Source organism: Phycicoccus sp. Root101, assembly GCF_001426245.1.
Classification (GTDB): domain Bacteria; phylum Actinomycetota; class Actinomycetes; order Actinomycetales; family Dermatophilaceae; genus Pedococcus.
Window position 1 is genome coordinate 277,267 of sequence record NZ_LMCM01000010.1, and the last position, 114,229, is coordinate 391,495.

Consider the following 114,229-nt stretch of genomic DNA (forward strand, 5'->3'; position numbering starts at 1 on the left):
CCGGCGTAGCCTCGAACGACAGGGCAGGACCCGACGAGAGGGGCACGCCGATGCGCACCATCCAGCAGCTGCACCCGACCCACCACACGTCACGGTGGTGGGTGAGCCACACCGCTGTCGCCGTCGCGGGGGCCATCGTGGTCCTCTACGCCGCCGCCGTGCTCCTGGTGATGCTCGGCCTGTACGTCCTGTAGGTCTCCAGGCCCCTACGTCCTGCAGGCCTCGCGCGGGAGCGCCGGCTCAGTGGCCGCGGTCGATCCACTCCTGCAGGTGCGGTGCCTCGGCGCCGATCACGGTCGAGTCACCGTGCCCGGTGAGGACGACCGTCTCGTCGGGCAGGGTCAGGACCTTGTCGCGGATCGACTCGATGATCGTCCCGAAGTCGCTCCAGGAGCGTCCCGTCGCGCCCGGTCCACCGTTGAACAGGGTGTCGCCGGTGAACAGGACCCCGAGCGCGGGCGCGTAGAGGCAGCACGAGCCGGGGGTGTGGCCCGGCGTGTGGATGACGTGCAGGTCCACGTCGCCGACCGTGACGACCTGGCCGTCGGCCAGCTCGTGGTCGGGGGTGACGGGATACAGCTCGTCCCAGAGCATCCGGTCCGCAGGATGCAGGTATGCCGGGGCGCGGGTGCCGTCGCAGACCTCGCCGACCGCGTTGATGTGGTCGTTGTGGGCGTGGGTCGAGATGACCCCGACGACGCGGCGCTCGCGGTCGATCGACTTCACGATGGCGCGGCCGTCGTGGGCGGCGTCGATGATGACGCACTCCTTGTCGTCGCCCAGCACCCAGACGTTGTTGTCCACGTCCCAGCTGCCGCCGTCGAGCTCGAACTGGCCCGAGGTCACCAGCCGGTCGACCCGCACGCCGCCCGGGGAGGGGGCGATCGACGGCATACCGGAGTCACTCACAGCACCACGACCGAGCGGAGGACCTCGCCGCGCTCCATCTTGTGGAACGCGCCCTCGATGTCGCCGAGCCCGATCCGCTCCGACACGAAGGCGTCGAGGTCGAACCGGCCCTGGCGGTAGAGGTCGACGAGCATGGGGAAGTCGCGCGAGGGCAGGCAGTCGCCGTACCAGCTGGACTTGAGGGCACCACCGCGACCGAAGATCTCGATCATCGGCAGGGTGACCTCCTTGTCGGGGGTCGGGACCCCGACGAGGACCACGGTGCCGGCGAGGTCGCGGGCGTAGAACGCCTGCTCGTAGGTCTCGGGACGGCCGACGGCCTCCACGACGACATCGGCACCGAAGCCGCCGGTGAGCTCGCGGATGCGCTCGACGACGTCCTCGTCCTTGCCGTTGACCGTGTGGGTCGCGCCGAAGGCCCTGGCGCCCTCGAGCTTCCGGTCGTCGACGTCCACGGCGATGATCGTCGTGGCGCCGGCCACGGCGGAACCCGCGATCGCAGCGTTGCCGACCCCGCCGCAGCCGATGACGGCCACCGAGTCCCCCCGGCCGACGCCGCCGGTGTTGACGGCCGCGCCGAAGCCGGCCATGACCCCGCAGCCCAGCAGGCCCACGGCGGCGGCGTCCGCCTCGGCGTCGACCTTGGTGCACTGGCCGGCGGCGACGAGGGTCTTCTCGATGAAGGCGCCGATCCCGAGCGCGGGGGAGAGCTCGGTGCCGTCCTCGAGCGTCATCTTCTGCTTGGCGTTGTGGGTGTTGAAGCAGTACCAGGGCTTGCCCTTGGCGCAGGCGCGGCACTGTCCGCAGACCGCGCGCCAGTTGAGGATGACGAAGTCACCGGGCGCGACGTCGGTGACGCCCTCGCCGACGGCCTCGACCACCCCGGCAGCCTCGTGCCCGAGCAGGAACGGGAACTCGTCGTTGATGCCACCCTCGCGGTAGTGCAGGTCGGTGTGGCACACCCCGCACGACTGGATCTGGACGACCGCCTCGCCGGGGCCGGGGTCTGGCACGACGATGTCGACGAGCTCGACGTCGGCACCCTTGCTGCGGGCGATGACGCCCTTGACGGTCTGTGGCATGGGACGACCCTATGCGCGGTGGGAGAGGCCTGCCACAGCCGGGCTCGTCGCCGACCAGCGGTCGGAACCTCCTCGTCCGATCGGCTGGTACTGGTCGTCCCACGGCCCAAACAACGCTGAACCGCCGCATTCGGCGCCTATCATCGGCACGCGCGACCCGTGCCCGGGTCGCGGTCGCCCCGTAACCGCCGAGTTGGAAGGAGAGTGGTCCCGTGCTCCTGCACGCGGCGTTCTTCCCTCCCCGTGAAGCGGTCGAACAGCTCGTCGACCTCGTCCGCTCCGTCCCGGGACGGCCCGAGGAGTTCGCGCCCGTCTCGGTCGACGACATGCACGTGCACGTCACGAGCTTCGGCAACCTCGCCCGCGCCGACGCGGCCCGGCTCGTCGCCCAGCTCACCGAGGCCGCCAAGGAGTGGGCCCCGCCCCCTCGGCTGCAGATGGCGGGGTGCCTCGCGCTCACGGCGCCCGGCGACCTCTCGGTGGCCACCCCTCTGGTCGGCGACGTCGACCGCCTCGTCAGCATCGCGCGGTCCATCCCCGACGTCGTCCAGGCCCTCGGCCTGCACGTCGACCGGCGCCGGTTCCGACCGCAGCTGCCTGTCGGCCACGTCACCCCGGACACCTCGCTGCCCTACCTCGAGCGGCTCGTGGCCGCCCTCGAGGGCTACATCGGTCCCCGGTGGGTGCTGCCCGACCTCGTCCTGCTCAAGCCGAGCTGGGCGTACGACGGCGCCGACTCGAGCGCCGACATCCACGAGCTCATCCCCATCCCGGCCGAGCCCCAACCCGAGCCCCAACCCGAGACCCAACCCGAGACCCAACCCGAGACCCAACCCGAGACCCAGACCCGGACCGAGGCCCCGTGAGCCCCCGCGATTTGCCCCTGACCCTGCGCCATGTCGCGCAGTCGGCCACGGGTGCGCGCCCCCGCCGGAACGAGGGCATCGCCTTCGGTGTGCTCGTCGCCGGTTCCCTGGCCGCGACCCTGCTCCCCTCACCCCGGCTGAACACCGAGGCCGTCGTCGCCCTGGCCCTGCTCGTCTGCGGGCTCGCCCTCGGGGCGTTGTCGGTATGGCGCCGCCAGCGTTCGTGGGTCGACGCCACGGCCCCCCTCGCGGTCATGGTGTCCGTGATCCTCCTGCGGGACGCCCTCGGCGGTGCCGTCTCCGGTGTCGGGCCGCTGATCGCGGTGCCGATCGTGTGGCTGGCCCTGTTCGGGACCCTGGGCGACCTCGCAGTGGCGGCGTTCCTGTCGGTGCTCGCCTTCATCGGCCCGTCGCTCGCGACCAACCTCACCGCAGCCCCGGGGGAGACCGTCCCGCTCGAGTGGCGCCCGGCCGTCCTGTGGTCGGCGGTGGCGCTGCTCGCCGCGCCGGTCATCCAGGGCGTCATCAGGGGCTTGACGGCCCAGAACCGCGCCGAGCGCGAGGCTGCGGCCCAGCTGCGCGCCATCATGGGTGGCGCCACCCTGACCAGCATCATCAGCGTCGACGTCCACGGGGTCATCACCAACTTCAACGTCGGCGCCGAGGACATGCTCAAGTACGACGCCTCCGAGGCGGTGGGCCGCAAGGTGCACGAGCTCATCCACGACGCCGACGAGATCGTCCAGGCGGCCGGCCAGCTCGGGGTCGTGGCGGGTGTCGCCGTCTTCGCCACCCTGGCCGAGAACCACATGCCGAGCCGCGAGTGGACCTACGTCCGCAAGGACGGCCGTCGCATCTCGGTCCGACTGGCCGTGACCGAGCTGCGGTCGGAGGAGGGCGAGGTCATCGGCTACCTCGGTGTCGCCGTCGACACCACCGCGGCGGTCGAGATGCGTCGTGAGCTCAAGGAGGCGCAGGCCCTCTGGCGCCTGTCGATGGACCACCTCCCCGACACCGCGGTGCTCGTGCTCGACCGGACGCTCGAGGTCTCGCTGTCCACCGGCGGTGGTGCGCGTCGTCAGGGACTGGCCACGGCGGCCGGCCGTGACGTGTCCGAGGCGTTCACGCCGAAGAGCTTCGCGAAGCTCGAGCCGCTCATCGAGGGCGCGCTGCGGGGACGTGACGGCGTCGTCGAGCTGGTCGCGCCCGAGTCCGGGGCGGAGCACGAGATCTGGGTGAGCCCGTTGCCGGGCGCGACGACCACGTCGGGGGCCGTGCTGATCATGGCGCGCGACGTCAGCCGTGACCGCGAGCGCGAGCGACTGCTGCGCGCCAGCCACGACCGCATCCAGCGCCTGTTCGTCGACGCACCCCACGGCATCGCGGTGCTCGGCCGGGACGGCTTCGTCCGCCAGGTCAACCCGTCGTTGTGCCTGCTGCTCGGTCGCACCGAGGCCCAGCTCGTGGGCACGCCCCTGGCCGCCCTCGGTGATGCCGAGGACGACCGCATACCGACGCTCCTCGCCTGCACCACCCGTGAGGCGGGCGCACGCACCGACTGGACGGTGAACACCCCACTCGGGGGTGAGGTGCACCTCAACCTCTCCAGCACGGTCCTCGCCGGTGGTGGGTCGCCCGAGGAGGACGAGCTCCTCGTCAACGTCGCCGACGTCTCCGAGCGGCACACCTACGAGCAGCAGCTCGCCCACCTCGCCGACCACGACCCGTTGACCGGGCTGGCGAACCGTCGTCGCTTCGCCGTCGAGCTGGACCGCCACCTCGACTTCTGCCGTCGCTACGGGCCGCGGGGCGCGCTGCTGCTCATCGACCTCGACCACTTCAAGGAGGTCAACGACACCCTCGGCCACGCCGCGGGTGACGTCCTCCTCACCTCGCTGGCCGAGGTGCTCCGCCAGAGCGTCCGCAGCACCGACATCGTCGCGCGCCTCGGTGGGGACGAGTTCGCGGTCCTGCTCCTGGAGACCGACCAGGCGGGGACCGAGCTCGTCGCCGAGCACCTGGTGACCGCGGTCCGGGCCCACAGCACGGCGCTCGGTGCAGCGGCCGACGCCGTCACCGCCAGCGTGGGGGCAGTGGTCATCGGAGCCCAGGAGACGGGACCCGAGGGTGCCGAGGAGCTCCTGACGAACGCGGACTCCCTGATGTACCAGGCGAAGCAGAGCGGTCGCGACGGCTGGGCCGTGCTGGCTGCCGGTGGCACGGTCGGCCCGAGCGCCACGTCCACCCTGGGCTGGACGCAGCGCATCGAGACCGCGATCGCCAACGACGAGTTCAGCCTGCACCTCCAGCCGATCTGGGACATCGGCCGTGGCCGGGTCACCGGCGGCGAGGTGCTCCTGCGCTTCGGTGAGGGGCCGGACGCACTGCCGCCCGGCGAGTACCTCCAGCAGGCCGAGAAGTCCGGCCTCGTCCTGGCCATCGACCGGTGGGTCCTCGAGCGCGCGATCCCGCTGCTCCAGCGCTTCCAGGCGGTCGACCCCGACTTCGAGCTCTCGGTCAACCTCTCCGGTTGCTCGGTGGGTGACAGCCAGATCGAAGAGGTCGTGCAGGCCGCCCTGCTCCGCTCGGGGGCGAACGGCAACGGACTGGTCCTCGAGATCACCGAGACGGCGATCGTGCCCGACCTCGCCGCGGCCAGGGTGTTCGCCGAACGCCTGGGGCAGGAGGGCTGCCGGTTCGCGCTCGACGACTTCGGTGCCGGGTTCGGCTCGTTCAGCTACCTCAAGCACCTGCCCTTCGCCTACGTGAAGATCGACGGCGAGTTCGTCGCCCGGTGCGACGTCGACCCGACCGACCGCGCCATCGTGTCGTCGATGGTGCGCGTCGCCCACGACCTGGGCAAGCGCACGGTCGCGGAGTACGTCAGTGGCGCGGCCGTGCTCGACGTCCTCGCGCTCGAGGGCGTCGACCTGGCCCAGGGCCACTACATGGGTCGCCCCATCCCGGCCGAGGACTTCCTGGCCCGGTTCGCCGCCGACGGGTTCGTCGCACCGGACGGGGTCGAGCGTGCAGCCTCCACGGCCGTCGCCGTGGCCGGCGGCCACCTGTCCGCCTCCTGACCGTCACGCCGCCCCTGACCGTCACGCCGCCCCCGGCCGGGGAACGGCCCGCGCCCGGGGGAACGGCCCGCAGGCGGTCGAACGGCCCTCAGCCGGCGGAACGCCGCCCACGCACAGGTATGGCGCCCACGCGAGGTGCGCGGGCGCCATACCTGGGCGTGGGCGGTGATCGTCAGAACCAGCCGAGGCCCTCAGCGATGAGGATGAGGCCGAACGCGAGGAACGCCACCGAGGCGCCGATCTTGATGACGCGCTCGGGGAGCTTCTTGCCGAGGACCGCACCCACGCCGATGGCGAGCGCATCCGCGGCGACCATGCCGACGGTGCTGCCGATCCACGTCCCGAGCCACCCCTCCTGGGTGGCGAGGGTGATGGTGGCCAGCATGGTCTTGTCGCCGAGCTCGGCGAGGAAGAAGGCGATGCCGACGGCGACGATCGCCTTGCCGGTGCTGCGACGGGCCTTGTCGGCCTCGTCCTCGGTCAGCTCGTCGCCGCGCAGGGTCCAGGCCGCGAAGGCGATGAAGGCGACGCCGGCGACGATCGAGATGATCCACTGCCTGTCGGCGAAGGAGTTGCCGACGACGGCACCGATCCCGACCGAGGCGAGGTGGACGATCGCGGTGGCGACCGTGATGCCGATGAGCACCTGGCGCACGGTGTAGCGCGTGGCGAAGGTCATCGCCATGAGCTGGCTCTTGTCGCCGAGCTCGGCCACGAAGATGACTGCTGTGCTCAACAGGAAGGCGTACATGGGGTTCGTGTCTCCTAGCCGCCAGGCCGAGGAGAACGTGTCCGTGACGTCCCTTCGACCAGGCACGTCCGAAAAATGGGTTCGTGTACTGGTCGAAAGTCTCGTCCGCCACCGGTCAGATCCGGTGGCCCACCGCACCGGACCCGGGGGTCAGTGTGTCGACGCGGCGATTGGGGACTACTCCCTTTCGGGCGCTCACGATACCCGGCGTCGCGGCCGGCCCACGAATTCGTCCCAGAGCCGTCCCGCGTCCCGGACCGCCGCGAGCCGCACCCTCTGCTAAGTGACGTTGCTGCCGTAGCCACAGGGCGCACCCTGTGGCTACGGCAGCAACCTGTGGCAGGTGGGTGTGGCGGCTCGTCAGTCGGCCCGGGCGAGGACCTTCGCCTGGCCCTCGCGTTCGCGACCGGTCGAGGGGTTCCTGCGTCGTCGTGGGCACGGCGCATGACGGCACGTCCGGCTCGGGCCGCCGGGGTGCGTGGCGAAGCCGGGTGTGCCGACAATGCAGGTATGCCGCCCGGCCCCGACGACGTGGAGGGCGGCGCCACGCCCAGTGGTCCGGCGAGCTGGTCGGACAGGTTCGGCTCGACCCCGGGCCCCGAGTCCCCCTTCCACACGCCTCCGCCAAGCACGACGGTGCTGCGCGTGGCCATGGCGACCCAGCTGGTCCTGCTGGTCATCGTCGCCGGCGTTCCCGTCGCGGCCCTCCTGAGCCACCACGGCGTCGTGGGACGGGTCGGCTACTGCGTTGTGGGGGTCGTCCTCGTCGGATGGCGCTGGTTCATGTTCCGGAACGCCTGGCGGGCCCTCGCCCGTCGCCGGTCGCAGACCCGCCTCACCGCAGCCCCTTGATCGCTCGCCAGCCCCCGGCACGGTTGTTCGCGACGACCTGACGCAGGAACTCGAGCAGCACAGGCTCGTCGATCGCGTCCCCCTCGCGGAAGCCGATCGTGCGTGCCGTCGAGTTCTGGTGCCCGGCCGTGACCAACCCGTGGGGGTCGTCGACGATCGCACCGTCGTAGACGAACGGGTTGACGTGGTCCCGGGCAGCCAGGAGGGCGCACACGTTCCCCTCGAGCACGAAGTACGGCTGCACCGTGCGCTTGATCGTCTCAATGAGCTCGGGGTCGGCCGCGTGGGCCAGGTCGCGCAGCCGCCGGCAGAGCACCTGCTGCCACGACGGCAGGGCATCGATGTAGGCGTCCACGCGGGGGTCCTTCTCGTACGCGGAAGTGTTCATGTGAGGTGGACCGCGGTCGGGAAGCAGACTCATCGCCGGCCCTGCGACATGGGTCGGGCGGACATGGCTGAGGCCACCAACCAGGCTGTGGTTGGTGGCCTCTGACCACGGTCGATCTGGTCGGGGTGACAGGATTTGAACCTGCGGCCTCTTCGTCCCGAACGAAGCGCGCTACCAAGCTGCGCCACACCCCGTGGCCGTCGCTCCCGAGCAGATCTGACATGGTCAGGGACTGGTTTCGGCAGCGACAAGGAAGAATAGCCCACGGCCTGCCGCGCCTCCCAATCGGCCCAGCCGACGGTGGTCCGACCAGCGCCGGACCGGCGCCGGACCGGCGCCGGACCAGCGCGGGGCTAGCTAGCGGGGGACGAGGGTCAGCAGGGTCGCCTCGGGGCGGCAGGCGAAGCGCACCGGCGCGTACGGCGACGTGCCCAGCCCGGCCGACACGTGGAGCCAGGCGGCATCGGCCGGAGCCTGCCTCGAGGGCGCCGACCCGGCGCCGGGCCACCACCGCGACAGCCCCTTGGCGCGGTTGGTGGGCAGGTCGCAGTTGGTGACCAGCGCGCCATACAGGGGGACGGCCAGCTGGCCGCCGTGGGTGTGGCCGGCGAGCAGGAGCCGTGCCCCGTCCGCGGCCATCGGGTCGAGCACCCGTTGGTACGGCGCGTGCGTGACCCCCACGGTCAGGGCGGCGGTGGGGGAGGCGGGACCGGCGACGTCGGCGTAGCGGTCGCGCCGGATGTGGGCGTCGTCGGTGCCGACGAGCTCGACAGGGGAACCGGCCACCGACAGCACCGTCCGGGCGTTGTCGAGGTCGGTCCAGCCGCCGCCGACCATGCCTGCCCGGAGGTCCTCCACCGGCAGGGTGATGCGGCTGGCGGGGGCGTGCGCGTGGCGGCGGGTGAGGTAGCGGGCAGGGTTCTTCGGCACGGGCGCGTAGTAGTCGTTGGACCCGAGGACGAACACCCCGGGGAACTCGAACAGCGGCGCCATCGCCCTCAGCGCCTCGGGCACGGCGTCGTGCGCCGCGAGGTTGTCACCGGTGTTGACCACGAGGTCGGGAGCCAGGGCCGCGAGGCTGCGGACCCACTCCACCTTGTGCTGCTGGCGCGGCACCAGGTGCAGGTCGGAGACCTGCAGGACGCGCAGGGGCTGGGCCCCGGGGGCCAGCACCGGCACGGTGAACCGGCGCAGTGCGAACCAGTTCCGCTCCACGAGGCTCGCCCACCCGAGTCCGGCCACCCCGAGGGCAGCCACCCCGCCCACCGTCCGCAGATACGTGTTCATCGCGACCCATCCTCGCAAACAACCCGCAGACAACACGGTTGGGGACCGCACCCACCGCCTGCGACACTGGCCCCATGACCGACCAGAGCCTCAAGGCCACCGTCCAGAGCGACCTCACCTCCGCCATGCGCGCGCGGGACCAGGTGCGCTCCGGCACGCTGCGCATGGCCCTCACCGCCATGACGAACGAGGAGGTCTCGGGCACCGAGGCCCGTGAGCTGACCGACGACGAGGTGCTCAAGGTCCTGGCCAAGGAGGCCAAGAAGCGCAAGGAGGCCTCGACCGCCTACACCGACGCGGGCCGCCCCGAGCTGGCCGCCAAGGAGGACGCCGAGCTCGCCATCCTCGAGGCCTACCTGCCCGCCCAGCTGTCCGACGAGGAGCTCGCGGCCATCGTCGCCGCCGCCATCGCGGACACCGGCGCCACCGGTATGCAGCAGATGGGCCAGGTGATGAAGGCGGCGGGCGCCGTCGTCGCCGGCCGCGCCGACGGAGGCCGGGTGGCCTCGGTCGTGAAGGCGTCCCTCGCGGGTCGCTGACCCCCGTACCGGCGGTGACCAGCCGCCATGTGCAGCGAGGCTTCTCACGACGAAGGCCCCCACCGGCGAACCGGTGGGGGCCTCCGTCGTCACGAGGCCGAGGTCACGGCTTCTTCGGCTTCGGCGGCTTGGTGGGCTTGCTCTTCGTGGGCGTCGGGTTGGGCTTCGGGGTGTTGCTTGCCCTCGGCGTAGGAGCCTGGGGCACGTACCCGGTCGAGAGGTAGAGACCGATCGTGTCGCCGCGCAGCGCCGTGCCGTTCGGGGACGTGTAGACGACCCGGCCCTGGCCGTAGCCGCTGTTCGTGCTGCCCGCGACCTGCACCTTGAACCCGGCGTCCGTGAGGCGCGCGGTGGCCTCGTCGACGGTCAGGCCACCGACGAACGGGACGGCGACCTTGTCACCGTTCTGGATCTTGTCGCTCGGGGTGTCGAAGTCGCGGATGGGCATGCCCTCCGACGCGCCCTTCATGATGGCCTGCCACACCGGTGCCGAGATGGTGCCACCGAAGACCTCGCCGTAGTAGGTGCCGGCCAGGCTGACGTTCTTCATGCGGAACTGCGTGTAGGGCGTGCCGACCCAGACCGCGGTCGCGAGCTGGGGCGTGTAGCCGACGAACCACGACTGGTAGTGGTTGTCCGTGGTGCCGGTCTTGCCGGCGGCCGGGCGGGAGCCGAGGCTCGCGCCGGTACCGGTGCCGTTCTTGATGACGCCGGTGAGGAGCTCGGTGGCGCCCTTGGCGACGTCGGGGTCGATGACCTGCTTGCACGGCGTCGGGTTGAGCTTGATGGCCTTCTTGTCGTTCGTCGTGATCGACAGGATGGGGTTGGGCTTGCAGTACTTGCCGTTGGCGGCCAGGGTCGCGTAGCTCGCAGCCAGGGTCAGCGGGGTCGCCGTGCCGGCGCCGAGAGTGACGGCGGCCGGGCTGCACAGGATGGGCTCGCCGTACCCGTTGTGCAGGCCCATCGTCGTCATCATGTTGCGGACGTTCGGGGTGCCGAGCTTGAGGACCAACGACGCGAACGCGGTGTTGACCGACTTGGCGGTGGCGGTCTTCAGCGGGATCGGCTTGCCGCCGATCGCCTCGTCGTTGCGCACCTCCCAGTTGCCCTGGTCACCGCACTTGCCCTGCTCCTGCGGGGAGTAGACCGCCGGCTGCTTCGTGGTGGCGAACTTCGACGGGATGGTGCCGTTGACCGACTGGCCGCGCTTGAGCGCCTCGACGATCGCGTACATCTTGGCGGTCGACCCGAACTGGAAGCCGTTCTCGCCGCCGTACTCACGGTCGACGTTCCAGTTGAGGCCGGTGAGGCCCTTGGTCTCGCTGCCCTTGCCGGTCGTGTACGTGGTGTTCTGCACCATCGCGACGACCTTGCCGGTGCCCGGCTGGACGATCGCCGCGGCGGCGCCGATGTGCTCGTCGTTGCCGACGGGGACCCGCTTGGTGAGCTGCTTGCGGGCCAGCTCCTGGGTCGTCGGGTTGAGCGTCGTCTGGATCGTCAGGCCGCCCTGCGTGATGTTCTTGATCCGCTCGGGGACCGTCTTGCCCAGCTCCGGCATGGTCTTGAGGTAGGCCATGACGTAGTTGCAGAAGTACGGCTCGCGCGAGGCCGCGCAGTTGCTCAGGGGGTCCTTGCGCTTGAGCATCTTCTTGACCGGGATGGCCTTGGCGTTCTTCCAGGCCTTGTCGCCGATGATCCCGAGGTCGTGCATGCGGTCGAGCACGACGTCGCGCCTGGCCTGCGCGCGCTCGGGGTTGTTGATCGGGTCCGTGCGGCTGGGGTTCTGCACCAGGCCGGCCAGGAGCGCGGCCTGCGGGATGTTGAGGTCCTTGGCGGAGATGCTGAAGTAGTGCTGTGCGGCAGCCTCGACGCCGTAGGCCAGGTCGCCGTAGTAGGCGAGGTTCATGTAGCCCTGGAGGATCTGGTCCTTGGTCATCTCCTTCTCGAGGGTGACCGCGTACTTGATCTCCTGGATCTTGCGGGCGGCGCTGACGCGGACGGCGGCCTTCGCGGCCTCCTCGTCGTTGTTGCGCAGCGCGTTCTCCTGCAGCGTGAGCTTGACGTACTGCTGGGTCAGGGTGGAGGCGCCCTGGGTGTCGCCGCCCTGCGCGTTGGAGACCATCGCGCGGGCGATGCCGCGCGGGTCGACCCCGCCGTGCTCGTAGAAGCGGCTGTCCTCGATCGCGATCTGCGCCTTCTGCATGATCGGCGCGACGTCCTTGAGGTTGACGATGATCCGGTTCTCCTCCTGGGGGGTCGCGAGGACCTTGCCCTGGGCGTCGACGATCTTCGACTGCTGCGACAGGGCGGAGGCGGTGAACTCGCCCGGCAGGTCGTCGAAGGCGGTCACCCCCGAGGTCGCCGCCGTGCCCGTCGCCCCCACCGCGGGGATCAACAGTCCAGCCGCCAGCAGGCCCATGACCATCGCCGTGGCGACGAAGGCTCCGAGCAAACTGAGGACATTACCGAGGTTGGTGGCGCGACCGTGCATGGGCACAGGGTAACCGGCTCATCTGGATGGACCCGGGTTCGCGCGGCGGGGAGTCGCTGACCTGCGGGAATGCCCTCGCGGAGCGGACGCTACGAGGTGGTTCGGAATGACTAGTCCCTTTGGCCCTCGCAGAACTACACGAATGGGCCATGTCGTTGCAGTCCCCACCTTCCTATCGTTTCTCAAACATTGGAACAGTCATGAGGCGCAACCGCAGCCGCCTTGTTCTGCAGCATCTGGAGGCACTGAGATGACGATCGCACCAGCGCGACCCACCCGATCGGGTGCGGCGGGTACTGGATGGGTCGAGGACTGGGCGCCCTTGGGCTCCTGCTCCACCGCCGACCCCGACGCCCTCTTCGTCCAGGGAGCCGCCCAGCAGACCGCCAAGGTCGTCTGCCAGGGGTGCCCGGTCATCGCCGAGTGCCTCGCCGACGCCCTCGACAACCGCACCGAGTTCGGTGTCTGGGGAGGGATGACGGAGCGCGAGCGCCGCGCCCTGCTCAAGCGCCGCCCCAACATCACCTCCTGGGCGAACCTGTTCGCCGCGGCCCGTGGCCAGTCCCGGGACGAGGAGAGCGCCTGACCCCGCGCGCACAGCACGACCCCGCACGACCGAGCCCGAGCCGGCGCCTTCCCCCCGAGGCGGCCGGCTCGTCGGCGTTCCGGGGTGGGCTCAGCCCCCGGTGAGGGAGGCCGCCACCGCGCGCAGCCCGGCGAGGTCGTGGATGTCCTGGGCCGCGGCCGGCACCTCCACGAGGGGTATGCCGGGGTGCCCGGCGGTGAACCGCCTCACCTGCCGCTCCTGCCGCTCGGCGGTCTCGGCGAGGGCGGCGTGCAGGCGCAGCAGTCCCTCGGTCTCGGCGCTGGTCGCGCTGCGGTCCGGGCCCTCCGCGTCGGCGAGCTGGTCGGCGGCGGCCAGGGCCCGTGAGGCGCGCAGCGATGGTGCGGCCACCCGCTGGATGCGGTTGACGACGAGTCCGGCGAGCGGCATGTGCTCCTCGTCGAGGCGCCCGGCGAAGTACGACGCCTCCCGCAGCGCGTCGCGTTCGGGGGCGGCCACGACGACGAACGCCGTCTCGGAGTTCTTGAGCAGCGCGTAGGTCTGGTCCGCGCGCTCGCGGAACCCGCCGAACATGGTGTCGAGCGCCGCCACGAAGGTCTGCACGTCCTGGAGGAGCTGCCCGCCCAGCAGCTTGGACATCGTGCTCGTCACCATCGTCACGCCGACGCTGAACACCTTGAAGCCGGCTCGCCCCCCGGCCTTGGCCGGGGCGGTCATCAGCCGGATGAACCGGCCGTCGAGGAAGGACCCCAGGCGCTTGGGCGCGTCGAGGAAGTCCAGCGCCGAGCGCGACGGCGGGGTGTCGACGACGACGAGGTCCCACCGCCCGGTGCGGTCGGCCTCGGCCCGCAGCTGGCCGAGCTTCTCCATCGCCATGTACTCCTGCGTCCCCGCGAACGAGCTCGAGACGGCTTGGTAGAACGGGTTCGCGAGGATCTGGGCGGCCTTCTCCGGGGTGGCGTGCTGCTCGACCACCTCGTCGAAGGTGCGCTTCATGTCGAGCATCATCGCGTCCAGGGAGCCGCCCCCGGCGCCGGCGCCCTCGACGGGGCGCGGGGTGTTGTCGAGCTCGGTCAGCCCGAGCGACTGGGCCAGGCGCCGGGCCGGGTCGATGGTGAGGACGACGACCCTGCGACCGTGCTCGGCGGCCCACAGGCCCATGGCCGCCGCCGTCGTGGTCTTGCCGACGCCGCCGGCGCCGCAGCAGACGACGATGCGGGTGGCCGGGTCGGTGAGCAGCGCGGCGACGTCGAGGCCGTGCCCGGTGGTGGTGCGGGCGACCATCAGATCATCCCCTGCTCGGCGACGGCGTCGGCGAGGACGGAGATGCCGCCGCCCTCGGTGCCCTCGGGCAGGAGCGGCAGGCGGACCGTGAGGCGCCCCTGCTCGGCGAGGATCGCGTCCTGCTCGCGTTCGAGGGCCACCCGGTCCGCGTGCTGGCCGGCGTCGACGAGCAGGCCTGCGACGACACCGGCGGTCGCCTTGACCCCCACGGACGCGAGGTCCGCGGCGACCCCCTCGGCGAGCTTGGCCGTGCGGCCGCCCCGCACCGACCTCAGGGCCTTGTCGGACAGGAGCGGGTCGCGCAGCTGGTTGACGACGATCGCCCCGAGGGGCAGGTCGGCCGCCCGCAGGTCCCTGAGGGCGTCGACGGTCTCCTGGACCGGCATCTCCTCGAGCAGCGTCACCACGTGGACCGCGGTCGTGTGGCTGCGCATCATCCGGGTGATCGAGTCGGCCTGGCTGTGGATCSGCCCCACCTTGGCCACGTCGGCCACCTCGGCGTTGACGTTGAGGAACCGCACCACGCGCCCGGTCGGTGGGGCGTCGAGCACGACCGCGTCGTACGCGAGGGCGCCCGAGCGCCCGGCCCGGCGCCCGGCGGCCTCGTAGACCTTGCCGATGAGCAGGACGTCGCGCAGGCCTGGCGCGATGGTGGTCGCGAAGTCGACCGCCCCGAACTTGTCGAGCAGGCCCATGGCCCGGCCCACCTTGTAGAACTTCTGGAGGTACTCGCCCAGCGACTGCTTGGCGTCGACGGAGATCGCCCAGACCTCACCGCCGCTGCGGTCGTGGACGACCCGGGTCTCGGTGTGGCCGAGCGGCGGGACGTCGAACGTCTGCGAGATGCCCTGCCGCTCCTCGACCTCGACCAGCAGGACGCGCTTGCCCTGCCGCGACAGCCCGAGGGCCAGGGCGGCTGCGACGGTCGTCTTGCCGGTGCCGCCCTTGCCCGTCACCACGTGCAGGCGGACCTTGGACAGGTCGGGCAGGGCGCGCTCTGGCATGCGCCCAGACTAGGAGGCGAGCAGGTCCACCGCCGCGGCGACCTCGGCGAACGCCGGGTGCTCCGGGTCGATCAGCCCGTAGTGGCCCCCGCCGGCCACGGGGGTGAGGCGCACCGACGGGCCGCGGTGCGCCGCGGCATACCGCTCGCTCAGCGCGAAGGGCACCACGTCGTCGTCCCGCGCGTGCACGAGCACGACGGGGACGGACGGCGGCAGGACCGCCGGGTCGGCGGCGGCATACGCCTGCGGCACCTCCTCGGGGGAGCCCCCGAGGAACGCCGGTATGGCGTCGCCACCCACCTGCGTCGCCGCGCCGTGCGCGAGGTCCACGACGCCGGCGAGGCTCACGGCCCCGCGCAGCCCGTGCGCCCACGGCTGGGCGGCGGCCCACGTGACGAGCTGACCCCCCGCGGAGTGGCCGACGAGCACGGGCGGGTGGGCGAGGTCGGGGTCGCGGCGGATGGCGGTGAGGGCTGCAGCGATGTCCTGCGCGGTGCCGGGCCAGCCACCACCGGGCATGCCGGGCCTGCGGTACTCGACCACGGCGACGGGGTAACCCGCGTCGGCGAAGGCCTGGGCCTGGCGGCTGGCGTGGCCCCGGTCGTACTCCGCCCGCCAGAAGCCGCCGTGCACGACGACGACGGTCAGCGAGCGCGTGAGGCGCTTCGGGAGGCGCACGTCGTAGACCTGCGCGTCGTCGTCGCCGTAGGACGTCGTGCGGGTCGGTGGGGCCGCCCGCTCGTCGAGGACCTCGATGGGGCTCCGGTCCGCAGCAGTGGCCATGCACCCATCCTGCCAGCGGTGGCTAGGCTGCGGACCATGCAGAAATGGGAGTACGCGACCGTGCCGCTGATCGTGCACGCGACCAAGCAGATCCTCGACCAGTGGGGTGAGGACGGCTGGGAGCTCGTCCAGGTCCTCACCGGCCCCGACGGCAACGGACTGGTCGCCTACCTGAAGCGGGAGAAAGCCTGACATGAGCAGAGTCGAAGACCGTCTGGCCGAGCTCGGCCTGACCGTGCCCGAGGTCGCCAAGCCGGTGGCCGCCTACGTCCCGGCGATCCAGGACGGACGCCGGATCTACACCTCCGGGCAGCTGCCCATGGTGTCCGGAGCCCTGGCCGAGACCGGCAAGGTCGGCGTGGGCGAGGGCCTGGTGTCCCCGGAGCGGGCCGCCGAGCTCGCGCAGATCTGCGCGCTCAACGCCATCGCCGCCGTCAAGGGCCTCGTCGGCGACCTCGACAAGGTGACCCAGGTGGTCAAGCTCGTCGGGTTCGTGGCGTCCGACCCCGCGTTCACCGGCCAGCCCGGGGTCATCAACGGGGCCAGCGAGCTCATGGGCAAGGCCTTCGGGGACGCCGGCATCCACGCCCGGTCCGCCGTCGGTGTGGCCGTGCTGCCGCTCGACGCCCCCGTCGAGGTCGAGATCGTCGTCGCCGTCGCGGACGACTGAGCAGCCGAGACCCGAGGTACTGACGCGGTGCTCCGCGACTTCCCGATCAGCGAGTCACCGTCCCTGCGCGCGCGCATCGACGAGTGGCTCGCTGATCCGGACCCCTCGTCCTCCCCGACACCACGGCTCGCGGCGACCGTGATGTTCGTCCGTGATGCGGCGGCCGGCGTGGAGGTGTTCATGCTCCGGCGGGTCGCGACGATGGCGTTCGCCCCGCGGATGATGGTGTTCCCCGGTGGTGGCGTCGACAGCCGCGACGCCGAGGAGTCGCTGCCGTGGGCGGGCCCCTCGCCCGCCGAGTGGGCCTCCCGCCTGCGCGTGGACGAGAGCCGTGCCCGGGAGCTCGTCGCCGCCGCCGTGCGCGAGGTGTTCGAGGAGTGCGGGGTCCTGCTCGCGGGCCCGACGCCCGACTCCATCGTCGAGGACGTCGCGAGCGAGCACTGGCGTGAGCAGCGCCGCCGCCTGCTCGACCGCGAGGCGTCGCTGTCCCAGGTCCTGCAGGAGCACGGCCTCCTGCTGCGCTCGGACCTGCTCGGCTACCGCGCCCACTGGGTGACCCCGGTGTTCGAGGCCCGCCGCTACGACACGCGCTTCTTCACCGCCGCCGTCCCTTCCGGCCACCGTGCCGACGACCAGACCACCGAGGCGGACCTCGCGGCCTGGGTGCGCCCCGCCGAGCTGCTGCAGGCGTGGGAGAGCGGCGAGGCGCTGATGCTTCCACCCACCGTCGTGGCCGTCGAGGAGGTGGCCGCCGCCGCGTCCGCGGCCGAGTTCATCGCCGAGCAGCCCGTCATCGAGACCGTCCAGCCCGAGCTCGTCGACACCGGTTCCGGCCTGGTGATGCGGGCCGACCTCCCGCGATGAGTGCGGTCGCGCCTGCCCCCTCGGCGGCGCCAGGGCAGTGGCGCGGAGGCCAGGTGACCGACCGGGCGCTGTGCGTCCTGTGCCCCAACCCCGGCCCGATGACCCTCGACGGCACCAACACCTGGGTGCTGCTCGAACCCGGCTCCAGCGAGGCCCTCGTCATCGACCCCGGCCCGCTGCACGAGCCCCACCTGCAGGCCGTGGTCGCGGCGGTCGCCGACCGCGGCGCCCGCGTGGCCCAGACGATCCTCACCCACGGCCACGCCGACCACGCCGAGGGTGCCGGGCGCTTCGCCGAGCTCACCGGCGCCCCCACCCGCGCGGTCGGCCGCGGCCACGACGACCTCGGCGACGGCGCCGTCGTCTCGGCCGGCGGGCTCGAGCTGCGGGTCGTGGCAACCCCCGGGCACACCTCCGACTCCCTGTCGTTCGCGCTCCCCGCCGACCACGCCCTCCTCACCGGCGACACAGTCCTGGGCCGCGGCACCACGGTGGTCGCGCACCCCGACGGTGAGCTGGCGGCATACCTCTCGTCGTTGGAGCGGATCGCGGCGCTCACCGGGGGTGGCGCCGTGACCTCGATCCTGCCCGGTCACGGACCGGTCGTGCCCGACGCCTCGGCCATGGTCGCCTTCTACCGGCAGCACCGGGCCGAACGGCTCGAACAGGTGCGGCAGGCGCTCGCGGACGGTGCCGCGCAGGCGGCCGACCCGGTCCGGGCCGTGGTCGAGACGGTGTATGCCGACGTGCCCCGCGAGGTCTGGCCGGCGGCGGCCCAGAGCGTGGCAGCGCAGCTGGAGTACCTGCGCACTCGTTGAGCGGCGCTCCCACAACCCGCGGTCGAGGTATTCCGGTACCGGGATCCGGTCGTCGAACACCTCGAACCGCCGAAGCAGGGGTGAGTGCTCGACGCTCACAGCACGGTGCGCCCTCCCGGCACAAGGGGAGTGCTCCCTATGGACCTTCGGCAAGGGGCTCCCTAGCCTCGGGCTTCCACACCAAGGGGGAGAAAACATGATCAAACGCACGCAGAGGAACCGGCTGGCAGCAGGCGTCGTCCTGGCCACGTTCGCCACGGCGACCGTGGCGGCCACGACCACGCTGGCTGGCAACGCGGCAGGGGCCGGTACCGCGGCACGGGCCGGGGACCAGCAAGCGGCGGCGGCGAAGGGCTGGAAGCCCGCTTGGCACTCGGAGTTCGGGTCGCCCAGGTCGCAGTGGCCGACCGAGTGGAGGAAGGTCGAGGACGCACCCCTCTCCGCCTGGAGCACCAAGGACAGGGGGGTCGTCTCGCCGGGGAAGTCCCAGGCGCGCAACCTGGCCAAGAACGTGGATCTTGCCAACGGGAAGCTGGTCATCACGACGCGTCGCCTGTGTGCCAAAGCGGCTCCGACGTCAGAGACGGACTTCTCGTGGCTGGCGGACAGCAAGCCTTCGGTCAAGGCGTGCAGCGGCGCGCGCAAGGTGCCGGTCTACACCTCCGGCCGACTGCAGATGGAGGCGGCGGCCTACCAGGCTTCCGGCGCCGCGGTGCGGATGGACTTCAGGGCCACCCTGCCGTCCGACCCGGCGACCGGGACGCGGCAGGCGTTGTGGGCCAACAACGCCCAGCCCTACTGCTCCTACGACGGGAAGACGGTCACGGTCACGAACCTCGGGGAGGTGGACGCCGTGGAGTGGTACGGCAACAAGCCCGGCGCTTCGTACTCGACGACGCACATGTCGTGCGCCACGAACGGGGCGCATCCCGGCCGCACCTTGCGCCGCGAGCACCAGGACCCGGTGAAGGCGGGGTCGACCCACACGTGGACGGTGATCAAGCGGGGGAACACGGCCACGTACCTGCTCGACGGCAAGGCGGTGGAGGAGAAGGAGGCCAAGGCCATCGACAGCTGCCGCAAGGCACCCTTCACCGTGCCGGACACCGCCAGCTGCGCGACGATCATGCGGTCCCCGTGGATGACGATCCTCCAGGGAGAGGTCTTCGCCGGGAAGTACAAGGCGGCCAACCGCCAGAGCGGCCCCAACGACAAGGCGGCATTCCCGGTCCAGAAGCTCAAGGTCGACTGGGTACGCGTCTACACCGGCTGACCCTCGGCGCTCGTTGGTTCGATGTGGACACGGCGGGAGATCCGGGCGTGTCCACATCGAACCCGTGGGCGCGGGCCGAGCGGGCGGGCGCGAGGTGGGTACGGGCTAGCGGGCGCGGCGCTTGAGGCGCTCGACGTCCATGATGAGCACGGCCCGGGCCTCGAGCCGGAGCCAGCCACGGGTCGCGAAGTCGGCCAGGGCCTTGTTGACCGTCTCGCGGGAGGCGCCGACCAGCTGGGCGAGCTCCTCCTGGGTGAGGTCGTGGGCGACGAGGATGCCCTCCTCGACCGGACGGCCGAACCGGGCCGAGAGGTCGAGCAGCGCCTTGGCGACGCGGCCGGGGACGTCGGTGAAGACGAGGTCGGCAAGGTTCTCGTTGGTGCGGCGCAGGCGCTGGGCCAGCGCGGCGAGCAGGACCTTGGCGACGGCGGGGCGGCCGTTGAGCAGGCCGTTGAGGTCCTCGTTGCCGATGCCGAGCAGCTGGGTCTCGGCGACCGCGGTGGCAGTCATCGTGCGCGGGCCGGGGTCGAACAGGCTGAGCTCACCGAACATCTCGCCCGGGCCGAGGATGGCGACGAGGTTCTCGCGCCCGTCGCTGCTGCGTCGACCGAGCTTCACCTTGCCCTCACGGATGACGTAGAGACGGTCGCCCTGGTCGCCCTCGGAGAAGAGCACGTCGCCCCGCTCGAGGCGCGTCTGCGTCATCGACTGCATCAGCGTCGAGGACGCCTCCTCGTCGAGGGCAGCGAACAGAGGGGCTCTTCTCACCACATCGTGATCCACGGGCGACAGTGTGCCACGTCGTCGTCAGGCCCGACCCGTAGGCTGAACGGGTGTCCGAGACCGCACGCAAGCCTGCCCGTACGCCTGCCCGCAAGCCTGCCTCCACACCGCTCCGGGAGGAGTCGCCGGTCGCGCTCACCCGGCGGGCCCGCCGGATGTACCGCGAGCTCCACGAGCACTATCCGTACGCCCACTGCGAGCTCGACTTCGAGAACCCGCTGCAGCTGCTCGTGGCCACGGTGCTGTCGGCCCAGACCACCGACGTCATGGTCAACAAGGTGACGCCGCAGCTCTTCGCGCGCTACCCCGATGCGGCGGCGCTGGCCGGCGCCGACCGCGAGGCGATGGAGGCGCTGCTCAAGCCGACCGGCTTCTTCCGCGCCAAGACCAACTCGGTGATGAAGCTCGGGGCCGAGCTCGTCGAACGCTTCGACGGGGAGGTCCCGCCCCGGATGAAGGACCTCGTGACCCTGCCGGGCGTCGGCCGCAAGACCGCCAACGTCGTGCTGGGGAACGCGTTCGGCATCCCCGGGATCACGGTCGACACCCACTTTGGACGGCTCGTTCGCCGGTTCGGCTGGACCGACGAGGAGGACCCGGTCAAGGTCGAGTCGGCCGTGGGTGCACTGATCCCGCGCAAGGAGTGGACGATGCTCTCCCACGTCCTGATCTTCCACGGCCGGCGCACCTGCCACGCGAAGAAGCCCGCCTGCGGCGCCTGCCCGATCGCGCGCCTCTGCCCCTCCTACGGCGTGGGCGAGACCGACCCGGCCAAGGCCGCGAAGCTGCTCAAGTTCGAGCTCGCCCCCGGTGCCGACAACCCGTATGCCGCGCCGGTCGCCGATGTCGTGGAAGCCGGCCGGGCGTGAGCGAGGGTCCCCCCGCGCACGCCCGTCCCGCGTGGATCGACCGTGCCCACCAAGGCATCTCGAGCGCCGACAGCGGCTTCTTCGACCGGTTCGCCCCGCCCCCAGCGGGTGGCCGCCGCTCCAGCGTCCTCATCCTCTTCGGGCCGAACCCGGCCGGTGGCGAGGACGTCGTCCTCACCGAGCGTGCCCACACCCTGCGCACCCAGCCCGGTGACATCTCCTTCCCCGGCGGCAAGCGCGAGCCGCACGACGCCTCCGACGCGGCGGCCGCCCTGCGGGAGGCGCAGGAGGAGGTCGGGATCGACCCGGACACGGTCGACGTGGTCGCCGAGCTGCCCGAGATCTACCTCAGCCCCCGCAGGTTCGTCGTCACCCCCGTGCTGGCGTGGTGGCGCGAGCCGGGGCACGTGGACGGCATCGACCCCGGGGAGGTGCACCGGGCGGTGCGGGCGCCGCTGGCCGACCTGCTCGACCCCTCGGCCCGCTTCACCGTGACCCACCCCAGCGGGTACGTCGGGCCGGGCTTCGAGTTCGACGGGCTGTTCGTCTGGGGGTTCACCGCGGGCTTGTTGTCGGCCGTGCTCGATTTCGGCGGGCTTACCCTCCCGTGGGACCGTAGTGTCGAGCGGCCGCTCCCCGAGCGCTACCAGCCCGGTGGACGGCGTGACGCCCTGACCCAGACCGCGACGGAAGGCCGAGCCTGATGTTCCTCGGACTCTCCGTCCTGGACCTGCTCCTCATCGTGCTGCTGCTCAGCTACGCCGTGACCGGGTACCGGCAGGGCCTGGTGGTCAGCGTCCTGTCGCTCGCAGGGTTCCTCAGCGGTGGGGCGATCGCCATGTGGCTGCTGCCCATCGCCATCGGTTCGTGGAACGACCTGCAGAGCTCGCCGCTGCTGCGGTCCGTCGTGCTCATCGCCGGGGTGTTCATCCTCGCCTCGGCCGGCCAGGCCCTCGCCGTGACCGTGGGTGGCAGCCTGCGCTCGAAGCTCAAGGTCAAGCCCGCCCAGCGGTTCGACTCCGCGCTCGGCGCGGTCGCCGTCGTGGTCTCGGCGTCGGTCCTCGTGTGGTTCATCGCCGGTGCGCTGCGCGGTGGCGCCCCGGCACCGATCGCCAAGGCCATCGGCGAGTCCAAGGTCCTGAGCACGATCGACTCCGTGGTGCCGCCGGGCACCTCTCGCCTGTTCGCCGGCTTCCGCGAGGTGCTCGACCGTGAGGGCTTCCCGCGCGTCTTCGACGGCCTCGAGGCCGAGCGCATCGCCCCGGTCGACCCGCCCGACGACGCCGTGGCCCAGTCGCAGGGCGTGCGCGCCGCGGCCTCGTCGATCATCAAGATCACCGGCGTCGCCACCTCCTGCAACCGCGGCCAGGAGGGCAGTGGCTGGGTGGTCGCACCCGAGCGGGTCGTGACCAACGCCCACGTGGTCGCCGGTATGGAGCGCGCGACCCTGCGCATCCACGGCACCGGCCGCTCCTACACCGGGCAGGTCGTGGTGTTCGACGCCCGCCGCGACCTCGCGGTGCTCGCGGTGCCCGGACTGCCCGCCGACCCGCTGCAGCAGGGCCCCGACCTGGCCCGCGGCGACAGCGGGGTCGTCGCCGGGTTCCCCCTGGACGGTCCCTACCAGCTCGACGCCGCCCGCGTCCGTGAGGTCGTCGACGCCCGTGGCTCCGACATCTACGGACGTCCCGGCACCAGCCGCGAGGTCTACTCCCTCTTCGCCAAGGTCCGGCCCGGCAACTCCGGCGGCCCGCTGCTGTCGACCGACGGCAAGGTCGTCGGTGTCATCTTCGCGAAGTCGCTCGACGACGACAGCACCGGTTACGCACTGACGATGGACGAGGCCAGGCCGGTCCTCGACGCGGCCGCGAGCGCCTCGAGCCCGGTGGGCACCGGCGCCTGCGTCGCCGGCTGAGGTTCGCTCAGGCGGGGAGGCCGTCGAGCCAGCGGACGAGGTGGTCGCTCACCACGTCCGGCGCCTCCTCGGGGAGGAAGTGCCCCGCGCCCGGCACCAGGGCACGCTCGTAGGGGCCCGTGCAGTACGCCTGGGAGCCGCCGGCGGTCGCCCGGAGCACCGCGCCGTCGCGCTCACCGTGCAGCTGCAGCACCGGCACCGTGATCGGCTTCTTCATGGTCGCGGCGAACCGCCAGCCGTCGGGACGGGCCTGGCTGCGCACCAGCCAGCGGTAGTACTCGGCGGCGGAGTGGGCGACGAACGGCAGGGCCATCGCGTCGGCGTAGACCTTGGCCTCCTCCGGCGAGGGCCAGATGCCCTCGGGCGAGGCCCACTGGCGCAGCAGCCGCTGCACGTAACCGCCGTGCACCGTCATCTGCCTTTCGGGCACGAACGGCCGCTGCAGCCCGCCGAGGTAGGCGTTGGCCCTGGCCTGGCGGGGACTGCTGAAGGACGCCTTGCGGAAGACGAGGGGGTGCGGCATCGACAGCGACGCGACCGCCCGCGTCACCGTGGGCTGCAGCACGGGCATGCTCCACGCGATCCAGCCGCCCCAGCCGTGGCCGACGACCGCCGCCCGTGACGCCCCGAGGGACCTCAGGACGCTGGCGACGTCCGTGGCCGAGGTCCGGGTGTCGTACCCCCGCGGGGGCTTGTCCGACGCGCCATACCCGCGCAGGTCCATCGCGCACGCGCGGTAGCCGGCGTCGGCGAGGGCCTGCATCTGGTGCCGCCACGCCCACCAGAACTGCGGGAAGCCGTGCAGGAGCAGTACGACCGGTCCCTCGCCCTGCTCGGCGACGTGGAAGCGCGCACCGTTGGCCGCGACGAAGCGGTGCTCCCACGGCCCGTCGATCAGGGCCATCGAGGCATCGGGAGTCATGCGGGGAGTATGCCGTGCGGCCGGGTCCTCAGTCGCTGGACTTGAGGGCCTGGACCGTCTCCTGGGCGTTCTTGATGGTGCGCTCGGGCTTGCCGTTGATGTTGGCGATGTTCCGCTTGCCGACCAGCGCCAGCACGGCGGCGACGGCGAAGAGCAGCCCGGTGGTGATGAGGTAGCCGGCCCACTCGGGCAGCCAGATGTCGAGCACGGCCACGATCGTGTGGAACAGGAAGATCAGGCCCAGCAGGCCGACGAAGGCCGCCGCCCCGAACATCGCGGCGCTCTTGCCCGCGGTCTTGGCCTCGGTGGTGATCTCCGCCTTCGCGAGGGCGATCTCGCTGCGGACGATCGTGGACATGTCGTGGGTGGCGTCGGCCACCAGCTGTCCGAGCGTGCGCTCGGGGCTTCCCTGGGTGGACTGGGTGGCCATAGGTGCCCTCACCTCTGCTTCCGTGGCTGCCGGGGGTTCCGGCGCCCCAACCCTAACCGCGTGGGCGGCCCGTCACATCCGCGCCCGCGTCCCTGCCCTGGAACGCGTCGGGGATGCCGTCGCCGTCGTCGTCCCGGGACTCCAGCTCCTCGAGCCGCCGATACACCCGGTTGCGGGCCCTCAGCACGCCGGTCGCGAGCACGGCCGCGAGGAGCGACCCGGCGAGGACCCCGAGCTTGACGTGCTCGTCGCGGGGGCTGCCGGCGCCGAAGGCGAGCTCGCCCACGAGCAGCGACACGGTGAAGCCGATGCCGGCGAGCAGGGACAGGCCGACGACGTCCCACCAGGCGAGGTCGTCGTCGAGCTCGGCCCGGGTGAAGCGGGCGAACGCCCACGTCCCGCCGAAGACACCGACGAGCTTGCCCAGCACCAGCCCCAGCACCACGGCGAGCGCGGCCTCGTCGGCGAGCGTGTCGCCGAACCCGCCTCCGACCACCCGGACCCCGGCGGCGAAGAACGCGAACACCGGGACGGCGACCCCGGCCGACAGGGGCCGCAGCCGGTGCTCGAACCGCTGGGCCACGTCGACGTCCGCGTCGAGGGTGCTGAGCCGGGGCACCGAGGCACGCGGTCGCACCGGCACGACCAGGCCGAGCAGGACGCCGGCGACGGTGGCGTGGATCCCCGAGGCGTGCACCAGGCCCCACGTGGCGAGCGCGAGCGGGAGGAGCAGCCACCACCGGGCGATCCGACGCTGCGTCAGCCACGCGAACCCGGCCAGCGGCAGCAGGGCGAGGCCGAGCAGCGCGAGGTCGAGGCTCTCGGTGTAGAAGATGGCGATGATCGTGATGGCGACGAGGTCGTCGACCACGGCAAGGGTCAGCAGGAAGCTGCGCAGGGCCGAGGGCAGGTGCGTCCCGATGACCGCGAGGACGGCCAGGGCGAACGCGATGTCGGTGGCCGTCGGGATCGCCCAGCCGCGGAGGGCGTCGCCGTCGGCGCCCAGGAAGGTGACGGTCACCGCATACACGACTGCGGGGAGTGCGACGCCGCACAGCGCGGCGGCGACGGGCAGGGCCGCCTTCGCGGGGGTGCGCAGCTCGCCGACGAGGAACTCGCGCTTGAGCTCGAGCCCGGCGACGAAGAAGAAGATCGCGAGCAGGCCGTCGGCCGCCCACTGGCCGAGGGTGAGGTCGAGGTGCAGCACGTGCGGGCCGACCGTGAGGTCACGCAACGACGAGTAGGCCTCGAACCACGGGGAGTTCGCCCAGACGAGAGAGGCCACGGCAGCGGCGAGCAGGAGGGCGCCGCCGACGGTCTCGGTGCGCAGCGCGGCCGCGACGTGCTGCGCCTCGTGCCACGTGGTGCGGGCGAAGAGTCGGGGACGCAGGGGGTTCAGGCTCACGAAGGGCCTTTCGGGGTCGTCGGCAACGTCAAGACGCTGCCCACGAGCGCGGCAGCGACGCCGACCAGACTTCCCGGCTCACCACGTCAAGGGTATCGGGAGCGGCCGGCAGGGGCTGCGGCGTTCAGCTCGCGGACCGCGCGCCTGCGACCAGCTCGGCGAGCATCGCGCCGAGCGCCGCCTGCGCCGTGTCGTCCGCCCCGACCTCGCCCTCCTGGGTGAGGGTCTGCCCGAAGGAGAGCCCGGGTCCGTCGACGACCGTCATCTTCACGCGCTCGAGCGTCTGGCGCAGCGCCGACTTCGCGTACGACGCACCGTGCCAGCCGTACCCGACCAGACCGGCGGGCAGCCCCTCCCACTCGGCGTAGAGGTAGTCGATCGCGTTCTTCAGGGCCGCGTTGTAGCCGCGGTTGTACTCCGGCATGACGAGGACCAGGGCATCGGTCGCCGACATGGCCGCGGACCAGCGGCGGGTGTGGTCGTGCGTGTAGTTGCCGTCGGCGGGCTGCCCCGGCTCGTCGAGGAACGGCAGGGCGATCTCACGCAGGTCGTGGACCGTCACCTCGACCGGGCGCCCGTCCGGTGCGGTGAGGCCGTCGAGCGCCTCGACCACCCAGGCGGCGACGTGGTGCCCGATGCGGGTCGGACGGGTGCTGGCGATGACGACGGACACGCGGACGGGAGCCATGCCGGAAGCCTAGGGCCGGCCCTCCCGGCTCCCCCTCCTCGTTCGCCCCTCCTTCTCTCCGCGCTTTGGGTGCCTGGACGGTCGGGAATCCGACCGTCCAGGCACCCAAAGCGGCAAGGGAGAGCCGGGGGTCGGGGTTGCCTCAACCGCGCAGACGCTGCACCCAGTCGGTGGGCCAGGGCGCGCTCGTCGGCCGCCCGGGCCCGGTGCGGTCGAGGTGGACCGTGACGTAGCGCCCCTTGGCCGCCAGGACCCGTTCGGCGCCCTCGAAGGCCTCGCCCCAGACCTCGAACGAGAACGTCATCGACGACGTGCCGAGCTCGGTGACCGCCACCGTCGTCGTCACCTCCTGCCCGAAGAACAGCGGGGCCTCGAAGTCGGCCTCGAACCGGACTCGAGGGGCGACCGGGAAGTAGCCGTCCAGGCCGCGCTCGCGCACCAGCGCGGCCTCGGTGGCCTCGACCAGCCTGGTGACCGTGCTGTTGTGGTAGATCCCGGCGGCGTCGGTGTCGATCCACTCGATGCGGGCTCGCTGCGTCGCGCTGGCGATGGGTTCCGTCACGCCGACACGGTCTCAGGCGCAGGCGTCCCCGTCGTGGACGGGCGCCAGCGCAGGTGGACGTCCTGTGCCTCGCCGTCACGCAGGAGGGCCAGCCGCGGCGGGACCTTGTCGGTGCGCGAGGTCGGGGGACGGCGACGACCGGCGACCCACTGCACCGGCCACTGCGCCCCCGGGCCGGTGTGCTCCTGCTCGGCGGCGGCGTGCAGCGTCCACATCGGGTCGTAGAGGTGGGTGCGGCCCAGGGCGCAGAGGTCGGCGCGCCCCGCGAGCAGGATCGAGTTGACGTCGTCGTGCGACGAGATCGCGCCCACCGCGATGACCGCGACCCCCGCCGGCCGGGCGACCTCGTGGCGGATCCGGTCGGCGAACGGCGTCTGGTACGACCGGCCGAACGCCGGCTTCTCGTCCTTGCTCACCTGGCCCGAGGACACGTCGATCGCGGCCGCGCCGTGCTCGATGAAGGCCCGGGCGATCTCGACGGCGTCGTGCTCGGTGTTGCCGTCCGGCATCCAGTCCGTGGCGGAGATGCGGACGGTGACCGGCACGCCGTCCGGCACGGCTCCGTGCACGGCGTCGAACACCTCGAGGGGGAAGCGGAGCCGGTTCTCCAGCGAGCCGCCGTACTCGTCGGTGCGGACGTTGGAGATCGGTGACAGGAAGGACGACAGCAGGTAGCCGTGCGCGGCGTGCACCTCGACGAGGTCGAACCCCGCCTCGATGCCACGACGGGCGGCGTCGCGGAAGTCGTCGACGACGCTGTTCATGTCGGCGCGGGTCATCTCGCGGGGGACGTGGCAGCCCTCGCCGTAGGGGAGCGCCGAGGGCCCGACGACCTCCCAGTTGTCCTCGGCGAGCGGCTCGTCCATGCCCTCCCACATGAGCCTGGTCGAACCCTTGCGCCCCGAGTGGCCCAGCTGCAGCCCGATCCGGCCGGTGCTGTGGCCGTGCACGAAGCTCGTCACGCGCGCCCAGGCGTCGCGCTGCTCGTCGTTCCACAGACCGGGGCACCCCGGTGTGATCCGGCCCTCGGGCGAGACGCAGACCATCTCCGACATGACGAGGCCGGCGCCGCCGAGGGCCTTGGAGCCCAGGTGCACGAGGTGGAACTCGCCGGGCACGCCGTCGACGGCGGAGTACATGTCCATCGGGGACAGCACGATCCGGTTCTTGAGCTCCAGCGCGCCGATCCGCGTGGGCTGGAACATCGCGGGCGCCGACTCGTCGACCTCGCCGGCGACCGGGCCGCCAGGGCCGTGGGTCGCACCTGCGCCCGCACCCACCTGCCGCGCGAACGCGCCCTGGATGCGTGCGGCGAACTCGGTGTCGCGGTCCTTGAGGTTCTCGAAGGTGATCCGGCGCGAGCGGGTCAGCAGGTTGAAGACGAACTCGTCGGGGTCCTGGTCCGCGTACATGCCGATGTTCTCGAACCACTCGAGGCTGGCCTGCGCCGCACGCTGGGTCGACTCGACGACCGGCTTGCGCTCCTCCTGGTATGCCGCGAGAGCCGCCCCGACCGTGGGGTGCTCGTGCAGGCAGGCGGCGAGCGCCAGGGCGTCCTCCATGGCGAGCTTGGTGCCCGACCCGATGGAGAAGTGGGCCGTGTGTGCCGCGTCGCCGAGCAGGACGACGTTGCCGTCGTGCCACCGCTCGTTGCGGACCGTCGTGAAGCTCAGCCACTTGGAGTTGTTCGTCAGGATGTGGTGACCACCGAGGTCGTCGGCGAAGAGCTCGGCGACCCGCTCCACGGCATACTCGTCGGACACCCCGGGAGGGAACACCTCGCCCTCGGTGCGGTCGAGGCCGGCCCGGCGCCAGACGTCCTCGTGCATCTCGACGATGAACGTCGAACCCTTGTCGGAGTACGGGTAGCCGTGGATCTGCATGGTCCCGAACTCGGTGTTCCGGACGATGAACTGGAAGGCCTCGAAGACCAGGTCGGTGCCGAACCAGATGTACTTGTTGTGGCGGCGGTCGAGGCTGGGGCCGAACACTTCGGCATACCGGGTCCGCACGGCCGAGTTGAGGCCGTCGGAGGCGACGACGAGGTCGTACTCCGCGCGCAGCTCGTCCGTGTCGGGGGCGTCGGTCCGGTAGTGGACCTCCACACCGAGCTCGGCCACCCGGGCCTGGAGGATGCGCAGCAGCTCCTTGCGGCTCATCGCCGCGAACCCCTGGCCGCCGATGGTCGACGAACGCCCGTCGATGGCGACGTCGATGTCGGTCCACCGGGCGAACTGCTGCTCCATCGCGCCGTAGATCACGGTGTCGGCGCTCTCGATCCCGCCGAGCGTCTCGTCGGAGAACACCACCCCGAACCCGAAGGTGTCGTCGGGGGCGTTGCGCTCCCAGACGGTCACCTCGTGCCCGGCGTCGAGCTGCTTCATCAGCGCGGCGAGGTACAGGCCTCCCGGCCCCCCGCCCACGATCGCGATCCTCATGAGGTCTCCTGCTCGGTGCGGACGGTCAGGTCGCGCAGCTTGAAGTGCTGGAGCTTGCCGCTGGTGTTGCGCGGCAGCTGGTCGACGAAGCGCACGCGGCGCGGGTACTTGTAGGGGGCCAGCGTCGCCTTGACGTGGTCCTGGATCTCGCGGGCCTTGGCGTCGTCGCCGACGACGCCCTCGCGCAGGACGACGAACGCGCTCACGACCGATCCGCGTTCGGCGTCGGGTTCTCCCACGACGCCGGCCTCGACCACGTCGGGGTGTGCGTCGATCGCGGCCTCCACCTCGGGTGCGCCGATGTTGTAGCCCGAGGACACGATCATGCTGTCGGTGCGGGCACGGTAGATGAAGTAGCCGTCCTCGTCCTGCACGAAGGTGTCGCCGGTGACGTTCCAGCCGTCGACGACGTACCCGAGCTGCCGGTCGTCGTCGAGGTAGCGGCAGCCCACCGGCCCGATGACGGCGAGCCGGCCCTCGGTACCGGGGGCGACGGGTCGGTCGTCGGGTCCGAGGATGGTGGCGCGGTAGCCGGGGACCGGCTTGCCCGTGCTGCCGGGGCGGATGTCGTCGCCGGCCGCGGAGATGAAGATGTGCAGCATCTCGGTGGCACCGATGCCGTCGACGATCGCCAGCCCGAGCTCGGAGCGGATCTGCTCCCAGACCTCCTGCGGGATGTGCTCGCCGGCGCTGACCGCCGTCCGCAGCCCGGCCAGCCTGGGCAGGTGGCCGGCCTTGATGATCTGCTTGTATGCCGTGGGGGCCGTGGCGAGGACGGTCACCCCGTGCTCCTGCACCAGCTCCGCGAGCTGGGCGGGCGTCGCCTGCTCGGTGACCAGCGCGCAGGCACCGGCCCGCAGCGTGAACACGACGAGCATGCCGAGGCCGAAGGTGAAGGCGAAGGGTGCGGTGCAGGCGACGACGTCGTCCTCGGTGAGGCGCAGGACGTGCCGGCCGAAGGTGTTGTCGATCGAGAGCACGTCGCGGTGGAAGTGCGTGGTGATCTTGGGGACCCCGGTGCTGCCCGAGGTCGGCCCGAACAGGGCGACGTCGTCGGCGGCCGTGTCGACGGCGGTGAACTCCCCGGACTTCGCAGTCACGCGTCGGGTGAGGTCCTCGTCGGTGTCGCCCCCGAAGGGGACCACGACCAGCTCGGGGGCGACCGTCTGACGAACCGTCTCGACGTCCTCGGTGAACCGGTGGTCGACGAGCGCGATGCCGGGCCGGGTCTTCTCGACGATCGGGCCGAGCTCGCGGGCCCGCAGCGCCGCCATCGTGGTGACGACGACCCCGCCGGCCTTGAGGACGCCCAGCCACGCAGCCACCGTCCACGGGTTGTTGGGCGAGCGCAGGAGGACCCGGTTGCCGGGCACCAGCCCGAGGTCGTCGATCAGCACCGCGGCGACCTGGTTGACCGTGCGCTGCAGCTCGCCGTAGCTCCAGACGGTCCCGTCGGGGGAGCGCAGGGCGGGCCGGTCCGGGCCGTGCTCGGCGATGGTGGCGTCGAGCAGCTCCACGGCGGCGTTGACCCGCTCGGGGTACTGCAGGTCCGGTGTCGTGAACTCCAGCACCGGCCACTGGTCCGCGGGCGGGAGGTGGTCACGCGCGAAGGTATCGGTGTACCCGCTCGGCGAGAGGGCGGCGGGGGCGGGGGTGCTCGGAGTGGGCGACATCAGTGACCTCCCGGGGTGGCGCGGATCATGCCTTCCTGGACGACGGTCGCGAGGTGCTCGCCGTCGGGGGTGAAGAAGCGGCCGAGGCCGACACCGCGACCGGAGTCGGCGGCCACCGCCTCCTGCGCGTAGAGCAGCCAGCCGTCGAGCACGCCGGGCCCGGGTGCGCGGTGGAACCACATGGCGTGGTCGAGGCTCGCGGTCACGAGACCCGGCTGCGCCCACGGGAGGCCGAGGACCCGCAGCACCGGCTCGAGGATCGTGTAGTCGCACACGTAGGCGAGGGCGGCGAGGTCGCGCTGGGCGTCGGTGAGTCCCTCGACCGGACGCAACGCGTCGAACGGCTTGACCCACAACGCCTGGTGGGGCGTGCTGCCCCCGTCCACCTCGAGGTAGACCGGCCCCGGCACGTGCCGCATGTCGAAGCTGCGGCCGCCCGACCAGTACGCCTTGGACTCCTCCGTCATCGTCGAGTCCCCTCCCGGCGCCCGGTCCGCGAGGTATGCCGCGGTGCTGGGCAGCGTGTCGGGTGCGGGGACGCCGGGGGCCGGCTGCGCGGCATACGAACCTCCGTGCTCGCCGGCGGCGAAGCTGGCGAGGCAGGTGTAGGCGGCCTTGCCGTTCTGGAAGGCGCGGACCTGGCGGGTGGCGTAACCGCGCCCGTCGCGCAGCACCTCGACCTCGTAGGTGACCGGTGCGCCGATGTCGACCGGGCGCATGAAGTACGAGTGCATCGAGTGCATGGTCTTGCCGTCGGTCACGGTCAGCATCGCCGCGGCCGCCGCCTGGGCGACCATGTCGCCGCCGTACGCCTTGGGCCACGGGCACGGCTGCGTCGTCGCGGTGTAGGCGGCGTCGAAATGCTGCGCGGCGACAGGAACCAGCTCCAGCGCGCGAGTGAGGATCTCGGACGTCGGGGCGGGGTCCGGCTCGGAGCCCACGGGGCCTGCGGTCGTCACGGGCGGTCCACCCAGTGGCGCAGGTCGGTGTCGGCGACCTGGTCGAGGTTGACGACGATGTTCTCCGGGGTGCGGGTCGTCATCCAGGTCAGGGGGTTGTTGCGGTCGAGGTTGCACTCGACGTGCGGCATGAACGGCGGCACGAACACCCAGTCGCCCTCGGCCATGTCGAGGTAGTCCTCGAAGCGCTCGCCGAAGTAGATGCGGGCCCGGCCGGACAGGACGTAGCCGCCGGTCTCCGCCTCGCCGTGGTGGTGCGGCACCGAGCGGTAGCCGGCCTCGTTGCTCACCTTGCCGAACCACAGCCGCTGGGCCGGGGTGTGCTGGATGCTCACGCCGGAGATGCGGCTGGCGCCCCCGGACTGACCGGTGTCGCCGACCTCGCTGCCGCCGCGGGTGACCACGGGGACGACCAGGCCCGACTCGTTGGCGTACACCGAGTTGTCTCCCATGAGCTGGTACTTGCTGAAGTCGGGTTCCACGGTGGTCTCCTTCGTCGGGGGCGTGCGGCGGTCGGGTGGTGCGGCAGTCGGGCGGTACGGCGGTCGGGTGCGTCGGGGTCAGGAGGTGCGAGCGGGGAGTCGGATGACGTTGCGCAACAAGCCGATCCGCTCGATCTCGGTCTCGAGGACGTCGCCGTCCGCCAGGAACCGCTTCGGGTCCCGGGCCACGCCGACGCCACCGGGGGTCCCGGTGAGGACGAGGTCGCCGGGACGCATGGTGGTGAACGTCGAGATGTAGGCGAGCAGGTCGGCCGAGTCGAAGACGAGCGTCGCGGTGCTGGCGCGCTGGACCTCCTCACCGTTGACCCGGCACGTGATCGTGAGCCCTGCCACGGGGTCGACCTCGTCAGGGGTCACGACGACCGGACCCGTCGGGGTCGAGTCGTCCCACGCCTTGCCCTGGAACCACTGGAGGGTGCGGTACTGCCAGTCGCGCACGGACACGTCGTTGGCGACGGTCCAGCCGGCGATCGCCGCGGTGGCTGCTGCACGGTTCGCGTGGCGGATCGTCGCGCCGACGACCACGGCCAGCTCGGCCTCCCAGTCGACGTCCGTGCCGGCCAGCAGGGACACGTCGTCGGTCGGCCCGACGAGGCTGTCGGCGTACTTCACGAACAGGGTGGGGTGGCCCGGCAGCTCGCGGCCGGTCTCGCGGATGTGCTCGCCGTAGTTGAGCCCGCAGCAGATGACCTTGGCCGGCCGAGGGAGGGGAGCGACGGGCTCGGCACCCTCGAGCAGGTCGCCGAGCGGTGTCCCGGGACCGAGGGCGCCGCCGGCCGCGAGGAAGGCGGACAGGTCCGCGGTCGGTGAGCCCACGGCATACGCGTCGCCGTCCTCGGGGCGCGACGCCGGGGCGACCAGCGCGCGCCAGCCCTCGGTGGTGAGGGCGGCGGCACGGGTGCCGCCGTCGTGGGCGACGGTACCGAACTTCATATAGCGAGATTTTCACGATCGTCGCCAAACGTCAATAGGTGGGCTACCCTCGGACCGGCACCCTGGACGCCGCCCTGTACGCCGCGCCGGGGTGGCCGACGACCACCCGCGACCCTGGAGGTTCGATGTCCGTCCACCCCTTGTCCCCGGTCCCCGTGAACCCGCCCTCGCTGCCGACGCCGAGCGGGTACTCCCACGGCACGCTGTCCGGCAACACGCTCCACCTCGGCGGACAGACGGCGCTCGACGCGGACATGAAGATCGTCCCCGGGGGGATCGTCGAGCAGTTCCGCCAGGCGTTCTCGAACGTCCTGACGACGCTCGCCGAGGCCGGCGGCGTCCCGGAGGACCTCGTGAGCATCACGATCTACCTCACCGACATCCCCGACTACCAGGCCCACGGCCGGGAGATCGGCCGAGCCTGGCGCGAGCTGGCCGGACCGGTCTACCCCGCGATGGCGGGCATCGGCACCACGGCGCTCTGGCAGCCGGAGGCCCTGATCGAGATCGTCGGCGTCGCGGTCATCCCGGACGAGCGGCTCCGGCCTGCGCGGTGACGAAGTCGTGGGCCGGCCCGGCGAGCATGCGGTGCAGCGCGAAGAACGTCTGGGCAGCGGTCGTGCCCGACCACGAGGCCGGCAGCAGGTCGGTCGGCAGGCCGGGGTCGAGGTAGGGCAGGCGCCGCCACGAGGTGAGCGCGCGGACGTAGTCGGAGAACGCCTCGCCGCCCGGCGGAACCCGGTGCTGCGCCTCCCAGTGCCGTCGCGCCGGCTCGTGGGCCTCGAGGAAGTCGGTGTACAGCTGCTCGAGCGCCTCGAGGTCCCACCACCGCGCGATCTTGGTGGCCGGGTCGCCGAACGCGAGGTACTCCGCCCGGAACAGGTCGACGTAGGGGTCGAGGCCATCGCCGAGCAGCACCTCGCGGGCGTCGTCGGCGAGCCGACCGGGGGCGATCCACACTCCGGAGGACACGGTGCCGAACCCCAGCCAGGACAGCCGCGCCCGCAGCGCGTGCCGCTTCTGCCGCTCGGACTCGGGCACGGAGAAGACGACGACGACCCAGTCGCGCGTGTGCGCCTCTCGTTCGGCGAAGATGCGGCGGTCGCCCACCTCGAGGAGCTGGCGGGCGTACTCCGACAAGGCGTACCCGGCCGCGCCACCCCGGCGCTCGGCCTCGACGATCCCTCGCCGCTTGAGCCGGGACAGGGCCGAGCGCACGGCCTGCTCGTCGACCCCGGCTGCCGCCATGAGCCGGATCAGGGCGCTGACGCTGATCCAGCCGCCGAACTCGCGGACGTACAGACCGAGCACGGTGACGATGAGCGCACGCGGCGGGAGGGGGCCGCGTTCCGCACCCCCGTCGAGCTCGGTCGTCGTCACGAGGGGAATCTATCCGGCCGGGGCAGGGTGGGGTGCGTGCCGCCCCGGCGCGGAGACGGCCGGTGGACAGTCCTTGTCGCCACAGCGGGGCACGCCCTAGTCTTCCGTAGGACAAAAAGATAAATCCGTATCGTGGAAGATCGAGGTCGAGCCATGTCTGCACCGAGTCCGGGCTACTCCATCACCGTGCGCGCCGAGGCGCCTGCGGCCATCGACACGACCGGGACGCTGGCGGCTGCCGTCGCCGCCGCGGGCGGCGCGCTCACCGCGCTCGACGTCGTGGAGTCCCGGGGGCAGAGCCTCGTGGTCGACGTGACCTGCAACGCCTCGGACGCCGACCACGCCGACCGCATCACCGAGCAGATCGCGGCGGTGCCGGGCGTGACCGTGCGCAAGGTCAGCGACCGCACCTTCCTGCTCCACCTCGGCGGCAAGCTCGAGGTCAACCCCAAGGTGCCGCTCAAGCACCGCGACGACCTCTCGCGGGCCTACACGCCGGGCGTCGCCCGGGTCTGCCTCGCCATCGCGGCGAACCCCGAGGACGCCCGCCGGCTGACCATCAAGCGCAACACCGTGGCCGTGGTGACCGACGGTTCGGCGGTCCTCGGGCTCGGCAACATCGGACCCGCAGCAGCCCTGCCGGTCATGGAGGGCAAGGCGGCGCTGTTCAAGCAGTTCGCCGGTGTGGACGCCTGGCCGGTGTGCCTCGACACGCAGGACACCGAGGAGATCATCATGATCGTCAAGGCGATCGCCCCGGTCTACGGCGGTGTGAACCTCGAGGACATCTCGGCGCCGCGCTGCTTCGAGATCGAGCGCCGGCTGCGCGACGAGCTCGACATCCCGGTCTTCCACGACGACCAGCACGGCACCGCCATCGTCGTGATGGCTGCCCTCACCAACGCGCTGCGGGTCGTCGGCAAGTCGCTCACGGACGTCCGCATCGTCGTCTCCGGCGTGGGTGCGGCCGGTCACGCGATCATCCGGCTGCTGCACGCGCAAGGGGCCGAAGACATCATCGGCTGCGACCGGAACGGTGCGCTGGACGCGTCCAGCGGGCACCGCGACGAGTTCCGCGGCTGGATCGCCGACAACACGAACCCCCGCGGTGTCGAGGGCCCGCTCAAGCAGGTGCTCGCCGGTGCCGACGTCTTCATCGGTGTCTCGGCCCCCGACCTCCTCGACGAGGACGACATCGCCACCATGAACGACGGCGCGATCGTGTTCGCCCTGTCTAACCCCGATCCCGAGGTGGACCCGGTCGCCGCGAGCCGGCACGCCGCGGTCGTCGCGACCGGTCGCTCCGACTACGCCAACCAGATCAACAACGTGCTCGCCTTCCCGGGGTTCTTCCGGGGCCTGCTCGACGCGGGCGTCAGCGACATCACCGACGCGATGATGATCGCCGCGGCCACGGCGATCGCCGACTGCGTCCACGCCGACGAGCTCAACGCGAGCTACATCGTCCCGAGCGTCTTCGACCCCGACGTGGCCCCCGCCGTGGCCGCGGCGGTGCGGCACGCGGCAGGGGCGCACGAGCGCCATACCGAACGCTCCTCCTCCCTGGCAGCGGGCCGGACCGCTGACCGCACCACCTCCGACGAGACCAGCTCTCCCGACACGCACGAGGACCCCGCCCGATGACCTTCGACGTCGCCCACCTCTCCGCCGAGCTCGACGCGCACCTGGCCGATGCCGACGACGCGCTCGCGTCCGGCTTCCCCGGGGAGCGCGCCAGCCGCCAGCCCGTCCACACCGTCTACGTCCCGGCCGACCGCTACGACACCGGGCTCGTGAGCCAGTGGGGCAGTGAGGCGCTCGCCACCCTGGACGAGCACGGCGGTGACGACGCCGCGTATGCCGCCGTGCTGGGTGTGCCTGCCGACCTGGCCGGCGAGGTGGTGCCCCGGGTCCGGGCCAAGCTGGCGAGCGAGCCCATCGAGGACCTGCGGGTCGACTTCGAGGACGGGTACGGCAACCGGTCGGACGAGCAGGAGGACGCGGCGGTCGACGCCGCGGCCGCGGCGCTCCGCTCGTCGCTCGCCGCCGGAGGTGCCGCACCGTTCCACGGCATCCGCTTCAAGAGCTTCGAGGCGCCCACGCGGGCCAGGGGGGTGCGGACGCTGGCGAGGTTCGTCGAGGCGGTGGCCGTCGACGGGCGCCTGCCCGACGGGTTCGTCGTGACCCTGCCCAAGGTCACCTCGGTCGACCAGGTCGAGGCGATGGTCGTCGCCTGCGGGCGCCTCGAAGCAGGGTTGGGGCTGGAGTCCGGGGCGATCGGCTTCGAGATCCAGGTCGAGACCCCCCAGTCCATCCTCGGTCCCGACGGCACCGCGCTCGTCGCCCGGATGGTGCACGCCTCGGCCGGGCGCTGCACCGGACTGCACTACGGCACCTACGACTACAGCGCCTCCTGCGGCATCGCGGCGGCGTACCAGTCGATGGAGCACCCGGCGGCCGACCACGCCAAGGCGGTGATGCAGGTGGCCGCAGCCGGGACCGGCGTGCGTCTCTCCGACGGGTCGACGAACCTCCTGCCCGTCGGCGACCGGGACCGCGTGCACGCGGGGTGGGCGCTGCACGCCCGGCTCGTGCGGCGGTCGCTGGAGCGGGGTTACTACCAGGGCTGGGACCTGCACCCCGCCCAGCTCCCGAGCCGGTATGCCGCGACGTACGCCTTCTACCGCGAGGGCCTCCCTGCTGCCGCCGAGCGGCTACGGAACTACGTGGGACAGGTCGACTCGGGGGTCATGGACGAGCCGGCCACCGCGCGGGCCCTGGCCGACTTCGTGGTGCGCGGGCTGGACTGCGGCGCCGTCGACGACGCCGAGGTGCTGGAGCTGACCGGCATCGACCGCGCCCGGATGGACGTCCTGGCCCGCCGCGCGAGGTAGCCGTCGCCCGCGCGACCGATGGGCGGAGACGAAGACGGACGGAGACCGGGACGGACGGGAGCCGTGGTCGGGAGCGGTCAGGACTGGCCGGGCTGGACCGGGGTCGAGACCGGGACGGGATCACGGACCGCGGGTAGGTTGACCGCATGCGCGTCCGGGTGGAGTTCACGACCGAGCCGTTCCACGGTGAGGACGACCAGCTGCCGGCCCACGTCACCGTGTCGGCCGAGGCGCTGCGCGGGGCCGGCCTGACGCCCGACCTCGGGCCCCTCGGCACCTCCGTGGAGGGCGAGGCGGGGATCGTCGTCGATGCCGTCGGCGCTGCCCTCAAGGAGGCGCTGTCGCACGGCGCGACGCGCGTCACCCTCACGGTGAGCGACCTCGACGCCGCGGTCGCACCGCCGGCCACCGGCGTCGCCACCGACCTGTCGGACGGCCTGGCCCGCCTCATCGCGGAGGTCGAGGCCCAGCTCGGCGGCAGCCTCTCCGGGCTGCCGCGGGCGCAGAAGCAGCACGCGGTGCGGTTGCTCGAGGAGCGCGGGGCGTTCGAGATGCGGCGGTCGGCCGAGACGGTCGCGGAGGCGCTCGGGCTGACCCGCTTCACGGTCTACAACTACCTCAACCGGATCCGCGAGACCGACGCCACCGGCGCCTGAACCCGTCGGTCCCCGCCGAGCCACTGAGACACGGGCTCGGCTGGTGGACGTGCTCTGGCGCCGCGAGGAAATTCTCAACAAACTGTTGACGTTGGCGTGGCGCCGTCCTACAGTTCCACTATTCGCAACATTGTTTCCGCATCGTGGAAGCATCATCGGACGCCCACCCTGCGCCCGCGGCAGGACCGGCCACCACCCGCCGGTCACCGCTTGCACCTCCAGGCCCGCCGACCACCGGCCCGCCTGGCCCGTCACCGGCACCGCAGCCCCGGCAAGGAGCACCATGAGCTTCGTCCTCGGACCCAACCAGTACGGCAAGGCGGAGAACCGCGTCGTCCGCGTCTACCGCGACACCGCCCGCCACGAGATCCGTGACCTCAACGTCTCGACCGCCCTGCGCGGCGACTTCCGCGACGCGCACGAGACCGGCGACCAGGCCAACGTCCTGCCGACCGACACCCAGAAGAACACGGCCTTCGCCTTCGCCAAGGAGCACGGCGTCACCTCCCCGGAGGACTACGCCCTCACCCTCGGGGACCGCTTCCTCGCCGTGACACCGGCCGCCGACGCGAGCCGGGTCGAGGTCGAGGAGTACGCCTGGGACCGCATCGACGTCGGTGGCAGCGGGCACGACCACGCCTTCGTCAAGCGTGGCGGGGAGGTGCGCACCACGGTGGTGACGCGCCAGCGCGTACCCGAAGGGACCGAGGCCGGCACGAAGGCGTGGGTGGTCTCCGGGGTCAAGGACCTCGTCGTCCTCAAGTCGACCGGCTCGGAGTTCAAGGGCTTCCTCAAGGACGAGTACACGACGCTGCAGGAGACCGACGACCGCATCCTGGCGACGTCGCTCGTCGCCCGCTGGCGCTACGAGGACGACGCCGTCGCCGGGGGCACCGACTGGAACAAGTCCTTCGACGACATCCGCCAGGTGATGCTCGAGACGTTCGCGACGACCTACAGCCGGGCGCTCCAGGAGAGCCTCTACGCCATGGGTTCCGCGGTGCTGGCCGCCCACCCCGAGGTCGCCGAGATCAAGTTCTCCGCCCCGAACAAGCACCACTTCCTCGTCGACCTGTCCCCGTTCGGGCTCGACAACCCCGGCGAGGTCTTCATCGCCGCGGACCGTCCCTACGGCCTCATCGAGGCCACCGTGCAGCGCGAGGACGGCAGCGACCCGGGCGACGCCTGGCTCACCGTCCCCGGCTTCTGCTGACCGGCCGGAACAGGAGGCCACCGTGTCAACGACGACACGTCCCGAGGACGAGCGGCTCAAGCTCGGCCCCACCTACGCCTACGGCGTCCAGCACATCCTCACGATGTACGGCGGCGTCATCGCCCCACCGCTGATCGTCGGGGGAGCGGCCGGGCTGTCAGGCCCCGAGATCGCCCTGCTCGTCTCGGCTGCGCTGTTCGTCAGCGGGCTCGCGACCATCCTGCAGAGCGTCGGCATCCCGTTCTTCGGCTCGCAGCTGCCCCTCGTGCAGGGGATCTCGTTCGCGAGCGTCTCGACCATGACCGCGGTGGCGACCGGTGACGGCGGGCTGCCGGCGGTCTTCGGCTCGATCATCGTGGCCGGGCTCGTGGGGCTGGGGATCAGCCCGTTCTTCAGCCAGGTCGTGCGCTTCTTCCCACCGGTGGTCAACGGCACCATCATCACCGTCATCGGGCTGTCGCTCTTCCCCGTCGCGGTCCGCTGGGCCATGGGCGGCAACGACAAGGCCGCCGACTGGGGCTCGATGGGCAACATCGGCCTGGCTGCCTTCACGCTGCTCGTCATCCTGCTGCTCTCGCGCCTCGTGCAGGGACCCGTGAGCCGGCTGTCGATCCTGCTCGGGATCGTCGTGGGCACGGTGTTCGCGCTGCTCCTCGGCCGCGCCGACTTCTCCGGGGTCGGCACCGGGAGCTGGGTCGCCTTCCCGACTCCCTTCCACTTCGGTGCGCCCGTGTTCCAGGTCGGCGCGATCATCTCGATGACCATCGTCATCCTCGTGATCATGACCGAGACGACCGCCGACATCCTCGCGGTCGGCGAGATCGTCGGCACCCAGACCAGCCCGCGCCGGGTGGGGGACGGCCTGCGCGCCGACATGCTCGCCACCGCGATCGCCCCGGTCTTCAACAGCTTCCCTGCCAGCGCGTTCGCGCAGAACGTCGGCGTGGTCGCCATCACGGGGGTCCGCAGTCGCTGGGTGGTCACCGCCGGCGGTTCGGTCCTGGTCGCCCTGGGCCTGTTGCCGGTCCTCGGTCGCGTCGTGGCGGCCGTCCCCCAGCCCGTCCTCGGGGGTGCGGGCATCATCCTGTTCGGGTCGGTCGCCGCGAGCGGCATCCGCACCCTGTCCAAGGTCGACTACGACGGCAACCTCAACATCGTCCTGGTGGCCACGGCCCTCGGCTTCGGCATCATCCCCATCGCGGTCCCGTCGTTCTACGACCGGTTCCCCGAGTGGTTCGCCACGATCTTCCACTCCGGCATCAGCGCGGCCAGCCTCGTCGCGGTGCTGCTCAACCTGTTCTTCAACGTCATGCGCGGCGGGGTCGGCCGATCGCCCTCCGTCGTGTCCGGCGCCCCGCCCGTCATGGTCACCAAGGACCAGGCCCGAGCGCTGCGCGGGCGGTGACCCCCGCCTCCGCACGCGCCATACCGACGACGTGCGTCACGCCAGCGGCACCCCGGTGCCGTCCACACCCTCTCCGCACACCTCCCGCTCTGCTCCTCCCGCGAACAGAAAGGTGCCTGTCATGAGCACAGCCACCGCTGAACCCCAGTCGTCCCAACGTTCCTCACGCCACCCGGTCGACGAGGTGCTGCCCGTCCCGAAGCTCGCGATCTACGGTTTCCAGCACGTCCTGGCCTTCTACGCAGGCGCGGTGATCGTGCCGATCCTGCTCGCGAACTCGATCGGCCTCAGCACCGCCGAGCTCATCCACCTCATCAACGCCGACCTGTTCACCTGCGGGATCGCCTCGATCATCCAGTCGGTGGGGTTCTGGAAGGTGGGGGTGCGCCTGCCGCTGCTGCAGGGCGTGACGTTCACGGCGGTCTCGCCGATGATCGCCATCGGCCTCGCCGCCGGCGGTGGGACCGACGGGCTGCTCGTCATCTACGGCGCCGTCATCGTCGCGGGGCTGTTCACCTTCCTCATCGCGCCGTACTTCAGCCGGCTCATCCGGTTCTTCCCGCCGGTCGTGACCGGCTCGGTGATCACGATCATCGGCCTCGCGCTCCTGCCGGTCGCCGCAGCCGACGCCGCAGGTGGCGCGGGTCCGACGCTCGACCCGAGCAGCGGCCGCAACCTCGCCTACGCGCTCGGCACCCTGGCGCTGATCGTCGCGATCCAGCGGATCTTCAAGGGGTTCATGGCCACCGTCGCCGTCCTCATCGGGCTGGTCGCCGGGACGCTCATCGCCTGGCTCCTCGGTGACGCCCACTTCGACAGCGTCTCCGGATCGGGCTGGATCGGGTTCACGACACCGTTCCACTTCGGGTGGCCCCGGTTCTCCGTCGCCGCGATCATCTCGATGGTCGTCGTCATGCTCATCACCGCGGTCGAGACGACCGGTGACGTGTTCGCGACCGGCGAGATCGTCGAGAAGCGGATCGGGCGCGAGGACATCGCCCGCGCCCTGCGCGCCGACGGCCTGGCCACGACCATCGGTGGCGTCTTCAACTCCTTCCCCTACACCTGCTTCGCGGAGAACGTCGGCCTCGTGCGGCTCACCCGCGTCAAGAGCCGGTACGTCGTGGCGACCGCCGGCCTGATCATGATCGTCATCGGGCTGATCCCGAAGGCTGGTGCGATCGTCGCCGGCATCCCGCACCCGGTCCTCGGCGGTGCCGCCCTGGCCATGTTCGCGACGGTGGCGGTCGTCGGCTTCCAGACGCTGTCCCGCGTCGACTTCCACGACCACCGCAACGTCGTCATCGTCGCGACGAGCGTCGGCCTGGCGATGTACGTCACCGCGCAGCCCGATGTCGCCAAGGCGGTCCCCAGCTGGGCCCAGATCATCCTCGGCTCCGGCATCACCCTCGGGTCGATCACCGCCATCGTGCTGAACTTCCTGTTCCACCACGTGGGCTCGAGCCGGGGGCCGGCCGTCGCGGGCGCCCCGGGACGCCTGGTCCGCCTCGCGCAGGTCAACGAGATGAGCCGTGAGCAGTTCGTCGACACCTTCGGAGGGCTCTTCCAGGGGCCCCGGTGGGCGGTCGAGCGTGCCTACGAGTCAAGGCCGTTCGCCGACACGACCGACCTGCGCCGAGCCTTCCAGGAGGCGCTCTACACCGCAGGTGAGGACGAGCAGCGCCTGCTCATCGACTCCTACCCCGACCTCGGTGCCGAGAGCGTCGCGGACGGACGGGAGGGGGAGGACTCGCTGCACGACCAGGCCTTCCTCGGCCTCACCCGCCTCGACGAGAAGTCCTACGGCGAGCTGTCCGAGCTCACCTCGCAGTACCGCGAGCGGTTCGGCTTCCCCCTGGTCACCTGTGTGCGCGACCGGGACTCCTTCGACCAGGTGCTGCGTTCCGGCTGGCAGCGGCTGGAGAACTCGCCCGCGCAGGAGCACGCCGCGGCGCTGGTCGAGGCTGCGAAGATCGCGGGGTACCGCTTCGACGACCTCGTCGCCGACGCCAACCCCATCCACTCCGCCCGCACCCGATTCGTGGAGAGCCAGTGAGCCAGTCCGTGAGCGTCGAGGACTTCAACGCGCTACCGCCCGACGAGGCGGGGGAGCGGCTGGCCGCGTGCCTGCCGGTGGCCCGCTGGGTGGACACCGTCCGGGACGGCCGCCCGTATGCCGCGTGGCCGGCCCTCGAGGAGACCGCTGCCGCCGCGGCGGCCCACCTCGACGACGGCGAGCTCGAGGCGGCCCTGGCCGGTCACCCCCGGATCGGGGAACGGGCGTCGAGCCCGGACCACCAGGCGGCGTTCAGCGCCAAGGAGCAGTCGGGCGTGGACCCTGCCGACGCGGAGGTGGCGCGCGAGCTCGCCGCCGGCAACGCGGCATACGAGGAGCGTTTCGACCGGGTGTTCCTCATCCGGGCGGCAGGGCGTTCAGCCCCCGAGATCCTCGCCGAGCTCCGGCGCCGCCTCGGGAACGACGACGACACCGAACGCGCCGAGACCGTGACCCAGCTGCGCGAGATCGCGCTGCTCCGACTGCGACAGGTGGTCTCCTGATGGGCACCCTCTCCACGCACGTGCTCGACACCAGCCTGGGCCGGCCCGCCGCCGGGGTCGGGGTGGTCCTCGAGAGCGTCGACGGCACGGCCATCGGTGACGGCGTGACCGACGGGGACGGCCGGGTCGGCACCATCGGTCCGGAGCGCCTGGCTGCGGGCGACTACCAGCTGCGGTTCGCGTCGGGGGCGTACTTCGCCGCGCGTGACACCGAGGCGTTCTACCCCGAGGTGGTCGTGGTCTTCACCATCGCCGAGGAGGCCCAGCACTACCACGTGCCGGTGCTGCTCAACCCGTTCGGCTACTCCACCTACCGGGGCAGCTGAGCCGAAGCCACGTCGGCGCGGATATATCTGCGCCGCGTGCTGGGACAGGGCGTCGGGACTGTTGACCCGCCGTCCGGCTTTCTCCTAACGTCTCACTAATCGGAAAAAGAATTCCACGATACGAAAGTCAGAAGGACGTCATGACCGACCACGGACTGCGTTACCTCGTGAACTGCTCGATCCTCTTCGGCGAGCTGCCGCTCCTCGAGCGCCCCGCCGCGGCCAGGGCGGCAGGGTTCGACGCCGTCGAGTTCTGGTGGCCGTGGCCGGACCAGCCCGTCCCCTCCGACCGCGACGTCGACGCCTTCGTCACCGCGGTGCAGGACGCAGGGATCCAGCTCGTCGGCCTCAACTTCTTCGCCGGTGACCTGGCCGGCCCGGACTGCGGTGTGCTGTCGATCCCCGACCGGGCGCAGCAGTTCCGCGACAACGTGGACGTGGCCGTCGGCATCGGTGAGCGCCTCGGCGCCTCGGCGTTCAACGCGCTCTTCGGCAACCGGGTCGACGGTGCCTCGGCGCAGGCGCAGGACGAGCTGGGGCGCGAGTCGATCGCCGCCGCGGCCAAGGCCGCCTCCGCCATCGGCGCCACCGTCCTCGTCGAGGCGGTCAGTGGCCCCAAGCCCTATCCGCTGCGCACCGCGGCCGACGCGGTCTCGGTGGTCCGGGACGTGCGCGCGACCGGCGCGGACAACGTCGCGTTCCTCCTCGACCTCTACCACCTGGCCGCGAACGGCGACGACCTCGACGCCGCCATCCGTGACCACGTCGACGTCACCGCGCACGTCCAGATCGCCGACGCCCCCGGCCGTGGCGAACCCGGCACGGGCGACCTCGACCTCCAGCGCCACCTCGGTGACCTCGCCACCCGCGGGTATGCCGGGTGGGTCGGCCTCGAGTACAAGCCCACCACCGCGACCACCCCGGAGAGCTTCGCCTGGCTGCCGCGCGAACGCCGCGCCGCCACGGCCACCGCCTGACCCCCCGCCTTCCCCCGCCCTTCCCCCGCCCTTCCCCGGATTGGGTGCCTGAACGGTCGGAAACCCGACCACCTGAGCACCCAAAGCGGGTCAGAAACGACCAGCAAGGAGAACGACATGACCAGCATCGCCTTCATCGGACTCGGCATCATGGGCAGCCCGATGGCCGTCCACCTGCAGGAGGCCGGCCACGACGTCGTGGGCTACAACCTGCACCCCGACAAGACCCAGCCGCTCGTCGACGCCGGTGGCCGCGCCGCCGCCTCGATCGCCGAGGCGGTCGAGGACGTCGACGTGGTGGCCGTGATGGTCCCCGACAGCCCCGACGTGCAGGACGTCCTCGTCGGCGAGGGTGGCGTCTTCGACCACGCGAAGTCGGGGACGCTCGTCATCGACTTCTCGTCGATCCGTCCCGACGTGACCGCCGACCTCGCGAAGGCGGCCAGGGACAAGGGTTTCCGGTTGCTGGATGCCCCGGTCTCCGGCGGTGAGGCCGGCGCGAAGAACGCCGCCCTGTCGATCATGGTCGGTGGCGACGGTGCCGACTTCGAGGAGGCCAAGCCGCTGTTCGACGTCGTCGGCAAGACCATCGTCCACGTCGGGGGCAACGGCGCGGGGCAGACGGTCAAGGCAGCCAACCAGCTCATCGTCGCGGCCAACATCCAGGCCCTGGCCGAGGCCGTGACCTTCCTCGACGCCTATGACGTCGACCTCGAGGCAGCCCTCGACGTGCTCGGCGGCGGCCTGGCCGGGTCGAAGGTGCTCGAGCAGAAGCGGGCCAACATGGCCAAGCACGACTTCACCCCGGGTTTCCGGATCGACCTGCACCACAAGGACATGGGCATCGTCACCTCGGCTGCCCGCGAGGCCGGGGTCGTCGTACCCCTCGGCTCGCTCGTCGCCCAGCTCATGGCCTCCGCCCGAGCCAACGGCGACGGTGGCCTCGACCACTCCGCGCTGCTGCGTGGCGTCGAGCGGCTCTCGGGCCGCCTCGCCGGCTGACACAAGACCTCACCCCTGACCCGCGCCACCCGTTCGAGGTGTTCCCCACCGGATCCCGGTAGCCGAACACCTCGACCGGGCGGCACCACCATTTCGCACAGACACTGGAGCACCACCATGGCACGAATGACTGCGGCCCAAGCGGCCGTCGAGATCCTCAAGCTGGAGGGGGTGACCAACGTCTTCGGCCTGCCCGGAGCGGCGATCAACCCGTTCTACAAGGCGATGGAGACCAATGGCGGCCTCCACCACACGCTCGCCCGGCACGTCGAGGGCGCCTCGCACATGGCCGAGGGCTACACCCGTGCGAAGGCCGGCAACATCGGTGTCTGCATCGGCACCAGCGGTCCGGCCGGCACCGACATGATCACCGGCCTCTACTCCGCGAGCGCCGACTCGATCCCGATCCTGTGCATCACCGGTCAGGCGCCGGTCTCCAAGCTGCACAAGGAGGACTTCCAGGCGGTCGACATCTCGTCCATCGCCAAGCCGCTGACCAAGATGGCTGTCACCGTCCTCGAGGCGGCCCAGGTGCCGGGGACGTTCCAGCAGGCGTTCCACCTCATGCGATCGGGCCGCCCCGGCCCCGTCCTCATCGACCTGCCGATCGACGTCCAGATGACCGAGATCGAGTTCGACGTCGAGACCTACGCACCACTGCCCGTCTACAAGCCGGCCGCGACCCGGGCCCAGGTGAGCAAGGCCCTCGACCTGCTCGAGGCGAGCACGAAACCGCTCATCGTGTCCGGTGGTGGGGTCATCAACGCCGACGCCGCCGAGCTGCTCGTCGAGCTCGCCGAGCTGACCGGCGTGCCCGTCGTCCCGACGCTGATGGGCTGGGGCACCATTCCCGACGACCACGAGCTCAACGCCGGCATGGTCGGTCTCCAGACCAGCCACCGCTACGGCAACGCCACGATGCTCGAGGCGGACTTCGTCCTCGGCATCGGCAACCGCTGGGCCAATCGCCACACGGGCGACCTCGAGACCTACACGAAGGGGCGCACGTTCGTCCACGTCGACATCGAGCCGACCCAGGTCGGGCGGGTCTTCGCGCCGGACTACAGCATCGTCAGCGACGCCAGGGCCGCTCTCGCGCTGTTCGTGGAGGTCGCACGGGAGCGTCGCGACGCCAACCTGCTGTCCGACCGCACCGAGTGGGCCGAGTCCTGCCGCCAGCGCAAGCGCTCGCTGTGGCGCAAGACGAACTTCGACGTCACGCCGATCAAGCCGCAGCGCGTCTACCAGGAGATGAACCGAGCCTTCGGCCGCGACGTCCGGTACGTCTCGACGATCGGCCTCTCGCAGATCCAGGCGGCCCAGCTGCTGCACGTCTACAAGGACCGGCACTGGATCAACGCCGGCCAGGCCGGACCGCTCGGCTGGACGGTCCCCGCTGCCCTGGGTGTCGCGACGGCGGTCCCCGACGAGACCGTGGTCGCCCTGTCCGGTGACTACGACTTCCAGTTCATGATCGAGGAGCTGGCGGTCGGGGCACAGTTCAACATCCCCTACATCCACGTCCTCGTGAACAACGCCTACCTCGGCCTCATCCGGCAGGCGCAGCGCGGCTTCGAGATGGACTACTGCGTCCAGCTGTCCTTCGACAACGTCAACGCCCCGGAGCTGAACGGCTACGGCGTCGACCACGTGAAGGTCGTCGAGGGCCTGGGCTGCAAGGCGATCCGCGTCTTCGAACCCGAGGAGATCGCCCCGGCGCTGGAGAAGGCCAAGGCGATGGCGCAGGAGTACCGCGTCCCCGTCGTCGTCGAGGTCATCCTCGAGCGCGTCACCAACGTCTCGATGGGCCAGAGCATCGCGAACGTCACCGAGTTCGAGGAGCTCGCCAACGGGGGAGCCGATGCCCCGACCGCCGTCTTCGCCAACTTGGACTGAGGCCTTCCCGTGATCGTCCCCGCCCCGGCGCCGTGCGTCGTGATCGCCCCCGACAAGTTCAAGGGCACCCTCACCGCAGCCGCGGTGGCCACCCACCTGGCCACCGGGCTCCGGTCGGTGCTCCCGGACGTCGAGGTCGTGATGGTGCCCGTCGCCGACGGCGGGGACGGCACGTTGGCCGCGGCCGAGGCCGCCGGGTTCGAGCAGGTCACGGTGCCCGCGCACGGTCCGACCGGTGAGGACTGCAAGGCCTCATATGGCGCCCGCGGCAGCGAGGCGGTCGTCGAGCTCGCGGAGGTGTGCGGGTTGGACCTGCTCGCCGAGCGAGGCCTGGCGCCCCTCGCGGCGACGAGCCGGGGGACGGGCGACCTCATCAGCGCCGCGCTGGACGACGGCGCCCGCAGGGTGGTGGTCGGCATCGGGGGCAGTGCCAGCACCGACGGTGGGCTGGGGCTGCTGCAGGCGTTGGGCGCCAGGGTGACCGGTGCCGACGGGCGTGAGGTCGGGCCCGGTGGCCTCGGCCTCGAGGATGCCGTGGCACTCGACCTGTCCGGCCTGCACCCCGGTCTGGCCGGTGCAGAGGTCGTCGTCGCCTGCGACGTCGACAACCCCCTCACCGGGTCGCACGGGGCGGCGGCGGTCTACGGCCCGCAGAAGGGCGCCTCGCCCGACGACGTCGAACGCCTCGACGCCGCCCTCACCCGCTGGGCCGACCTCGTCGCCGCCACGACGGGGGCCGACCACCGGGACGATCCCGGTGCGGGGGCGGCGGGGGGTGTGGGGTTCGGGCTGGTCGCCGTCGCAGGGGCGACGACGCGACCGGGCGCCGACCTCGTCTTCGAGCTCACCGGGTTCCACGACGCGCTCGTCGCCGCGACGCTCGTCATCACCGGTGAGGGAGCCCTGGACCGGCAGACGTTGCACGGCAAGGCTCCTGCTGCCGTCGCCGCGGCGGCACGGGAGGCAGGCGTGCCCGTTGTCGCCGTGGCCGGGAAGGTCCTGCTCACCGAGGGCGACCTGCGCGCGGCCGGGATCGGCGCGGCATATGCGCTCGTCGAGGAGGGCTCCGAGCAGGAGGCCTTCGACGCTCCCGGTCCGCTCCTCGAACGGCTCGGGGCCCGGATCGCCCGCGAGCACCTCGGTGGTGCCCGATGAGGTTCGCGCGGGTGGGGGCGGCCGGCGCAGAGCGCCCCGTGGTGGTGTCCGCCGACGGCGGCCTGCTGGACCTCGGTGCTGCCTGGGGCGACGTCGACGGGGCCCTGGGTGACCTGGCCGCGGTGGGCTCCGCCCTCGACGGTGGGCACCTCCCGTCGGTGGGTGGGGACGACGAGCTGCGGTTCGGGTCGCCGATCCCGCGACCGGGCAAGGTGGTCGGGATCGGGCTCAACTACGCCGACCACGCCGCCGAGGCCGGTGCGGCCCTGCCGACCGAGCCCGTGGTCTTCCTCAAGGCGACGACGTCGGTCTGCGGTCCGACCGACGACATCCGGATGCTGCCCGGGTCGTCGAGCACCGACTACGAGGTGGAGCTCGGCGTCGTCCTCGGCGCGACCCTGCGCGACGAGGCCGACCCGGCGCGCGCGCTGGAGGCCGTCGCCGGGTACGTCCTGGCCCACGACGTCTCCGACCGCGCGATGCAGCTCGAGCGCGGTGGGACCTGGACCAAGGGCAAGTCGGCCGACACGTTCTGCCCGGTGGGTCCGTGGCTGGTCACCCCCGACGAGGTCGGCGACCCGGCCGCCCTGCGGCTGCGGCTGTCGGTGAACGGTGAACCGCGCCAGGACGGGACGACGGCCGACATGGTGTTCGGCGTGGGGGAGCTGCTCGCCTACGTGAGCCGCCTGATGACCCTCGAGCCGGGTGACCTCGTCATCACCGGGACCCCCGCCGGGGTCGCCATGGGTCAGGTCGAGCCCAGGCCCTACCTGCGCCACGGCGACGTGGTGGAGCTCGACGGAGGGGTGCTGGGTCGGCAGCGCAGCCGGGTCGTCGACCCCTCGGCGAACCCGACCCCCGACCACGCCGGGGTGACAGGATGACCGACGTGGCTGCGGGCGCGAACGACAGCAACGGCGCGGACGAGAGGCGAGGTGCGGCAGTGGGTGCAGACGTGGTCCTGCGGGCCAGGCGGGCAGTGGTCGGGGGTCGCGAGACCTCGGCCAGCGTGCACGTGGCCGGCGAAAGGGTCGTCGCCGTGGAGGCGTACGACGCGCCCGTCCCCGAGGGTGCCCGGGTCGTCGACCTCGCCGATGACGAGGTGCTGCTGCCGGGCCTCGTGGACTCGCACGTCCACGTGAACGAGCCGGGTCGCACCGAGTGGGAGGGTTTCGCCAGCGCCACCCGGGCGGCAGCCGCCGGCGGGGTCACGACCATCATCGACATGCCGCTCAACAGCATCCCGCCGACGGTGAATGTCGCTGCGCTGGAGGAGAAGCGGGCCGTCGCCCGGGACCAGGCGTACGTCGACGTCGGCTTCTGGGGTGGCGCGATCCCCGGGAACGTGGCGGACCTGCGGCCCCTGCACGACGCCGGGGTCTTCGGTTTCAAGTGCTTCCTGCTGCACTCGGGTGTCGACGAGTTCCCCCACCTCGAGCCGGACGAGCTCGAGGCGGCGATGCGCGAGACCGGGTCGTTCGACGCGCTGATGATCGTGCACGCCGAGGACTCCCACGCGATCGACCACGCAGCGGCCCCGGACGGCGAGGAGTACGACCGGTTCCTGCACTCGCGCCCGCGAGGCGCCGAGAACCTCGCCATCGCCCAGGTCATCGAGCTGGCCCGCTGGACCGGTGCCCGGGCGCACATCCTGCACCTGTCGAGCTCCGACGCGCTGCCCATGATCCGGTCAGCCCGCGCCGACGGGGTCCGGCTGACCGTCGAGACCTGCCCGCACTACCTGTCCTTCACGGCGGAGGAGATCCCGGACGGGGCGACGGAGTTCAAGTGCTGCCCGCCGATCCGTGAGGCGGCCAACCGCGAGCTCCTGTGGGACGGGCTGGTCGAAGGTGCCATCGACCTCGTCGTCACCGACCACTCACCGTGCACCGAGGACCTCAAGCGGTTCGACACGGGTGACTTCGGCCAGGCCTGGGGCGGCATCGCGGGCCTCCAGGTCGGGCTGTCGGCCACGTGGACCGGGGCACGCGAGCGTGGCCTGTCGCTCGCCGACGTCGTCCAGTGGATGGCGACCGGTCCCGCCGACCAGACCGGGCTCACCGACCGCGGACGCATCGAGCCCGGCGCGATGGCGAACTTCGCCGTGTTCGCGCCCGACGAGGCCTTCACCGTCGAGATCGGCCACCTGCACCACAAGAACCCCGTGTCGGCGTACGCCGGCCGCACGCTCACCGGAGTCGTCCGCCAGACCTGGCTGCACGGCACACCGGTCGACCTCGGAGCCGACCCGCGTGGGCGGCTCCTGACGAGAGGACAGTCATGACCACCCCCCGCACCACGACACCGAAGTACTACGCCCCCGCCGGTGGGCTGCCGCCGCAGACGCAGCTCACCACCGACCGGGCCACCTTCACCGAGGCGTATGCCGTGCTGCCGCGCGGGACGATGACCGACATCGTCACCAGCAACCTGCCCTTCTGGGACGACACGCGGCTGTGGGTGATCGCTCGGCCGCTGTCGGGGTTCGCCGAGACGTTCTCGCAGTACATCGTCGAGGTCTCGCCGGGAGGCGGCTCCGACCGGCCCGAGCTCGACCCCGGCGCCGAGGGCGTGGTCTTCGTCGTCGCGGGTGGCCTGCGGATCACCATCGAAGGGGTCTCGCACGACCTCGGTCCCGGTGGGTACGCGTACCTCCCCGCCGGCTGCGAGTGGACGCTGCGCGCCGACTCGAAGGAGACGGCGAAGTTCCACTGGATCCGCAAGGCGTACGAGCGGGTGGATGGCATCGACGTGCCGGAGCCCTTCGTCACCAACGAGACCGATGTAGAGGGCGGCGAGATGCCCGGCACCGACGGCGTGTGGACGACCCAGCGGTTCGTCGACCCCCAGGACGTGCGCCACGACATGCACGTCAACATCGTCAACTTCGAGCCCGGCGGGGCGATCCCGTTCCCCGAGACCCACGTCATGGAGCACGGCCTCTACGTCCTCGAGGGCAAGGCCGTCTACCTGCTCAACAACGACTGGGTCGAGGTGCAGGAGGGCGACTTCATGTGGCTGCGCGCCTTCTGCCCCCAGGCCTGCTACGCCGGTGGCCCCGGTCGGTTCCGCTACCTGCTCTACAAGGACGTCAACCGGCACGCGAAGCTCAGCCGCCAGTTCGTGTAGGTGGACGGACTCGGGTGGGCATGATGGTCGGGTGACCGGGCGAGGAGGGGCAGCGTGAACCAGCCACGACGGCAGTCGGGCATCGTCAGCCTGCTCGTCCGCGAGGGCAGCTATGCCACCGGTCCGCAGGTGCTCTCGGAGCTGCGCCGGGTCATCGCGTCCGGCGCGGTCCCACCCGGCAGCCCCATCCCGCTCGACGACGTCGCAGCGTTCTTCGGGGTGTCACTCATCCCGGTCCGGGAGGCCCTCAAGACCCTCCTCGGTGAGGGCCTGCTCGAGCACCAACCCCGCCTCGGCTACACCGTCACCGCCCTCTCCGCGGCCGAGCTCGACGAGCTCTACGTCGTGCGGGGCGCGCTCGAGGCAGCTGCTCTGGACGCTGCTGCGCTGCAGTCGACCCCGGCCGACCACACCCGCGCCGCCGCGATCCACGAGCAGCTCGTGCAGGCGGTGGCGGACGGTGACGCCGCCGGCTTCCAGCGGGCGAGCCGTGAGTTCCACGAGGCGCTGCTCGCGCCCTGCCGCATGCCGCGGCTGCTGCACATGCTCGACATCGCCTGGAACCTCACCGAGCCGGTCCAGACGATGATGCGCGTCACCGAGGACGAGCGCGAGGAGATGCGCGTCGACCACCAGGCGATGCTCGATGCGTTCGTGGCCCGCGACGCGGCCGGTCTGCGCGAGGCGAGCCACGAGCACCACGACCGGCTGACCGCCTGCATCTCCCGCCTCGGCGACCAGGGCTGAGCGGCGCGCTCACCGGCGCGCCGACCCGCGCCGACCGGCGCAAGGCCCGTGTGGATATACGCAGATATACGGTTCAAGGCCTTCTTCCACCCCGGTTCCGTCCCTAGCGTTCTCCGCAGGATCCGCGGCCGACGCGGTGGACAAAGGAGTCCGGATGAGCACCACTGAGAAGCCCTTCGAGACCGAGGCGGCAGCCGCTGCAGCCGGTTTCGCGACCCACCACGGCGAGCACGACCACGGCGCCGGCGCCGGCCTGATCAAGCCGTCGTACGACGAGCGCCTGACCAACGAGGACCTCGCGCCGCTCAAGGAGCAGACGTGGTCCTGGTACAACATCTTCGCGTTCTGGATGTCCGACGTGCACAGCGTCGGCGGGTACATCACCGCCGGCAGCCTCTTCGCCCTCGGCCTGACCAGCTGGCAGGTGTTCGTGTGCCTCATCGTCGGCATCACCATCGTCCTGTTCTTCTGCAACCTCGTGGCCAAGCCGAGCCAGCGCACGGGCGTCCCGTACCCCGTGATCTGCCGCTCGGTCTTCGGGGTCCTGGGCGCCAACATCCCGGCCATCATCCGCGGCCTGATCGCGGTGGCCTGGTACGGCATCCAGACCTACCTCGCGTCGGCCTCGTTGGACATCCTGCTGGTCCGCATGTGGCCCGGGCTCGCGCCGTACGCCGAGGTGGACCAGCACGGGTTCCTCGGGCTCTCCACCCTCGGCTACGCGACGTTCGCCCTCCTCTGGGTGGCCCAGGCGGCGGTCTTCTGGACCGGCATGAACACCATCCGCAAGTTCATCGACTTCGCCGGCCCGGCCGTCTACGTCGTCATGATCGCGCTCTGCGTCTACCTGCTGTCCAAGGCCGGCTGGAACGTCAACCTCAACCTCTCGGACCACGAGCTCTCCGGAGGCAAGGTCTTCACGACCATGCTCGCCGCGACCGCGCTGGTGGTCTCGTACTTCTCCGGGCCGATGCTCAACTTCGGTGACTTCTCGCGGTACGGCCGGTCGTTCGAAGCCGTGAAGAAGGGCAACTTCTGGGGCCTGCCGGTCAACTTCGTCTTCTTCTCGCTGCTGACCGTCCTCACCGCCGCGGCGACCCTGCCGGTCTACGGCAAGCTCATCACCGACCCCGTGGAGACGGTGGGACACATCGACAACACCTTCGCCCTCGTCCTGGCGGCGCTGACCTTCACCACGGCCACGATCGGCATCAACATCGTCGCCAACTTCGTCTCCCCCGCGTTCGACTTCTCCAACGTCAGCCCGCAGAAGATCAGCTGGCGCATGGGCGGCATGATCGCCGCCGTCGGCTCGGTCCTCCTCACCCCGTGGAACCTCTACAACAGCCCCGAGACGATCCACTACACGCTGGACACCCTGGGTGCCTTCATCGGTCCGCTCTTCGGGGTCCTCATCGCCCACTACTACGTCGTGCACAAGCAGCAGGTCTGCATCGACGACCTGTTCACCCTCGACGAGTCCGGGGCCTACCACTACACGAAGGGCTACAACCCGTCGGCGATCTGGGCCACCGCCATCGCCGCGGTGTGCGCGATGCTCGCGGTGTTCGTGCCCGGCATCAACCGGTTCGACGACTACAGCTGGTTCATCGGCTGCGGAATCGGCTTCGCCGCCTACGCCCTCATCGCCCCCCGCATGGGGATCGGCGCCGAGCAGCTGGCGGCCAAGTGCGTCGGCAAGACCGTCTCGGAGTGACCGCCGTGGGTGCCAACGACACCGTCCGACTCACCGTCATCAACCCCAACACGACGGTCGCGATGACCTCGCTCATCGAGGCGGAGGCCAGGCGCGTGGCGGGACCCGGGACCGTCGTGACGGGACGGACCCCGGCGATGGGGCCGGCGTCGATCGAGAGCCACTACGACGAGGCGCTCAGCGTCCCGGGAGTGCTCGAGATCATCCGCGAGGACACGCAGGCGGACGCGTTCGTGCTCGCCTGCTTCGGGGACCCCGGCCTGGACGCTGCGCGGGAGGCCGCGTCCAGGCCGGTGATCGGCATCGCCGAGGCGGCGATGAAGACCGCGTCGCTGCTCGGCCGGTCGTTCAGCGTCGTCACGACGATGAACCGGACGGTCGGCCGCGCGTGGGACCTCACCCGAACCTATGGTCTCGAGCGGCAGTGCGCCGGGGTGCACGCCTGCGACATCCCCGTCCTCGAGCTGGAGGAGGACCAGGACCACACGTATGCCGTGATCCTGGCCTTCGCGAAGACCGCCCTGGCCCAGGACGGCAGCGACGCCATCGTGCTCGGGTGCGCGGGGATGGCCGGCCTCCCCGAGCTGCTCACGCAACAGCTCGGGGTGCCGGTCGTCGACGGCGTCGCCGCCGGGACGTTGCTCGCGGAGTCGCTGGTGCGACAGGGACTTCGGCCCGCGACCCACGGTGAGCTCGCCCCGCCGCCGCCCAAGGCCTTCACCGGCGCCCTGTCCGCCTTCGGCCGCCAGGGCTGAGGCCGCGGCATCGGTCCAGTCCGTGAAACAGCAGGCCGCAAACCCTTGATTCAACAGTTTGTAGAGGATTACCGTCGTCGCAGCACAACGCGGCCGTTGTTCTGCATGGATAACCGGCGGACCCGCTCGTCACGCAACCATGCACCCGGTCGATCTCGCCCGGGTGGATGATGGACCCCAACGGCGGGGGACGGGAGCTGCGGGTATGGCGTCACGGCACGAGGTCACGGTCAACGGGGCGGCGCGCCCCCTCACCGGGGTCGACCCGGCGACGAACGCGTTGGACTTCCTGCGGGCCCAGGGCCTGACGGGGGCCAAGGAAGGGTGCGCCGAGGGGGAGTGCGGCGCCTGCTCGGTGATGATTGCCCGACCCGACGGGGACGACGCCTCCCGGTGGACCGCCGTCAACGCCTGTCTCATCCCTGCGGCGGCACTCGACGGCCAGGAGGTCGTCACCGCCGAGGGCCTCGGCACCCCCGACGACCTCCACCCGGTGCAGCGCGAGATGGCCGTCCGGGGTGGGTCGCAGTGCGGCTACTGCACGCCCGGGTTCATCTGCAGCATGGCAGCCGAGTTCTACCGCGGAGACCGCTGCCCGGCGCCCGGTGGACCCTCCGACGACGCGGTGTCGTCCAACGGGTCGGCCCACGCCGCGCACGGCACCGACCCCGAGCACGGCGAGAACGGGTTCGACCTGCATGCCCTGTCCGGCAACCTGTGTCGTTGCACCGGCTACCGGCCCATCCGTGACGCCGCCTACGCGCTCGAGCAGCCCGCCGACGGGGACCCGCTCGCCGAGCGCTCGAGCCGTCCGGCTCCCGTCGCCGCCCACACCCGCCTCGAGGGCTCGAGCGGCGTCTTCGAGCGACCCGCCGACCTGCCGCAGGCGCTCGCCCTGCTCGCCGACCACCCGGGCGCCGTCCTCGTCGCCGGTTCGACCGACTGGGGCGTCGAGGTCAACATCCGAGGTGTCCGCGCGCCGTACGCCATCGGCATCGACCGACTCCCCGAGCTGCGCAGCTTCCACGTGGGGGACCACTCGGTCGAGATCGGCGCAGCCCTGACGCTGAGCGAGGTCGAGCGTGGGCTGGAGGGCCGGATCCCGTTGCTGGACCAGCTGTTCCCCCAGTTCGCCTCACGCCTGATCCGCAACGGCGCCACCATCGGCGGCAACCTCGGCACCGGCTCGCCGATCGGCGACAGCCCACCGGCGCTGCTCGCCCTCGAGGCCACCGTGGTGCTGGCGTCCGTCGACGGGGACCGCGAGGTGCCCCTGTCGGACTACTTCACCGGGTACCGCCAGACCGTCAAGCGCGACGACGAGCTCATCCGCGCAGTGCGGATCCCCCTGCCCGTCAGCGGGATCGCCGCGTTCCACAAGATCGCCAAGCGCCGGTTCGACGACATCTCCAGCGTCGCTGTCGGCTTCGCCATCGACGTGCAGGAGGGTGTCGTCGCCAAGGCGCGCATCGGCCTCGGCGGTGTGGCGGCGACCCCTGTGCGGGCGCTCGCCACCGAGGCCGCGCTCGAGGGGCGCGCCTGGACCATCGACGTCGTCCGCGAGGCGGCGGACGTGATGGCCCGCGAGGGCACGCCGATGGACGACCACCGGGCCAGCGCTCCATACCGCTCCGCGATGCTCGGCACCGCCCTCCTCAAGCTGCATGCCCAGACCGCGACCCCGCAGGAGGTGGGAGCATGAGCGCACTCTCCGAGCGCCCGGCGAACCCCGTTGTCGGACAAGAGATCCCGCACGAGGCGGCCGCGCTGCACGTGACCGGTCTGGCCCTCTACACCGACGACCTCGTCCAGCGCACGCACGCCGTCCTGCACGCCCACCCGGTGCAGGCTCCGCACGCCCACGCCCGGGTGACCGGCTTGCGCACGGCCCCGGCCCTCGACGTGCCCGGAGTGGTCCGGGTCCTCACCGCGGACGACGTCCCCGGGGTCAACGACGCCGGCGTGAAGCACGACGAGCCGCTGTTCCCGTCCGAGGTCATGTTCCACGGCCACGCGGTGTGCTGGGTCCTCGGCGAGACGCTCGAGGCCGCGCGCCTCGGGTCCCTGGCCGTCGAGGTCGACTACGAGCCGCTGCCCTCGATCGTCAGCGTCCGTGAGGCCATCGAGGCCGACAGCTTCCAGGGGGCGCGGCCCAAGGTGGAGCGCGGTGACATCGACGCCGGGTTCGACGGCGCGGCCCACGTGTTCAGCGGCGAGTTCGAGTTCGCCGGCCAGGAGCACTTCTACCTCGAGACGCACGCCTCGCTCGCCCTGGTGGACGAGAACGGCCAGGTCTTCATCCAGAGCAGCACCCAGCACCCGACCGAGACGCAGGACATCGTGGCCCACGTCCTCGGCGTGCCGAGCAACGAGGTCACGGTGCAGTGCCTGCGCATGGGGGGCGGCTTCGGGGGCAAGGAGATGCAACCCCACGGGTATGCCGCCATCGCCGCTCTGGGGGCGCGGCTCACCGGTCGCCCGGTGCGGCTGCGCCTCACGCGCACCCAGGACATGACGATGTCCGGCAAGCGGCACGGGTTCCACGCGCAGTGGCGGGTGGCGTTCGACGAGTCCGGGCTGATCCGGGCGCTCGACGCGACCCTCACGTCCGACGGCGGGTGGAGCCTCGACCTGTCCGAGCCCGTCCTGGCGCGCGCGCTGTGCCACATCGACAACGCCTACTGGATCCCCAACATCCGCGTGAACGGCCGGATCGCCAAGTCCCACAAGACCTCCCAGACCGCGTTCCGAGGATTTGGTGGACCGCAGGGGATGCTCGTCATCGAGGACATCCTCGGCCGGTGTGCTCCGTTGCTGGGCATAGACCCCATCGACCTGCGGAGCCGCAACTTCTACGCAGACGGCCAGAGCACTCCGTACGGGCAGCCCGTCCGGCACCCCGAGCGGACCGGCACCTGCTGGGACCAGGTCCTCACGACCGGTGACATCCGGGCCCGCCAGGCGAAGATCGAGGAGTTCAACGCGACCCACGAGCACACCAAGCGTGGGCTGGCCATGACTCCGGTGAAGTTCGGGATCTCCTTCAACTTCACCGCCTTCAACCAGGCGGGCGCCCTCGTCCACGTCTACAAGGACGGCTCGGTGCTCATCACGCACGGCGGCACCGAGATGGGGCAGGGTCTGCACACCAAGATGCTCCAGGTCGCGGCCACGACCCTCGGGGTGCCCCTGTCGACCGTGCGCCTCGCACCGACCCGCACCGACAAGGTGCCCAACACCTCGGCCACCGCGGCCAGCTCCGGTGCCGACCTCAACGGTGGCGCGGTGAAGAACGCCTGCGAGCAGGTGCTCGAACGGCTGCGTGAGGTCGCGGGTCGCAGGCTCGGGGTGCACCCGGCCGACGTCAGGTTCGTCGACGGGCAGGTGACCACGGTCGGTGGCAGCGAGTCGGTGCCGTGGGCCGACCTGGTCAACCAGGCGTACTTCCAGCGGGTCCAGCTGTGGGCGGCGGGCTTCTACCGCACCGAGGGCCTGCACTGGGACTCCTCGATCATGCACGGGTCACCGTTCAAGTACTTCTCGTACGGCGTCGCGGCCACCGAGGTCGAGGTCGACGGGTTCACCGGCGCCTACCGCACGCGCCGGGTGGACATCGTCCACGACGTCGGCGACAGCCTCTCGCCGCTGGTCGACATCGGTCAGGTCGAGGGCGCCTTCGTCCAGGGCGCCGGCTGGCTGACCCTGGAGGACCTGCGCTGGGACGAGAGCGACCGGCCGTCCCGCGGCCGGCTGGCGACCCAGGCGGCCAGCACCTACAAGCTGCCGAGCTTCTCCGAGATGCCCGAGGTCTTCAACGTCGCGCTGCTCCAGCGGGCCCACGAGGACGGCGCCGTCTACGGTTCCAAGGCGGTCGGCGAGCCGCCGCTCATGCTCGCATTCTCCGTCCGGGAGGCGTTGCGCCAGGCTGCCGCGGCGTTCGGGCCGTCAGGCACCAGCGTCGACCTTGCCTCGCCGGCGACCCCCGAGGCCGTGTGGTGGGCGCTGGAGCAGGCCCGTCGCAGCGGTGCCGGGCAGGACGAGCACGGGCACGTGGACGAGGGAGCGCCCGGCGTGGTCCCCGACCAGCCGGACGCCGACGACCGGCCACTGCGACCGCACTCCGAGCTCGCGGCGCAGTCCGCCTCCGGTGGAGCCTGAGATGCACTGGCTGGCGGCGGTCGAACGGCTCCGGCGCGAGCGTCGCGCCGGCGTCCTGGTCACCCTCGTCTCCGTCCGCGGCCACTCGCCGCGGGAGGCGGGAGCCAAGATGGTCGTGTCCGTCGACGACGCCTGGGACAGCATCGGCGGGGGCAACCTCGAGGCCACTGCCGTGGCCCGGGCACGGACCATGGTCGCCGAGGGCGTGCTCGTCCCCGAGCAGCTGTCGTTGTCGCTCAACGACAAGGCGCGTGCCGAGCACGGTCAGCAGTGCTGCGGCGGGGAGGTCGTCATCCTGCTCGAGCCGCTGGCCGTGGCCCCCTCGGTGGCGATCTTCGGGATGGGCCACGTCGGCCTCGAGCTGGCCCGCATCCTCGCGCGGCACGACCTCGAGCTGCACCTCGTCGACTCGCGCGCCGACCACGTCTCACCACGGAGGCTGGCGCCGCTCGACGACGCCGTCGCGCGGGTGCACGCCCACCACGCACCGGTGCCCGAGCTGGTGCTCGGCCAGGTGCCGCACGGCACGCACGTCCTCGTCATGACGCACGACCACGCCGAGGACGCGGCCCTGTGCGACTCCGCGCTGCGCTGCAGCCACCTCGCGTCGATCGGGCTCATCGGCTCGTCGGCGAAGTGGTCCCGCTTCCGCAAGCGCCTTGCGGCGGAGGGACATTCGGCCGAAACCCTCAGTCGTATCACCACGCCGATCGGCCTGCCCGAGCTCACCGGCAAGGATCCCGCGACCATCGCCGTGAGCGTCGCTGCCGACCTCGTGCGGGTGTTCGAGGCCGAACGGTCCTCGGCCCGTGTCGACGACCGCCAGCAGGTCACGACGTGACCCTCTACCGCGCCCGCATCGTCGACACCCCGTCCGACCCCTTCGCCGGTGGCGCCCTGCGTGCAGAGGAGGACGGCGGCCTCGTCGTCGACGAGTCGGGGCTCATCGTCGCGCGCGGTTCCTTCGCCGAGGTGCGCGTCGAGCACCCGGACGAGGTGGTCATCGAGCTGCCCGGGGGCATGCTCCTGCCGGGCCTGGTCGACACCCACGTGCACTACCCGCAGGTGCGGGTCATCGGCGGTCTGGGCATGCCGCTGCTCGACTGGCTCGACCAGTGCGCCCTCCCCGAGGAGGCACGCCTCGCCGACGTCGCCTACGCCAAGGGTGTCGCGCGCGACTTCGTCACCGGTCTGGTCGATGCCGGCACCACGACGGCGCTCGTGTTCGGCTCCCACTTCGCCACCGCCGTCGACTCGATGTTCGCCGCCGCCGACGTGGCCGGGTTGCGGGTCACCACCGGGCTCGTCGTCTCGGACCGCAGCCTGCGGCCCGAGCTGCTGTCCACCCCCGACCGGGCCTACGACGAGGCGCGCGGGCTCGCCGAGCGCTGGCACGGCCACGGTCGCCTCCGGTATGCCGTGACGCCCCGCTTCTCGTTCTCCGCCAGCGACGCGATGCTCGAGTCGTGCGCGGCGACGTTCAAGGAGGTGCAGGGCTCGTGGTTCACCTCCCACGTCAACGAGAACCTCTTCGAGGTCGCCGAGGTGAGGCGGCTCTTCGGTGGGACGAACTACGTCCACACCTACGCCAACCACGGCCTGGTCGACCGCAACTCGGTGCTGGCCCACAACGTGCACCCGGTCGACGAGGAGCTGGCCCTGCTCGCCAGCCAGGACGCCTCCGTGTCGCACTGCCCGACGAGCAACTCCGCGCTGGGCAGCGGGTTGTTCCCGCTGCAGCGGCACCTCGACCACGGGGTCCGGGTGGCGTTGGGGTCGGACGTCGGTGCAGGAACAGGCTTCTCGCTGCTGAAGGAGGGGCTGCAGGCCTACTTCATGCAGCAGCTGCTCGGCGCCGACGGCGTGGCGCTCACGTCGGCCCACCTGCTGTGGCTGGCGACGTCGGCCGGTGCCGACGCGCTCGGCCTGGCCGACGAGGTCGGTGACCTGTCGGTGGGCAAGCAGTTCGACGCGGTGTGGGTGCTGCCGCAGGCGGGCAGCCCGCTCGACGTCGGGCTCGGCAACGCGAACTCGACCCTGGACGCCCTGGCCAAGGTGTTCGCGCTGGGCACGACGAGCGACATCGAGGGCGTCTGGGTCGGTGGCGACCAGATCGCCGCCGGGCGGTTCCGCCGTCCCGCGACCCGCTGACGGCGACGCCCGCCCCGGGTCCGACCGGGGCGGGCGTCGTGGGCGAAGCGGTGGAGGTCAGGCCTTCTCGAGCCGGAGCACCTCGGTGTAGGCGGGGAGGGTGAGGAAGTCGGGGAAGTCGGGGTCGAGCGCGCACTCGACGAACAGCCGGCGAGCGGCCTCCCACTCGCCGTCGGCGAAGGCGTCCGTGCCGACGGACTCCTCCAGCGCTGCATACTCCTCCTCGACCAGGCGGTCGACGAGCTCGCGGGTGACCTTCTCCCCGGAGGTGAGGGTGACCTCGTTGTGGATCCACTGCCAGATCTGCGAACGCGAGATCTCGGCGGTGGCGGCGTCCTCCATGAGGTTGTGGATGCCGACCGCGCCGTTGCCCCGCAGCCACGACTGGAGGTAGGCGATGCCCACGGTGATGTTGCCGCGCAGGCCCTCCTCGGTGCGGTCGCCGGGGGTCTTGCCCGCTGCGAGCAGGTCGTCGGCGGAGACCGAGACGTCGTCGCGCTGCTTGCCGAGCTGGTTGGGCCGGTCGCCGAGGACCTCGGTGAAGACCTCCTTGCAGAGGTCGACCATGCCCGGGTGTGCGACCCACGAGCCGTCGAACCCGGCGCCGGCCTCGCGCTCCTTGTCGGCGCGGACCTTGGCGAACGCCTGGTCGTTGACCTCGGGGTCCTTGCTCGGGATGAACGCAGCCATGCCGCCGATCGCGAATGCACCGCGCCGGTGGCAGGTCTTCACGAGCAGCTCGCTGTAGGCCTTCATCATCGGCGCGGTCATCGTCACGGCGTTGCGGTCGGGGAGCGTGAACTCGGGACCGGAGTCGCGGAAGTACTTGATGATGGAGAACAGGTAGTCCCAGCGACCCGCGTTGAGTCCGGCGGCGTGGTCGCGCAGCTCGTAGAGGATCTCGTCCATCTCGAACGCGGCCGGGATGGTCTCGATGAGGACGGTCGCCCGGATCGAGCCGTGAGGGACGCCGACGTGCTCCTGGGCGAAGGTGAAGACGTCGTTCCAGAGGCGGGCCTCGCGGTGAGACTCCATCTTCGGCAGGTAGAAGTACGGGCCGCTGCCGCGCTCGAGGAGCTCCTTGGCATTGTGGAAGAAGTACAGGCCGAAGTCGACGAGCGCTCCGACCAGCGGCCTGCCGTCCAGCTGCAGGTGCTCCTCGTCGAGGTGCCAGCCGCGGGGACGCGGCACGATCACCGGCGTGGAGCTCGGGTCCTCGAGCGAGTAGTCCTTGCCCTGCGGCGAGGTGAACGCGATCGTGCCGCGGACCGCGTCTCGCAGGTTGACCTGGCCGCCGATGACGTTGGCCCAGTGCGGGGTGTTCGCGTCCTCGAGGTCGGCCAGCCACACCTTGGCGCCGGAGTTGAGGGCGTTGATCGCCATCTTGCGCTCGGTCGGACCGGTGATCTCGACACGGCGGTCGCGGAAGTCGGCCGGCGCCAGCGCCACGGTCCAGTCGCCCTCGCGCACCTCCCGGGTCTCGTCGAGGAAGTCGAGCCGGCCGGTCTTCGAGACCTGCTCGCGGCGAGCCCTGCGGGCGGCGAGGAGCTCGTCGCGGGTGCCGCCGAAGCGGGTCTGCAGCTCGGCGAGGAAGTCGAGGGCCTCGGGGGTCAGGACCTCGTCGCTGCGCTCGACCGGGCCTCCGGTCACGGTGATGGCGGACATCGGTGGCTCATCCTCACTGTCGGGGTCGGTGCACTACGATACTTCCATGATACGAAATCTTCTTCTCATTCGCCTCGTGGGGAGAGATATATGAGCACCGACGAGACCGCGATCGAGCCGGTCACGGCGGCGCCCAAGACCGGTGGGGTGCAGTCCCTCGAGCGGGCCTTCGCCATCCTCGAGACGATGGCCGACGCCGGTGGGGTGATCAGCCTCTCCCAGCTCGCGAACGACGCCGACCTGCCGCTGCCGACGATCCACCGCCTCGTGCGCACGCTGGTCGACCTCGGCTACGTGCGCCAGGAGGCCTCCCGCCAGTACTCGCTCGGACCGCGCCTGATCCGCCTCGGCGAGACCACCTCGCGCATGCTCGGCCGCTGGGCCCGCCCCCACATGGAGCGGCTCGCCCACGAGCTCGGGGAGTCGGTCAACCTCGCGATGCTCGACGGCGACCAGGTGGTCTACGTCGGCCAGGTGATGGCCTCCCGCAACTCGATGCGCATGTTCACCGAGGTGGGCCGTCGGGTCCTGCCGCACTCCACCGGGGTCGGCAAGGCGATCATGGCCGACCTCGACCCGGCCGACGTACGCGCCCTCTTGGAGCGCACCGGGATGCCGGCCCGCACCGAGCACACGATCACCACCCCGGAGGAGTTCCTCGCCGAGCTCGAACGCACCCGCCGTCGAGGTCACGCCCTCGACGAGGGGGAGCAGGAGGTCGGCGTCCGCTGCGTCGCGGTGGCCGTTCCCGACGCGCCGCAGCTCCTGGCCCTGTCGGTCTCCGGACCCGTGACGCGGGTGACCGACGAGTTCGTCGCGCGGGCGACGGGTCCGCTGCACCGTGCCGCCGAGGCCATCTCGCGGGAGATGCGCGGCGCCCGGTAGGGGTCACCGGGTGTCCGCACGGCAGCATCGGGCGAACGGTTGTCCCTGATGGGGTGAACAGTGGTCCCAGCGGCCGTTTCCGGTCCGTGGTGGCCGTTTCCTTCGGCACGCTGGTGCCATGGCCTACGGCTCCGAGTTCGGACCCATCGCCCTCGCCCACCGCGGAGGCGCCGGCCTCGCGCCCGAGAACACCCTGGCCGCGTTCGGTCGGGCTGCCGCCCTCGGCTTCCGCTACCTCGAGACCGACGTCAAGCTCACGTCCGACGACCACCTCGTCTGCTTCCACGACAACACCCTCGACCGCATCACGGACGGCCGCGGCCCTGTCGCCCGGCACACCCTCGCAGGGTTGCGCGGCATACGGGTGGAGGGCACTGAGCCGATCCCCACCCTGACCGAGGCCTTGGAGGCGTTCCCCGACGCCCGCTTCACCGTCGACCTCAAGGACCGCGGTGCCATTGGTCCCCTCGTGAAGGTCTTGCAGCACAAGGACTTCCGGGAGCGCGTCTGTGTGGCGGGCGCGTGGGACAGCTGGCTCGCGACCGTGCGGGCCGAGGCACCCGGGGTGCGCAGCGCCCTCGGCTGGCGTTCGCTCGCCGCCCTGGTCACGTCGTCGCGGACGGGGGTGCGGCCATCGCGGCGCCTGGCGACCGCGGAGTTCGCCCACGTGCCGCTGCGCCTGGGCCGCGTGCCGGTGTTCGTCGAGCGACTGGTCGAGGGTGCGCACCGCATCGGTGTGCGGGTGGTCGTCTGGACCATCGACGACCCGGTCGCGATGCGCCGGGTCCTCGACGCCGGGGTGGACGGCATCATCAGCGACCGGCCCGACCTGCTGCGCGAGGTCCTGGTCTCCCGCGGCCAGTGGACTCCCATGCCGGGCGCGCCCACGTTCCCGGAGGCCCTGAGCGCCTGACCACGCCGGGGCGGGGTCAGGCGCTCGAGGACTCGTCGGACAGGGTCAGGCGGTCTGCTGGAGCGCCTTGACCTCGTCGCGCGCCGCCACGATCGCGGCGTGCTGCTGCTGGACGACGGTGCGGAACCCGTCGCTGAGGTCGTCCTCCGCCAGCGCCTTCTCGTACTCCGACACCGCGTGGTCCTCACCGGTGACGGCCGCGCCGAGGACACCGGAGGCGTCGTCGCCGGTCAGGGCGTCCTTGAGGGACAGCCAGCCGCGGTGCAGCGTGGCGGCCACCGAGCCGCTCTCGTCGACGTCGTCACCGTAGTCGTGGCCCATGGACACGATGTCGCGCGCGAAGGCGGCGCGCTGCTCGGCCAGGCGCTCGAGCGTCGAGGCGGCCTCCGGGCTGTCGCTGTCACGCAGCTTCTCGGCGGCGGACGTGAAGCCGTTGCGGCCGTCCTTGAGGGTCTCCACGAGGTCCTTGGCGACCTTCTCGTCAGCTGACATGACTGTGCTCCTTCTGTCGGTGATGGCGTTCCCCGGTCACCTACCCGCTTCCGCGGCGTCCAAACCCCGCCACGGACACAGGCGTGCCGCGGACGCGAGGTGCGTCCGCGGCATACCCGCGCGGGGTGGTGTGGTGGAGGTCAGTCCTCCGACGAACCCGACATGCCCTGCTTGATGAGGTTCATGACCGACGAGTCGGCCAGGGTCGTGACATCGCCGACCTCGCGGTTCTCGGCGACGTCGCGCAGCAGGCGGCGCATGATCTTGCCCGAGCGGGTCTTGGGGAGCTCGGCGACCACCATGATCTGGCGGGGTTTGGCGATCGGACCGATCTCCTTGGCCACGTGGTTGCGCAGCTCCTGGACGGTCTCGTCACCGTTGTCGACGAACCCACCGCGCAGGATGACGAACGCGCACACCGCCTGGCCCGTGGTCTCGTCCGTCGCACCGACGACCGCGGCCTCGGCGACCGACGGGTGCGACACGAGGGCCGACTCGATCTCGGCGGTGGAGAGGCGGTGGCCGGACACGTTCATGACGTCGTCGACGCGGCCCAGGAGCCAGATGTTCCCCTTCTCGTCGTACTTGGCCCCGTCGCCGGCGAAGTAGTACTTCTCGCCGAACCGCGACCAGTACGTCTCCTTGTAGCGCTCGGGGTCGCCCCAGATGCCGCGGAGCATGCCGGGCCACGGCTTGGTGAGCACGAGGTAGCCGACGGCCTCGGGGTCGTGCAGCGGCTGGCCCTCGTCGTCGAGGATCTCGGCGCTGATGCCGGGGATCGGGCGCTGCGCCGAGCCGGGCTCGAGCGTGGTGACGCCCGGCAGCGGGCTGATCATGATGCCGCCGGTCTCGGTCTGCCACCACGTGTCGACGATCGGGGCCTTGTCGCTGCCGATGTGCTTGCGGTACCAGAGCCACGCCTCGGGGTTGATCGGCTCGCCGACCGACCCGAGCACGCGCAGCGACGACAGGTCGAACTTCGCCGGGATGTCGTCGCCCCACTTCATGAACGTCCGGATCGCCGTCGGCGCGGTGTAGAGGATCGAGACCTTGTACTTCTCGACGATCTCCCACCACCGGCCCTGGTGCGGCGTGTCCGGGGTGCCCTCGTAGATGACCTGCGTCGCGCCGTTCGCGAGCGGGCCGTAGACGATGTAGCTGTGGCCGGTGACCCAGCCGATGTCGGCGGTGCACCAGTAGACGTCGGTCTCGGGGTGCACGTCGTGGACGACGGAGTTCGTGTAGGCCGCCTGCGTGAGGTAGCCGCCCGTGGTGTGGAAGATGCCCTTGGGCTTCCCGGTGGTGCCGGACGTGTAGAGGATGAAGAGCGGGTGCTCGCTGTCGTGGGCGACGGCCTCGTGCTCGTCGCTCGCACTGTCGACGACGTCGTGCCACCAGACGTCGCGCTGGTCGTCCCACTCGACCTCGCCCTCGGTGCGCTTGACGACGAGGACCTTCTCCACGGTGCTGTCACCCGTGACGGCGGCGTCGACGGCAGGCTTCAGCGCTGCCGGCTTCCCCCGGCGGAACTGGCCGTCGGCGGTGATGACGACCTTGGCCTCGGCGTCAGCGATGCGGGTGCGCAGGGCGTCGGCCGAGAACCCGCCGAACACCACCGAGTGCGGCGCGCCGATGCGGGCGCAGGCCAGCATCGCGACGACGGCCTCGGGGATCATCGGCAGGTAGATCGCGACGCGGTCGCCCTTGGCCACCCCGAGGGACTCGAGTGCGTTCGCGGCCTTCGCGACGTCCTTCTGCAGGTCGGCGTACGTGATGGTGCGGGTGTCGCCACCCTCGCCCTCGAAGTGGATGGCGACGCGGTCACCGTTGCCCGCCTCCACGTGGCGGTCGACGCAGTTGTGGGCGACGTTGAGCTCACCGCCGACGAACCACTGGGCGAAGGGTGCACCGCTCCAGTCCAGGGTCTGGTCGAAGTCCTTGGCCCAGCTGATGCGCTGGCGGGCCTGGGCGGCCCAGAAGCCCTCGTGGTCGGACTCGGCCTGGTCGAAGAGCTCCTTGGTGCCGTTGGCCTGGGCCGCGAACTCGGGGGAGGGGGACAGGTCCCGCTCCGGCGACTGGCTCGTGGTGGTGCTCGTGGTGCCGGTCTCGGACACGGGTTCCTCCTGGAAGGGCTGAAGACGGCGTTGGCTTGCTACCCCCAGCCAACCCGCCCGACCCCTGCCACTGCAAGGGGAACGGTCGGCGTGGTCGTCCGGCGGCCCACTGGGCCAGCCGAGCGGCTAGCCTCGTCGCCGTGACCACCACGACCCAGGCGTCGGCGCCGTCCTCCCCCGACGAGCCCGGCCGCGGATCCCGTCGTGGCGCAGCACGGCTCCGCCACCTCTGGGCGCCCCTGTCGTTCGTCCTCGGCGCGCTGCTCTGGTGGCCGGTCGGCTTCCTCGGACTCGAGACGTGGCTGCACCTGCCACTCGACGTGTTCAAGGGCGACGTGCTCTTCCTCGGCGCAACGGCCGCCGCGGCGTCGGTGTCGCTCGTGGTGCGTTCGCCCTGGCCGCGGTTCGCCATCGTGCTGGTGTTCAGCGCCCTCGGCTGGGCCCTGGACGGACCGCACACGGACACCTATCCCCACGAACGCCTCGTCCTCGTCGCGCTGCTGGGCGGCGGTGCGCTGCTCGGCATCCTGCTCGGTGCGCGCGGGGCGAAGGGAGCGCTCGCCGCCGCGACGGTGCTGGCGGTGGTTGCCGGCCTGTCGCCGACGACCTGGCCCCGCGGCCTGGCGCTGGCCCTGGCGCTCGCGCTTCCGTTCGCGGTGGCGACCTGGCAGCGGGTCGCGCCGACGGTGCTCAGCCTGCTGCGGCTGGTGGTGACCTGGCTGGTGTTCGCCCTGCTCGCCAAGGCGCTGTCGTACGGCTGGGAGACGGTGCGTCCCGGCACCGGGGGCGTCCCCGTCAAGGAGGAGGCGCGCACCGTCGCCGACACCGCGTGGCTCTTCGTGCGGACCCAGTGGTGGCACCACTCGCAGGCCCTGCTCACCTCGTCGACCAAGTGGTACGTCCTCGCGGCGGTCCTGGCCGTCCTGGTCGTGCTGGTGCGCGCCGGTCGCGCGGCCCTGGCGCGCCGGTCGGCCACGGCGCCCGACAAGGCCAGGGCCTGACCGACCGGCGCGCGGGCGCCATACCTCCCGCGGGCGGCACACTCCCGCCGACCTGACCGGTCGCACGGGAGGTGTGCCGCGCAGTCGCCTACCAGCGGTGGGCGACGTCGATGACGAGGCGGCTGGTGGTGCCGTCGTTGACGGTGAAGGCGCGGAACGGCAGCCGTGCCCGCACACCGAGGCCCATCGAGGTGTACCCCTCGAAGGTGCCGGCCCAGGCGACCTGTCGGAACGTCGTGTACCCGGTGACGTCGACGACCTCCTTGGGGTTCTTCGGCGCGTAGGACGTCGTGCCGTTCGGGTTGTACGCCGGGGCGTTGACGACGACGACCAGCTTGGCCCCGCCGCGCAGCGGCACGAGCTTCCCCTGGCCCTCGGTGAACACGTTGCTGACGTACTTCACCGTGTAGCCCGACGGCCTCCCCTTGAGGTCGACGACGAGCCGGTCGTAGCACGAGTGTCGGCCCGACCGGACCCCGGTGACCGGGCCGATGGCCATGGTGCTGTTGGTCTTCGCGAGCGAGCCCCACGTGATGCCGCAGTACGGCGCGGCGGTGGTGGCGGTGGTCGCGCTCGTCGGCGAGGCGAGCGCGGCAGTGACGGGGATGGCCCCGAGGGCGGCGGCGACGACGAGTGACCGGATGGCCAGGCGGGTCGTGCGGTTCGTGCGGGTGGTCTTCATGGTGTCCCCCTTTCGGACACCCCAACGACGCGGGCCACGGCGTGCAGGTTGACCGCTCGCGGGCCACTGACCGTGTCGTCCACATAAGTCCGGTCGGTCCCGGCAGCACGGTGCCGCGCCCCCTGCTCGGGGACGCGGCACCGTGGTTCGCGCAGACCGGGTATGGCGCGTGGCTCCGCGCGGTCGTCGGGCCGCCCTAGTGGGTGGTCGCCTTCTCGGCACCGTGGCCGGTCAGGGACCGGACCTCCATCTCGGCGTACTTGGCGGCGTTGAACTCCTTGCTCGTCACGGTGCCGAGCCAGCCCAGGACGAAGGCCAGCGGGATCGAGACGATGCCCGGGTTGTCGAGCGGGAACCAGTGGAAGTCGGTGTCCTGCAACATCGACAGCGACTTGCCCGTCGCCGGGTCGACCGGCTTGCCAGAGACCACGGGGCTGAAGATGATCAGCGTCAGCGCGGTGATGAGGCCGCCGTAGATCGACCACAGCGCGCCACGGGTGTTGAACCGCTTCCAGAACAGCGAGTAGAGGATCGTGGGCAGGTTCGCGGACGCCGCGATGGCGAACGCGAGGGCCACGAGGAACGCGATGTTCTGGCCGTTGGCCAGGATCCCGCCGAGGATGGCGAAGATGCCAATGACGACCGCGGTGATGCGGGCGACCCTGACCTCCTCCTCCGCCGAGGCGGTGCCCTCCTTGATGACGGAGTTGTAGATGTCGTGCGACAGGCTGGCGCTGGCGGTGATGGTCAGTCCCGCGACGACCGCGAGGATCGTGGCGAACGCCACCGCCGAGATGATGCCGAGCAGCAGCTCCCCGCCCAGCTCGTAGGCGAGCAGCGGCGCGGCCGAGTTGGCCTTGCCCGGTGCGGCGGCGATGACCTTCGGGCCGACGAGGGCGGCGGCGCCGTACCCGAGCACGAGGGTGAACAGGTAGAAGATGCCGATGAGCCAGATGGCCCACTCGACCGACTTCCGGGCCTCCTTGGACGAGGGCACCGTGTAGAAGCGCATCAGCACGTGCGGCAGGCCGGCCGTGCCGAGCACCAGGGCCAGCGACAGCGAGATGAAGTCGATCTTGGTCAGGCCGCTCTTGCCGTACTGCAGGCCCGGGTCGAGGACCTTCTTGCCGCCGGACGCCTGGACGGCGTCGCCGAGCAGGCTGCTGAGGTTGAGCCCGAACTTGCCGAGCACCCACAGGAACATCACACCGGCGCCGATGATGAGCAGCACGGCCTTGATGATCTGCACCCAGGTCGTGCCCTTCATGCCACCGATGAGGACGTAGGAGATCATCAGCACGCCGACGACGGCGATCACCAGCGACTGGCCCGCCTTGTCGTCGATGCCGAGCAGGAGCGCGACGAGTCCGCCGGCACCGGCCATCTGGGCGAGCAGGTAGAAGAAGCAGACCGCGAGCGTGGAGATCGCCGCGGCCATGCGCACCGGGCGCTGCTTGAGCCGGAACGACAGGACATCGGCCATCGTGTACTTGCCGGCGTTGCGCAACAGCTCGGCGACCAGGAGCAGGGCGACGAGCCAGGCGACGAGGAAGCCGATGGAGTAGAGGAAGCCGTCGTACCCGTTGAGGGCGATGGCCCCGGCGATGCCGAGGAACGATGCGGCCGACAGGTAGTCGCCCGCGATGGCGATGCCGTTCTGGCGGCCGGTGAAGGCGCGGCCACCGGCGTAGAAGTCGGCCGCGCTGCGGTTGTTCTTCGACGCCCGGATGACGATGCCCAGGGTGATGAGGACGAAGATCCCGAAGATCGTGATGTTCAGGGTGGGGCTGCCGACGTTGGTGGCCATGGGGACCAGGCCGGGGGCGGCGTGCACGACCGTGGCGCTCATCGGTGGTCCTCCCCGATGGTCTTGGCGAGGGCGGCGGCGCGCGGGTCGAACTCCCGGTCGGCCCAGCGCACGTAGATGATCGTGATGACGAAGGTGGACACGAACTGCCCGAGCCCGAGGATCAGGCCGATGTTGACGTTGCCGAACACCTTGGTGCTCATGAACGCCGGGGCGTAGGTCGAGAGCAGGACGTACAGGAAGTACCACGCGAGGAAGAGCGCGGTCATGGGGAAGACGAACTTGCGGAAGCGGCTCCGCAGCTCGTCGAACTCCGGCGACCCTTGCAGGTCGACGTAGGGGTCGTGATCCGTGCGAGCGTCGTTGCTCACGGGACACCTCCAGTGGCTGGCGTGGCGCGGCCGGCGGGAACCGGTCGCAGGGCGCCGCGGTGTGCGGTTGGCGCCACTGTGACGTGGGCAACAGCAGGTCGGCAGGGGTGCCGGGCGGTGGCGCGCCGTACGGGGTCTGTGGTCGCCGGGTGGCCACGACCCCTGCGGTGAGCGGTCGGTGTGCTGCGACCAGCGGCAGGCTCGGCGTTCAGTCGCGGTCGAGGACGAGGTCCTCCGGGGTGTGCAGGCGGACCATGGTGCGTGCGGTGTGCAGCGGGATCCGGCCCGGCGTCGCCAGCGACACCACGACGGCGGTGGCGAACGCGAGCGGGATGCTCCAGGCCGCCGGCTGCCCGAGCAGGGCGCCGGGCCACCCGGGGATGGGTCCGGCCAGGACGGTCGCCGCCACGGCGCTCGCGGCGAGACCGCCGCCGACCACGAGCCCGGCGGCGGCTCCGACGGTGCTCAGGCCACGCCACCAGGACCCGAGGACCAGCAGCGGGCAGAACGTCGAGGCCGCGACGGCGAAGGCCAGGCTGACCATCGTCGCGAGGCCCACCGGCTCGATCAGCCGCGACGCGGCATACGGGACGACCACGCCCAGGACCGTCGCGATCCGGAAGCCCTGGACGACCGTGAAGTCGCCGCCGGTCACCCGGCCCAGCCGTCGGCGCAGGAGGTCCTGGTCGATGACCCCGGCGACCGACATCGTCAGGCCGGACGCGGTCGACAGGAACGCCGCGAACGCCCCACCGGCGAGGACCGCCGACAGGACCTCGCCGAGGTGGTCGGGCAGCATCGCCCCGGGCAGCTGGAGGACCAGCGTGTCGGCGGCGACACCCACCGGGAGCTCCGGGAGGTAGACCCGGCCGAGCACGCCGTACAGCGGGGGGAAGAGGTAGAACGCGCCGAGCAGGGCGACGACGGTGAGGGTGGTCCGGCGGGCCGCCCGGCCGTCGGGGTTGGTGTAGAAGCGCACGAGCACGTGCGGCAGGCCCATGGTCCCCAGCGCCAGCGCGAGCAGAAGGCTGTAGGTCGCGTACACGGGATGACCCTGTCCGGCGAGGCCACCCAGCGGTTCGACCCAGCCGGAGTCGCGGGCGCTCGCCGGACCGGGTGCGCCGTCGTGGAACCACACCGCGAGCAGCACGAACGCCGGTGCGGCGATCGCCGTGAGCTTGATCCAGTACTGCACGGCCTGCACCAGGGTGATCGAGCGCATGCCACCGGCGGCGACGTTCGCCACGACGACGACGGCGACGACGAGCCCACCCACCCAGCTCGGCGCTCCGGTCACGCTCGTCAGGGCCAGCCCCGCGCCCTGGAGCTGTGGCAGCAGGTAGAGCCATCCGATGCCCACGACGAGCACCGAGCAGAGGCGGCGGATCGTCGTGCTCTCGAGCCGCGCCTCGGCGAAGTCGGGCAGCGTGTAGGCGCCGGACCGTCGCAGCGGGGCGGCGACGAGGACGAGGAGCACGACGTAGCCCACGGTGTAGCCGACCGGGAACCACAGCATGTCGAGGCCGTTGGTGTAGACGAGCCCGGCGATCCCGAGAAAGCTTGCGGCAGAGAGGTACTCGCCACCGATCGCGCTGGCGTTGCGGTAGGGGGTGACCGTGCGGCCGGCGACGTAGAAGTCGCTCGTCGTGCGGGAGAGCTTGAGGCCGAACGCACCGATCGCCAGCGTCACGAGGCAGATGAGTCCGATGGCAGCCAGGCCGTAGGCGGTGTTCACGGTTCCCGCCGGGCGACGACGGCGGAGAACTCCGCCTCGATGCGTTCGCTCTGGCGCACGTAGTAGCGCGCGACCACGAGCGCCACCGGGTAGACCACCACCGCGAGGATCAGCCAGGGCAACGGGACCCGACCGATCTCCAGGCTGCGCGTCGCGGGGACGAGCAGGAAGAGCAGGGGCAGCCCGCCCAGGCCCACCGCACCGAACGCCAGCACCATCGCGGCGAGCCTCAACTGGGCCGACATGAGGCCCGACATGTAGACCTCACCGAGGTTGCTCTGCTCGTCGATCTCCCGGGTGAGCGGCCGGGCGCCGTGGCGCGTGGTGGCGTCGCGGCGGGTGCTGGTCACCCGGACCCGTGGCGGGGCCGGGGGTGGAGGTCCCGCCGGTTCGCTCACGACGTCACTCGGCGGGGCGGTTGGGGCGCAGGAGGCGGTCACGCAGCTCCCGCGTGTGGCGCCGGCTCACCTGGAGCTCGACCTCGTCGAGCACGACGCTGCACCGACCGTGCTCCATCCGCACCTCCTTGACGTGCCGCAGGGAGACGAGCGTGCTGCGATGGATCCGCACGAATCCCGCTGCGGCCCAACGTTCCTCGAGGGTGCTGAGGGGGATCCGGACGAGGTGGGACCCGGCCGGGGTGTGGAGGCGGGCGTAGTCGCCCTGCGCCTGCGCGTACCGGATCTGGCTGCGCGTGATGAACCTCGTGACACCCGCCAGCTCCACCGGGATGGTCTCGTCCTGGTCGCCGACCGGGGGCGGGGCGGGGTCGGAGCCCGTCGACTCCACCGAGGCGACCACCCGGCGCACGGCCTCCGCGAGGCGGTCGGGGCGCACCGGCTTCATGACGTAGTCCACCGCGTCGACCGCGAAGGCGTCCACGGCGTGCTGGTCGTGGGCGGTGACGAACACGACCTGCGGGCGCTGGGTGAACCGGGCGATCACGCGGGCGAGGTCCATGCCGTCGAGCCCGGGCATCGAGATGTCCGAGAACACCACGTCGATGTCGCCGGTCTCGAGCGCCCGCAACGCCTCCGCACCACTGCCGGCCGTCCGCACCTCGGCGATCCGGTCGTCCTGCCGCAACAGCCAGCTGAGCTCCTCCAGCGCCGGGACCTCGTCGTCGACGACCAGGGCCCGCAGGGCGTGCGGCGACGTGCCCGCGGCGCCGGCACTGGCGTCCTGCGGGCTGAGCAGCTCCGGGTCGCCGGAGGGGGCGCCAGCCATGGGGGGACTCTACGTGGTGGGGTGCACGCCCGGCGCGTACTTGGGCACCCGGAACGACACCTTGGTCCCCGCCCCGGGGGCCGTCTCGACGACGAGGCCGAAGTCGTCGCCATACACCTGGCGCAGTCGGGCGTCGACGTTGCCGAGCCCGACGTTGTCGCCGTCCGCCCGGCCGTCGAGCACCGCCCTGATGACCTGCGGGTCCGAACCCACACCATCGTCCTCGATGGTGATGCCGGCCTCGGCCCCCTCGTCCGTGGCGACGATCCGCACGTGGCCGCCGCCCTCCTTGGTGGCCAGACCGTGCCGGACGGCGTTCTCCACCAACGGCTGGATCGCCAGGTAGGGAACGGTCACGGGGAGCACCTCCGGCGCGATGAGCAACGAGATGGTGAGCCGGTCCCCGAACCGCGCCTGCTCGAGGACGAGGTACCGCTCGACGTTGCGCAGCTCCTCGGCGAGGGTCGTGAAGGCCCCGCCCCGGCGCAGGGCGTACCGCGTGAAGTCGGCGAACTCGAGCAGCAGCTCGCGGGCACGCTCGGGGTCGGTCCGCACGAACGACGCGATGGCGGCCAGGGAGTTGTAGATGAAGTGCGGGCTGATCTGCGCCCGCAGGGCCCGCAGCTCAGCCTCCATGGTGCGGGTCCGCTGGTGCCCGAGCTCGGCGAGCTCGGCCTGGGTCGCCATCCAGCCGGCCACCTCCTCGGTCGCCCGGGCGAGCCCCGCCGACGCGTTCGGTCCGTATGCCGCGATGGCAGCCACCACCCGGTCGGCGCTCACGACGGGGGCGATCACCGCACCCCGCACCGGGCAGTCGGGGTCGGAGCAGCTCACCTGCCCGGCGCCGAGGACGATGGTGTGCCCGCTGCGCAGCACCTCGGTGGCGTGCTCCAGCGCGTGCGGCGCGTGGTGGTCGGCGACGCCGTCCCACGCGAGCAGCGAGGCCGCGTCGGTGACGGCGATCGCCGGAGCGCCCAGGAGCTGGCGCAGGTGCTTGGCGGCGCGACCGACCCCCTCGGGAGTCAGGCCGTCCTGCAGGTGCCGCGCCGCCAACGACGCGGTGTGCAGGGTCGCGTGCGTGGCGTGGTCGACGTCGGACACGAAGCCACGCGAGCCGCTGCGGCCGTGGCGGACCAGTCGGACGAGCGCGTAGACGAGCACCATCGCGCCGGCGACCACGATGGCGGTGGGGAGGTGGAAGCTGCCCGACACATGCGCACTCTAGGGCGATCAGGCCTCCAAGGACGGGCGCCCTAGGCTGGCGCCGTGCCTGATGCCGTCGCCCCGCTCCGTGCCCTCGCCGAGCTCCCGGGGGTGCCCGAGCGGATCTCCGCCGCCCGAGAGGCGTGCGAACGACTGCGGTGGCACGAGGCCCTGCGTCGCAGGATCCCCGAGGCGTCCGCCGAGTCCCGGGTCCGCGGCGCGCAGGCGAGTGCTGCGCTGGAGGGTGCGACCGTCCCCCTCGAGCTCGTGCGGGACGTCATGCGCGGCGCCGCTGCCTGGCCGCTCGAGCCGGACCCGGTCGAGCGGGTCGCACGGGGGGTCGTGCAGGCCACGGCCGAGAGCGAGCACGTCCGCTCGCTGGTGGCGACGGCCCCGCTGCAGGCCCTGGCCCGGCTGCACGTGGCCGCGGCTTCGGGGTTGGTCGAGGACGCCCAGCTCGGACGCCCGCGCCTGCACGGGGAGGACTGCGAGGAGCTGGTCGACCTCGGTCCCGCGCCGTCGGCCGCTGCGCTGCGCGCCCGGCTGGACGGTGTGGTGGGCCTGCTGGCAGCGGGGGCGAAGGGTGCGCAGGTGCCGGCGCTCGTGGTGGCTGCCGTCGTGCACGCCGAGGTGGCGACGATGCGTCCGTTCGTGCGCGGGAACGGCGTCGTCGCGCGGGCGCTGGAGCGCGCCGTCGTGCAGGCGCTCGGGCTCGACCCGACCGGCGTCGCGGTCACGGAGGCCGGCCACGCGGCCCAGGGCGGGCCGGCCTACCTCGGTGCGCTCGCGGCATACGGGACGGGCACGCGGGAAGGTGTGGGGCTGTGGCTGGAGCACTGCGCCGCCGCCCTCGTCGCCGGCGCCGAGCAGGGGGAGCAGGTCTGCGACGCGGTCCGGGCCGGACGCCTGAGCTGACCCGGAAGCGTTGCGGTCGCAGCGGATTCAGGCACCCGTCCTGACATGGGGCCGGTGGACGGTCACGATCGGGGGCGACACGCCGGGCGCCAGGGGACACGTCCCTGGTGAGCCAAAAGTCAAGGGTTCCCATCGCGTCCGGACCGCGGTACACATGGAGTTGACGTCGACGCACGAGAGTCCGACGACCACCGTGACCCCATCGGGCACCCACGCGCGGGCAGTCCACTGGTGGACCGATCGTGACGGGCTTGTCCCGGTGCGACAACTACAGGAAGCACGCCTGGTAACCCGAGGCGGATCACGGTCGATGGCACCCCGTTCGCGCGGGGTGCCATCCTCGTGTGGCGGGTGTGACGCCCGGGCCGGGCGTGGCGGATGTGACCGTTTGGGCTCGGTTGTTCGCGGACGTCTCCGCCTGGCCCGGCGCCCGAGACGACCCCCGCTCGAACGAGTTGCGGTTGAACGGTTAATGGTCCACGATGTTCCTGTTCGCTCCCCCTCGGGGTAGAGCGGACCGGCGTACCTGCTCCTCCCCCCCGGAGCATGGTGCGTCGACGGCCCCGGTTGTCCCCCCGACCGGGGCCGTCCCCTTTCTCCGGCCGGTTCCGTCCACAGGTCCGTATGCCGCCCGCGGCCGTCCACAGGCCCGTCGCCACCCGCTTCCGGGCCGGTCCGTGACCCCTGCAGGCTCGTCGCATGGAGCATCGCGTGCTGGGTGTCGTCGGAGCGTCGGGCGGGCTGGGGGCCTCGACCCTCGCTGTCGCCCTGGGGGTGCGCGCGGCCGCCTCGGTGGGGGCGACCGTGTGCGTCGACGGCTCGTTCGAGCGCGGCGGCCTGGACGTCACCGCCTGCATCGAGCACGAACCCGGGCTGCGTTGGCCCGACCTGTCCGACGTCCGGGGCGAGGTCGACGGCGCGGACCTGCTGAGGTCCCTGCCTGCAGACGGTGTGGCGCGCGTGCTGGCCGCCCGCGGGTCGCCGGTGCCTGACGACGTGGTCGGTGCCTGTCTGGGGGCGCTGTCCTCGATCTGCGCGCTGACGGTCCTCGATCTCGGCGGATCCCTGCGGTGGGCCGGGCAGTGCACGGACGTCCTGATGGTCTGTGGCCCCACTGCCCGGCACCTCGCGGATGCCGCGGCGGTGGCGGCGGAGGTCGGCCGGCTCAGCGTCCCAGCGCGGCTGGTCCTGCGGGCGGGTCGGCGGGAGCCGGTGACGGGGGAGCAGGTCGCCCAGCACCTCGACCTGCCGCACGCCGGCACCCTGGTCCACGACAGCCAGGTCGTCGCCGACGCCGAACGCGCACCGGGCACCCGCAGGAACGGGGCGTTCGTCACCGCCGTGGACCGACTGCTGGCCGAGCTGGAGGTCTGCGCCGGCCGCGGCGTCGACGCCGACCGGGTCAGCGCGTGAGCGGCCCGCCCCGCCCGGGCCGCGGCGCACACGTCGGGGTGTCGACGTGAACGGGGCCGAGCACATCGCCGGCCGGATCCGGCGCGGGGAGTCGCCGGACGTCGCGGCGGTCGGTCGGGTGGCGACCGTGGACGCGGTGCGGCTGGGGTCCCGTGGTGCCGAGGAGGCCCGAGCCGCGCTCGCGGCGAAGGTGTTGGGGTTCGGGCCGCTGGAGGGCCTGGTCGCCGACCGGTCGGTCACCGACGTCCTCGTCAACGGCGACGGATCCGTGTGGGTCGACCGCGGTGCCGGCGTCGAGGCGGCAGGGGTCGACCTCGCCGACGCCGCGGCCGCGCGGCGCCTCGGTGTGCGCCTGGCCGCCCTTGCGGGGCGGCGTCTGGACGAGAGCCAGCCATGGGTGGACGGCCTGCTGCCGGGTGGGGCCGGTTGCACGCCATCCTCCCGCCGCTGGTGGAGGGCGGGGTCCACGTCAGCCTCCGCATCCCGCGTGCGCGGGCCGACGGGTTGGCCTCGTTGCGGTCCACGAGGATGTTCGACGACTCGGTGGAGGAGCTGCTGCGCGCACTGGTCACCCGTCGGCGGTCCTTCGTCGTGACTGGTGGCACCGGCTCCGGGAAGACGACGCTGCTCGCCGCCATGCTCGCCGAGGTGCCGGTCGACGAGCGGCTGGTCGTGGTGGAGGACGTCCGCGAGCTCGCCATCGCCCACCCCCACGTGGTGCTGCTCCAGGGCCGTGGGGCCAACGTGGAGGGGCACGGTCACGTCGGCCTGGTCGACCTCGTCCGCCAGGCCCTGCGCATGCGGCCGGACCGGCTCGTCGTGGGAGAGGCCCGCGGACCGGAGGTGCGCGAGATGCTCGCGGCCCTCAACACCGGGCACGACGGCGGCTGCTGCACGGTCCACGCCAACTCCCCGGGCGACGTGCCGACCCGGTTCGACGCGCTCGGGGCGCTCGCGGGGATGCCGCGGGAAGCGGTGCAGCGCCAGCTCGCCAGCGCGGTGCAGGCGGTCGTGCACGTCGAACGGACCCGCACCGGCAGGAGGGTGGCGTCCCTGTCGGTGCTGCGGCGCGAGGGCGACGAGGTGGTCTGCGAGCTGGCCCTCGATGCCGTGACGGGGCGGCGGGGTCCGGCCTGGTCGGCGTTGGTGGAGCAGGGGGTCCGGCCCGTGGCGCGGGCATGATGGCGGGCGCCGAGGACGCGATGGCGGGCGCCGTGGACGTGATGACGGGCTGGTCCGCCGAAGGGGTCCTGCACCTCACGCTCGGACTCGTCGTGGCTGCGGTGCTGGTCTGGCCCGGACGACGGGTCGGGTCGGGGCGGCGGGTGTGGCCGGGTCGGCGGGTCGGGCGGGACGCCGTCGGCCCGTCATGTCGTGACGAGTGGCCCCCGCGCCCACGTCGCCCACACCCGCGCCGGGTGGTGGTCGCGGCGGAGGGTCGGCTGGCCGACCTGCTGGGCCTGGTCGCCGCGCCGCTGCGCGCAGGAGTCCCGGCGACCACGAGCCTGGAGGCCGGCGCGGCTGCGGTCGCCGACGACCGGGTGCTCGGGCCGCTTCTCCAGGAGCTCGTCAGCGTCGGCGCCTCCGGCGAACCAGTCTCGAGCACCTGGCGCCACCACGCCGCCCTGCTCGACAGCGAGGCCCTGCGGTTCGTCGGTCAGGCATGGGCGCTCAGCGAGCGCACGGGCGCGCCGCTGGCCGACGCCCTCACCGCCAGCGAGCAGGTGCTGCGAGCCCGGGTGCGCTCGCGCGAGCGCCTCGCCAGTGCCGCAGCCGGCCCCCGGGCCTCGATGACGGTGCTGGCACTGCTGCCGCTCAGCGGTCCTGTGGTCGGCCTCGCCTGCGGGATCAGCCCCCGTGACCTGTACCTCTCGACCACCTGGTCGACGGCCAGCCTCGTCGCAGGTGTGGTGTTCGCGGGGTTCGGCTGGTGGTGGAGCCGGTCCATCCTCGCCCGGGCGGCATGAGCTGGGCGCTCGCGCTCGCCGCCGGCGTGGCCGTCCTGGTCTGGCCGGGGCGCCTGCGGCCGGCGGTTCGGCGCGCGGCGTCGACCCCGGGCCGGAGGGTGCCGCGCGTCCGGCGCCGGTCCCGGGACGCGTCTCCTGCGCCTCCGGTCGACGAGGTGGCCGATGCGCTGGTCCTCGTCGCCCTGGCCCTGCGTGCCGGCCTCGACCTCACGCGGGCGCTCGAGGAGGTCGCCACAGGGGCGGGGGCGCTGGTGTCCAAGGACCTGTCCGCGGTCGTCGCCGCAGTGCGCTGGGGGCGCCCCGTGGACGAGGCCTGGTCGTACGCCAGCCCGGTCTGGCGGCCGGCTGCCCTCGCCTGGTCCGTGGCCGAGGCCACCGGTGCCGCTCCGGCAGCCCTGGTCGCCGACGCCGCCGCACGGCTGCGAGACGGTCGGGAGCGTGACCGTGAGCGACGAGCGGCGCGAGCCGGGGTGCTGCTCGTGCTGCCCCTCGGGCTGGGCTTCCTCCCCGCGTTCGCCTGCACGGCGGTGCTCCCCGTCGTCATCGCCCTGGCCGTGGGCGTCCTCGACACCGCGGGCCGATGAGGGCCGTCGGTCCACAGCACCGGGACGTCGGGGACACCGTCCACAGGAAGGGACGACGACGGTGGTGGGTCGTCCTCCAGATGGCTGGACTGGTGCCGAAGACGGCACGCAGCCGTCACCGACACAAGGAGTGCAGCGTGAGATGCAAACTGGCACAGCGGTTCCCGAGGGTTCGTCTCGCAGGGGAGGCCGGCATGACGACCGCGGAGTATGCCGTGGGGACGCTGGCCGCCTGCGCGTTCGCGGCCGTGCTCCTGGCCGTGGTCCGCTCGGGAGGCGTGAAGTCGGCGTTGGCCTCGGTGATCACGGCGGCCCTCGGCATGGCGAGCTGAGGCGGGAGAGGGGGATGGCGACCGTCGAGCTGGCGGTCGCACTCCCCGCCCTCGTGCTGGTCCTGGTCCTGGCGCTGTCGGCTCTGACCACCGTGCTGGACCAGGTCCGGTGCGTCGACGCGGCTCGCGCGACTGCCCGGGCGATGGCGAGGGGTGACGCGACCGGAGCGGCGGTGGAGCAGGGTCGCCGGCTGGCTCCGCCGCGCGCCGGGTTCGCCGTGTCCGGGTCGGCCGGTGCGGTGGAGGTCACCGTGCGTGCTCCGGCAGCGCCGGCGCTGCACTGGCTGGGTGCGCGGGCCTCGCCGGTGGCGCGCGCCGTGGCGGCGAGGGAGGACGCGCCGGCCGCCGGAGCGCCCGGCGGTGGGTCGCCGTGAACGCCCGGGAGAGGCGTGTGGTTCAGGCTCCGGGGCCGCCCGGGATCCTGAGGCGTGGCGCCCTGGGCGGGCGTGGGCGCTACCGGCGGGGGGAGCGAGGGAGCGGCACCGTCCTGGCCCTCGCAGCGATCGGGCTGCTGCTCATCGTGCTGGTCGGCGGACTCGCCCTCGCCAGCGCCGTGGTGGCGACCCATCGTGCTCGTGCTGCTGTCGACCTCGCCGCCCTGGCGGCCGCCACGGCCGTCCAGGGAGGAGCCACGACTGCGCAGGCCTGTGCCCGCGCGGCCGCCGTCACCGTCGCCAACGATGCTCGGCCGAGCGCGTGCTCCGTCTCGGTGGACGGTTCGGCACGGGTCGTGGTCACCGCCCCGGTGGGCCTGGTCCTCCCGGGCTTCGGAGCGCCCCGGGCACGAGCGACGGCGCGGGCTGGGCCCGCGCCGTCGGAGTGAGTCGTGGTGGTCTCGCTGGGTGATCTCCCGGGAGGCCCCTGGGTCTCGCCTGCGCGTCGCCCGGGGTCTCCTCGCCGCGGTGGGCGGCCCGGCCGACGGGGTCAGCCGTGGTTCTGCGGGTCCCGGCCCATGATGCGGTCGGCCATGGTGCGGTGCGCGGGGCGGTTCTCGGCGGAGGCGTCGGTGCCGTCCCCGACCTCGGCGTCGCCGGTCGTGCCGTCAGCGGCCGCCGCGTCACGGTTCGAGTGGCTGTCCGCGCTGTCACCGGGGGTGTAGAGGCGCTCGTCGGCCGAACCGTCCCCGAGCCCGGAGCCGGAAGTGGCGACATCGTCGTTGCGCTGGTCGGCGGTGCCACCGGCCACGGGGACCTCGGTGCCCTCGCGCCCGTGGTCGTGCGCCTGGTCGTGCCCGTGGTCCGCGTGGTCACCGTGAGAGACCGCAGCGACGCCAGCGGCCGGGACAGCGGCGGCAGCAGCAGCCTGGCGAGCGCTGAACTCGCGCTCCAGGCGCTCGCGCTCGTCGGCGCGGGCGCGGTCCTCGATCTCGCGCTCGCGGGTGCGGAACTCCTCGTCGCGGGCGCGGTCCCGCTCGGCCAGGGTCGACTCCAGCTCGGCGTCCTTGGCGCGGTCCCGCTCGGCGAGGGCGCTCTGGTGGGTCTCCTCGGCGCGCTTGCGCTCGTCGGATCGGATCGACTCCTCGAGCTCGGCCTGGCGCTGCGCCTCCTTGGCCTCACGACCGGGTCGACGCCTGCGCTTCATGCTGCCTCGCACCATGCCGAGGCCGAACCACACGAGCAGCATGATCGCCGCACCTGCGATCAACAGCTGCAACGGCGTCAGCTCGAACTTGAAGATGCCGGTCTCGAGCGTCGAGGTGGCGGTCACGGGCAGGGCGCCGAGGACCAGGAGGATCGCGGCGACGACGGCCACCACGACCAGGATCAGTCCGAGCACGATCACGGGGGACCTCCGAAAAGTCTGCGGCGCGCGGTGCGCCATTCGCTTCGACCCTAGCCCGTGGCCTGCGGTTTTGCCCGTTTCGCGGCCGTCGCTCCGGCGTGGTTCCCGGGCGTCGGCCGGGGCCGGGACGCAGGCGCTTCAGGCGGGTTCGGGAGCGTGGCGCAGGACGGCCTCGAGCAGCCGGACCGCCCCCGCCTTGTCCAGGGGTTCGTTGCCGTTGCCGCACTTGGGGGACTGGACGCACCCCGGGCACCCGCTCTCGCACCGGCAGGAGCGCACGGCCTCGAGCGTGGCCGACAACCACATCTCGAAGACGCCGAACGCCCGCTGGGCGAAGCCCGCGCCGCCCGGGTGCCCGTCGTAGACCATGATCGTCGGCAGTCCGGTGTCCGGGTGCAGGGCCGTCGAGACGCCGCCGATGTCCCAGCGGTCGGAGGTCGCCACCAGCGGCATCATGCCGATGGCTGCGTGCTCCGCGGCGTGGGCGGCCCCCGGGATGTCGACCTCGGCCACGCCGACGGCCTCCAGCCAGTCGACGGGCATGGTCCACCACACCGCCTTGGTGGCCAGGGTCCGCTGCGGGAGCGTGAGCGGATGGGTGCCGATGACCTCACCCCCGGGGAGCCTTCGCAGGAAGCTCGTCACCTGGTGGTGCACGCGCACGTTCCCGAACGCGACGTCGATCGGTCCCCACGAGAACTCGTCCGAGGCGCCCACGACGTCGAACGCGCTCACCGACTGCGCGAACGTGCTCCACCCCGGGTCGCCACGGACCGCCGTCGCCGTCCCCGCCTCGAGGTCGAGCTCGGTGACGACGTAGGTGCTGCCCTGGTGCACGTGCACCGCGCCGGTGTGGACCTGGGAGTGCGCCGAGGCCTCGTCGATGGTGCCGAGGACCCGACCCGTGCGGCGCTCGACGATCCCGACGACCTCCCCGCTGCCCCGGAGCGAGACGTGGTCGCTGGCGCGGTCCGACCTGGCCCAGAACCACCCCGTGGGCCGACGCCGCAGGATCCCGCGGGCCACGAGGGCGTCCACCAGGCGCCGCGCATCCGGTCCGAACATCTCCAGGTCCGCCTCGCGCAGCGGCAGCTCGGCCGCCGCGGCCGCGAGGTGGGGGGCGAGCACGTGCGGGTTGTCGGGGTCGAGCACCGTGCTCTCCACCGGCTGCCCGAACACGACCTCGGGGTGGTTGACGACGTAGGTGTCGAGCGGGTCGTCCGCGGCCACGAACACCGCGAGCGAACGCGTGCCGGCCCGCCCGGCCCGGCCAGCCTGCTGCCACAGCGAGGCCCGTGTCCCCGGCCAGCCGGCGAGCAGGACGGCGTCCAGCCCGCTGATGTCGACGCCGAGCTCGAGGGCGTTGGTGGCGGCCAGACCGAGGATGTCGCCGTGGCGCACGGCGCGTTCGAGCTCGCGCCGCTCCTCGGGGAGATAACCGCCCCGGTATGCCGCGACGGCGGCTGCCAGCCGCGGCTGTCCCTCCAGCGTGCGCCGGGCGCTCGAGGCCAGGGCCTCGACCCCGGCCCGGGACCGGGCGAACGCCACGGTCTGCACCTTGGCGGCGACGAGCTGGGCCAGCAGGTCGGCGGCCTCGGACGTCGCGCTGCGGCGGGCCGGGGTCTCACCGGAGGTGTCCGTGAGCTCGGCGGCGGAGAAGGACTGCCCGAAGAACTCGTCCTGCGGTCCCGACGGGACCTCGTCCGCGGGGCGGCCACCGGACCAGCCGAGGTCCGTCGGCGCCGTGGCGCCGAACCCCTCGTCGAGCGGCCCGGGCTCCCACAGCGCGAACGTCATCGCCTCGCGCGGGGACCCGTCGGTCGTCACGGCCGTCACCGGGAGGCCGACCAGCCTGCTGGCGTGGTCGCCGGGGTCACGCACGGTCGCGGACGCGAGGACGAAGGTGGGGGAGGCGCCATACCGGGCACAGACACGGCGCAGGCGGCGGAGCAGGGCGGCGAGGTGGGAGCCGAACACCCCCCGGTAGACGTGGCACTCGTCGATGACGACGTAGCGAAGTCGCCGCAGGAACGGTGCCCAGCGCTCGTGCAGCGGCAGGAGGGAGTGGTGGACGAGGTCGGGGTTGGTGAGCACGAGGTGGGCGTGGTCGCGGATCCAGCGGCGCTCCTCGCTGGGGGTGTCACCGTCGTACGTCGCGGCCCGCACGCCGGGCGCCGCCATGGCCTGCACCCGGGACAGCTGGTCGGCGGCCAGGGCCTTGGTGGGGGAGAGGTAGAGGGCGGTGGCGCCCCGACCCGTGGGTGCAGCAGACCCCTCGACCAGGGCCGTGAGCACCGGCAGGAGGTACCCCAGGCTCTTGCCCGAGGCGGTGCCGGTCGCCATGACGACGTGCGACCCGGAGTGGGCGAGGTCGGCCGCCTCCCGCTGGTGCGACCACAGGGAGGTGACCCCGGCCCCGGCGCACGCGGCATACACGGACGGGTCCACCCACTGCGGCCACTCCGCCAGTGACGCGGGGCGGGCGGGCACCTCGTGGACGTGCCGCAGGCGGTCGGCGCGGGGGCCGGAGGCCAGGGCGGCGAGCGTCGCCTCGGGGTCGAAGGCGAGGCGCGCGCCGGGTGCGGTACCAAGGGGTGTGGACATTGCCGCTACCGTAATCCCGAGGGCAGGCGGCCGAGCCGCGCGCCCGAGGGTGAAGAACTGGCGTAGTCGAGGGAAAGGGTGACTGTGGACCTGTCGGTCTCGAGCAGCGAGCAGGGTGCCGTGACGATCGTCCACGTGGCGGGCGAGATCGACGTGTACACCGCTCCGTTGCTCCGTGAGGTGCTCGACAAGCAGGTCGCCGCCGGCCGCACGACGCTGGTGGTCGACCTCGAGAACGTCACCTTCATGGACTCCACCGGGCTGGGCGTCCTCGTCGGCCGTCTCAAGCTCGTCCGCGGCCAGAGCGGCAGCCTGCGCATCGTCAGCGCCCAGGACCGCATCCTCAAGGTCTTCAAGATCACCGGGCTCGACAAGGTGTTCCACATCTACCCGTCGGTCGACGAGGCCACCGCGGCCTCCAACGCCTGACCGGAGCCTCCTCCCGCCCCACCTGCGTGACCCCCTGCGTCACGAATTCACTGTGACGCTGCTCACCGGCCGTCACATTCGGTGTGACGTGCATTACTCTCGCCAGCATCGTCCCCCGTGGTGGTGCGTCATCACGTCGTGCCCGGGGACGAGCCCGCAGTGTTCCCCATCGAGGAGGATGGAATGTCGCGCCTTGCGCCTGCCGCCGCTGCTGACCTGCAGCTGGACGGCACCAATCTCACCCTGGTCATAGCCGTGCTCGCCATCTCGGTGATCGCGCTGGTCATGGGTGTCTTCTTCCGCCAGCAGGTGCTGGCGGCCGACCCCGGCACCGAGAAGATGCAGGAAATCGGCGCCGCCGTCGAGGAAGGTGCGCAGGCGTTCCTCGCCCGCCAGTTCAAGACGCTGTCGGTGTTCGTCGGCCTCGTCTTCTTCCTCCTGCTCCTGCTCCCTGCCGACACCGCCGGCGTCCGCTGGGGACGTTCCGCCTTCTTCATCGTCGGCGCGCTGTTCTCCGCGGCGATCGGCTACTTCGGCATGAGCCTGGCCGTGAAGGCCAACGTCCGCGTCGCGTCCGCCGCCCGCGGTGGCGACCGTGACTCCGGCATGCGGATCGCCTTCCGCACCGGTGGCACGGTCGGTATGGCGACGGTGGGCCTGGGCCTGCTCGGCGCCTCCGTGGTCGTCCTGCTCTACAAGGGCGACGCCCCCAAGGTGCTCGAGGGCTTCGGCTTCGGCGCCGCCCTGCTCGCCATGTTCATGCGTGTCGGCGGTGGCATCTTCACCAAGGCTGCCGACGTGGGCGCCGACCTGGTCGGCAAGGTCGAGGCCGGCATCCCCGAGGACGACCCCCGCAACGCCGCGACGATCGCCGACAACGTCGGTGACAACGTGGGTGACTGCGCGGGCATGGCCGCGGACCTGTTCGAGTCCTACGCCGTCATGCTCGTCGCCGCCCTCATCCTCGGGTCGGCCGCCTTCGGCAGCTACGGCCTCGTCTTCCCGCTGATCGTGCCGGCCATCGGCGCGATCACCGCCCTGATCGGCGTCTTCATCACGCGCGTCAAGCCCGGTGAGAACGCCCTCTCGGCCATCAACCGCGGCTTCTACATCTCGGCCGCCATCGCTGCCGTGCTCTCCGGTGTCGCCGCCTTCATCTACCTGCCCGACAGCTACGCCGGGCTCGGTTCGTCGAACGCCGGGATCAGCGCCCTCTCGGGCAACCCGCGCTACGCCGCGATCCTGGCCGTGCTCATCGGCATCGTCCTCGCGGCCGTCATCCTCTGGCTGACGGGGTACTTCACCGGCACCGACAAGCGGCCCACCAAGGACGTCGCCCGCACCTCGCTCACCGGTGCGGCCACGGTCGTCCTGTCGGGCATCGGGGTCGGCCTCGAGTCGGCCGTCTACACGGCCGTCATCATCGGTGGCGCCGTCTACGCGGCCTTCCTGCTCGGTGGCGGCTCGGTCATCCTGTCGCTGTTCTTCATCGCGCTGGCGGGCTGCGGCCTGCTCACCACGGTCGGCGTCATCGTCGCCATGGACACCTTCGGCCCGGTCTCCGACAACGCCCAGGGCATCGCCGAGATGTCCGGCGACGTCGACGGCGAGGGCGCGCAGATCCTCACCGACCTCGACGCGGTGGGCAACACCACGAAGGCGATCACCAAGGGCATCGCGATCGCCACGGCCGTGCTGGCCGCGACCGCCCTGTTCGGCTCCTACTCCGACGCGTGGCAGGCGAAGTTCGAGCCGATCTTCACCGCGCTGCAGCAGAAGACGCAGAGCGACCTCATCGCCAAGGTCCAGGGTGGCTCGCTCACCCAGGAGGCCGCGCAGGCGCAGTTCACGCAGATCCTGCAGAAGGCCAACGCGCCGTTCGACCTGCAGATCGTCACGCCGAGCGTCCTCGTCGGACTCCTCATCGGTGCCGCGACGGTCTTCCTGTTCTCGGGCCTGGCCATCAACGCCGTCACCCGCGCCGCCGGCGCCATCGTGTTCGAGGTGCGTCGCCAGTTCCGCGAGCACCCCGGGATCATGGACTACACGGAGAAGCCGGAGTACGGCAAGGTCGTCGACATCTGCACCCGCGACTCGCTGCGTGAGCTCGCGACCCCCGGCCTGCTGGCCGCACTCATGCCCGTCGCCGTCGGGTTCGGCCTCGGCATCGGGCCGCTCGCCGGCTTCCTGGCCGGCGCGATCGGCACCGGCTGCCTCATGGCGGTGTTCCTCGCCAACTCCGGTGGTGCGTGGGACAACGCGAAGAAGATCGTCGAGGACGGTGCGCACGGCGGCAAGGGCAGCGACGCCCACGCGGCCACGGTCATCGGTGACACCGTAGGTGACCCGTTCAAGGACACCGCCGGCCCGTCGATCAACCCGCTGATCAAGGTGATGAACCTCGTCTCGGTGCTCATCGCCCCGGCGATCGTCACGCTGTCCATCGGGGACGACAAGAACTCGCCGATCCGGTACGGCATCGCCGCGGTCGCCCTGCTCATCGTCGTCATCGCGGTCGCCGTGTCCAAGGCGCGCGACCTCGCCATCGGCGGCGACGAGGACGGCGAGAAGGCCGAGCGGATGGACGCCTCGGCGCCCAGCTCCGGTGAGGCCACCACCACTCCCGGTGAGGCGGTCGACGACGCGACCGGTCACATCGAGGAGCCGGCGAACCGCTAGCCCGCACCACCTCGCCCGAACGGCCGGTCCCACCACCACGGTGGGGCCGGCCGTTCGCCGTCCACCCGGTATGGCGCCCGCGTAGATTCCGCCCATGGCCCCTCCCGCCGAAGTCACCGTCGCCACCGTCACCGAGCAGGACCTCGAGGACCTCGTGCCGTCGATGCTGTCCTACGCCCGCTTCTACCGCGAGGACCCGTCGGTGGACGACCTGGAGGCCATGGCGCGGACCTTCCTCACCGGCGGCGGGGGCACGCAGCTGATCGCCCGTGACGCGCAGGGGCACGCGGCAGGCCACGCGACCGTCCTGTGGAGCTGGGACACCACGCTGGGCCTGCCGCTCGCCGTGATGGAGGACCTGTTCGTCCACGCCGAGTCCCGCTCGCACGGCGCCGGGCGGGCCCTGCTCGAGGCCTGCCGCGGCCTGGCCGCGGACCGCGGGTGCCGCTGGCTCCAGTGGCAGACCGCTCCTGACAACGCCAGGGCGCAGCGGCTCTACGACAGCCTCGGCGGCGATCGGTCCGAGTGGTTCACCTACCGCCTCCCCACCGGGGTGCCTTCGGCCTAGGCTTGCCGCATGCAGAGTCCACTGTTCGAGCAGGCGAACCTCGAGGTCCAGGCGCAGCAGCGCTTCGCCCTCCAGAACCCGCAGATGCTGCGCGTCCACCTCGGCGGCGACGTGCTCGCCGTCAAGGGCGCCATGGTGTCCTACCAGGGCAGCATCCGCTTCGACCACGAGAAGGCCGGCAGCGTCGGCAAGCTGTTCAAGAAGGTCGTCACGGGCGAGGACGTCTCGCTGATGCGGGTCTCCGGCGAGGGGGACGTGTTCTTCGCGTCCGAGGCCGGGTTCGTCTTCCTCGTCGAGCTGACCGGCGACGGCATCAGCCTCAACGCCCGGAACCTGCTCGCGTTCGACTCGAGCATCGAGTGGGACATCAAGCGGGTCCAAGGCGCCGGGATGCTCAGTGGTGGGCTCTTCAACACGACCCTGCACGGCACCGGCACTGCAGCGATCCACACGGTCGGTCAGCCGGTCGTCCTCGACTGCGGTACCCAGCCGACCTACGTCGACGTCCAGGCCTGCGTCGGCTGGTCGGCGAACCTCGTGCCGCAGGTCGTCTCGAGCATGAACGTGCGCTCGATGCTCCGTGGTGGCTCCGGCGAGGCCTTCCAGTACGCGTTCCACGGCCCCGGCTTCGTCATCGTGCAGCCGAGCGAGTGGACGCCGCCGCCGGCCCAGGGTGGAGGCAGCGGGGGAGGGTTCAACCTCGGCGGCCTGCTCGACGGCTGATGGCCTCGACCTCGCCACCCACGGCCACCGACCCCGCACTCGTCGCCGCGCTGCGCACCGACCTGGCCGCCGCGGCATACACGGTCGAAGGGGTGTCCGACCTCCTCGGCCCGCTCGCCGGGGCAGCCCTCGCCCGTGAGCAGGTGCTGCCCGCGCAGCGGGCCACCGCCGACGCGGGCACGCCGCTCGCCACGCTCGTGCGGCTGTTCGGGCTCGGCGACGCGGTCGACACCGACGACGTCGCCGCGGCGCTCCCGACGCTGGGCCTGCAGGGGGCCCAGTCCTTGGGCCTGGTGCGCGAGCAGGGCCCCGGCGTCGTCGCGACGTGCGACCTGCGCCCCTACGGCGACGAGGACCACGCCTGGTGGGTGGCCTCCGACCTCGCCGAGATCGCGACGCGCGAGCCGTTGCACGAGGACCACGTGCTCGGCATCGGCGGTGCCTCGACGACCCTGGCGTCCTGGACCCCGCGTCCCGTGGTCGGTAGGGCGCTCGACATCGGCACCGGGTGCGGCGTCCAGGCCCTCCACCTCGGGGCCCACGCCGGACACGTGACCGTGACCGACCTGTCCGAGCGTGCCCTCGACTACGCCCGCTTCAATGCTGCCCTCAACGACGTCAGCTGGGAGGTCGTGGGCGGTTCGATGCTGGATCCCGTTGCGGGACGGCAGTTCGAGCTCATCGTCAGCAACCCGCCGTTCGTCATCACGCCCCGAACCCCGGACGTCCCGCTCTTCGAGTACCGCGACGGGGGTGCCTCGGGGGATGCCATCGTCGCGGGGCTCGTCCGCTCCATCGGTGACCACCTGGTCCCCGGCGGCATCGCCCAGTTCCTCGGCAACTGGGAGGTCGTCGGCGACACCGACTGGCGTGACCGGGTGCGCGGCTGGGTCGAGGGCACCGGGCTCGACGCCTGGATCGTCCAGCGTGACGTGCAGGACCCCGCCGAGTACGCCGAGACCTGGGCGCGCGACGGCGGCCACCACAGCGCCACGGTCGAGTTCGCGACGATGTATGCCGCGTGGCTGGACGACTTCGCGTCCCGCGACGTGACGGCCGTGGGGTTCGGGGTCGTCACGCTGCAGCGACCGCTCGGCGACCGGGACCCGTTCGTGCACCTGGACGAGGTCGGAGGGCCCGTCGCCCAACCGATGGGGCCCCACGTCCTGGCCGGCATCCGCGCTCGCACCTGGTTGGCCGAGCACGGTGACGACGAGCTGCTCTCCGTCGCCTGGACGGCAGCCGCCGACGTCACCGAGGAGCGGCACTCGCGCCCGGGTGACCCGGACCCCACCGTCATCCTCCTGCGGCAGGGTGGCGGACTGCGACGATCCGTCCGCCTCGACACCGCCGGAGCGGCGCTGCTCAGCGTCTGCGACGGCACGCTGCCCGCCCGCGCCGCGATCGCCGCCATCGCCCAGCTGCTCGAGGTCGACGAGGACGCCCTGCGGCCCGACCTCGTCGCCCTGCTCCGGGAGCTGGTGGCCGACGGTCTGCTGACGTGAGGTCGGGTCCCCACGTCATCGTGCTCAACGGCGGGTCGAGCTCGGGGAAGTCCGCGCTCTCCGCCGCCCTGGTCGACCTGTTGCCCGGCACCTGGCTGCGCCTGTCCGTCGACACGCTGATCGACGCCTTGCCGCCCGGCTTCGACCGGGTCGAGGGCGGCCTGGTGCTGCGTCCGGACGGCACGGTCGGGACCGGACCGGAGTGGCGGCGCGTGGAGCACGCGTGGATGGGCGGGGTCGCGACCATCGCCCGCGAGGTCCCGGTCGTCGTCGAGGACGGGTTCCTGTCCGGACCGGCCGCCCAGGACCGTTGGCGCGGTGCGCTCGAGGGGCTGGACGTGCTCTGGGTCGGGGTCCGGTGCGACCCCGAGGTGGCCGAGGCGAGGGAGCGGGCGCGCGGCGACCGGGTCGTCGGGATGGCGCGGGCGCAGGCGCTCGCAGTCCACGAGGGGATCTACTACGACCTCGAGGTCGACACGGCGCGGTCGTCGCCCCGGGGCGCGGCCGCTTTGGTGGCCGAGCAGGTCCGGGGCGCCCCGACGAAGTGAGCGCCCGCCCCGGTCGTGCACCTCATCTCCTCCATTTCCGCAGGTCAGGAAAGGTGTTGTGAGTGAGTGCTCACTCACTTACTCTGATCGGGTGACTCCCCGAGCCCCCGCCATGGCCCCCGACGAGCGCCGCGCCGCGATCATCGCGTCGACGGTGCCGCTGCTGCGCGACAAGGGCCGGACCGTCAGCACCAAGGAGATCGCCAAGGCGGCGGGGGTGGCGGAGGGCACGATCTTCCGGGTCTTCGAGTCGAAGGACGAGCTCGTCGACGCCTGCGTCCACGACGCGTTCCAGACCGAGTCGCTGGTCCTGCGGCTGCTCGAGATCGACGACGCCCTCCCCCTGCGCGAGCGCCTGGCGGCCGCGGTGGCGACGATGCAGGACTACCTGCGCGGGATCTTCTCCCTCATGACCGTCCTGCAGGCCGGCGGCAAGCCGATGCGCCCGCCCCACAAGGGCCAGGACCCCCGGCGAGAGCGGGCCAACACCGCTGTCGACGACGCGTTCGTCGCGCTGATCGGGGCGGACACGGACCAGCTGCGCCTGCCGGCGCGCGAGCTCGTCAACTACCTGCGGATGCTGACGCTCTCGAGCGTGCACCCGATGCTCCACCACCAGGGCTCCTCACCGCAGGAGCTCGTCGACGTCATCCTCGAGGGCGCCCTGCGGCGTCCCGAGGGAGGGGGGAACTGATGCTCGTCCGGATCGTCCGCGACTACCTGCGGCCCTACCAGGGGCTGGTCACCGTGCTCGTCGGGCTGCAGCTCGTCGGCACCATCGCCTCGCTGTACCTGCCCAGCCTCAACGGCCGCATCATCGACGAGGGGGTGGCTCAGGGCGACACCGGGTTCATCCTGCGCACGGGTGGCTGGATGCTGGCCGTGTCGCTGGCCCAGATCGCCGCGACCGTGTGGGCGACCTACCTAGGCGCGCGTTCCGCCGCCGGCCTCGGCCGTGACCTGCGCGCCCAGGTCTTCGCCCGGGTCGGTGACTTCTCCGCCCAGGAGGTCTCGCGCTTCGGCGCGCCCACCCTCATCTCCCGCACCACCAACGACGTCACCCAGGTGCAGCAGGTCGTCTTCATGGGCGCGGCGATGATGGTCTCGGCGCCCATCATGATGGTCGGCGGCGTCATCATGGCCCTGCGCGAGGACGTCGGTCTCTCGTGGCTGCTGGCCGTGTCCGTCCCGCTGCTGGCGCTGTCGGTCGCCCTCGTGATCCGCCGCATGATCCCGCAGTTCCGGACCATGCAGGAGTCGGTCGACTGGGTGAACCGGGTGCTGCGCGAGCAGATCACGGGCATCCGCGTGGTGCGAGCCTTCGTCCGCGAGGACCACGAGCGGGCCCGGTTCGCCGAGGCCAACACGCAGTACACCGGCACGGCCCTGGCGGTCGGGCGGCTCATGGCCATGGTCTTCCCCATCGTCATGCTGATCTTCAACGCCTCGACGGTGGCGGTGCTGTGGTTCGGCTCGCACCGCGTGGCCAGCGGGCAGATGCAGATCGGCGAGATGACCGCCTTCATGAGCTACCTCATGCAGATCCTCATGTCGGTGATGATGGCGACCTTCATGTCGATGATGATCCCCCGTGCCACCGTGTCGGCCGGGCGCATCGCCGAGGTGCTGGACACCGACTCGACCGTGGTGCCCCCCGCCGACCCCTTGACCATCCCACGGGTCGGTGCCGGCATCGAGCTGCGTGACGTGACCTTCGCCTACCCCGGCGCCGATGTCCCTGTCCTGCAGGGGGTTTCACTCAGGGCCGAGCCGGGCAGGACGACCGCGATCATCGGCAGCACCGGTGCGGGCAAGTCCACGCTGCTGTCGCTGGTCCCGCGCCTGTACGACGTCACGGGTGGTCAGGTCCTCATCGGGGGCGTCGACGTCCGGGACGCTGCGCTCGAGGACGTGTGGGCGCGGATCGGGCTGGTCCCGCAGAAGCCCTACCTCTTCACCGGCACCGTCGCGAGCAACCTGCGCTACGGCGACGCCGACGCGACCGACGACGAGCTGTGGGAGGCGCTGCGCATCGCCCAGGCGGAGGACTTCGTCCGCGCCATGCCGCAGGGGCTGGACTCGCCCATCGTGCAGGGTGGCACCAACGTCTCCGGTGGCCAGCGTCAACGGCTCGCGATCGCGCGTGCCCTCGTGGCCAAGCCGGAGATCTTCCTCTTCGACGACAGCTTCTCGGCCCTGGACCTGTCCACGGACGCCAGGCTGCGGTCGGCGCTCAAGCCGGTCACGCGGCACGCCGCCGTCGTCGTGGTGGCCCAACGGGTGTCGACCATCGTCGACGCCGACCACATCGTCGTCCTCGACGACGGGCTCGTCGTCGGGGCGGGGACCCACGACGACCTGCTCGTGACGTGCCCGACGTACGTCGAGATCGTCGAGTCCCAGCAGAGCGCGGAGGCAGCAGCATGAGCGAAGGTGTGAAGACCGCCGAGGAGAAGGCGGCAGAGGCCCGTCGCGGGCCGGGTGCGCGAGCCGGCCAGCGGCACGGACCCATGATGGGTGCCGGTGTGCCGGCGGAGAAGTCGCAGAACTTCGTCCCCTCCGCGAAGCGCCTCCTCGGCCTGCTCCAGCCCGAGCGCACGCCCCTGTATGCCGTGCTGGCGCTCGCCGTCGCGAGCGTGGGCCTGTCGGCCATCGGCCCGAAGATCCTCGGCCGCGCGACCGACCACATTTTCGCGGGGGTGGTGGGCGCACGGTTCCCGGTCGGGACCGACAAGGCGCAGCTCGTCGAGGCGCTCCGCGCCCGGGGCGAGGGCAAGCTAGCCGACCTCGTCGGCGGGATGCCGTACCTCGTCCCGGGACAGGGCATCGACTTCGGCGCGGTGGGTGACGTGCTGCTCCTGGTGCTGGGCATCTACCTCGTCGCCAGCCTGCTCTCCTGGGCCCAGGGCTGGCTGCTCACCGGGGCGGTGAACCGCACGATCTTCGGTCTGCGCCGCGACGTCGAGGACAAGCTCAACCGGCTTCCGTTGCAGTACTTCGACGGCCAGCCGCGAGGTGAGCTGCTCAGCCGGGTCACCAATGACATCGACAACGTCGCCCAGAGCCTGCAGCAGACGCTCAGCCAGCTGCTGACGTCCCTGCTCACCGTCGTCGCGATGATCGCGATGATGCTCTACATCTCGCCGCTGCTCGCACTGATCGCCCTCGTCACGATCCCCGTGTCGATGGCGGTCACCGCCGCCATCGGCAAGCGCTCGCAGAAGCACTTCGTGCAGCAGTGGAAGAGCACCGGTGAGCTCAACTCGGTCGTCGAGGAGTCCTTCACCGGCCACGAGCTGGTCAAGGTGTTCGGTCGCCAGGACGAGGTGCGGTCGTCGTTCCGCGCCAAGAACGACGACCTGTATGCCGCGGGGTTCGGTGCGCAGTTCGTCAGCGGCATCATCATGCCGACGATGATGTTCATCGGGAACCTCAACTACGTCGTCATCGCCGTGGTCGGCGGGCTGCGGGTCGCGAGCGGCTCGATGACCCTCGGTGACGTGCAGGCCTTCATCCAGTACTCGCGCCAGTTCACCCAGCCCCTCACCCAGGTCGCCTCCATGGCCAACCTCCTGCAGTCCGGGGTGGCCTCGGCCGAGCGCGTCTTCGAGGTGCTCGACGCCACCGAGCAGCGGCCCGACGCGGTCGGCGCGACGGTCCTGGACGAGCCGCGCGGTCGGGTGGAGTTCGAGGACGTCTCCTTCTCCTACGACCCGGCGAACCCGCTCATCGAGCACCTCGACCTCGTCGTCGAGCCCGGCCAGACGGTCGCGATCGTCGGGCCCACCGGTGCGGGCAAGACCACGCTGGTCAACCTCGTGATGCGGTTCTACGAGCTGGATGCCGGGCGCATCACGCTCGACGGCGTCGACATCACGGCCCTGACGCGGCACAACCTGCGCAGCGAGATCGGCATGGTGCTGCAGGACACGTGGCTCTTCGGCGGCACGATCCGCGACAACATCGCCTACGGCAAGCCCGGGTCCTCCGAGGAGGAGGTGCTCGCGGCCGCGAAGGCCACCTACGTCGACCGGTTCGTGCACTCCCTGCCGGACGGGTACGACACCGTCCTGGACGCCGAGGGCGGCAACATCAGTGCCGGGGAGAAGCAGCTGCTGACGATCGCACGGGCGTTCCTGTCCGACCCGGCCCTGCTCATCCTCGACGAGGCGACGAGCTCGGTCGACACCCGCACCGAGCTGCTGGTGCAGCAGGCGATGTCAGCGCTGCGGCACGACCGCACGAGCTTCGTCATCGCCCACCGGCTGTCGACGATCCGCGACGCCGACGTCATCCTCGTGATGCGTGACGGCCAGATCGTCGAGCAGGGTTCGCACGCCGAGCTGCTCGCTCGCGACGGCGCCTACGCCGAGCTGTACGCCGCGCAGTTCAGCGGCGCCGCCGTCGACGTGGACTCCGGGGAGGCCCCCGCCCCCGAGCTGACGCCGGCGCGTGGCTGAGGTCGAGCTCGCTGCGGACTGCTCGCGGTGCTTCGGGTTGTGTTGCGTCGTACCGTCCTTCGCGGCGTCGGCCGACTTCGCCATCGACAAGCCTGCCGCGACGCCCTGCCCCAACCTGGCCCAGGACTTCCGGTGCGGCATCCACACCGAGCTACGGCCGCGCGGCTTCGCCGGCTGCACGGCATACGACTGCTTCGGAGCCGGCCAGCGGGTCTCGCAGGTGACGTTCGGCGGAGTGGACTGGAGGTCCGCGCCCGAGACCGCCGCGCAGATGTATGCGGTGTTCCCGGTGGTGCGCGAGCTGCACGAGCTCCGGCGCCACCTCGGTGAGGCGGCGCGGCTGGTGGCCGGCACCGACCTCGCCGTCAAGGTGTCCGCCCTGGACGCCGAGGTCGAGGCACACGCCGCCGGAACACCGGTCGCCCTGCAGGAGGTCGATCTGGCCCGCGTCGGCGCAGCGGTCGGGGCCCTGCTGGCCACGGTGAGCCTGGGCTCGCGGTCAGGTGGTGGTGGCCCGGGCCCCGACCTGTCGCGCGCCGACCTGGTGGGCAGCGACCAGAGGATGCGCGACCTGCGGCGAGCCAGCCTGCGTGGTGCCCTCCTGCTGGGTGCCGACCTTCGCGGGGTCGACCTCGGACGGACGGACCTGCTGGGGGCGGACCTGCGCGGTGCGCGGCTGGACGGGGCGGACCTGTCCGGCTCGCTCTTCGTCACCGGCCCGCAGGTGGCTTCTGCACGCGGGGACGGAGCGACCCGTCTGCCCCGCGAGCTGGCACGGCCTGATCACTGGACCTGACGCCCGGGGTGCCAGGAGCAGCGCAGGCCGTGCTCCTGGCACCCCGGGGGACCGGCAGGAGGTCAGCCCCGGTGGGCCCGCAGCGGGGTGATCCAGTAGGGAGCGGTGTCCGGGTTCGCGACACCAAAGCGGGCGTTGACCGCCCACAGGGTGCCGCCGACGAGGACCGCGGTGGACGGGACGTCGAGGCTGGCGTCGGTGAGGGTGCGCTGGTACCTCGCCGACCACCCGTGGCGACTCTGCTCGAGTCGCACGACCGACACCTCGGCCTGACCGGTGCCCCTGACGTTGTAGAGGGTCCGGCCCGACAGCTCGAGGCCGTCCCCGCCGGTGATGGCAGGGCCGCCGCGGACCGGGATCGACGTCGTCACGCCGGTGCGCGGGTCGACCCGCCAGAGCCCGCCGACCCGGCTGTTGTTGAGGACCGCCGAACCATCCGACAGCTGGCGGATGCCGTTGGCGTTGTTGGCCACCCCGTCGCCGGCGGGCCAGGCACCACGCAGTTGGAGGAAGGCCGCCGCGGCCCCGGTCGGCTGCGCGTGTCGTCCGAGGGCGATGACCGTGAGCCGGTCGACCCTCGAGTCGGTGACCCAGACCGCGTCGCGGGTCACGACCAGGTCGTTGAGGAAGACGCCGCCGGGGACGACGGTGTCCGAGGCGACCCGACCCGTGCGGCCGTCGACGGCCCAGACGTGTGCGACGCTGCCGACGTTGCCGGCCGCCCAGACCAGCCCGGTGCGGTCGTCGCGGTCGAGGCCACGGATCTGGCGGCCCTCCGCTCCGGGGAGCAGCACGCGGTTCGTCCGGCGGCTGAGGTCGCCGGTGACGATGCGGCCGTCGGCGAGCGACCCGACGTAGTAGGTGTCGCCCGGACCCGCGGTGATGCCTTCCGGGCGCAGGCCGTCGGGGAGGGGGACGAGGGACGTCCTGGCGGCGCCGGCGGGTGCGGCCGCGGCGACGAGGAGTCCGAGGACGGCCGCAAGGGCCGTGAGCAGGAGTGCCGGTGACCTGAGCCATCCGGCGCGTGGGTGCACGGTGTGTTCCATCAATCCATGATGCGTGGGTTGTCCCGAAGCTGCACCGCGACGTCGGGGGCGCGCCATGCCAAGGAGCAGCGGCGCGGGGCCGCGCCGGGGCCCGGGTGCCCTTTCGCCCCACAACGCCTAGGTTTGATCCGCTGGTTTGTCGTCACCTAGGAGCCGCTGATGTCTCACCTCTCCCTCGCGGTGCCCGCCGCGACCACCTTGATCGACGCGAACTGGTTGGACTACCTGCTCGTCGTCATCTACTTCGGGTTCGTCCTGGGCATCGGGTTCATGGCCCGGCGGTCGGTCTCCGACTCGATCGACTTCTTCCTGTCGGGACGCTCGCTGCCCGCGTGGGTCACCGGCCTGGCCTTCATCTCGGCCAACCTCGGTGCCGTCGAGATCATGGGCATGTCGGCCAACGGCGCCGAGATCGGCCTGCCGACGGTGCACTACTTCTGGGTCGGCGCCATCCCCGCGATGTTGTTCCTCGGCGTCGTGATGATGCCCTTCTACTACGGCTCCAAGGTGCGCTCGGTCCCCGAGTTCATGTTCCGGCGGTTCGGCACCGGCGCCCACCTGGTCAACGCGATCAGCTTCGCGGTGGCCCAGCTGCTCATCGCCGGCGTCAACCTCTACCTGCTCGGCTCGATCGTCCACGCGCTGCTCGGCTGGCCCCTCTGGGTCGCGCTGATCGTCGCCGCCGCGATCGTGCTGTCCTACATCACCCTCGGCGGGCTCTCGGCCGCGATCTACAACGAGGTCCTGCAGTTCTTCGTCATCGTGGCCTCGCTGCTGCCGCTGACCCTGATCGGCCTGCACCGCGTCGGTGGGTACGGCGGCCTCAAGGACAAGATCGCCGCGTTCGCGGAGTCTGCTCCCGCCGCCGCGAAGGTCGCTCCCGCGGCCCAGCAGCTCGAGTCCTGGCCCGGTCAGGCGCTCTCGGGGTTCAGCTCGTCGTTCCTGTCTGTCATCGGCATCGTGTTCGGCCTCGGGTTCGTCCTGTCGTTCGGCTACTGGACGACGAACTTCGTCGAGGTGCAGCGCGCCATGGCCTCCAAGTCGATCTCCGCGGCGCGCAAGACGCCGATCATCGGCGCCTTCCCGAAGATGTTCGTCCCGTTCATCGTCATCCTCCCCGGCATGGTCTCGGCCGTCCTGGTCAAGGAGATGATCGACCTCAAGGGTGGCGGTACCCCCGCGGGTGGCGCGTCCGGCGAGGGCGTGAAGTACAACGACGCACTCCTGCTGCTCATGCGTGACGTCCTCCCGAACGGCCTGCTGGGCCTGGCGATCGCGGGTCTGCTGGCCGCGTTCATGGCCGGCATGGCCGCGAACATCTCCGCGTTCAACACCGTCTTCAGCTACGACCTGTGGCAGCGCTACATCCGCAAGGACCACAGCGACGACTACTACCTGCGCATCGGCCGCCTCGCGACCGTCGCGGCGACCGTCATCGCGATCTTCACCGCGACGATCGCGTCGAGCTTCAGCAACGTCATGGACTACCTCCAGACGCTGTTCGGGTTCTTCAACGCACCGTTGTTCGCGACCTTCATCCTCGGCATGTTCTGGAAGCGGATGACGGCCACGGCCGGCTGGGTCGGTCTCTCGAGCGGCACCATCTCCGCGGTGGTCGTGGCGTTCCTCTCCGAGGACGCGTTCGGCTCCGCCAGCCTCGGCGTGCTGGGGCTGTCGGGGCAGGGCGCCAGCTTCGTGGCCGCCTCGACCGCGTTCGTCGTCGACATCGTCGTCAGCGTGCTCGTCACGATGGTGACGGAGCCGAAGCCGGCCTCGGAGCTCAAGGGCCTCGTCTACTCCGAGACGCCCAAGGAGGACCTCCGCGATCCCGAGGAGGCCAGCCAGCCGTGGTACCAGCGCACGATGCCACTCGCCGGCATCGCGCTGCTCATGGTCCTCGTCCTCAACTTCGCCTTCTAGGAGACGCTGCCATGTCCGACAAGACGACCTCGACGAAGCCGGCCAAGAAGACCGCCGGCGCGTTCGACATCCGCAACATCATCGGCAGCCTCCTCGGCCTCTACGGCGTGATCCTGCTGCTCGCAGGGCTGTTCGCCGACAAGGCCCTGGACAAGACCGGAGGCGTCAACGCCAACCTCTGGACGGGCATCGTCCTGATCGTCGTCTCGGCCCTGTTCCTCGGCTGGGCCCGGGTCAAGCCGATCGTCGTCCCCGACGAGGTCGAGAAGGTCGGCGACGACCCGACGCGACCGGCTCCCCGGCGCCGCTCCGGCGGTCACTGACCCGCACCGCCCGTCACCGAGGGGTATGCCGCGTGGTCACCACGCGGCGTACCCCTCTGTCGTCCCTCGCCCGGGTCAGCCCCAGGACCGCCGCGGCGGCGAGGGCGAGGAGGCCTCCCACGACCCACATCAGGTGAGGTGAGGAGCTGAAGAGCGCGCCGGCCAGGGGTGGCGCGACAACCGTGCCGCCGATCGAAGCGGCGCCGTAGAGGCTCTGGTAGCGGCCGTGCATGCCCTCGGGGGCCCGGTCCGCGGCGTGCGCCGTGGCGGTCGGCTTGTAGAGCATCTCCCCGGCCGTGACGACGACGACGGCCGCGAGCACGGTCACGACGGCGGGGGAGGGGGCGACGACCAGCCAGCCGACGCCGACGAGGACGAAGCCGGCGACGATGAGCGGCTCGGGTCGTCGGGCCCGCAGGCGATGGGCCAGCCACGGCTCGAGGAACACGATCAGGGCGCAGTTGAGCGAGATGGTGCTGCCGTAGACCCAGGGCGCCGCGCCGAGCGCCTCGAGCTGCCACGGGACGGCCGAGTACGCGAACCGGTAGGCCGTGTCGGCGGCCACGACGGTGAGCAGCAGCAGGACGAACCGCGGGTCGGCTCGGAGCGCGTCGAGGACGCGGCGCGGGGCGCCGTCGGCGACCGTGGCCCGTGCGGTGGCGGGGACCACGAGGAGGACCACGCCGAGCATCAGCAGGCTGGCGACCGCGTCGATCACGAAGACCGCGCCGAAGTGGTGCACGGCGAGCAGGCCGCCCAGCGGGGGCCCGAGGACGGTGCCGGCGTTGTTGACCGACCGCATCCAGGCGCTGGCCTGACGGCGGTCCTGCGCCGGGAGCGCGCTGGTGACCAGCGCGAAGGAGACCGGGCGCCCGATGCCACCGAGGGCGCCCATGACGAACAGGACCGCGGCGAGGCCGGTGGTCGGCGTGAGCGGGACGGCGACACAGCCGAGGGCGGAGGCGAGCGACGCGACGGCGAGCGTCGGGCGCAGGCCCCACCGGTCGCCGATCGACCCGCCGGCGAGGTTGCCGGCGATCGTGCCCACGCCCCATACGGCGGCGATCGAGCCGGCGGCCACCTCGTCGAGCCCGCGGTCGGACACGAGGTAGAGCGGGACGAACACCCAGGCCATCGAACCGAGCGCGTTGACGAACCGGCCGACGAGCAGCCACCTCACCCAGACCGGAAGCTCGCGCACGTCGGCATCCTGTCAGGTGGTCACCACATGGCGTCGAGCTCGGTGCCTCCGAGGGCCGGGGGGTCGTAGCTGGGCTGGTAGAGCACCATCGTCCCGGCTCCGGGGACCACGAGCTGGACGGTCCGCCCCCATCCCTGGTCGACGACATCGCCCTCGAAGCGGGCGCCGCGCCCCTCGAGCTCGGTCATGGTGGCCTCGAGGTCGTCGCACATCAACGACAGGTCGAACCTCTGGTCGGTGCCACCCGAGCGCCCTTCGTGCTCCCACGAGGAGGGGTGGACGCCGAGCTCGCTCGGGCCGGTTCGGAAGATCAGCCAGCCGCCGCCGGTGTCGGCGCCGGGCAGCTGGAGGACGTCACGGAAGAAGGCGCGCGCGGCCGCGGGGTCCTCGGCGTAGACCAGGGTGTGCAGGGCAGTGATCATGGGACCACGGTAGAAGCCCGGCGGCGCTCGAGCCCCTCGAGCAGGACATCGAGCCCGAACTCGAACTCGGACTGGTCGTCGCACCACCCGAGGGTGGAGGCCGGGTCGTCGTGGGCGACCTCCGCCAGCATGCCGACGAGGTGGGGCACGTGCTCTGCCATCGCCTCGAGCATCTCCTCGGACGCGTCGTCGGCGGCCGCGCCGGGGTCGAAGAGCTCCTGCGAGAAGCCGACGACCCGGCTGCCCAGCGCGTGCAGGGAGTGGTGTGCCAGGTCGTTGCTGAACCCGCCCGCGCGCAGCACCCCCACGACGCCGTCGTAGTAGCGGACGAGGTCGAGGTTCATCGCCGTCCGGGTCTGCAGCACGCCGGGTGCCCAGCGGTGCCGCAGCATCACCTCCCGGGCGGCCAGCGCTCTCGCGCGCAGCGCGCCGCGCCAGTCCGTCGCGGGGTCCGGCGCGTCGAGCGAGGACGTCCCGGCGATGAGCTGGGCGGCCACCAGCTCCACCATCGCGTCGAGCATGGCGTCCTTGTTGGCGACGTGGTTGTACAGGGACATCGCCTCGACGCCCAGCTCCTGACCGATGCGCCGCATCGAGACGGCCCCGATCCCCTCGGCGTCCGCGACGGCGACGGCGGCCTCCCCGATCCGCCCACGACTGAGGGGGCGGGTTGCTGCGGCGGTCTGGGCGGTGTCGGTCACCAGCCAAGGGTAGCCCGCAACCGTTGACAGACTTACGGCGTAGGTCTAACTTACAGCGTACATATTTACACCGTAAGTTGGACTTGAGGCACCGGGAGAGCGCCATGACCGACATCGACAGCAGCATCTCGCTGGACCATCGGCCGGCCGGCGGGGACGAGGGAGCCGGCACGACGCCGACGACCATGCGAGCCGCCGTCCACGAGCGCTACGGCCGACCCGAGGACGTCGTGGCGGTGCGCACCGTGCCCGTCCCCGCGGTCGGCCCGACCGATGTGCTCGTCCGTGTGGCGGCGGCCTCGGTCAACGCCCTGGACTGGCACTACGTCACCGGCCTGCCGATGTTCGCGCGACCGACGCTGGGGCTGCGCCGGCCCAAGCGGCAGGTCCCCGGTGCGGATGTCGCGGGGGTGGTGGAGGCGGTCGGCGCAGACGTCACCCGGCTCCGCCCGGGGGACCGGGTCTTCGGGGAGGTGTCCGGCGGGGCCTATGCGGAGTACGTGGTCGCGCCGGCCGACTGGCTCGTGCCGGTACCGGCCGGGGTCCAGCTGGAGCAGGCAGCCACCATCGGAGTCGCGGCGGAGACGGCCCTCCAGGGGCTGCGCGACTGGGGCGGACTGCAGCCCGGACAGCGGGTGCTGGTCAACGGCGCCTCGGGGGGTGTCGGCAACTTCGCCGTCCAGCTGGCCAAGGCCCTCGGCGCCTCCCACGTGACGGCGGTCTGCAGCACCCACAACCTCGAGGCGGCGCGACGGGCGGGCGCCGACCGGGTCGTCGACTACACCCGCGAGGACCTGCGGGCGGTGGGGGACACCTTCGACCTCTTCTTCGACAACGCCGGCAGCCTGAGCCTGCGCGACAGCCGCCGGCTGGTCGCGGACGGTGGAACGTACGCCATGGTGACCTCGCCCAAGTCCACGTGGCTGCACCCCCTGCCGCGCATGCTGAGCGTCCCGTTCGTCTTCGCGTTCGGCGGTCGCACGGCGCCCGCGTTCAAGGTCGCGTCCCGCAGCCGTTCCGACCTCGAGCTCCTGATCGACCTGGTGGCGCAGGGAAAGGTGAAGCCGGAGATGGATCGGCGCTGGTCGCTGGACGACGCCGCCGAGGCGCTGCGCGTGCAGGGCGAGTTCCACGCTCGCGGCAAGTCAGTCGTCATCCCCTGACCCCAGTTCGGACCCGCCCCGCCCGCCGACCCCCGACCCCCGACCGACCCCTTCCGCGCTTTGGGTGCCCAGACGGTCGGGATTCCGACCACCTGGGCACCCAAACTCCGGCAGCGGGCGGCGTCCACAGGGCTCCCGCTGCCGCCGGGGGATCCACAGGAGTGGACGCGGACGTCGTGAGCTCGCCGGGACGTCGACCACCCTGCCGTCATGGGTGGGGAGCGGCTGTGGGAACGGCGACGGAGTGTCCAGCTGGCCGCAAGCGACAGGGACGGCGTCATCTCTCGAGCGGACTTGCGCGACCTCGGAGTCGACCGCCACTCGGTCGCGCGGGAGGTGGCGGCCGGTCGATGGCGGCTGCACGGTCGCGTCACGGTGGCCGTGCACACGGGGAGCCTCTCACGCACTGCCTGGTGGTGGCGTGCCGTCTGGGAGGTGGGTCACGGCGCGGCGCTGGACGGCATCTCGGCGCTGCACGCAGCCGGACTGGAGAACTTCACGTCCGACGAGGTGCACGTGGCCGTCCCCCACCCGGCGGTGCCGCGACCCGTCGACGGGGTGGTCCTGCACCGCATACGCGACCTGGACCTGGATCGGGACGCGGTCGGCGCGGGTCTGCCGCGGGTCCGATCCGAGGTCGCGACGATTCGCGCCGCGCAGTGGGCGGTCAGTGACCGGCAGGCCGCGCTCATCGTCTGCATGGCCGTGCAGCAGAGGCTCGTCCGAGCCGAGCAGCTGTGCCCCGTTCGGCACCCCGGCGCGCACTACGGCCGGACCCGGTTCGTGCGACGCCTCGTGCGCGACGTGGCTGACGGAGCGCAGTCCCTGGGCGAGCTCGACTTCGCGCGGCTGTGCCGCGAGCGGGGGTTGCCCGTGCCCAGTCGACAGGTGGTCCGTCGTGGCCATCGGGGTCGCCTCTACCTCGACGTGGCCTGGGAGGATCACGGCGTGGTCGTGGAGATCGACGGGGCGCAGCACCGGCAGGGGCTGGCCGTCACGTCGGACAACCTCCGTCGCAACTCGCTCACCCTCGGCGACGACATCGTGCTGACGATCGACCTGATCGGGCTGCGCCTGGAGGAGGACCTCTTCATGGCCCAGGTCGGGCAGGCGCTCCGTCGAGCCGCCTGACCGGCTGCCTCTCTCTTTCTTCCGCGCTTTGGGTGCCCAGACGGTCGGATTTCCGACCGTCTGGGCACCCAAAGCCAGGCCGGGGCGGCGTCGGGGCGGCATCGGGGCCGGGGCGGGGTGGGGCGGGCTTGGAGGGTGGGGCTACGCGAACTGCCAGGAACGCTTGCTCAGGCCGAACCAGAACCCGTCGATGACGCTCTGGTTCTCCAGCGACCCGGACTCGTATGCCGCGCCGAGACTCACGTAGAGGGGGGCCCAGTGCTCGGTGCGCGGGTGGGCCTCGAGGGCAGCGGGGGCCTTGTGGACGAAGTCGAGGATGCCGTCGACATCTTGGCGCTCGAGCGCCTCGGCGGCCCAGTGGTCGAACTCGCTCGAGGCGGCCGGGGGAGTGCCGTCAGGGCCGGCCGACGGGTTGAACCAGCGCAGGTTGTGGGTGGTGAACCCCGAACCCACGATCAGCGTGCCCTCGTCGCGCAGCGGGGCGAGCTTGCGACCGATCTCGAACAGGGCCCTGGGGTCCAGTGTCGGCATCGACATCTGCAGGACGGGGATGTCCGCCTCGGGGTACATCTCGACGAGCGGCACGTAGGCGCCGTGGTCCAGGCCGCGCGACTCGTCCCGGTGGACCGGGGTCTCGGACGACTGCACGAGCTTGGTGATGCTGTCCGCGAGCTCGGGCGCACCCGGGGCGGCATACGTGACGTCGTAGTACTTCTGGGGAAAGCCCCAGAAGTCGTACACGAGGGGGACGTCGCCGGAGGTCGCGCTGAGGGCGAGCGGGGCCTCCTCCCAGTGCGCCGACACCATGAGGATGTTGGTGGGCTTGCCGAAGCGGCCGGACCAGTCGGACAGCTGGCGGGTCCAGCGGGGGTCGTCCGCCAGCGGCGGCGCGCCGTGGCTGAGGTACAGCACGGGCTGCCGCTCGGGCAGGGAGGACTCGGTCATGACATCAGTGTACATCTACTTGAACTTTCAACCAAGTGCTCGAGGCAGACCGCTCAGGACCAGCACCAGGCACGTCCGCGAGACCGGACGAGGCAGATTTGACGGGACCGGCTACCGTCTTTCGCGTTGCCATGTCCACGCTGCGACGAATCCGCAGCACATGGGAGCAGGAACCGAGGAAGAGAACGTGGCTGAAGGGCGCAAGCTCGTCATCGTCGAGTCGCCGGCCAAGGCGAAGACGATCGGCGGATACCTGGGCAAGGACTGGGACGTCGAGGCGTCCGTCGGTCACATCCGCGACATCCCGACCCCGTCGGAGATGCCCGCAGACATCAAGAAGGGCCCGTTCGGCCGGTTCGGCGTCGACGTGGACAACGGCTTCGAGGCCTACTACGTCGTCGACAACGACAAGAAGAAGAAGGTCGCCGAGCTCAAGCGCCTGCTCAAGAACGCCGACGAGCTCTACCTGGCCACTGATGAGGACCGCGAGGGCGAGGCGATCGCCTGGCACCTGCTCGAGGTGCTCAAGCCCAAGGTCCCGGTCAAGCGCATGGTGTTCCACGAGATCACCAAGGAGGCCATCCAGCGCGCCTCCACCAACACCCGTGACCTCGACGTCGCGCTCGTCGACGCCCAGGAGACCCGCCGCATCCTCGACCGCCTGTACGGCTACGAGGTCAGCCCGGTCCTGTGGCGCAAGGTCAAGGCGGGACTGTCCGCCGGCCGTGTGCAGTCCGTCGCCACCCGCATCGTCGTGGAGCGCGAGCGCGAGCGGATGGCGTTCGTCCGTGCGTCCTACTGGGACGTCGAGGGCGACTTCACGCCCGACGGCGCGTCGAACCAGTTCACGGCGCGGCTCAGCTCCGTCGACGGCAACCGCGTCGCCATGGGCCGTGACTTCAACGACGACGGCACCCTGAAGGGCAAGTCGGTCGTCCACCTCGACCAGGCCACCGCGACCTCGATCGCGACCCAGGTGCTCACCTGCCAGGTGGCCGTGACCAGCGTCCAGGAGAAGCCGTACACCCGGCGTCCCAGCGCTCCGTTCACGACCAGCACCCTGCAGCAGGAGGCCTCCCGCAAGCTGCGCCTCTCCTCGAAGAACGCCATGCGCGTCGCGCAGCGCCTCTACGAGAACGGCTACATCACCTACATGCGTACCGACAGCACCACGCTGTCGGAGGCCGCCCTCACCGCCGCGCGCCAGCAGGCCCGGGACCTGTATGGGGCCGAGTACGTCCCCCAGTCGCCTCGCCTCTACGAGAAGAAGGTCAAGAACGCGCAGGAGGCCCACGAGGCCATCCGTCCCGCCGGGGACCGCTTCCGGACGCCGGCGCAGGTGGCCGGCGAGCTGCGCGGTGACGAGTTCGCGCTCTACGAGCTGATCTGGAAGCGCACCGTCGCCTCGCAGATGGCCGACGCGCGTGGCTCGACCGCCACCGTGAAGCTCGGCGGCACGCTCGAGGACGGCCGGGTCGTGGAGTTCAGCGCCTCCGGAACGGTCATCACGTTCCGCGGCTTCCTCGCGGCATACGAGGAGGGTCGTGACGAGGAGCGCGCGTCCAAGGCCGCCGAGGCCGAGGAGGAGCGCCGCCTCCCGAAGCTGAGCGAGGGCGTCTCCCTCACCGTCGTCCGGGCCGAACCGGACGGCCACGAGACCACGCCGCCGCCGCGCTACACCGAGGCGACGCTCGTGAAAGCCATGGAGGAGAAGGGAATCGGTCGTCCGTCGACCTACGCCTCCACCGTCGGCACGATCCAGGACCGTGGCTACGTCAACACGCGTGGCTCGGCCCTGATCCCGACCTGGCTCGCGTTCGCCGTGACGCGGCTGCTTGAGGAGCACTTCACCGAGCTCGTCGACTACGACTTCACGGCCTCGATGGAGGAGGACCTCGACCGCATCGCGGGCGGCGACGCACAGCGCGCGGAGTGGCTCAAGCGGTTCTACTTCGGTGAGGGTGATGGGGCGCTCGTCGGCTCCGAGCCTGGCCTGCCCGACGCGGGCAACGCGCACCTGGGCCTCAAGCAGCTCGTCGAGGACCTCGGTGACATCGACGCCCGCGCGATCTCGACGATCGACATCGGCGAGGGGATCGTCGTCCGCGTCGGCCGCTACGGCCCGTACGTCGAGGAGACCGTCCCGCGCGGTGTCGACCTGTCGACCGGTGAGATGACCGACGACGCCGACACCACGCCGCGTCGCGCCACCATCAACGACGACATCGCCCCCGACGAGATGACCCCGGCCAGGGCGCGTGAGCTGCTCGAGCAGTCCGCCGACGACGGCAAGGTCCTGGGCCAGGACCCGGAGAACGGTCGCGACATCGTGGCCAAGGCCGGGCGCTACGGGCCGTACGTCACCGAGGTCCTCGACGAGGAGACCGCGGCGCTCAAGGGCAAGAACAAGGTCAAGCCGCGCACCGCGTCGTTGTTCAAGGACATGGACCTCGCGACCATGGACCTCGAGACCGCGCTCAAGCTGCTCAGCTTGCCCCGCGTCGTCGGCACCTCCACGGAGGAGGACGGCAGCGTCGTCGAGATCACGGCGCAGAACGGCCGGTACGGCCCCTACCTCAAGAAGGGCACCGACTCCCGGTCCCTGGTCACCGAGCAGCAGCTCTTCGACATCACGCTCGAGGAGGCGCTGGCGATCTACGCCCAGCCCAAGCAGCGCGGCCGCGCCGCCTCGGCGCCGCTCAAGGAGCTCGGCAACGACCCGGTGTCCGGGCGCCCGATGGTGGTCAAGGACGGCCGGTTCGGTCCGTACGTCACCGACGGCGAGACCAACTCGACCCTGCGCAAGGGCGACGAGCCCGAGTCGATGACGCCCGAGCGTGGTGCCGAGCTGTTGGCCGAGAAGCGCGCCAAGGGTCCGACGACCCGCAAGCGCGCGGCCAAGAAGGCCCCGGCCAAGAAGGCTGCGAAGAAGACGACCGCCAAGAAGACCACCACGAAGAAGGCCGCCGCCAAGAAGGCCTGAGGAACGTTGCCGGTTCGCGCAAGTTCCGCCGCTCCCGGCCCGCGACGCGCCGTACCCGTCTAGGCTCCCGCCAGCATCAGCTGGAACTGGGGAGCAGAGGGTATGGCGCGTCGTCGCGTTCGGGGAATGGTCGCCGTGGTCGGTGGGGTCGTCGCGACCCTCGTGTCGGGTCTGCTGACCGCCACACCAGCCAGCGCCGCGGCCGGACCGGTCATCACGTCCATCTCGGTGAGCACCAACGCCGTCAAGGCGCCAGGCGAGGTGGTGCTGTCCTACACCGCGACCACCACCGCCCCCGTGGACGAGGCTCTGGCCGGGTACAAGGACCCAGCCGGCCGGCTCTACTCGGTCAACCTGTCGAAGGGAACGTCAGGCTCGGGGACCCGGAAGGTGCCGGACGGGGTGCAGAACGGGACGTGGACGTTGCAGTACGTCTTCCTCACGTACTCCCCGAACGACTTCACGTACGCCTGCAACCCGTCGTACGCCAGCACTAACGCCAAGTGCACCGAGACCCGGGACCTGTCGCCGTACGACGTCGTGGTGTCGGGGTCCACCGAGGACTTCGACGCGCCGGTGCTGCGATCCGTGTCGGTGACCCCCACGACAGCCGCTCCGTCCGCACCTCTGACCGTCAGCTTCCGGGCCGATGACGTACTCGGCGTCGCGGACGTGAAGGCGACCTGGAAGCACAGGACTCGAGCGGACTGGGTCACCACCCAGTTCAGCGGGCGCAATGGCCTCGCCGACGGTGAGTACACGCAGAACCTCCCGGCAACCATCTACAACGGTGAATACGACCTCCAGTCGCTGGTGCTGAAGGACCCCAACGGTTTCCGCTCCACCTATGCGTCCGACGGCTCTGTCACCTATCAGGCCTCGCCGGGCATCTTCTTTCCGCAGCCGGTGCGCCCACCAGGCACCCACACGATCGACTTCAGCGCCGCGACCTTCCATCTCACTGGCTCCACGGTGGACGGCGATGCGCCCGTCATCACGAGCCTTGCCCTGCAGCGTCCCTCTCCTTCGGCGAAAGATCCGACAGGGCTGCGCTTCACCGCCACAGACCGTCAAGGTGGGGTCAGCTTCATGAACTCGACCTGGGCTGTCGAGCCCGGCGGCGGCAGCACAGGACCGCTGGCGGCGTTCGACCTCGCGTTGAACGATGTTCTCCCGTTGCCGGGAACCCCGGGTGCGACTTATCGGCTGAGCACCATTCGGATCAAGGACCGGCAGGGAAACCTGGCCACCTACTCCCGCGACGGTGTCGTGCTGTTGGCCGACGGGACCACAACGACCCATGCGCTGAACTTCCCGTCGCTCGACTTCACGCTGCGGCCGAGCGCTCCTCGGGTCCAGGCCCGAAGTCGTCCCCAGTCGGCCAAGCTCTCGGTGACCTCGTTCGGCAGTGGCGCGGGTGTCACGGGGTACAGGGTCGTGGTGAGTCCGGGTGGCAAGGTCCTGAACCTTTCAGCGCCCGACGCCACGGGCCTGGCCGAAGCGCAGGTCAACGGTCTGACGAACGGGATCCCCTACACGATCGCGGTCACGCCGCAGAGCAACGTCGGGCCCGGTCCCACGACGACGGTGTCAGTGACGCCGATGATCTCCGGGAACGTCTGGGGAGCCGGGGACGTGAACATCGACCGGCGCGACGACCTCTTCGCGCGACTGCCGGCAGGACAGGTGCGGCTCTACCGTGGCGCCGGGTTCCCGAAGTTCAAGGCCGCAACCACCGTCACGGACCTCCCTTCGAGCCGCAACTTCCCGTCGGGCCGGATCTACGGGTACACGGCGTTCCTCACGATCAACCAGAACGGTGGCCTCGAGGGAAACATGGTCGACCGGGACGGGAAGTCGCTCGGGTCGACCATCAGCGGGACCGGCTGGGGGAGCATGCGCTCCATCGACGGCAGCGCCGACTTCTCGGGCGATGGTCTGCCCGACATCGTGGCGGTGACGTCGACCGGTGCGATGCGGCTCTACAAGGGCAACGGCCAGGGGAGGTTCGCCGCGGGGACCCAGATCGGGACCGGCTGGGGTTCGATGGTCCGGGTCTTCGTCCCCGGGGACGTGACCGGTGACCGCAGGGCCGATGTCATGGCGGTCGACGCGACCGGGGTCCTGTGGATCTACCGCGGCAATGGCAAGGGTGCTCTGACCTCGCGGGTCAAGGTCGGCTCGGGCTGGGGTGGGCTCGGTGCGCTGTTCTCTGCGCGCGACGCGAACGGTGACAGCCGTGGCGACCTCGGGGCGATCACGATGAACGGTGAGCTGCGGTTCTACAAGGGCCGCGGCAACGGCACCTTCACCGGCGCGACCGTCGCCGGCACCGGCTGGGGCTCCTTCCTCTAGAACCAGCCGGTCGACCCCGCCCACGAAACTGCGCTCTGCCCATGGAACTTCGTGGGCAGAGCGCACTTTCGTGGGCTGGGTGGCAACCCGCGCGCCAACGGTGGCGGCTACGGTGAGGCACCATGCCGCTCGAGACCACGACCGTCGCCGCCCTGGACCGCAGGCTCGCCGAGGAGCAGTCGACCTGCCGCCTCCCGTCCATCGCTGCCGGCCTGGTCCGCGGTGGGGAGCTGGTCTGGTCCGGTGCCGTCGGCACGGTCGACGGTCGCAAGGACGGTGAACCGGCCACCGACGACACGCAGTACCGCATCGGCTCGATCACCAAGACCTTCGTCGGCGTCGAGGTGCTGCGCCTGCGGGACGAGGGTGCCCTGGACCTGTCCGACCGGATCGACGCCCACCTGCCCGAGACCTCCGACAGCGAGTTCGGGCACGTCTCGGTGGCCCAGCTGCTCTCGCACAGCTCCGGGCTGCAGGCGGAGACCAACGGCCCGTGGTGGGAGCGCACCGAGGGCGGCGACTGGGCAGCTCTGCTCGCCAGCCGTCCCGGCCTGCGGTTTCGCCCCGGCGCCCGCTTCCACTACTCCAACACCGGGTACGCCGTCCTCGGCGAGCTCGTCGGCCGGCTGAGGGGAGTGCCGTGGGACGAGGCGGTCCGCACCGGCCTCCTCCACCCCCTCGGTATGGCGCGGACCTCCCTTCGCCCGCAGGCCCCCAGCGCCCCGGGCTGGGCCGTGCACCCGCTGGCCGACCTCGTCCACGTGGAGCCCGAGCACGACGCCGGGGCGCTGGCACCGGCCGGCCAGCTGTGGTCCACGGTGTCGGACCTGGCGCGCTGGGCGGCCTTCCTGGGTGGGCGGACCGAGGGGCTGCTCTCGGCTGCGACGTTGGCGGAGATGTGCCTGCCGATCGTCGTCAACGACAACCCCGGCCAGGCGTGGACCGCGGCGCACGGACTCGGGTGGCAGGTGTGGAACCTCGAGGGCCGCAGGTTCGGTGGCCACGGCGGCTCGATGCCGGGGTTCCTCGCCGGGCTGCGGGTCGACCTCGAGACCGGTGACGGCGTCGTGGTGTTCGCCAACGCGACCTCCGGGATGGGCACGATCACCGTCGACCTGATGACCCTGCTCGCGGAGCGCGAACCCCTCCCGCCGACCCCGTGGACCGCCGACGCCGAGCAGGTGGGCGGACTGGAGCTGGTGGGGGACTGGTACTGGGGGACGACGGCATACTCGCTGCGGTTGGCCGCCGACGGCGGGCTGGTCCTGGGCGAACCCGGGCTGAAGCGTGGCTCGCGGTTCAAGCGCACCGAGACCGGCTGGGTCGGGCTCGACAGCTACCACGAGGGGGAGCCGCTGGTGGCGCACCGTGGCCCCGACGGGCACGTCAGCCACCTCGACCTCGCCTCGTTCCGGTTCAGCCGCACGCCGTACGACCCGACCGCGCAGATCCCCGGGGACGTCCACCCCGACCGCTGGCACTGACCGCACCCGAGCGCGGGAGGGCCTCGCGAGGCCCTCCCGCGCCTCGATCAGGTATGTGGGGCCCGGACATGTTCTCTGGTGGCTCTGTGTCGAGGGCGGCCATGTCCGGGGTCACTGGGCGCCCCTAGTGTTCTGCAGAACCGCGACGGTCCCCCTGCCGTCGCACCAGCCGCACGAGGAGGTGCCGGTGCCCACCGAGGCCAGCCCGAAGGCATCAGGCTCAGCAGGTCGAGCAGCATCAGCCCTGCTCGAGACCCGCGACCTGACCAAGGAGTTCCGCGGCTTCCGCGCCGTCTCCGACGTGAGCCTGCGGGTCGTCGAGGGCACCGTGCACGCCTTGGTCGGCCCCAACGGCGCCGGCAAGACCACGCTGTTCAACCTCCTGACCGGCTTCCTCACGCCGACGTCGGGCGAGGTCCTCCTCGCGGGCCGCGACGTGACCGGTATGCAGCCGGAGCAGATCGCGCACCTCGGCATCGCCCGCTCGTTCCAGATCACCAGCCTGTTCGACCAGATGAGCGTCGTCGACCACGTCGAGCTCGCCCTCGCCTCGCCCACCGGGCTCGGCTACCGGTTCTGGCGGTCGAGCTCGGCGATGAAGCAGTTCCGCCCGCGAGCGATGGAGCTCCTCGACGAGGTGGGCCTCACCGACCGTTCCGGCGCTGCTGCCGGGTCGCTGGCCTACGGGCAGAAGCGCGCCCTCGAGCTCGCGCTCGCCCTGGCGCTCGACCCCAAGCTGCTGCTGCTCGACGAACCCACCGCAGGCATGGGCCTCGAGGACGTCGACCGGACCATCGCCCTGGTCAAGAAGGTCGCGGCCGGCCGCACCGTCGTGTTCGTCGACCACAACATGCACGTCGTCGGCTCCCTGGCCGACACCGTCACCGTGCTGCAGTCCGGGCAGGTGCTCGCCGAGGGCACCTACGAAGAGGTCCGGAACGACGACAAGGTCATCACCGCATACCTCGGACAGGCCGGAGACCAGCATGTCTGACCAGACCCTGGAGATCGCGGGACTGTCCGCCTGGTACGGCGAGGCCAAGGTCCTCACGGACGTGGACCTGCGGGTCGAACCCGGTGAGGTCGTCACCCTCGTCGGCCGCAACGGCGCCGGCAAGACCACGCTGCTGCGCTCGGTCATGGGACTGCACCGCCAGGTCGAGGGCACCGTCACCTGGGGCGGCGACGACCTCGGCAAGGCCAGCGCCGACAAGCGCGCCCGCGCCGGCATCGGCTGGGTGCCGGACGACCGCGGCATCTACGCCACCCTCACCGTCGCCGAGAACCTCCTGCTCCCGCCGGTCACGAGCAAGGCCGATGCCTGGAGCCTGGACCAGGTCTACGAGCAGTTCCCGGTCCTGCACGAGCGCCGGGACTTCCCCGGCACCAAGCTCAGCGGCGGCGAGCAGCAGATGCTGGCCATCGCCCGGGTGCTGCGGATGGGGTCCA

Annotated in this window: 105 protein-coding genes and 1 tRNA gene (1 of these 106 cut by a window edge); 67 read left to right on the forward strand and 39 right to left on the reverse strand. The window is 71.6% G+C overall.

What is annotated here, in order from left to right; translation table 11 throughout:
• Positions 1-50 precede the first annotated feature (50 nt).
• A complete protein-coding gene (locus tag ASC58_RS21180) occupies positions 51-194 on the forward strand; it encodes a hypothetical protein (RefSeq protein WP_157598569.1) in 144 nt (47 codons plus the stop codon).
• 46 nt (positions 195-240) lie between these two features.
• On the opposite strand, the gene ASC58_RS18270 is transcribed toward ASC58_RS21180, so the two are convergent.
• Both ASC58_RS18270 and ASC58_RS18275 read right to left on the reverse strand, forming a co-directional pair.
• The gene (locus ASC58_RS18270; protein WP_056920284.1) at positions 241-894 is read right to left on the reverse strand and encodes an MBL fold metallo-hydrolase; all 654 of its coding nucleotides are present in this window, start codon (positions 892-894) and stop codon (positions 241-243) included.
• 11 nt (positions 895-905) lie between these two features.
• Complete coding sequence (locus ASC58_RS18275; protein WP_056915785.1) at positions 906-1,991, reverse strand: S-(hydroxymethyl)mycothiol dehydrogenase; 1,086 nt, start codon at positions 1,989-1,991, stop codon at positions 906-908.
• 212 nt (positions 1,992-2,203) lie between these two features.
• On the opposite strand from ASC58_RS18275, the gene ASC58_RS18280 reads away from it, so the two are divergent.
• Positions 2,204-2,857 carry a 2'-5' RNA ligase family protein gene (locus ASC58_RS18280; protein WP_056920285.1) on the forward strand — a complete coding sequence of 218 codons (654 nt, stop codon included), beginning with the start codon at positions 2,204-2,206 and terminating at the stop codon, positions 2,855-2,857.
• Positions 2,854-5,937: an EAL domain-containing protein gene (locus tag ASC58_RS18285; RefSeq protein ID WP_157598570.1), complete on the forward strand. Its 3,084-nt coding sequence runs from the start codon at positions 2,854-2,856 to the stop codon at positions 5,935-5,937. Before ASC58_RS18280 ends, ASC58_RS18285 begins: the two co-directional genes overlap by 4 nt.
• Positions 5,938-6,109: 172 nt before the next feature.
• Here the strand turns inward: ASC58_RS18285 and ASC58_RS18290 are convergent, their stop codons facing one another.
• Positions 6,110-6,688 (reverse strand): TMEM165/GDT1 family protein, encoded by a 579-nt coding sequence (locus ASC58_RS18290; RefSeq protein WP_056920287.1) that lies wholly within the window; start codon positions 6,686-6,688, stop codon positions 6,110-6,112.
• Positions 6,689-7,198: 510 nt separating this feature from the next.
• Between ASC58_RS18290 and ASC58_RS18295 the strand changes: the two genes are divergently transcribed.
• Positions 7,199-7,540 (forward strand): hypothetical protein, encoded by a 342-nt coding sequence (locus tag ASC58_RS18295; protein ID WP_056920288.1) that lies wholly within the window; start codon positions 7,199-7,201, stop codon positions 7,538-7,540.
• Here ASC58_RS18295 and ASC58_RS18300 read toward each other — a convergent pair.
• The 3 genes from ASC58_RS18300 to ASC58_RS18310 form a co-directional block, all read right to left on the reverse strand.
• Positions 7,524-7,928 carry a DUF1801 domain-containing protein gene (locus ASC58_RS18300; RefSeq protein WP_056920289.1) on the reverse strand — a complete coding sequence of 135 codons (405 nt, stop codon included), beginning with the start codon at positions 7,926-7,928 and terminating at the stop codon, positions 7,524-7,526. The two genes, ASC58_RS18295 and ASC58_RS18300, sit on opposite strands and share 17 nt — an antisense overlap.
• Before the next feature lie 117 nt (positions 7,929-8,045).
• Positions 8,046-8,122: transfer RNA gene (locus ASC58_RS18305), tRNA-Pro, on the reverse strand.
• Between the two features lie 163 nt (positions 8,123-8,285).
• The gene (locus tag ASC58_RS18310) at positions 8,286-9,215 is read right to left on the reverse strand and encodes a metallophosphoesterase (protein ID WP_056915779.1); all 930 of its coding nucleotides are present in this window, start codon (positions 9,213-9,215) and stop codon (positions 8,286-8,288) included.
• 74 nt (positions 9,216-9,289) lie between these two features.
• Here ASC58_RS18310 and ASC58_RS18315 point away from each other — a divergent pair, with 74 nt between their 5' ends.
• On the forward strand, positions 9,290-9,754 hold the full coding sequence (locus ASC58_RS18315; RefSeq protein WP_056920290.1) for a GatB/YqeY domain-containing protein: 465 nt from the start codon (positions 9,290-9,292) through the stop codon (positions 9,752-9,754).
• Between the two features lie 103 nt (positions 9,755-9,857).
• Here ASC58_RS18315 and ASC58_RS18320 read toward each other — a convergent pair whose 3' ends face one another.
• Complete coding sequence (locus tag ASC58_RS18320; protein ID WP_056920291.1) at positions 9,858-12,245, reverse strand: transglycosylase domain-containing protein; 2,388 nt, start codon at positions 12,243-12,245, stop codon at positions 9,858-9,860.
• Between the two features lie 250 nt (positions 12,246-12,495).
• Here ASC58_RS18320 and ASC58_RS18325 point away from each other — a divergent pair, with 250 nt between their 5' ends.
• Positions 12,496-12,831: a WhiB family transcriptional regulator gene (locus ASC58_RS18325; RefSeq protein ID WP_056920292.1), complete on the forward strand. Its 336-nt coding sequence runs from the start codon at positions 12,496-12,498 to the stop codon at positions 12,829-12,831.
• Between the two features lie 90 nt (positions 12,832-12,921).
• On the opposite strand, the gene ASC58_RS18330 is transcribed toward ASC58_RS18325, so the two are convergent.
• From ASC58_RS18330 to ASC58_RS18340, 3 genes are read right to left on the reverse strand one after another with little or no spacing between them, the layout of a single operon-like run.
• Positions 12,922-14,094, reverse strand: a complete 1,173-nt coding sequence (locus ASC58_RS18330; protein WP_056920293.1) for an ArsA family ATPase — start codon at positions 14,092-14,094, stop codon at positions 12,922-12,924.
• Positions 14,094-15,098: an ArsA-related P-loop ATPase gene (locus ASC58_RS18335; RefSeq protein ID WP_056920294.1), complete on the reverse strand. Its 1,005-nt coding sequence runs from the start codon at positions 15,096-15,098 to the stop codon at positions 14,094-14,096. The genes ASC58_RS18330 and ASC58_RS18335 overlap by 1 nt, the downstream gene beginning before the upstream one ends.
• 9 nt (positions 15,099-15,107) lie before the next feature.
• Complete coding sequence (locus ASC58_RS18340; RefSeq protein ID WP_056920295.1) at positions 15,108-15,881, reverse strand: S9 family peptidase; 774 nt, start codon at positions 15,879-15,881, stop codon at positions 15,108-15,110.
• Positions 15,882-15,917: 36 nt separating this feature from the next.
• Between ASC58_RS18340 and ASC58_RS21185 the strand changes: the two genes are divergently transcribed.
• The 5 genes from ASC58_RS21185 (at position 15,918) to ASC58_RS18360 (ending at position 19,506) form a co-directional block, all read left to right on the forward strand.
• Positions 15,918-16,073 carry a DUF4177 domain-containing protein gene (locus tag ASC58_RS21185; RefSeq protein WP_140742397.1) on the forward strand — a complete coding sequence of 52 codons (156 nt, stop codon included), beginning with the start codon at positions 15,918-15,920 and terminating at the stop codon, positions 16,071-16,073.
• A 1-nt stretch (position 16,074) separates the two neighbouring features.
• Entirely contained in the window at positions 16,075-16,551 is a 477-nt protein-coding gene (locus ASC58_RS18345; protein ID WP_056920296.1) for a RidA family protein, read from the forward strand.
• 27 nt (positions 16,552-16,578) lie between these two features.
• The gene (locus tag ASC58_RS18350; protein ID WP_157581420.1) at positions 16,579-17,415 is read left to right on the forward strand and encodes an NUDIX hydrolase; all 837 of its coding nucleotides are present in this window, start codon (positions 16,579-16,581) and stop codon (positions 17,413-17,415) included.
• Positions 17,412-18,233 (forward strand): MBL fold metallo-hydrolase, encoded by an 822-nt coding sequence (locus ASC58_RS18355; protein ID WP_056920297.1) that lies wholly within the window; start codon positions 17,412-17,414, stop codon positions 18,231-18,233. The genes ASC58_RS18350 and ASC58_RS18355 overlap by 4 nt, the downstream gene beginning before the upstream one ends.
• A 196-nt stretch (positions 18,234-18,429) precedes the next feature.
• The gene (locus ASC58_RS18360; RefSeq protein WP_056920298.1) at positions 18,430-19,506 is read left to right on the forward strand and encodes a family 16 glycosylhydrolase; all 1,077 of its coding nucleotides are present in this window, start codon (positions 18,430-18,432) and stop codon (positions 19,504-19,506) included.
• A 105-nt stretch (positions 19,507-19,611) separates the two neighbouring features.
• On the opposite strand, the gene ASC58_RS18365 is transcribed toward ASC58_RS18360, so the two are convergent.
• The gene (locus tag ASC58_RS18365) at positions 19,612-20,289 is read right to left on the reverse strand and encodes a Crp/Fnr family transcriptional regulator (protein WP_056915769.1); all 678 of its coding nucleotides are present in this window, start codon (positions 20,287-20,289) and stop codon (positions 19,612-19,614) included.
• 155 nt (positions 20,290-20,444) lie between these two features.
• On the opposite strand from ASC58_RS18365, the gene nth reads away from it, so the two are divergent.
• The 3 genes from nth to ASC58_RS18380 are packed head-to-tail and all read left to right on the forward strand — an operon-like array spanning position 20,445 to position 23,073.
• Positions 20,445-21,158: an endonuclease III gene (nth, locus tag ASC58_RS18370; RefSeq protein WP_200947881.1), complete on the forward strand. Its 714-nt coding sequence runs from the start codon at positions 20,445-20,447 to the stop codon at positions 21,156-21,158.
• Positions 21,155-21,862, forward strand: coding sequence for a CoA pyrophosphatase (locus ASC58_RS18375; protein WP_082553444.1), 708 nt, complete (start codon positions 21,155-21,157; stop codon positions 21,860-21,862). Before nth ends, ASC58_RS18375 begins: the two co-directional genes overlap by 4 nt.
• Entirely contained in the window at positions 21,862-23,073 is a 1,212-nt protein-coding gene (locus ASC58_RS18380) for a MarP family serine protease (RefSeq protein ID WP_056915767.1), read from the forward strand. The genes ASC58_RS18375 and ASC58_RS18380 overlap by 1 nt, the downstream gene beginning before the upstream one ends.
• 7 nt (positions 23,074-23,080) lie before the next feature.
• Here the strand turns inward: ASC58_RS18380 and ASC58_RS18385 are convergent, their stop codons facing one another.
• From ASC58_RS18385 to ASC58_RS18430, 10 genes are all read right to left on the reverse strand, one after another.
• Positions 23,081-23,995 carry an alpha/beta fold hydrolase gene (locus tag ASC58_RS18385; RefSeq protein ID WP_056920300.1) on the reverse strand — a complete coding sequence of 305 codons (915 nt, stop codon included), beginning with the start codon at positions 23,993-23,995 and terminating at the stop codon, positions 23,081-23,083.
• Positions 23,996-24,023: 28 nt separating this feature from the next.
• A complete protein-coding gene (locus tag ASC58_RS18390; protein WP_056920301.1) occupies positions 24,024-24,425 on the reverse strand; it encodes a phage holin family protein in 402 nt (133 codons plus the stop codon).
• Positions 24,426-24,477: 52 nt separating this feature from the next.
• Positions 24,478-25,830, reverse strand: a complete 1,353-nt coding sequence (nhaA, locus tag ASC58_RS18395) for a Na+/H+ antiporter NhaA (protein ID WP_056920302.1) — start codon at positions 25,828-25,830, stop codon at positions 24,478-24,480.
• A 124-nt stretch (positions 25,831-25,954) separates the two neighbouring features.
• On the reverse strand, positions 25,955-26,518 hold the full coding sequence (locus ASC58_RS18400) for an NADPH-dependent FMN reductase (protein WP_056920303.1): 564 nt from the start codon (positions 26,516-26,518) through the stop codon (positions 25,955-25,957).
• A 142-nt stretch (positions 26,519-26,660) separates the two neighbouring features.
• Positions 26,661-27,080, reverse strand: coding sequence for a thioesterase family protein (locus ASC58_RS18405; RefSeq protein WP_200947868.1), 420 nt, complete (start codon positions 27,078-27,080; stop codon positions 26,661-26,663).
• Entirely contained in the window at positions 27,077-29,518 is a 2,442-nt protein-coding gene (locus tag ASC58_RS18410; RefSeq protein WP_056915762.1) for a bifunctional salicylyl-CoA 5-hydroxylase/oxidoreductase, read from the reverse strand. Before ASC58_RS18410 ends, ASC58_RS18405 begins: the two co-directional genes overlap by 4 nt.
• Entirely contained in the window at positions 29,515-31,191 is a 1,677-nt protein-coding gene (locus ASC58_RS18415; protein WP_056920304.1) for an AMP-binding protein, read from the reverse strand. Before ASC58_RS18415 ends, ASC58_RS18410 begins: the two co-directional genes overlap by 4 nt.
• Positions 31,191-32,150 (reverse strand): acyl-CoA thioesterase II, encoded by a 960-nt coding sequence (locus ASC58_RS18420; protein WP_235529310.1) that lies wholly within the window; start codon positions 32,148-32,150, stop codon positions 31,191-31,193. Before ASC58_RS18420 ends, ASC58_RS18415 begins: the two co-directional genes overlap by 1 nt.
• Positions 32,147-32,632 carry a cupin domain-containing protein gene (locus ASC58_RS18425; protein ID WP_056915760.1) on the reverse strand — a complete coding sequence of 162 codons (486 nt, stop codon included), beginning with the start codon at positions 32,630-32,632 and terminating at the stop codon, positions 32,147-32,149. Before ASC58_RS18425 ends, ASC58_RS18420 begins: the two co-directional genes overlap by 4 nt.
• Before the next feature lie 78 nt (positions 32,633-32,710).
• Positions 32,711-33,586, reverse strand: coding sequence for a fumarylacetoacetate hydrolase family protein (locus tag ASC58_RS18430; protein WP_056920305.1), 876 nt, complete (start codon positions 33,584-33,586; stop codon positions 32,711-32,713).
• Between the two features lie 125 nt (positions 33,587-33,711).
• Between ASC58_RS18430 and ASC58_RS18435 the strand changes: the two genes are divergently transcribed.
• Positions 33,712-34,143 carry a RidA family protein gene (locus ASC58_RS18435; RefSeq protein ID WP_056920443.1) on the forward strand — a complete coding sequence of 144 codons (432 nt, stop codon included), beginning with the start codon at positions 33,712-33,714 and terminating at the stop codon, positions 34,141-34,143.
• Here the strand turns inward: ASC58_RS18435 and ASC58_RS18440 are convergent.
• Complete coding sequence (locus tag ASC58_RS18440) at positions 34,109-34,966, reverse strand: PaaX family transcriptional regulator C-terminal domain-containing protein (RefSeq protein ID WP_056920306.1); 858 nt, start codon at positions 34,964-34,966, stop codon at positions 34,109-34,111. The genes ASC58_RS18435 and ASC58_RS18440 overlap by 35 nt on opposite strands.
• Positions 34,967-35,119: 153 nt before the next feature.
• Between ASC58_RS18440 and ASC58_RS18445 the strand changes: the two genes are divergently transcribed.
• From ASC58_RS18445 to ASC58_RS18550, 22 genes are all read left to right on the forward strand, one after another.
• On the forward strand, positions 35,120-36,610 hold the full coding sequence (locus ASC58_RS18445) for an NAD-dependent malic enzyme (protein ID WP_082553445.1): 1,491 nt from the start codon (positions 35,120-35,122) through the stop codon (positions 36,608-36,610).
• Positions 36,607-37,860, forward strand: a complete 1,254-nt coding sequence (locus ASC58_RS18450; protein WP_056920307.1) for an aldolase/citrate lyase family protein — start codon at positions 36,607-36,609, stop codon at positions 37,858-37,860. The genes ASC58_RS18445 and ASC58_RS18450 overlap by 4 nt, the downstream gene beginning before the upstream one ends.
• Positions 37,861-38,006: 146 nt before the next feature.
• The gene (locus ASC58_RS18455) at positions 38,007-38,516 is read left to right on the forward strand and encodes a helix-turn-helix domain-containing protein (protein WP_056920308.1); all 510 of its coding nucleotides are present in this window, start codon (positions 38,007-38,009) and stop codon (positions 38,514-38,516) included.
• A gap of 283 nt (positions 38,517-38,799) precedes the next feature.
• A complete protein-coding gene (pucL, locus tag ASC58_RS18460) occupies positions 38,800-39,729 on the forward strand; it encodes a factor-independent urate hydroxylase (protein WP_056920309.1) in 930 nt (309 codons plus the stop codon).
• Between the two features lie 22 nt (positions 39,730-39,751).
• Entirely contained in the window at positions 39,752-41,134 is a 1,383-nt protein-coding gene (locus ASC58_RS18465; protein WP_082553446.1) for a nucleobase:cation symporter-2 family protein, read from the forward strand.
• A 121-nt stretch (positions 41,135-41,255) separates the two neighbouring features.
• Positions 41,256-43,190, forward strand: coding sequence for a 2-oxo-4-hydroxy-4-carboxy-5-ureidoimidazoline decarboxylase (gene uraD / locus ASC58_RS18470; protein WP_056920310.1), 1,935 nt, complete (start codon positions 41,256-41,258; stop codon positions 43,188-43,190).
• Positions 43,187-43,693, forward strand: coding sequence for a 2-oxo-4-hydroxy-4-carboxy-5-ureidoimidazoline decarboxylase (uraD, locus tag ASC58_RS18475; protein ID WP_200947869.1), 507 nt, complete (start codon positions 43,187-43,189; stop codon positions 43,691-43,693). Before uraD (ASC58_RS18470) ends, uraD (ASC58_RS18475) begins: the two co-directional genes overlap by 4 nt.
• Positions 43,693-44,019 (forward strand): hydroxyisourate hydrolase, encoded by a 327-nt coding sequence (gene uraH, locus ASC58_RS18480; protein WP_056920311.1) that lies wholly within the window; start codon positions 43,693-43,695, stop codon positions 44,017-44,019. The genes uraD (ASC58_RS18475) and uraH overlap by 1 nt, the downstream gene beginning before the upstream one ends.
• A gap of 140 nt (positions 44,020-44,159) precedes the next feature.
• A complete protein-coding gene (locus ASC58_RS18485; RefSeq protein ID WP_056920312.1) occupies positions 44,160-44,996 on the forward strand; it encodes a hydroxypyruvate isomerase family protein in 837 nt (278 codons plus the stop codon).
• Between the two features lie 72 nt (positions 44,997-45,068).
• The gene (locus ASC58_RS18490; protein WP_255353313.1) at positions 45,069-45,998 is read left to right on the forward strand and encodes a 2-hydroxy-3-oxopropionate reductase; all 930 of its coding nucleotides are present in this window, start codon (positions 45,069-45,071) and stop codon (positions 45,996-45,998) included.
• A 117-nt stretch (positions 45,999-46,115) separates the two neighbouring features.
• Positions 46,116-47,894 carry a glyoxylate carboligase gene (gcl, locus tag ASC58_RS18495; protein ID WP_056920314.1) on the forward strand — a complete coding sequence of 593 codons (1,779 nt, stop codon included), beginning with the start codon at positions 46,116-46,118 and terminating at the stop codon, positions 47,892-47,894.
• Positions 47,895-47,903: 9 nt separating this feature from the next.
• Positions 47,904-49,049: a glycerate kinase gene (locus ASC58_RS18500; protein ID WP_200947870.1), complete on the forward strand. Its 1,146-nt coding sequence runs from the start codon at positions 47,904-47,906 to the stop codon at positions 49,047-49,049.
• A complete protein-coding gene (locus tag ASC58_RS18505; RefSeq protein ID WP_056920315.1) occupies positions 49,046-49,933 on the forward strand; it encodes a fumarylacetoacetate hydrolase family protein in 888 nt (295 codons plus the stop codon). Before ASC58_RS18500 ends, ASC58_RS18505 begins: the two co-directional genes overlap by 4 nt.
• 59 nt (positions 49,934-49,992) lie before the next feature.
• Positions 49,993-51,333, forward strand: a complete 1,341-nt coding sequence (allB, locus tag ASC58_RS18510) for an allantoinase AllB (protein ID WP_056920447.1) — start codon at positions 49,993-49,995, stop codon at positions 51,331-51,333.
• On the forward strand, positions 51,330-52,178 hold the full coding sequence (locus tag ASC58_RS18515; protein WP_056920316.1) for a bifunctional allantoicase/(S)-ureidoglycine aminohydrolase: 849 nt from the start codon (positions 51,330-51,332) through the stop codon (positions 52,176-52,178). Before allB ends, ASC58_RS18515 begins: the two co-directional genes overlap by 4 nt.
• A 54-nt stretch (positions 52,179-52,232) precedes the next feature.
• Complete coding sequence (locus ASC58_RS18520) at positions 52,233-52,925, forward strand: GntR family transcriptional regulator (protein ID WP_056920317.1); 693 nt, start codon at positions 52,233-52,235, stop codon at positions 52,923-52,925.
• Positions 52,926-53,079: 154 nt separating this feature from the next.
• Positions 53,080-54,642, forward strand: a complete 1,563-nt coding sequence (locus tag ASC58_RS18525) for an NCS1 family nucleobase:cation symporter-1 (protein ID WP_082553448.1) — start codon at positions 53,080-53,082, stop codon at positions 54,640-54,642.
• Complete coding sequence (locus tag ASC58_RS18530) at positions 54,639-55,397, forward strand: aspartate/glutamate racemase family protein (protein ID WP_235529312.1); 759 nt, start codon at positions 54,639-54,641, stop codon at positions 55,395-55,397. The genes ASC58_RS18525 and ASC58_RS18530 overlap by 4 nt, the downstream gene beginning before the upstream one ends.
• A 205-nt stretch (positions 55,398-55,602) precedes the next feature.
• Positions 55,603-57,099, forward strand: coding sequence for a xanthine dehydrogenase small subunit (locus ASC58_RS18535; protein WP_056915745.1), 1,497 nt, complete (start codon positions 55,603-55,605; stop codon positions 57,097-57,099).
• Complete coding sequence (xdhB, locus tag ASC58_RS18540; RefSeq protein ID WP_056920318.1) at positions 57,096-59,555, forward strand: xanthine dehydrogenase molybdopterin binding subunit; 2,460 nt, start codon at positions 57,096-57,098, stop codon at positions 59,553-59,555. The genes ASC58_RS18535 and xdhB overlap by 4 nt, the downstream gene beginning before the upstream one ends.
• A 1-nt stretch (position 59,556) precedes the next feature.
• The gene (gene xdhC / locus ASC58_RS18545; protein ID WP_056915743.1) at positions 59,557-60,396 is read left to right on the forward strand and encodes a xanthine dehydrogenase accessory protein XdhC; all 840 of its coding nucleotides are present in this window, start codon (positions 59,557-59,559) and stop codon (positions 60,394-60,396) included.
• Complete coding sequence (locus ASC58_RS18550) at positions 60,393-61,706, forward strand: guanine deaminase (protein ID WP_056920319.1); 1,314 nt, start codon at positions 60,393-60,395, stop codon at positions 61,704-61,706. Before xdhC ends, ASC58_RS18550 begins: the two co-directional genes overlap by 4 nt.
• A gap of 57 nt (positions 61,707-61,763) precedes the next feature.
• Here the strand turns inward: ASC58_RS18550 and aceB are convergent, their stop codons facing one another.
• On the reverse strand, positions 61,764-63,371 hold the full coding sequence (gene aceB, locus ASC58_RS18555) for a malate synthase A (protein ID WP_056920320.1): 1,608 nt from the start codon (positions 63,369-63,371) through the stop codon (positions 61,764-61,766).
• 90 nt (positions 63,372-63,461) lie between these two features.
• Between aceB and ASC58_RS18560 the strand changes: the two genes are divergently transcribed.
• Together ASC58_RS18560 and ASC58_RS18565 are read left to right on the forward strand one after the other, a co-directional pair.
• Positions 63,462-64,256: an IclR family transcriptional regulator gene (locus ASC58_RS18560; RefSeq protein ID WP_056915740.1), complete on the forward strand. Its 795-nt coding sequence runs from the start codon at positions 63,462-63,464 to the stop codon at positions 64,254-64,256.
• 118 nt (positions 64,257-64,374) lie between these two features.
• Positions 64,375-65,169 (forward strand): glycerophosphodiester phosphodiesterase, encoded by a 795-nt coding sequence (locus ASC58_RS18565; RefSeq protein ID WP_056920321.1) that lies wholly within the window; start codon positions 64,375-64,377, stop codon positions 65,167-65,169.
• A gap of 45 nt (positions 65,170-65,214) precedes the next feature.
• Here the strand turns inward: ASC58_RS18565 and ASC58_RS18570 are convergent, their stop codons facing one another.
• Positions 65,215-65,661, reverse strand: coding sequence for a PA2169 family four-helix-bundle protein (locus ASC58_RS18570; protein ID WP_056920322.1), 447 nt, complete (start codon positions 65,659-65,661; stop codon positions 65,215-65,217).
• Positions 65,662-65,801: 140 nt separating this feature from the next.
• A complete protein-coding gene (acs, locus tag ASC58_RS18575) occupies positions 65,802-67,775 on the reverse strand; it encodes an acetate--CoA ligase (RefSeq protein WP_056915737.1) in 1,974 nt (657 codons plus the stop codon).
• Positions 67,776-67,915: 140 nt separating this feature from the next.
• Between acs and ASC58_RS18580 the strand changes: the two genes are divergently transcribed.
• The gene (locus tag ASC58_RS18580) at positions 67,916-68,776 is read left to right on the forward strand and encodes a hypothetical protein (protein WP_056920323.1); all 861 of its coding nucleotides are present in this window, start codon (positions 67,916-67,918) and stop codon (positions 68,774-68,776) included.
• A gap of 88 nt (positions 68,777-68,864) precedes the next feature.
• On the opposite strand, the gene ASC58_RS18585 is transcribed toward ASC58_RS18580, so the two are convergent.
• From ASC58_RS18585 to ASC58_RS18615, 7 genes are all read right to left on the reverse strand, one after another.
• A complete protein-coding gene (locus ASC58_RS18585; RefSeq protein WP_235529313.1) occupies positions 68,865-69,458 on the reverse strand; it encodes a hypothetical protein in 594 nt (197 codons plus the stop codon).
• A 196-nt stretch (positions 69,459-69,654) separates the two neighbouring features.
• Complete coding sequence (locus tag ASC58_RS18590; protein WP_056920324.1) at positions 69,655-71,307, reverse strand: cation acetate symporter; 1,653 nt, start codon at positions 71,305-71,307, stop codon at positions 69,655-69,657.
• Complete coding sequence (locus tag ASC58_RS18595; protein WP_056915734.1) at positions 71,304-71,636, reverse strand: DUF485 domain-containing protein; 333 nt, start codon at positions 71,634-71,636, stop codon at positions 71,304-71,306. The genes ASC58_RS18590 and ASC58_RS18595 overlap by 4 nt, the downstream gene beginning before the upstream one ends.
• 208 nt (positions 71,637-71,844) lie before the next feature.
• Entirely contained in the window at positions 71,845-73,371 is a 1,527-nt protein-coding gene (locus ASC58_RS18600; protein WP_056920325.1) for a cation acetate symporter, read from the reverse strand.
• Positions 73,368-73,721 carry a hypothetical protein gene (locus tag ASC58_RS18605; RefSeq protein ID WP_235529314.1) on the reverse strand — a complete coding sequence of 118 codons (354 nt, stop codon included), beginning with the start codon at positions 73,719-73,721 and terminating at the stop codon, positions 73,368-73,370. Before ASC58_RS18605 ends, ASC58_RS18600 begins: the two co-directional genes overlap by 4 nt.
• A gap of 52 nt (positions 73,722-73,773) precedes the next feature.
• A complete protein-coding gene (locus tag ASC58_RS18610) occupies positions 73,774-74,598 on the reverse strand; it encodes a LytTR family DNA-binding domain-containing protein (protein ID WP_082553449.1) in 825 nt (274 codons plus the stop codon).
• 9 nt (positions 74,599-74,607) lie between these two features.
• On the reverse strand, positions 74,608-75,810 hold the full coding sequence (locus tag ASC58_RS18615; RefSeq protein WP_235529315.1) for a sensor histidine kinase: 1,203 nt from the start codon (positions 75,808-75,810) through the stop codon (positions 74,608-74,610).
• Positions 75,811-75,864: 54 nt separating this feature from the next.
• On the opposite strand from ASC58_RS18615, the gene ASC58_RS18620 reads away from it, so the two are divergent.
• From ASC58_RS18620 to ASC58_RS18655, 8 genes are all read left to right on the forward strand, one after another.
• Positions 75,865-76,716: a Fic family protein gene (locus ASC58_RS18620; RefSeq protein ID WP_056920326.1), complete on the forward strand. Its 852-nt coding sequence runs from the start codon at positions 75,865-75,867 to the stop codon at positions 76,714-76,716.
• Between the two features lie 699 nt (positions 76,717-77,415).
• Positions 77,416-78,129, forward strand: a complete 714-nt coding sequence (locus ASC58_RS21190; RefSeq protein WP_157598571.1) for a hypothetical protein — start codon at positions 77,416-77,418, stop codon at positions 78,127-78,129.
• A gap of 393 nt (positions 78,130-78,522) precedes the next feature.
• Positions 78,523-79,311 (forward strand): CpaF family protein, encoded by a 789-nt coding sequence (locus tag ASC58_RS20800; protein WP_255353311.1) that lies wholly within the window; start codon positions 78,523-78,525, stop codon positions 79,309-79,311.
• Positions 79,308-80,096, forward strand: coding sequence for a type II secretion system F family protein (locus tag ASC58_RS18640; protein WP_082553475.1), 789 nt, complete (start codon positions 79,308-79,310; stop codon positions 80,094-80,096). The genes ASC58_RS20800 and ASC58_RS18640 overlap by 4 nt, the downstream gene beginning before the upstream one ends.
• Complete coding sequence (locus ASC58_RS18645) at positions 80,093-80,680, forward strand: type II secretion system F family protein (protein WP_056915728.1); 588 nt, start codon at positions 80,093-80,095, stop codon at positions 80,678-80,680. The genes ASC58_RS18640 and ASC58_RS18645 overlap by 4 nt, the downstream gene beginning before the upstream one ends.
• A gap of 80 nt (positions 80,681-80,760) precedes the next feature.
• Positions 80,761-81,012 (forward strand): DUF4244 domain-containing protein, encoded by a 252-nt coding sequence (locus ASC58_RS22005; RefSeq protein WP_082553450.1) that lies wholly within the window; start codon positions 80,761-80,763, stop codon positions 81,010-81,012.
• A gap of 14 nt (positions 81,013-81,026) precedes the next feature.
• A complete protein-coding gene (locus ASC58_RS18650) occupies positions 81,027-81,386 on the forward strand; it encodes a TadE family type IV pilus minor pilin (RefSeq protein WP_056920331.1) in 360 nt (119 codons plus the stop codon).
• Between the two features lie 17 nt (positions 81,387-81,403).
• Positions 81,404-81,835, forward strand: coding sequence for an Rv3654c family TadE-like protein (locus tag ASC58_RS18655; protein WP_200947871.1), 432 nt, complete (start codon positions 81,404-81,406; stop codon positions 81,833-81,835).
• Positions 81,836-81,936: 101 nt separating this feature from the next.
• Here ASC58_RS18655 and ASC58_RS18660 read toward each other — a convergent pair whose 3' ends face one another.
• Positions 81,937-82,794, reverse strand: coding sequence for a hypothetical protein (locus ASC58_RS18660; RefSeq protein WP_056920332.1), 858 nt, complete (start codon positions 82,792-82,794; stop codon positions 81,937-81,939).
• Between the two features lie 138 nt (positions 82,795-82,932).
• Entirely contained in the window at positions 82,933-85,398 is a 2,466-nt protein-coding gene (locus tag ASC58_RS18665) for a DEAD/DEAH box helicase (protein WP_056920333.1), read from the reverse strand.
• A gap of 84 nt (positions 85,399-85,482) precedes the next feature.
• On the opposite strand from ASC58_RS18665, the gene ASC58_RS18670 reads away from it, so the two are divergent.
• From ASC58_RS18670 to ASC58_RS18715, 10 genes are all read left to right on the forward strand, one after another.
• The gene (locus ASC58_RS18670; protein WP_056915724.1) at positions 85,483-85,827 is read left to right on the forward strand and encodes an anti-sigma factor antagonist; all 345 of its coding nucleotides are present in this window, start codon (positions 85,483-85,485) and stop codon (positions 85,825-85,827) included.
• 183 nt (positions 85,828-86,010) lie between these two features.
• Positions 86,011-88,506 carry a sodium-translocating pyrophosphatase gene (locus tag ASC58_RS18675; protein WP_056920334.1) on the forward strand — a complete coding sequence of 832 codons (2,496 nt, stop codon included), beginning with the start codon at positions 86,011-86,013 and terminating at the stop codon, positions 88,504-88,506.
• A gap of 94 nt (positions 88,507-88,600) precedes the next feature.
• Complete coding sequence (locus tag ASC58_RS18680) at positions 88,601-89,074, forward strand: GNAT family N-acetyltransferase (RefSeq protein WP_056920335.1); 474 nt, start codon at positions 88,601-88,603, stop codon at positions 89,072-89,074.
• A 9-nt stretch (positions 89,075-89,083) separates the two neighbouring features.
• Positions 89,084-89,797: an AIM24 family protein gene (locus ASC58_RS18685; RefSeq protein ID WP_056915721.1), complete on the forward strand. Its 714-nt coding sequence runs from the start codon at positions 89,084-89,086 to the stop codon at positions 89,795-89,797.
• Positions 89,797-91,302 carry a PqqD family peptide modification chaperone gene (locus tag ASC58_RS18690; RefSeq protein WP_056920336.1) on the forward strand — a complete coding sequence of 502 codons (1,506 nt, stop codon included), beginning with the start codon at positions 89,797-89,799 and terminating at the stop codon, positions 91,300-91,302. Before ASC58_RS18685 ends, ASC58_RS18690 begins: the two co-directional genes overlap by 1 nt.
• Positions 91,299-91,850, forward strand: coding sequence for a chloramphenicol phosphotransferase CPT family protein (locus ASC58_RS18695; RefSeq protein ID WP_056920337.1), 552 nt, complete (start codon positions 91,299-91,301; stop codon positions 91,848-91,850). Before ASC58_RS18690 ends, ASC58_RS18695 begins: the two co-directional genes overlap by 4 nt.
• 91 nt (positions 91,851-91,941) lie before the next feature.
• Positions 91,942-92,544 (forward strand): TetR/AcrR family transcriptional regulator, encoded by a 603-nt coding sequence (locus ASC58_RS18700; protein WP_157598572.1) that lies wholly within the window; start codon positions 91,942-91,944, stop codon positions 92,542-92,544.
• The gene (locus tag ASC58_RS18705; RefSeq protein WP_056920339.1) at positions 92,544-94,277 is read left to right on the forward strand and encodes an ABC transporter ATP-binding protein; all 1,734 of its coding nucleotides are present in this window, start codon (positions 92,544-92,546) and stop codon (positions 94,275-94,277) included. Before ASC58_RS18700 ends, ASC58_RS18705 begins: the two co-directional genes overlap by 1 nt.
• Positions 94,274-96,310 (forward strand): ABC transporter ATP-binding protein, encoded by a 2,037-nt coding sequence (locus ASC58_RS18710; RefSeq protein WP_056920340.1) that lies wholly within the window; start codon positions 94,274-94,276, stop codon positions 96,308-96,310. Before ASC58_RS18705 ends, ASC58_RS18710 begins: the two co-directional genes overlap by 4 nt.
• A complete protein-coding gene (locus ASC58_RS18715; RefSeq protein WP_056920341.1) occupies positions 96,303-97,106 on the forward strand; it encodes a pentapeptide repeat-containing protein in 804 nt (267 codons plus the stop codon). Before ASC58_RS18710 ends, ASC58_RS18715 begins: the two co-directional genes overlap by 8 nt.
• A gap of 62 nt (positions 97,107-97,168) precedes the next feature.
• On the opposite strand, the gene ASC58_RS18720 is transcribed toward ASC58_RS18715, so the two are convergent.
• Positions 97,169-98,152: a hypothetical protein gene (locus ASC58_RS18720; RefSeq protein ID WP_056920342.1), complete on the reverse strand. Its 984-nt coding sequence runs from the start codon at positions 98,150-98,152 to the stop codon at positions 97,169-97,171.
• Positions 98,153-98,311: 159 nt separating this feature from the next.
• Here ASC58_RS18720 and ASC58_RS18725 point away from each other — a divergent pair, with 159 nt between their 5' ends.
• Both ASC58_RS18725 and ASC58_RS18730 read left to right on the forward strand, forming a co-directional pair.
• Complete coding sequence (locus ASC58_RS18725) at positions 98,312-100,072, forward strand: sodium:solute symporter family protein (protein ID WP_056915713.1); 1,761 nt, start codon at positions 98,312-98,314, stop codon at positions 100,070-100,072.
• 11 nt (positions 100,073-100,083) lie between these two features.
• Positions 100,084-100,395 (forward strand): hypothetical protein, encoded by a 312-nt coding sequence (locus ASC58_RS18730; RefSeq protein WP_056920343.1) that lies wholly within the window; start codon positions 100,084-100,086, stop codon positions 100,393-100,395.
• A 13-nt stretch (positions 100,396-100,408) separates the two neighbouring features.
• Here the strand turns inward: ASC58_RS18730 and ASC58_RS18735 are convergent, their stop codons facing one another.
• The 3 genes from ASC58_RS18735 to ASC58_RS18745 are packed head-to-tail and all read right to left on the reverse strand — an operon-like array spanning position 100,409 to position 102,719.
• On the reverse strand, positions 100,409-101,596 hold the full coding sequence (locus ASC58_RS18735; protein ID WP_056920344.1) for an MFS transporter: 1,188 nt from the start codon (positions 101,594-101,596) through the stop codon (positions 100,409-100,411).
• 20 nt (positions 101,597-101,616) lie between these two features.
• Entirely contained in the window at positions 101,617-102,018 is a 402-nt protein-coding gene (locus tag ASC58_RS18740) for a VOC family protein (protein ID WP_056915710.1), read from the reverse strand.
• On the reverse strand, positions 102,015-102,719 hold the full coding sequence (locus tag ASC58_RS18745) for a TetR/AcrR family transcriptional regulator C-terminal domain-containing protein (protein ID WP_056920345.1): 705 nt from the start codon (positions 102,717-102,719) through the stop codon (positions 102,015-102,017). Before ASC58_RS18745 ends, ASC58_RS18740 begins: the two co-directional genes overlap by 4 nt.
• A gap of 104 nt (positions 102,720-102,823) precedes the next feature.
• Between ASC58_RS18745 and ASC58_RS18750 the strand changes: the two genes are divergently transcribed.
• Together ASC58_RS18750 and ASC58_RS18755 are read left to right on the forward strand one after the other, a co-directional pair.
• Entirely contained in the window at positions 102,824-103,882 is a 1,059-nt protein-coding gene (locus ASC58_RS18750; RefSeq protein WP_056920346.1) for an NAD(P)-dependent alcohol dehydrogenase, read from the forward strand.
• Between the two features lie 294 nt (positions 103,883-104,176).
• On the forward strand, positions 104,177-105,013 hold the full coding sequence (locus ASC58_RS18755) for a hypothetical protein (protein ID WP_235529317.1): 837 nt from the start codon (positions 104,177-104,179) through the stop codon (positions 105,011-105,013).
• 141 nt (positions 105,014-105,154) lie between these two features.
• On the opposite strand, the gene ASC58_RS18760 is transcribed toward ASC58_RS18755, so the two are convergent.
• On the reverse strand, positions 105,155-105,958 hold the full coding sequence (locus ASC58_RS18760) for a dioxygenase (protein ID WP_056915707.1): 804 nt from the start codon (positions 105,956-105,958) through the stop codon (positions 105,155-105,157).
• Positions 105,959-106,145: 187 nt separating this feature from the next.
• Between ASC58_RS18760 and topA the strand changes: the two genes are divergently transcribed.
• The 5 genes from topA to ASC58_RS18785 form a co-directional block, all read left to right on the forward strand.
• Positions 106,146-108,941, forward strand: a complete 2,796-nt coding sequence (gene topA / locus ASC58_RS18765) for a type I DNA topoisomerase (protein ID WP_369796259.1) — start codon at positions 106,146-106,148, stop codon at positions 108,939-108,941.
• A gap of 102 nt (positions 108,942-109,043) precedes the next feature.
• Entirely contained in the window at positions 109,044-111,296 is a 2,253-nt protein-coding gene (locus ASC58_RS18770) for a VCBS repeat-containing protein (RefSeq protein ID WP_082553451.1), read from the forward strand.
• Between the two features lie 122 nt (positions 111,297-111,418).
• Positions 111,419-112,780 (forward strand): serine hydrolase, encoded by a 1,362-nt coding sequence (locus tag ASC58_RS18775; protein ID WP_056920350.1) that lies wholly within the window; start codon positions 111,419-111,421, stop codon positions 112,778-112,780.
• Between the two features lie 187 nt (positions 112,781-112,967).
• Positions 112,968-113,774, forward strand: a complete 807-nt coding sequence (locus ASC58_RS18780) for an ABC transporter ATP-binding protein (RefSeq protein WP_235529318.1) — start codon at positions 112,968-112,970, stop codon at positions 113,772-113,774.
• A protein-coding gene (locus tag ASC58_RS18785; RefSeq protein ID WP_056915703.1) for an ABC transporter ATP-binding protein crosses the window boundary here: on the forward strand, positions 113,767-114,229 show its 5' portion. The gene runs 245 nt beyond the window's last position; 463 of the gene's 708 nt are visible here — the first part of the coding sequence; it begins with the start codon at positions 113,767-113,769; its stop codon lies beyond the right edge, outside the window. The genes ASC58_RS18780 and ASC58_RS18785 overlap by 8 nt, the downstream gene beginning before the upstream one ends.

Excerpts from the sequence above, each read along its gene's own strand:
- ASC58_RS21180 (WP_157598569.1), top strand. The coding sequence starts at position 51 with ATGCGCACCATCCAGCAGCTGCACCCGACCCACCACACGTCACGGTGG.
- ASC58_RS18270 (WP_056920284.1), bottom strand. The coding sequence starts at position 894 with ATGCCGTCGATCGCCCCCTCCCCGGGCGGCGTGCGGGTCGACCGGCTG.
- ASC58_RS18275 (WP_056915785.1), bottom strand. The coding sequence starts at position 1,991 with ATGCCACAGACCGTCAAGGGCGTCATCGCCCGCAGCAAGGGTGCCGAC.
- ASC58_RS18290 (WP_056920287.1), bottom strand. The coding sequence starts at position 6,688 with ATGTACGCCTTCCTGTTGAGCACAGCAGTCATCTTCGTGGCCGAGCTC.
- ASC58_RS18295 (WP_056920288.1), top strand. The coding sequence starts at position 7,199 with ATGCCGCCCGGCCCCGACGACGTGGAGGGCGGCGCCACGCCCAGTGGT.
- ASC58_RS18300 (WP_056920289.1), bottom strand. The coding sequence starts at position 7,928 with ATGAACACTTCCGCGTACGAGAAGGACCCCCGCGTGGACGCCTACATC.
- ASC58_RS18310 (WP_056915779.1), bottom strand. The coding sequence starts at position 9,215 with ATGAACACGTATCTGCGGACGGTGGGCGGGGTGGCTGCCCTCGGGGTG.
- ASC58_RS18315 (WP_056920290.1), top strand. The coding sequence starts at position 9,290 with ATGACCGACCAGAGCCTCAAGGCCACCGTCCAGAGCGACCTCACCTCC.
- ASC58_RS18320 (WP_056920291.1), bottom strand. The coding sequence starts at position 12,245 with ATGCACGGTCGCGCCACCAACCTCGGTAATGTCCTCAGTTTGCTCGGA.
- ASC58_RS18325 (WP_056920292.1), top strand. The coding sequence starts at position 12,496 with ATGACGATCGCACCAGCGCGACCCACCCGATCGGGTGCGGCGGGTACT.
- ASC58_RS18330 (WP_056920293.1), bottom strand. The coding sequence starts at position 14,094 with ATGGTCGCCCGCACCACCACCGGGCACGGCCTCGACGTCGCCGCGCTG.
- ASC58_RS18340 (WP_056920295.1), bottom strand. The coding sequence starts at position 15,881 with ATGGCCACTGCTGCGGACCGGAGCCCCATCGAGGTCCTCGACGAGCGG.
- ASC58_RS21185 (WP_140742397.1), top strand. The coding sequence starts at position 15,918 with ATGCAGAAATGGGAGTACGCGACCGTGCCGCTGATCGTGCACGCGACC.
- ASC58_RS18345 (WP_056920296.1), top strand. The coding sequence starts at position 16,075 with ATGAGCAGAGTCGAAGACCGTCTGGCCGAGCTCGGCCTGACCGTGCCC.
- ASC58_RS18355 (WP_056920297.1), top strand. The coding sequence starts at position 17,412 with ATGAGTGCGGTCGCGCCTGCCCCCTCGGCGGCGCCAGGGCAGTGGCGC.
- ASC58_RS18360 (WP_056920298.1), top strand. The coding sequence starts at position 18,430 with ATGATCAAACGCACGCAGAGGAACCGGCTGGCAGCAGGCGTCGTCCTG.
- nth (WP_200947881.1), top strand. The coding sequence starts at position 20,445 with ATGTACCGCGAGCTCCACGAGCACTATCCGTACGCCCACTGCGAGCTC.
- ASC58_RS18380 (WP_056915767.1), top strand. The coding sequence starts at position 21,862 with ATGTTCCTCGGACTCTCCGTCCTGGACCTGCTCCTCATCGTGCTGCTG.
- ASC58_RS18385 (WP_056920300.1), bottom strand. The coding sequence starts at position 23,995 with ATGACTCCCGATGCCTCGATGGCCCTGATCGACGGGCCGTGGGAGCAC.
- ASC58_RS18390 (WP_056920301.1), bottom strand. The coding sequence starts at position 24,425 with ATGGCCACCCAGTCCACCCAGGGAAGCCCCGAGCGCACGCTCGGACAG.
- ASC58_RS18400 (WP_056920303.1), bottom strand. The coding sequence starts at position 26,518 with ATGGCTCCCGTCCGCGTGTCCGTCGTCATCGCCAGCACCCGTCCGACC.
- ASC58_RS18410 (WP_056915762.1), bottom strand. The coding sequence starts at position 29,518 with ATGAGGATCGCGATCGTGGGCGGGGGGCCGGGAGGCCTGTACCTCGCC.
- ASC58_RS18415 (WP_056920304.1), bottom strand. The coding sequence starts at position 31,191 with ATGTCGCCCACTCCGAGCACCCCCGCCCCCGCCGCCCTCTCGCCGAGC.
- ASC58_RS18430 (WP_056920305.1), bottom strand. The coding sequence starts at position 33,586 with ATGAAGTTCGGTACCGTCGCCCACGACGGCGGCACCCGTGCCGCCGCC.
- ASC58_RS18435 (WP_056920443.1), top strand. The coding sequence starts at position 33,712 with ATGTCCGTCCACCCCTTGTCCCCGGTCCCCGTGAACCCGCCCTCGCTG.
- ASC58_RS18445 (WP_082553445.1), top strand. The coding sequence starts at position 35,120 with ATGTCTGCACCGAGTCCGGGCTACTCCATCACCGTGCGCGCCGAGGCG.
- ASC58_RS18450 (WP_056920307.1), top strand. The coding sequence starts at position 36,607 with ATGACCTTCGACGTCGCCCACCTCTCCGCCGAGCTCGACGCGCACCTG.
- ASC58_RS18455 (WP_056920308.1), top strand. The coding sequence starts at position 38,007 with ATGCGCGTCCGGGTGGAGTTCACGACCGAGCCGTTCCACGGTGAGGAC.
- pucL (WP_056920309.1), top strand. The coding sequence starts at position 38,800 with ATGAGCTTCGTCCTCGGACCCAACCAGTACGGCAAGGCGGAGAACCGC.
- uraD (WP_056920310.1), top strand. The coding sequence starts at position 41,256 with ATGAGCACAGCCACCGCTGAACCCCAGTCGTCCCAACGTTCCTCACGC.
- uraH (WP_056920311.1), top strand. The coding sequence starts at position 43,693 with ATGGGCACCCTCTCCACGCACGTGCTCGACACCAGCCTGGGCCGGCCC.
- ASC58_RS18485 (WP_056920312.1), top strand. The coding sequence starts at position 44,160 with ATGACCGACCACGGACTGCGTTACCTCGTGAACTGCTCGATCCTCTTC.
- gcl (WP_056920314.1), top strand. The coding sequence starts at position 46,116 with ATGGCACGAATGACTGCGGCCCAAGCGGCCGTCGAGATCCTCAAGCTG.
- ASC58_RS18505 (WP_056920315.1), top strand. The coding sequence starts at position 49,046 with ATGAGGTTCGCGCGGGTGGGGGCGGCCGGCGCAGAGCGCCCCGTGGTG.
- ASC58_RS18515 (WP_056920316.1), top strand. The coding sequence starts at position 51,330 with ATGACCACCCCCCGCACCACGACACCGAAGTACTACGCCCCCGCCGGT.
- ASC58_RS18525 (WP_082553448.1), top strand. The coding sequence starts at position 53,080 with ATGAGCACCACTGAGAAGCCCTTCGAGACCGAGGCGGCAGCCGCTGCA.
- ASC58_RS18535 (WP_056915745.1), top strand. The coding sequence starts at position 55,603 with ATGGCGTCACGGCACGAGGTCACGGTCAACGGGGCGGCGCGCCCCCTC.
- xdhB (WP_056920318.1), top strand. The coding sequence starts at position 57,096 with ATGAGCGCACTCTCCGAGCGCCCGGCGAACCCCGTTGTCGGACAAGAG.
- xdhC (WP_056915743.1), top strand. The coding sequence starts at position 59,557 with ATGCACTGGCTGGCGGCGGTCGAACGGCTCCGGCGCGAGCGTCGCGCC.
- aceB (WP_056920320.1), bottom strand. The coding sequence starts at position 63,371 with ATGTCCGCCATCACCGTGACCGGAGGCCCGGTCGAGCGCAGCGACGAG.
- ASC58_RS18560 (WP_056915740.1), top strand. The coding sequence starts at position 63,462 with ATGAGCACCGACGAGACCGCGATCGAGCCGGTCACGGCGGCGCCCAAG.
- ASC58_RS18565 (WP_056920321.1), top strand. The coding sequence starts at position 64,375 with ATGGCCTACGGCTCCGAGTTCGGACCCATCGCCCTCGCCCACCGCGGA.
- ASC58_RS18570 (WP_056920322.1), bottom strand. The coding sequence starts at position 65,661 with ATGTCAGCTGACGAGAAGGTCGCCAAGGACCTCGTGGAGACCCTCAAG.
- ASC58_RS18585 (WP_235529313.1), bottom strand. The coding sequence starts at position 69,458 with ATGAAGACCACCCGCACGAACCGCACGACCCGCCTGGCCATCCGGTCA.
- ASC58_RS18590 (WP_056920324.1), bottom strand. The coding sequence starts at position 71,307 with ATGAGCGCCACGGTCGTGCACGCCGCCCCCGGCCTGGTCCCCATGGCC.
- ASC58_RS18610 (WP_082553449.1), bottom strand. The coding sequence starts at position 74,598 with ATGGCTGGCGCCCCCTCCGGCGACCCGGAGCTGCTCAGCCCGCAGGAC.
- ASC58_RS21190 (WP_157598571.1), top strand. The coding sequence starts at position 77,416 with ATGGAGCATCGCGTGCTGGGTGTCGTCGGAGCGTCGGGCGGGCTGGGG.
- ASC58_RS20800 (WP_255353311.1), top strand. The coding sequence starts at position 78,523 with ATGGGTGGACGGCCTGCTGCCGGGTGGGGCCGGTTGCACGCCATCCTC.
- ASC58_RS18640 (WP_082553475.1), top strand. The coding sequence starts at position 79,308 with ATGATGGCGGGCGCCGAGGACGCGATGGCGGGCGCCGTGGACGTGATG.
- ASC58_RS18645 (WP_056915728.1), top strand. The coding sequence starts at position 80,093 with ATGAGCTGGGCGCTCGCGCTCGCCGCCGGCGTGGCCGTCCTGGTCTGG.
- ASC58_RS22005 (WP_082553450.1), top strand. The coding sequence starts at position 80,761 with ATGGCTGGACTGGTGCCGAAGACGGCACGCAGCCGTCACCGACACAAG.
- ASC58_RS18650 (WP_056920331.1), top strand. The coding sequence starts at position 81,027 with ATGGCGACCGTCGAGCTGGCGGTCGCACTCCCCGCCCTCGTGCTGGTC.
- ASC58_RS18665 (WP_056920333.1), bottom strand. The coding sequence starts at position 85,398 with ATGTCCACACCCCTTGGTACCGCACCCGGCGCGCGCCTCGCCTTCGAC.
- ASC58_RS18675 (WP_056920334.1), top strand. The coding sequence starts at position 86,011 with ATGTCGCGCCTTGCGCCTGCCGCCGCTGCTGACCTGCAGCTGGACGGC.
- ASC58_RS18680 (WP_056920335.1), top strand. The coding sequence starts at position 88,601 with ATGGCCCCTCCCGCCGAAGTCACCGTCGCCACCGTCACCGAGCAGGAC.
- ASC58_RS18685 (WP_056915721.1), top strand. The coding sequence starts at position 89,084 with ATGCAGAGTCCACTGTTCGAGCAGGCGAACCTCGAGGTCCAGGCGCAG.
- ASC58_RS18690 (WP_056920336.1), top strand. The coding sequence starts at position 89,797 with ATGGCCTCGACCTCGCCACCCACGGCCACCGACCCCGCACTCGTCGCC.
- ASC58_RS18705 (WP_056920339.1), top strand. The coding sequence starts at position 92,544 with ATGCTCGTCCGGATCGTCCGCGACTACCTGCGGCCCTACCAGGGGCTG.
- ASC58_RS18710 (WP_056920340.1), top strand. The coding sequence starts at position 94,274 with ATGAGCGAAGGTGTGAAGACCGCCGAGGAGAAGGCGGCAGAGGCCCGT.
- ASC58_RS18720 (WP_056920342.1), bottom strand. The coding sequence starts at position 98,152 with ATGGAACACACCGTGCACCCACGCGCCGGATGGCTCAGGTCACCGGCA.
- ASC58_RS18725 (WP_056915713.1), top strand. The coding sequence starts at position 98,312 with ATGTCTCACCTCTCCCTCGCGGTGCCCGCCGCGACCACCTTGATCGAC.
- ASC58_RS18730 (WP_056920343.1), top strand. The coding sequence starts at position 100,084 with ATGTCCGACAAGACGACCTCGACGAAGCCGGCCAAGAAGACCGCCGGC.
- ASC58_RS18740 (WP_056915710.1), bottom strand. The coding sequence starts at position 102,018 with ATGATCACTGCCCTGCACACCCTGGTCTACGCCGAGGACCCCGCGGCC.
- ASC58_RS18750 (WP_056920346.1), top strand. The coding sequence starts at position 102,824 with ATGACCGACATCGACAGCAGCATCTCGCTGGACCATCGGCCGGCCGGC.
- ASC58_RS18760 (WP_056915707.1), bottom strand. The coding sequence starts at position 105,958 with ATGACCGAGTCCTCCCTGCCCGAGCGGCAGCCCGTGCTGTACCTCAGC.
- ASC58_RS18770 (WP_082553451.1), top strand. The coding sequence starts at position 109,044 with ATGGCGCGTCGTCGCGTTCGGGGAATGGTCGCCGTGGTCGGTGGGGTC.
- ASC58_RS18775 (WP_056920350.1), top strand. The coding sequence starts at position 111,419 with ATGCCGCTCGAGACCACGACCGTCGCCGCCCTGGACCGCAGGCTCGCC.